Raw genomic sequence first — 115343 nt, forward strand, 5'->3', positions numbered from 1 at the left:
AGGGTTTCGGATGCCGGCCCCACGACGGTGGTGCCGCGGGCACGGGGCCGGCGTCCGCAAACCTCCAAGGGAGGACACCGCGGGAGGGGCACGAGGGTGGCGCGGCATGGGCTATGGGGATTTGAGTGCCGCGGATGATGTGGGTGATTGGAGTTGAACCGGTTCAGCGAGTTGGCCGAGGGCGGAGCGGCTGACGAATGAGCGGCGGGTCGCGTTGAACGCTGTGAGTTGGCGGGCGATTTGCGACACCGGCTGGACATCTGAGCGCGCTCTGCCGTGGCCGATCGAGAGGCAGCGAGCGCGACGAGCCGTTTTGCGGGATTGTGATGCGATCATGAGGTGTCGATCCTGATGACGGTTGTTCGAGCGCCTCAGAGGAGATCAAGCGCGCGTGGCTGATCCGAGGAGTGGCTATTGCCCGCCTCGAACGAGCGCATGAGACTACGTACCGAGCGATTCTAGGATCACAGATCACACTATTGCTCCAGGCCAACGCACCCGCGCCCGTCGATCTCGATGCGGCCAGAGCTATCTACGACGCTGCGAAAACCGGGTACCCAGAGATCTACAAGACGTTCGATTTTTAGAATTGGCTTCAATGGCCGGCCAATACGGGGCTTACGGGACTAGCGAAAAACTCATCCGGAAAAAAGCTGATTAGCGTCACTGAGATAGGAAAGGACTTTCTGCACTATCTGGTAAACACAGGACTCACGCTTCCGAAGCCTGGGTGATGACCTTTTTCCACACCCACGACGCGCAGTAGCTCGCGCGCGTCCCGGGCTACCAGGAATCGATAATTTGCAAGGCGCTTACGATGCCGCTTTGACCGCGGCATGCGCGCTCGCCGTCGATTCACAAAATGGGCCGGCCACTATCCGCCCCGCAGCCCCGCGGAATGGCTGGCTGAGGGGCACGTCACCTGCAGCATCCAGTGCCTGAACGGCCGTTGCGATCGAAGGGTCGACGTGCGGCTCGACGCACTCCCGCAGGATCAGCCGTGGTCGCGCGTCGGCTTGCGCCTGGTCTGCTCGGCATGCGGCGCCGCAGGATCTGTGCATATCGTCCCCAACTGGCATGGCAGCCGCGGGCAAGTCAGGCCAAGCATGGGGTCGAGGTTTTGATTCCAGCAATGAAACTCGTCACCGAACGCCCCTTCGCCGATCCGGAAGCTGCCGCCCGCCAGCTCGTTCAGCTGGCATCGAGCATCGAGCCGGTACAGGACGGCCGAATCCACATCGAGAAGATCAACTATCCCTTCCTCTACACGCTCAAGGGAAGCGGCACGGAGTTCGGCGCCGGCATCGGGTGCGCTGTCGAGAAGGGCTGGCTCGACCTGCACGAGAGCGGTACCTGCGTCGGCTGCTGACGCCCGGGCAGGACCTGCTGACGCTCCGTTAGGAACCTAGCCCTGATCATCCGGTTTGCTGTCTTGCTAGCTTGCCCAAGCTGGCGGAGCGGCCCCGGCCTACCCCTGCACTCTAGTCCCCAAGCCGGGGCCGTCTCTCATCAGGTGACCGCTAGCAGTCCGCGTCGCCGGACCAGTGACTCCCGCTTCGAGATCAAAATCCGCTTACGGTTGATTCCGAAAGCGTCGATACTTTTGCGGGACAGGTTCAACGGTCGACAAGTCGCCCTCACCGAGAATTGCAGGAACGAGTTCGTCGTTCACAACCTTCTCCATAAGAAATCGTGCAAGCTTGGAGCGGGAAATTCCGCGTTCCCTTGCTGCCTTCTGTAGATACTCATCTTCCAAAGGAATGACGATGTTCTTGATAGCCACAATGTGTCCCCCGTGACGCTACTTGTTTCATATTTGCACTCGTTTGCTGACCGGAAAATTTGGTGAGAATTGGAAACTACTGTGACGATAAACCAACGTATACATGCCGAGTCCTGCAGATGGATGCTTCGTCCATCGACGGGGCTGCCCTTTAATATGAAATGATCGGCCCGCCAGCGTGAACCGGCGGCCCTTTGATTTTGTTGCAATCAAATACGACGCGCTAACGCACTGAGCGCATATAACGGTCTGGCCGGTTGGCGTGGTTCATCTCAGCGAAGGCCTTCGCCAACTCTTCCGCCGTATGCTTCGCCTTGAAGTTCTGCCATGCGACCATGAATCGCCCCTTCGCTTCATCGAGCGAGCCAGCTTACCCGAACGGCGGACCGGGAAGCGTCACGATGCACGTCCACAACCAGAACGCTGGGGAGCGTTCGCTAGCGTAGCGGATGTGCCCGACCAGCTGTCGATCCTCATGGACCGTGTACTCATCGAGCCCAATCTTTCGCAGGGTCAGAGGCATTGTGGCTTGCTGCTGTCTAGGACCATATAACCCCCGGCTGCTCGAATGGTCCCAATCACTGCAGCGCAGCTGGCTCGAGCTGCAAGCGAGCGGCACCTGCGTCCGGCTGCTGACGATCTGCTGGCGCTCCGTTAGGAACCGAGCCCTCATCATCCCGTTTGCTGTGTCGCTGGCTCCGTGTGAGCTGACGGAGCGGCCCCGGTGTCCCCCTGCATTCAGCCCCAAACCGGGGCCGTCTCTCCGCGATCGGTGCCAAATGAAAGAGGCCGCCAAATGAGGCGGCCTCCATCTTACAATGGTGCCTGTAGTCCCGGCGAGGTCAGCCACTTATTCACCTCTACGGTCGCATCGATCTGCCGGGCCTTCTGCAAAAGCTCTGCACGGCGGATGCCGAGGGGCATCCCTTTAGCCTGTTGGCGCAACTTGATCGCATCTTGCGCGAGACGGTATTCAAATTCAAATGCCGATGATTGTTCCGGGGATCGTCGAACCAGCATGATGGTGCTCCCTGTGGAGTTGGGCGGGAGCATTACCGGACTCTCAGTCACCGATATGAACCAGAGGGCAGCGCGGTGATGTCGGGACTAGGCACCTTCGGTATGGCGAAGTCCATCTAATTCGCATTTCGCTGGGAAAGCCAGCAGCGCCGACGAGGGCCCGCCAGCGTGAACCGGCGGGCTTTAACCGACTTTTCTACACCGGTCCGCCTCGCAGTTTCGTGATTGAACTTATAGATATTTAAATTATTTAATTTTTGATTTAATATAGGGTACGCGGCATTAAACCAATCGAGGGGACACCCATGCCTTCAGAAGACGACGACCGTCGTGAGTTCCTAAAGACCTGCGGGAGGTTTGCCGTCGTCACGCCTCCAGCAATGACGCTGCTATTGTCGACTTCGCTCACGTCGGATGCGATTGCCAAGTCCGGCGCGCGTGCGGTCGATCACGGCAACAATGGCTACGGTAATGGCGGCGGTGACGGCAGCCCCAACGGCAAACCTGATACGAATCGCTGACGGCCCGAAACGGCAGGCGGGGAACGCTCTGTTGATTACCGTCGGCAAAAAGAACACCGGCAAAAGGCGCCCCTCAGTTGGGGCCTTCCTTCTCTCGCTCAATGTCTAGCTGCGAGGAGTCTTGCCTTCTCGGTTGAGCAGGCCAAGCCGTCGCTCCAGCTCTTCCTTCTTGGCCACGAGCCTCGCGGCAAGAATGTCATTGACGACCGCGTGGAGTCGCCACAGCTCTTCAACCGACATGCTCTCAAACGGCTTCCGTTCCATGAATCCCCCGACTCACGCGTTCCCATTGCTTGAGCGGGAGCCGGCAACTCTTTGTCGGTTGAGCGCGTGAGGTTAATTACGATGACGGCGTGTGCGCGATTTTTCGGAAGCTCGCCGACTCGACCTTGACCGGTAGCCGCTGTCGGCCTGGTGGCCCGGGGAGCGCTGAAATTGACCGGAGAACGCCTCTGCCGTTCTTCTTCATTTGCCGCTCAGATCACGCCCACAATGATCAAAACTCCGATCTCAACCAGTAGGAGCGTACCCGTTGCTGCGGAGATGAGAAACAAATCACCTAGCGAAAGAAACTGCATGACTCGCCTCACGATTTGCCAAAGAAGCGGCCCTTACATCCTTTGGGGGCGTAAGCAGGAGGCAGGATGATGGGGCCGCTTCTAGGAGGTCCTTGACGCGTTCGTCCGGCGCCAAGCCTTGTCATCATAATCCAAATTTAAATCTCGTCCACCATTTAATATAGTTTAATCGCCATTTATTATTTTAAGTTTCGCGTTTAATCGAGCGATACTTGCACGATGCAAGCTGCGGATTCCGTGGAGCGAACCAGGGATTGGCAATTTGGCGGCGAGCTATCTATCTGCTCGAGCATGATTAAGACGTACGACCTGTGCCTAGCCACAGCCGGCAAGCAGGTCCCGTCTGGGCCTGACTGGATCCACGAAGTGAAGCACGACGGCTACCGGATGCTGGTGATCCGGGAGCACGAGCAGGTGCGGCTGCTCTCTCGCAACGGTACGGATTGGACCAAAACGCTATCCCTGGATTGCGGAGACGGCGCTGAAGAACCGGGAGAAGCGTTTCGTGATTGACGGCGAGGCTGTGATCCTCGGCGTCGACGGCATCTCCGATTTCAACACGCAGCACTCTCGCAAGCACGATCACGAGGTGCAGCGTGTTAGCCATGGACGGGGACGACATTCGCGACCTGCCACTGCATCTGCGAAAGACAAACTTGCAGCGCCTGCTGGCGCGGCGGCCGGACGGGATAACCGTGGCGCCGTTCGAACGCGGCGAAATCAGCCCTGATCTGTACCGTGCTGCCTGCCGCATGGGCCTGGAGGGGCTTGTCTCGAAGCACCGCGATAGGCCTTACCGCGGCGGCAAGCAGAAGCACTGGATCAAGGTGAAGAACCGAACGCATCCGGCAGGCGATGTCCCGGGAGCTTTGACCCGACATGGTGATGACGGTCTTTTGCGCGAACAACTGCGACACCCCGGTCGAGCCCGAGGTGGTCGACCTTGGCGCTGGGGCTGGGCAGATCCGCTGTCTGGAATGCGGCGGCGACGGCAACTGGGGCAAGTTCGCGCCGGAGATCGTCGGCCCCAACTGCAAATGCATCGACTGCAAGGGCACGGGCGCGCAATTGGTGAGCATCTGACGTGAAAAACCCGCCGACCTGGGAGCCGGCGGGTTCTCAATGCCCATGCGTACCGCGGTACTCATCACCAATCCGCGATGGCAGATGCTAGTTCGAAGCAAGTTGACGTCCGGTTACTACCGTCTCAGCGGCATGTGCCATCAGCCGCTGACGCTCGCGATTTCGGTGGGCTCTGCGCTTACGCTTCATGATGCGATCTCTTCGCCCTGATAGCGCTTGTGATAATTCTTCCTGAACTCCTTCAGCATCTTCGACATTTGCCAAACGGCAAACGTGGCCAACTCCAAATTATGAGAGCTGTCTTCCGTCGCCGAACAGTGCATGATCAGGTCGGTCGCAATCTCGCCCATTCGGTCGAGATCGCCGACCTCACTCTCAATGTCACGAAATGCCTCTGCATGGGGCCGGTCGCTATCGTCATTGAGGGCGCGATCGGATGGTGTCCCGGGAAATTGGACGAGGTTGCTCACGACTGCACCTCCTGTCGAGCAATAGCCTCGAGCGCCGCGGCCATGGTCGCGCGGTGCTGATAGTGCCAGCCTTCAGCGCCGGTCGTATCGGTGTCGGGCCAGTCTCCACCCGCATCCTCGACCTCGTTTGCAAACCGGAGAACCGCGGCGATGCCGGCAAGCGTGGTTGTTGGCGTGTTAGCCAGCTTCCAAGCGATCGCATTGAGCTCCCCACAAATAGCGCCGGAACGATCTCTCGCTTCCCACGCTTCATCAGATCGGATGCCGTATTTGACCTCGGCCTCACCCTGCGTGTCGACGACTTCGCAAAGGGCAACCTCGGCGGCCCGGTGTGCGGCGATCAGGGCAAAGGCCAGATCCACGTCAATGCTCCCTGGTACGTCGACTGCCTGCGCCGCTGCGGCAGCCGGCAGCCCCACGGGGAGCACGGCCAAGGCGCCGAGCATGTTGCGGCGGGATAGGCCACCCGGGTGCGGACGAGTTTAGGGGTCGCGTGCTATGCACGCGGTCAGCTTCGATCATGTTGATAAGTGCCTTCGTGATTGAGGTTAGAGCCGACCCCGGAAACGTCACTTCCGCTCGGCTCGATTTTAGGGTAAAGCGAAGAGGACGCCCTGCGACGGAAAGGATCCTCACATTGCTGCGCGGATGCCTCCAGGCCTGATCGCCGAGGTTGAGGCTTGGGCGACTGCGAACGACACCAGCAGATCAGATGCGTTTCGCCGGCTGGTCGAGCTCGGGCTGAAGGCGAAGGCAAAATAGGCGGTCAACCGGTACACTCTGAGACCACCTCGAGAGGAATGACAATGGCTATTTCAGTTCTGATCGGCGTGTTGATTATCGTGGTCGTCGGGGCAATCTGCTTTTGGGCCATCGACCGGTTTGCGCCGGACGGTAGATTGGCAAACCTGCTAAAGCTGCTGGTGATCCTCGTCTGCCTTGGCGCAATCGTTCAGCGGCTGCTGGCCTTGACCTACTAGCGTTCTGACGGCGAAGAGGACCCCTGGAATGTTCGCCGCGATGCAGCTTCCTCACTGGCTCATGGCCTCTGGCGCTGTGCTGGTGATCATCGGGACGCTCGGTATGCTGTTTCGGAGGCGAAAGGCCGCATCTTCGGAGCAGTCGGCCAAAGATCACTAGGTGGACCCTCACCGGCACTTCTGCGCTCGCCTCGCCGGGTTTGGGAAAACTGGCGTCACGTCAGCGCACCTGCATTTTCCGAATCGATGTTCCGTGGTCGCTCTGCGCAGGCGTTCTGTTGAGGGGGGTAGGCGTGAGCCAGTTTCTATCGATGCTGCTGCTAGCCGCCGCGATCGTTCTGACGGTCTGTTTCGGGGTGGCCGCCTGGCGGATATCTGATGAGAAGGACCTCAACATCACCGGCCAAATCTCAAGCCAGTCCTACGGATGGAAGGCGCCGCCGGCCCGGTAGCCCTTGCGTTCGCCCTGGGGTTGCGGAAATTTCCCGAGATCGGCTTTGAGGCGAGCAATTGAAGATGCCAAGCACACGAATGGGGAATCCCGACCGAACGGCCATTGGCCGGTTGATCATTCAGTACCGCATGGAACGCGTGGTGCGGTGGGTCGGTTGGGGGGCGGCAGGGCTCGGGATTGTGATCCTTGCGCTGCTGTTCTTCAACTTTTCAGGCTCAATCCCTGAGAGAACAGTCGGCCCTCTTGCACTCGCCCTCCGGTTGCCTGAACATCTGCAGACGGTCGAGTTTGGGCTGAAGGCGGCAGGGAAATGAACGAGTTAGAGCCGGATTCCTGGCGTTCGCAGTGGCTTTGGTTTGGGGCGACGCTGTTGGCGATGTTGATAGTCGCGGCGATCTCAACCAGGTTTCCAGTTTAGAGCGGATTTCGACCAACTTTGGTTAAAAAAGCAATTCCCCGCGCAGCGGAAAATTTGCGTGCTTGCGCCTCAATGTCCCTCGCCGTCAGCCTGCCATGGAGGCGTGGAGCGATGGGACAAAAGGCCAGAATTTTGAAGCCGACGCGCGGTCTGCCCGATCTCCTCAAAATGCTTCAGGAGCTCGAGGTCCTGAGAGAGAAGGTCCGAGTGGCAGAGGCCGCAAGAGTGTTGCACTAGGGCTCAGGTGTTGGGCCCTTCGGCACGCGGACCCAGGAACGTTAGGGCTTCAACGATCCGCTTCCCCAGCAACTTGGCTTCTTCAGTTCTAACTTGTGCGTCGATGTCCTTTGAAGAACTGGCAAACCGCGCTGGCGGTATTCACCCGGTGCGGATCATCCATTGCTGCATACGTTGGAAACCGTGTTAGTAGATCGTGCGGCTCGTTCCTACACCAACGGCTATCGGTGGTCATCGCAAGCCGAAGAACGAAAGTATGGCCGCGATCACAACTACTAGGCCTATGAGGTAAATCAGACCGTTTATCGCAAGTCCTCCCTTCCCGTCGGGATGATTGAAATCTACTTGAACGTCGTGGCCCCGTTCTTCGTATTACACTGCTGAACCGCCGCTAGATTTTCGAGCTCAACTTCCTTCTCAATGGCCGTTAGAGAGTTTCCGATCTTATCGACGATCCTGAGCAGATCCGCATCGCTGATGCGAAGCCGCTTTCGAACTGACTTTACCTGCTCTGCGTTCGCAAGATCGTGCGTTGTGCGAATAGGCCGTGGCGGTCTTGAGCGCAGCATGACCAGGTCTCCCGTGTACGGTAAGAACGGCGATGTCTATTTTGTTCCAATCGTCTGGACCGAAAGGCCCTGAAGTGAGGGGTGATCCCGGGCACTTCCTGCATCGACCTGCGCATACGTTACAAAGGCTGTAATCGTACCCGAAAGGATGTAGCCGATGTTACAGCTTCCGCACGAAGCGCTATATCCGAACTGACGACTGGGCTTTCGACCTTGCCAGGATGACATTCTGTCGAGAGTGCAGAACCCGTCCGATTGCACGGAGCGATTGTGATGAGGAAGGCTACCATGGATTTTACGCCGATGTCGGATGGAATCCGGCTGCATCACGCCTCCCATCGCCACGATGGCTACGATGGTGAGGAAGACTCCGGTTCGGCACCGAGTGTCCCGCCCCTGACCGACGGTGGTGGCGCCCCGGTCCATGGTCCGGGCCCGTTTGCAGGCCAAGGAGCGCAACCCGCGAGCACGCATTCCCCGCAGCATGACACCGGTCCAATCCAATCCGAACATCCCCCGGGCAGTCACGTCGGCAACCACATTGCGGCGGGCCAGCATTCTTCGGCCACCGAGCCCGCTTCCGACGCATCCCATCCCGGGATGCACACTGCCACGGTCGAGAGCGGGGCGAACACGGCCGGGAGCGGCGGAGATGGCTACTTCTACGGAGGCATCATTCACGCGTCCCTGCTGATCTACGAACCAATCAACATCTCAGTGAGCTCGGGATACGGATCGGTCGCGCTGGCCAACCAGTCCAACAATTTGAATGTCGATCAATCCGCCTTCCAGATGGCAGGCGTCGGCGGACATGGCGGCAGTGAAAACATTGCATCGGGAGGAAGCGCCAGTACTTTCTCCGGCACGAACGCGATCGCCAGCGGCGACAACAGTGCCGGTAACGGCGGCAGCGGCTATTTCTTTGGTGCGTTGGTGGACGCTACCGTGGTGATCTATCATCCTATCAATATTGCGTTGGCGAGCGCGGGCGGCTCCGCTCATGCAAGTCAATCGAACACGGTCAACCTCGACCAATCGGCCACGCAGATCGCGGGCGTCGGCGGAAGTGGCGGACATGGCAATGTCGCCGCCGGCGGCAGCATCGTCACACTCGACCCCATTTGGGGATCAAGCAACGGAGGGAGCGCCTGGGACGTTCAAACCGGCGGGAGCCAGGCCGGCAATGGCGGTGACGGCGCGTTTTACGGGGAACTCGCCCATACCTCGTTCGTACTATACGACCCGATCAACATCGCAGTCGCGGGCTATGGCTCAAGCGCTTACGTGGTCCAGACAAATGATGTCTCCGTAGATCAATCGGCGGTTCAGATCGCCGGCATTGGCGGGCACGGCGGCAACGACAATGCCGCAGCGGGCGCCCATGCGAGCCTCCTCTCCCATAATTTGTGGGGCGGCTCCGACACGATCGCGACCGGTTCGAACAGCGCAGGCAATGGCGGCAACGGCGATTTTGCGGGCAATCTGATAGATGTCAGCGTCGCCATCTATGCACCCATCAACATAGCAATCGCAGGTCCACATTCGACGGCCGTGGCCGATCAGGTCAACAACGTGCACATCGACCAGAGTGCGGTCCAGATCGCCGGAGTTGGCGGGGACGGCGGCCACGGCAATCTCGCGCTAGGTGGCGACGGCGCACAACTGTTGTCCGATCTTCACCAGCTGGTATAGCGAAACCTCGCACCGCTCTCGGATCGATCGCATGGCGGCACGCGCCGTCGCCACTCTTCGCATGCAAGCACGCGCAGAGACTCCCACCACTGACGAGGGGCGTACTTTCGTATGTAGGCCAACCAAACCGGATGGTGTCCCATTTGACATCTATCATCTTCGCGCATGGGCGGATCAGACTTGCCGTGCGCGTCCGCCTGATCGGGATGGATGTTGCAAGACAGCCAACAGAACGACGGAGGCCTCAAATGATGCCCAAGGCAATCAACATCACGGATACGATCGACGTCAAATCGATCAACACCGGCGGTCAAAGTGCCGGAAATGGCGGCGACGGTACTTTCAAGGGAGCCATCATCAGCAAGCCAACAGTCAACTTCGATCCAACCAACAAAGCCCACGGTGCCGATGTGCATGTGAACACCGGCGATCACGTCAAGCAGACGGCGGATTGGGACGCCGGCGGCGCAAACGCCAAGGCCTCGGTGTTTTCCAAGGCCCATGGCGGAGACGCCGAGTCGAACGGCAGCCAGAAATCCTACAGCGGCTACGATACCTCCAAGGTGTACGCCAATACGGATGCCACTCAGATCAACAAGGTCATGGTGGACCAGCACCAGGAAGTCGCGGCCGGCATCGGCGGCGATGGCGGAGACGGCAACTTCGCATGGGGTGGCGCAGTGACCTTCCATCTCGATACGCTCTGACCAGCGTCTCGTCCGACTGGCGGGACCGGCAGCCGCTGCCGCCGGTCCTAGATTTCACGCCAATGAGCCGCCGATGCTGTTGCCGGATTGCCATCGGCCGCGCAAGTTCGCCGGATCTCGATTTCAGGCGGTGACGATCATGCTGATGCCGCCCACTCGATTGCCCATCCTGCCGCAAATCCGGACACCGCTGCACGCGGCCCTCTGGTCCTGTGCGGGACCGCTTGGTCTCGTATTCGCGTATAGTTGCAGCTACAACCTGCTTCTGTTTGCACCTTCCATCTACCTTCTTCAGATCTACGACAGGGTTTTGTCGAGCCGAAGCGGCGACACGCTGCTCCTGCTCACGCTCATTGTCGCGATCACGGTCGTGGTCGGCGGCGTGTTCGATGCATTGCGGCGCGCCGTCCTGGGCCGCCTTGGCTCCTGGCTCGACGATCGGCTTCGTCCTTGCGTGCTTTCGGCCAGCCTCGAATCCGCGCTTCGCAACAATTGGACGCGGGCGTCGGACGCATATCGGGATGTCACGGTCCTGCGCCAGTTCGTGGAGTCCGGCGCATGTCCGATGCTGTTCGACGCGCTCTGGGCGCCCCTGTTCCTGCTTGTCCTCTTTCTGATAGATCCCGTGCTTGGCGTGGTGGGCGCCTGCTGCGTGGCCTTGCTGTTCGCTCTCACGGTTGCCGGAGATTTGGTTACCGAGGACGTTCTGCACAAATCCGGCGCCGCGCTATCCAGAAGCTACGGCCGCCTCCAGGAGGCGGCCGGCAACATCCACATGATCCGCGCAATGGGAATGTTCGATCGCGCTGCGCGCATGATCCACCGCGACGCGCAGGACGCGCGCAGAGAGCACAATGAGGCACTCCGGCGAGGCGAGATCGTCATGCTGGCCACCAAGCCGGTCCGCGCGGTTTCGCAGGTGCTGATCATGGGGGCAGCCGCCTGGCTTGTCCTCGATCACGGAAAGAGCCCGGCGATCATCTTTGCTTCTACCCTGATGTTTAGCCGGGCGCTCGCGCCAGTCGAGAGTGCAGTCGCTGGCTGGAAATCACTGGTGACGGCCGTGAGTGCCTGTCAGCGGCTTGGCGCACTTCTCGCCGCCTTCCCCGCCACCGAGCAGCAAGATACCGGGATCTCGCCGCAACAAGCGCGGAGCGGTCTCGTCGTTGACAACGTTGGCGTGAAACTACCGGGGGCCAACCATTTTCTGCTGAAGGATGTCTCCTTCAGGCTCGCGCCCGGAGAGTGCCTTGGCATTATTGGCCCTTCCGGCTCTGGCAAGTCCCTGCTGGGCCAAGTGATTGCGGGGCTGTCGATCCCAACGCATGGCGGTGTCCTCCTCGACAATACCGACGTGTCGCTGCTTCGCGAGCAACGAAGCGGGCTCCGTCTCGGCTATCTCCCTCAGGACATCAATCTGCTTGGCGACACCATAAAGGACATCATCGCACGGCTTGATGATGCCGATCGGCGAAAGGTCGTCGATGCGGCCAAGCTCGTCGGAATCCATGAAGCGATTATGCGCCTGCCGCTCGGGTACGACACGGTGGTTCACAGTGAAAAAACATTCTCGCGTGGATATCGGCAGCGCCTCGGTCTGGCACGGGCCTTTTTCGGCAGTCCACGTCTTGTTGTTCTCGACGAGCCGAACGCCAGCCTCGACTATGGGGGCGAACGAATGCTGCTGGATGCCATCGAGCGCATGAAGCTCGCAAATGTCGTCCTGGTCGTCGTCACTCACCGGATGGGTCTCCTCGCAGCCACGGACAAGATTGCCATCATGGAAGACGGCGCGGTCGTCGCGTTCGGCGAAAGCGAGGAAATCTTTGAACGCCACCTAAGCCGGCCCCAGGTTACATCGCAAGTTGCGCCATGATCTGGAATTTTCCCACAACCTGGAAGCTTCCCGCGGTCTCGCGACTTTACCTGATCTGGGACCAAGTCACGCGAACGCCCGTACGCCCCCTGCCCGCCGGGCGACTTGGACGGGTTGTTACCGCAATCGACGATTTCGAGCCTCTCGAATTTCCATGGTGCTCGGCTCCCACGCCGGTCTCTCCGCGCGCCCGGCTTCGCGGTATCACCCTCGCGGGCAATCTGCTGGTGCTCGGCTTCATGCTGGGGCTTGGCACATGGGCGAGCCTCGCACCTCTGGAGAGCGCAGCAATCGCGTCCGGCGTCGTGGAATCGGAATCTAACCGCAAGACGATTCAGCATCTGGAAGGCGGTATCATCAGGAAAATCCTGGTTTCGGACGGCGAGGTCGTACGAAGCGGACAAACGCTGATCACGCTAGACGACACCCGCACCGGTTCGGAGGTGCAAAGTCTTCAAGGCCAGTTGTGGGATGCAATTGCTCGTGCCGCACGGGTTCAGGCCGAGCAGCAGAGATTTGAGAGGATCGCAATCCCGAGCACGCTGGAGCAGGACAGTCAGCAGAGTGAGTTGGCGGCCGCTGCGGTCTCGGCGCAGCAGTTCATTTTCCAGGCACGCCGGCAGGTTCACGAGTCGCAGCTTGCGGTCATTCGCGAACGGAGGCATCAGGTCGAGAAGGAGATCGAAGGTCTCAAGGCTCAGGAGAGCGCCACCGGGCAGCGAAGCGACATCGTCCGGGAAGAACTCGATATGGTCACGACCCTCGTCAACAAGGGACTTGAACGGAGGCCGCGCCTGCTGAATTTGCAGCGTGAACTGGCGGACGTTGAGGGTCGCCGCGGCGAGATCGCGGCGCAGATTTCCCGCGCCGGGCAAGTCATCAACGAGTCGCAGGCCACGTTGTTCAAGCTCGAGAGCGACAGGCAGAATGAGATTGCACAGTCGCTTCGCGAAGCACAGAGTCAGATATTCCAACTCCGCGAACGGTTGCTTGCGGCCAGGGATCAGCTATCCCGAACAGAGGTCAAGGCGCCCGAGGATGGCGTGATAACTGACCTGCGCATTCATACGGCCGGCGGCGTCATCGGGGCTGGCGCTCCGCTGATGGATCTGGTGCCCCGGCAGGACCGCCTCATCGTGACCGCCCGCCTGAGGCCCGAGGACATCGACGTGGTTCATCCCGGCCTCAACGCCGAGGTGCATCTCATACCGTACAATCAGCGTCGCGTGCCGCGCCTGAAGGGGACCGTCGTGCACGTGTCCGCAGACCGGCTTCTCGACAAGCGTACTGACCAGCCATACTACGCGACCAAGATCCGGATCGACGACGCACAGATCGCCGCGAACGACATCCAGATCGTTCCCGGCATGCCGGTTCAAGTGTTTATTACGACAGGGCGTGGCACCGTCGCACTTTACGCGCTGAGGCCCCTGCTCGACAGCTTCCGCGGTGCGTTCAGAGAGGATTGATTCTGGACGAGCTAACTACGTCTCCGTCACAGCAGTTGCGCCTGGGTCGTGATCCCGACTCTGCGGGGGCAACCGGCCGCGCCAGCGGAGGACCGCCTCCGTGCGGTTATGAGCTGCACATTTCCTCATGATATGCTGAATGTGCATTTTGACGGTGCTTTGCGAGAGGTTCAATTTGGCTGCGATCAGCTTGTTGGGCAGGCCGAGCTCCAGTTCCGCCAGAACGTGCTGCTCTCGAGGCGTGAGATCGGTCACGCTCCTGTCGAAGGCCGCCCTGGCTCCCTCGTTCGTCAGATATGCAGACGCAAGCCCACGCGCATCCGGCGGCTCGAAACCCGGCATCCTGTTCATGCCGGTGACGGGTAACGGCCTGTAGACGCCGCCGACGAGAACAAGGCGAAGGCCGGCTACGACGACCTCGATCGGCAGCGAAGTGGGAAGAAAGCCGCGCACGCCCCGCTGCATCGCGGCCTGCGCGGTCGACTCGTCGTCATGGTTTGACAGGATTGCAACGGCGGCGTTGGGACAGCACTCCGCGACGAAGGCGAGATCATTCTCAACCGAGGGATCGCCGATGGGCTTGTCCGCGATACTCAGCGCCACCACACGAACATCGAGAGCTGACGTGCTATCCAGGCTTTGGACCGTTGCCATATCGAGGATCTCGAATTCGGCCAATTCCCGCCTGAGGACGTTCAGAATACACGAGCGAGGTAACAGGAGGGGCTCAATGATCACCAGAACCGGCAAGTGGAGCGATTCGTTGAGCCGTCTTGAGGAGTTGGTTATGTCGTCCATGATTTCCTCGAGATGAAAAGAATCTTGCGGTATTCCCATTCCGTATTGCGTCTCCCCTTCTGATGCATTCATCCTGAATGCATCATCACGACAGCGGCGCAGTGCCGCCGTTAGCGCCGTACCCACTGTGGGATCACTTGGCGCCTGGGTGGAAATTCTTTCCCTCAAATCACTTGGGCGCCTGCCGCGCCGTGGCGCGGTCGACGCATCCCCTTAATTGCAGATATTTCGATACGCGCTTGACGCCGCCGACCCCGACTTGCCGTCGACAACGTATGCTTCATCCTCCCTCACGAGATACAGAAATGGTCTCTCTCCAACCTCGCCTGACGCGGTTATCTTTTTCAGACGCCCGCAAATCGTATCCACAGGGCGTCCAAGCGTGTTCTTTCGCAGCGCGCGCTTCATATCGCTGAATTCGACCGATCCTGGGTCCTCCAACTTCGATGCGATCGCAGCCTTTGCCTTGTCGAGGACAGGATCCGATTTTTCCGCGGGCCGTTCGGTTGTCGGGACGCTGATCCGCGTGCGCGGAGACGCGGCTTTGGCGCGATCGGCCGATCGATGCTTCTTGGGGGATGGCCTCTTGCCGGACCTTGCCGGGGTTGCAGAATTCGATTTGACGATTGCAGAATCCGGCGCCAATGCCGCGGGCATCTGCTCCGCGGGTCGCGCGACCGCAACCCTGTCGAAACAGGGTCGTGACGCACACGCAGGGAAATACCCTCGGGAAGGCGCAAACCAGCCAAAGCCGATCAGGATTCCTGCCAGCGCTCCAACAAAAAGCAGTCCCATCCGATTCCCCTCCTCGGGAGCTCGGCTCGCAATTGTTAACTAGGACTAATTCCGCGCTGGTGATCTATCTGTTGCGCAAAAGCGTTAAACGCTCATTAAGCGCGACGGCGGGGCGGCACCTGCCTGGACGGATCGGTCAGATCCATTGCCACGATTGCTGCACACCGCAATCGAGAAAGCGACCGTGGCCGAACCGGTCCGCTTCAGGTATTTCGGCAGCTTGCTCGTCCCAGTGTACGCCGTCCAAGGAGCGCCGCATCACGCGCTAGGATCATGAGCATGTGGTCGAGGAGGTTCAGAGACGGCTTGATTCCAATCCCGATGCGCCTACCAGATGATGGGCGATGGGCCGATCGATTTAATCTTCGTCCGCGGAATGATCACACATGTGGAATTCCTGCATGAGCTTCCGAGTTACGCCGATTTTCTGCGGCGCCCCTCAGGCAGTCAGTCACGTCGTCCGGCGACCTCCGCTCTTCTGCGGGCCATCCGCTCGACGGCCCTATCCTGCCCTGCGGTCTTCCAATTGGATCACATTGGTCCCCGTGAGGAATGCGGCCCAATCCTTCATGAGCGCCCGTCGCTTTTCCAGCTTTTGGCCTCGCTGATAGGCCGCGGTCGTCTCGCTCTTGTACTTGTGGGCTAGCGCGGCCTCGCGTACGCCGTCCGGATAGTCGGTGCATTCCTCAGCCCAAGTTGCGAAGGTTGACCGGAAGCCATGCACCGTCACGTGTCCATAGACTAGACGATCAAGTACTGCGAGCATCGCGTTTTCTGAGAATGCTCCGCCATCGGGATTGGTGAAAATCAGTTCGCCTTGGCGACCATCGCGCATGTCGTCAAGCACCGCTAACGCGGGATTTGTCAACGGAACATAGTGGTCCTGGTCCATCTTCATTCGCGCGCCAGGGATTTGGAGTTCGGCCGATCGATTTCAGACCACAGCCCCTCTACTGCCTCGTTGGTGCGGCAAGCCGTGAAGATTAGGAAGCGTAACATGGCGGCCGCTGTGCCCGGCGCGCCGGCTGGGAGCTTCATAAATGCCGGCGCCTCGGCATAGGGCAAAGCGGGATGATGCCGAACAACTCGCTTTGAGCGGTTTGGCAGCTTTTCGCGCATCTGCCGCGTAAGTTCGGCCGGGTTGCGGAAATCCGCATCATCGATATCGACGCTCTTCGCAATGATGGTTTCGATCCGGCCGCGGACGCGGTTCGCGGTCTCCCGCTTCTCCACCCAGATGGGCACCAGCAGATCGTAGATGTGGCTCGGCTTGATCTCCGGGATTGTTAGCTTGCCAATGGTTGCATAGGCGTAGCGCTTAAGGGAAGACGGCCACTGATTGCGATGCTTCTCGCTCCAAGTCGACCAGTTCGCCTTGATGTAAGCTTCCGCACATTCCTCAAAGGTCGGTAGTACCACGTTGGCCTCGACGACTTTAGCCTCTTCGCGTGCTTTTCGCCGTTCCTAGACGATGTCGACACCGGCCGTGCTGCGATCGCCTTTCACGCGCAGCCGGGCCGTCCCCGGGCAAGCCGCGCGTCCTTTAGCGATACATCCCGGAACGAGCCGAGACCGTGCCACCGCTCTTTACCGTCTTTCCAATATCGATATGACCAGCTCTTCGATGTCGGGCCGGTGACGATCAAGTAAAGGCCGTCGCCATCGGCGTACTTGCCGGGCTTGACGAGGCGCTCGATGTCGAGGGGTTTAAACCGTCCAGCCATTGTTCCTCCCAGAAAATCATCCTCCGAACCCACGGTCTTAAGCTACGGTCAGTGACCCGATCAGGAAGAACACCGACGAACTGCGAAGTACAGTCTTTCGGTATAAGTCACTGAATTTGCTGTGGAGTTCGAACGACCACGAACAGTGGCGAACAATATACTGGCGGAAGGGGTGGAAGCCTTGCGGTAGGACATGGATGAGGAATCTGCGGATGAACTCGCCGGTAGCAAGTGTCGTGACCTTCTGACGATCACGACCATCGGCACGATAGTCCTTCCATCGGAAGGTGACGCGGGTGCGGTCGCAGGCGATCAACCGGCTGTTGGCGATGGCGACGCGGTGGGTATAGCGCGACAGGTAGGCCAGCACGGCCTGTGGCCCGCCGAACGGGCGCTTGGCATAGACCACCCATTCGGCGCGGCGTAGCGGTGCCACATATATCGCGAATGCCTGCGGGTCGGCGAGACCGGTATGATCGCCGAAGAACATCAGGAGGCCGGCTCTGTGGGCCGCGATCAGCCTCTCCAGGAACAACCGGCGGGACAGGCGCGAGAGCACGCGCACCGGCAGAAAGAAGCCGGGCCGGGACGCCACCCAGCGCTCGCCGTCGAGCGAGATGCCACCGCCCGGCACGATCATGTGGACGTGCGGGTGATGGGTCATGGCCGAGCCCCAGGTATGGAGAACCGAGGTGATGCCAACGCCGAGATGCTTGGGGTCGGCGGCGATCGTGGTCAGGGTCTCGGCCGAGGCCTTGAACAAGAGATCGTAGACGATCGCCTTGTTCTGGTAGGCGATATCGCCGATGGCCGCTGGCAGTGTGAACACGACATGATAGTACGGCACCGGCAGCAGATCAGCCTCGCGCGCCGCCAGCTATTGCTTTGCCGCAGCCTCCTGGCACTTCGCGCAATGCCGGTTGCGACAGGAGTTGTACGCGATGGTGGTATAGGCGCAGTCCTCGCAGCGCGCGACATGACCACCGAGCGCCGCCGTGCGGCAGTTCTCGATCGCCGACATCACCTTGAGTTGGCCGAGGCTCACATGACCGGCATTGGCCCGGCGCCAAGCCGGTCCGTGGCCGCGAAAAATGTCTGCGACCTCCAGCGATGGACGCGGCACGCGAGCCGCGCTTAAGCGGGCGGCTCGACCTTTTCGATCTTGCGGGCGATATGCTCCAGCGGGCTCATAACCTGTTGGATCGTCTTGGTGGTTGTCGAAACCCCTCGATCTCAAGACAGGACGCCCTGTTGCGCTATCCTCTTGGCTCCGCCGTCAGCCGCAGCGTGCTACCGCGCGAGCGGTTTAGTCCATTGGCCCGTTTCGGAAGTGCCGTGACCTGTGACTTGAGTCTGAAATGAGCGCCAAAGCGGACATCTGGCGATCAATCTGAATTTGCGGGCTCACACCATATTTTTTCACGCTGTCGGCCATCTAAGGCTTAGACATAACCACCCGCGTCAGCATCGGAAAATGTTTGTTGCCGCCCGAGAACGGCGGGAACTGGACGAAGTCCGCGCGCATGCGCTTGATGACGTCGGAGCTCAGCGCGCGCGAAAGCGCTGCCGGGCTGTCGAACACCAGCTTGTTGCGCTGCATGTACTCGACCCTTTGCGACGGCAGCCGGTCGACCCAATCAATGCGTGTATAGATCTCGATCTGACGGATGTCCGGGAAGGTCCGCATGATCGACGGGTGATGCTCCAGATAGTGCAGGTGCCAGGCGTTCAGGTCTTCCGCCGGCCCGGGGTAGTGAACGAGGTAGCTGCACGGGATGGCCGCAGCATCCGGATGCGCGGCGACGTCGACGGGAAACGGGCGCGTCAGCATCACCTGATGCGTGACGTCCAATCCGGTGAGACTCGACAATCCGGCACCCGTCGCCAGGCTGGCAAGTACGCCGCCGCGATCCATTGCCGCCTCGCATGCGAACAGGTTCGAAAATCGCAATTGAAGCGCAAACACGGGACCGGATCCATCGGCCTTGTAGGGATGATCGACCGACTGTTCCAGCGGATTGAACAGCAAGCCCTCCGTCATGTCCGGGATCGATCCGACCAACTCGGCTGCGGCGGCAACTTCGTCGGGATGAATCCGCCGTTCGCTTGCCAGATCGGAGAACGACATGAACAGTGAGATCACGACGGTGCCACCTGCGTTGCCTCATCCGCGTGCAGATGCGCCACGAGCGCGGCGCGAATATCATCGGGCCAGGGAATCGCGTGATGATCCACCAGCGATGTCGCAGCAAGGATCTGGCGTGCACGCCAGCGTACGCCATCTGCGCCCGAGACCACATGCGCCAAGTGGAGCGATGCCCGGCCGACCCTCCCTACGCGCAGCTTGAACGTGAGGAGATTGCCAAACATCGACGGCCGGGAAAAATCGCAGGTCAGATGCACGGTGGGCGTGCCGATCTTCCGCACCGTGATCAAATCCGGCCAGGGAAATCCGATTCCCGCCCAGAAGTCCTCGACGACTCCGTTGAGCATGTTCAGATAGGACGGGAAGTAGGCGATTCCGGAGGGATCGCAGTCCGCGAACCGCAGCTTGCGGTCGAACGAGAGCGCCGTCATCAGATCGCGACGACGGGATGCCGGATGACACCGACGCCGTCGACCCCGGCCTCCACCACGTCGCCCGGCCACAGCCATTCCTGCGGGGTCATGCCTGCGCCGACCCCTTCCGGCGTTCCCGTCGCGATGATGTCGCCGGGCTCGAGCGTCATTCCCGACGAAATGTCGGCAATCAGGGCCGGAACATCGAAGATCATGTACTTGGTGTTGGAATCCTGTTTCGTAACTCCGTTCTTCGTCAGCCATAGCCGCAGGTCATGTGGATCTGGAATCTCGTCCGAGGTCACGATGCAGGGGCCGAACGGCGCATAGGTATCCATGCCCTTGGAGAAGATCCATTGGCCGGCACGGCGATTGTCGCGCGCGGAGACGTCGATCATCACCGAATAGCCGAAGACGTGGTCCATCGCTTTCTCGACCGGGATGCGGGTCGCGGTCTTGCCGATGATGACGGCGAGCTCGACTTCCCAGTCGAGCTGCTGCGTCATCTTCGCATTGTGCTGGATCGCCGCGCCCGGACCGATGACGGAGGTCGGCGGCTTGGAGAAGACGACCGGCTGCTTCGGCAGATCCTTGTCCGTATCCAGGCTCTTGGCGGATTCCGCGACATGCGCGCGGTAGTTCAGCCCGATGCCGAAGATGTTCTTTCGTGGCCGCGGGATCGGCGCCTGCAGCTTCACATCCTCGACCGGAACGGCGGAGCCGACCGGCAAGCGACGATTGGCATCGTCAAGGCAGTTCCTGAGTGCGGGCAGCAGCGTCACGCTGTTGTCGATGAATGACAGCATGTCGCTCGGCGATGCAAGGCCATGCGACGCACCGAAGCGCTCGACATCCACAACCAATCCATCAACGAGGACCCCGAGGCGGGCGCCGCTGGAGCCCAAAGTGTAGGTAACAAGGCGCATGAAGCTTTATCCGGCTCGTTCGGTTGAATTCTGCAAGTGACGTCAGGCGGCAACTGGTTGGTGGCCCGCATTGTCGCCATAGGCCTCTTCCCGGTAGAAGCCGAGACTTTCGATGACGGGCAGGTCGTTGAAGCAGAACAGACAAGCGTCCTCGCTGTTCGAGGCGTTGCCGTGCTCGTGCCAGGCCCAGGACGGAACGCAGAAGATGTCGCGCTCCTGCCATTCGAAGCGCTTGCCACCGATCACGGAATAGCCGCGGCCCTTGGCCACCTGGTAGATGAAGCTGCCGGTGTGCCGATGCGACTTCGTTCGTTCGCCCGGCCGCAGCAACTGCATGCTGGCGCCGATCGTCTGCATCACGTGTCCGCCGGTGACCGGATTGACGTAGTTCATGAGGATGCCGTCGTAAGGCGAGCCATCGGTCGCGGCGGCATATTTCCGCAAGGAGTCGTAGGTCGGCTCCCACTCGTACTTGAACATGGGGGAATAGCCCTTCGACCATTTCGAGCCGGCCGGGCGAAGACCGGGATTGCCCCAGGTCTTGGTCGTGCCGTCCACGGGATAGCCGGATTCTTCCTGCTGAACCTTGGGATGGACCGCGAAGAAGTTCGCTTCCAGCGCATTGACCAGCGGAATGTCGAGGCCATCCTGCCAGATGCAGACCGAGCCGTTGCCATCGACCCCATGCTCGTGCCAGGTGCCGTTCGGCGTGAGCACAAAATCCCGCGCCCCTAGCGTCATCTTGTGACCGTCGACGACGGTGTAGGCGCCCGAACCTTCCATGATGAAGCGCAAGGCCGAGGCCGAGTGCGCGTGGGCCGAGGCGACCTCGCCGGGATGCATGACCTGCAAGCCCGAGTAGAGCCAGCCGACGGCTGCCGATACGTCGCGACGACCGGGATTGTTGAGATAGATCACCCGGCGCCCCGCCTTTTCCGGAGACACCAGCTCTACCGATCGCAGCACGTGTTCGCGCAGGTCGTCATAGCGCCAGAGCACGGGAATGGACGCCGATTGCGGCTGCCATGGCTCGATCTTGTTGGCGACCGTCCACAATGCACCGGCTTCGTATCTCTCGAGATCCTTGTAGTAGGCCTTGAGTTCCGGGGTGTCCTCGACATTGGCCCGGCCGATCACGTTTTCGCGCATCTCATCCTCCAAGTCCTGTTTCCAAGTCCTGTCTTATGACGTCGCTGGATCGAAGCGTGCCCGTCCGTCGATGGCTTTGCCAAGCCAGGATCGATGATCCAGTTCCAAACAGGCGATGGCCGGGACCAGCATCTCGGACGGTCGGCGGGACGTGCGCCATTGGCCTCGCCTCGTAGGCTGCGGAAGCCGGCTTGTCGGCGGTCGCGCTCGCGTTAAAATGCTCAGATGAAGCCTGCACGGCGGCAGCCTTGAAGCGAGGCAGCTTGAGCATCGGCCCTACCCTGTCGCTGGCTCGCGACCGCTCCCGAAACGAGGTTGGCAGCATGCCCGGCGTTGACTTACTTCACATGTAAAAGTATGTTAATGCATATTTCTGGAGGATGCAATGGCTGAACGGTCTTTCGCTCGCGAAGTCGAAGATCTCCGGCTCGGCACGGGCGATACTTTCCGCGGCGAAGGCATCCTCGCCATCACCAAGGCCTTGCTGCAGTCCGGCGTCGCCTATGTCGGCGGCTACCAGGGCTCGCCGATCTCGCATCTGATGGACGTGCTCGCCGACGCCAAGGACGTGCTCGACGATCTCGGCGTCGTGTTCCAGAGCTCGGCCAACGAAGCGGCCGCAGCCGCGATGCTCTCGGCATCCGTGATGTATCCGCTGCGCGGCGCGGTTGCCTGGAAGTCGACGGTCGGCACCAATGTCGCTTCCGACGCGCTCGCCAATCTTGCCTCCGGCGGCGTCACCGGCGGCACTATGATCATCGTCGGCGAGGATTACGGCGAAGGCTCCTCGATCATGCAGGAGCGCACCCACGCCTTCGCCATGAAATCGCAGATGTGGCTGCTCGATCCGCGGCCCGACCATGAATGCATCGTCAATCTGATCGAGAAGGGCTTTGAGCTCTCGGAGGCCTCGAACACCCCGGTGATGCTCGAGGTTCGCGTGCGCGCATGTCATATGCATGGCAGCTTCGCCTGCAAGGACAACGTCAAGCCAGGCTATTCCATCAAGGACGCGCTGAACAACCCCAAGCGGGATCTCGGGCGCATCGTGCTGCCGCCGGCGGCCTATGAGCATGAGCAGGAGAAGATCAAGACGCGGATGCCCGCGGCGATCGGCTTCATCCGCGACAACAAGCTGAACGAACGGATGGGGCCGGAACAGGGCAAGGTCGGCATCGTCATGCAGGGCGGCATGTACAACAACGTGATTCGCGCACTGCAATATCTCGGCCTGTCGGACGCCTACGGCAACACCCAGGTTCCGCTCTACGTCATGAACGTCACCTACCCAGTGATCGACACTGAAGTCGCAGAGTTCTGCCTCGACAAGGAGGCCGTCCTCATCGTCGAGGAAGGCCAGCCGGAATATCTGGAGCAGGCGATCAACACGGTGCTGCGGCGCAAGGACATCAATGCGCGCGTCCACGGCAAGGACGTGCTGCCGATGGGCGGCGACTACACCGCGCAGGTCCTGCTCGGCGGCGTCAGAGAATTCCTGGAAAAGACCGAGCCGCGGCTGCTCGGCAACCGGCCGCCGGCGCCGGACGCTGCTCCCGTGCTCAACCACCCCGCCGTCGAGAAGCTCAAGCAGGCCGTCCCGCAGCGCCCGCCGGGGCTCTGCACCGGCTGTCCGGAGCGACCGATTTTCGCCGCGATGAAGCTCGTCGAAGAGGAACTCGGCCAGCACCATGTCTCGGCCGACATCGGTTGCCATCTGTTCTCGATCCTGCCGCCCTTCAACATCGGCGCGACGACCATGGGCTTCGGCCTCGGCCCGGCCTCGACCTCGGCCTTCAACGTCAAGGCCGACAAGCGCTCGATCGCAGTGATGGGCGACGGCGGCTTCTGGCATAACGGACTGACCAGCGGCATCGGCAATGCCGTCTTCAACAAGCATGACGGCGTCTTCCTCATCGTCGACAACTACTACACCTCGGCGACCGGCGGTCAGGACATCCTGTCGTCGCGCGCCACCAACAAGCGGCGCAACACCAACAATTCGATCGTCCAGGCCGTGAAGGGCATCGGCGGCCAATGGGTCCGCCAGATCGACCGCACCTACGACGTCGGCAAGATGCGCGACGTGCTGAAGGAGGCCCTGACCACCAGGGACGAAGGCCCCAAGGTCATCGTCGCCTCCTCTGAATGCATGCTGAACAAGCAGCGCCGCGTGAAGCCGCAGATCAACAAGGCAATCAAGGACGGGTTGCGCACCGTCAAGGAACGCTTCGGCGTCGACGAGGATGTTTGCACGGGCGATCACGCCTGCATCCGGCTCTCCGGCTGTCCCTCGCTTTCCGTGAAGCAGCTGGACGATCCCTTGCGGGACGATCCCGTTGCGGCGATCGACAATTCCTGCGTCGGATGCGGCAATTGCGGCGAGGTCGCCGAAGCCGCGGTGCTGTGCCCATCCTTCTATCGCGCCGACGTCATTCATAACCCGACCCGCTGGGACACGTTCAAATCGAAAATCGCCATGGCCGTGATCGGCTGGCTGCAACGGCGGCGCGATCGCGGGCGTCCGGCGCTCGAGGCGCTGGCATGAGAGACGAAACGGTCCGGCTCGCCCTCCCCGCCGCCGGTGACGCGACCGAGCGGCCGATCTCGATTGCGATCGTCGCGATGGGCGGCCAGGGCGGCGGCGTCTTGACCGGCTGGATCGTTCAACTCGCCGAGAACCACGGCTGGGTTGCGCAATCGACCTCAGTGCCCGGCGTCGCCCAGCGGACCGGCGCCACGATCTATTACATCGAGGCGATGCCGCCACTGGATGGCCGCAAGCCGATCCTGTCGCTGATGCCCACCCCTGGCGATGTCGACGTCGTGATGGCCGCCGAATTCATGGAAGCGGGGCGCTCGATCCTGCGCGGCCTGGTGACGCCGGACCGCACGACGCTGATCGCCTCCAACCACCGGTCGTTTGCCATTGGCGAGAAGATCGCGCCGGGTAACGGCATTGCCGACGGAGACGCCGTCACCGGCGCCATCGGCGTTGCCGCCAAGACCGAGATCATCTTCGACCTGAATGCGCTGGCGATCGAGCACGGCAGCGTCATCTCGGCTGCGATGTTTGGCGCGCTCGCTGCGGCCAACGTGCTGCCCTTCGGCCGCGCAAGCTATCTCGATGTCATCCGCGCCGGCGAGAAGGGAGCCAAGGCCAGCATCCGAACTTTTGAAGCGGCCTTTGACCGGGTCGAGACCGGGCCTCCCGAAGTCGCGGCGCCGGTGCAATCGAAGCCGGCCGGCGGCATCCCCTCTCCTGCGACGCCCGATCCGCAACTCGCCGGGCTTGTCGCCAGACTGAACCGGGAGCTGCCCGAGCCCACGCTGGCCATGAGCCGCGCTGGCTTGAAGAAGGTGGTCGACTTCCAGGACGTCACCTATGGCGCAGGATATCTCGACATCCTCAAATCGCTGCACGCGGCCGACCGGAATTCGGGCGGCGCCGACAGGGGCTATGCCTTCACCCAGGCCGCGGCAAAGTATCTCGCCAACGCCATGAGCTACGACGACGTCATCCGCGTGGCCGACCTCAAGACGCGAGCCGGTCGCCGCGCGCGCATCGAGAGCGAGCTCGAGATGTCGCAGGGACAGGTGCTCCAGACCACAGAATTCATGCACCCCCGCATGGAGGAAGTCATGGGCATGCTGCCCGTGGGTTTCGGCCGCTGGCTCGCCGCGAGGCCGCGCCTCCTCGGCTGGCTCGATCGCCGCGTCAACAGGGGACGCCGGGTGCGGACCTACTCTCTGCCCTGGTTCCTGGCGCTCTATGTCGTGGGCGGGATGCGTGGGATGCGCCGCCGCTCGCTGCGCCACGCAATCGAGACTGCTCACCGAGACGAATGGCTCAAGGCCGCGACCGACGCGGTCGGCACCAACTACCAGCTCGGTGTCGAAATTCTGCAGTGCCGCCGCCTTGTGAAGGGCTATTCCGATACCCACAGCCGGGGGCTGTCGAAATTCGACAAGACCCTGGCCGCGATCAAGCTGGTCGAGCGGCGCGAGGACGCCGCCGACTGGGCGCGGCGATTGCGGGAAGCGGCGCTGAAGGACAGCGCCGGCAAGGAGCTCGACGGCGTGATCCAGACCATCAAGACCTTCGCATGATGCAGATCGCGCCCGGCACAGGAATAGATTGCCGTTCGGACCGAAGGACGTCAGGATCAGACAGCTTGACTACGATTCTCAGGTTGTTAATCGGAGCGACAGACCCGCGATAAATTCCCTCCACTCGACGAGACACTCTGTGCTCGATGGTCATGCGATGCCGGCAGCACTCAAAGCGCACATTGTTCCCGTACCCGGGCAGGTCGAAACCCGGCTGTGGCTTCAATTGCTGTCTTTGCATGGCGAGTTCTTCGGGTCGCTGAATTCCGTGCTGAGTTCTGAGTTTGGACTGTCGCTCGCAAAGTTCGACGTGCTGGCTCAGCTCGATCGTTGCAGGGACGGACTTGCGCTCGGGCAATTGTCGCAGAACCTAAAGGTGTCCGGCGGCAACGTCTCCGGACTCGTGCAGCGCCTGTTGGCCGACGACCTCATCAGCAGGGAAATGTCGAGCGAGGACCGGCGATCGTTCATCGTGCGGCTCACGCCCAAGGGCGAGGCGCTGTTCCGGAAGGCCGCCGATGTCCACAAGAAGCATCTCGGCGAGCGGTTCGAGAACGTCCCGCGCCGGGAGCTCGACGCCGCGCTTTCGGTGTTGCGGTCCATCTCCTCAAAGATCCGCACCGAGAGCAAGAAGCAGAGACACAAGAAATAATGGGCAAAGAATCCAGAAGCAGATGGAAATCCGGTCCGCCAAGGACGAGGGACCAGCTGCAAGCCTACATTCCCTATCTGCTCAATCGGCTGGCCAACCGCTGGAACCTCGACCAGAACCGGGATCTGAGCGAGCACGGCATCAGCAACGTCGTCTTTCGCACGCTGTCGGTGCTGTTCATCTACAAGACTCTCACCGTCAACGAGATCGCCGTTCTCGCGGTGACCGAGCAGTCGACCGCCAGCCGCATGGTCGAATCCATGGTTTCATCGGGCCTCGTCGAGCGAGAGATCGCCGAGGAGGATCAGCGCCGCCGCGTCGTGGCCTTGACGGCGGACGGCGAGGCGCTGCTGCGCAAGATCTGGCCGATCATGGAAAAGAACTACGAGCGTCTGACCGCCGGCATCGACCCCGGCGAGGTTGAAGTCTGCGCCCGCGTGCTGGCCAGGATGGTGGAGAATATTCGCCAGAATCAGATCTGATCGATCAACGATCAGGGACCGAGGCCAACCAAGCTGGTGCCGCCGCAGACATAAAGCACTTGTCCGGTCACGAAGTCCGAGCGCTCGTCGAGGAAGAATTCGACCGCGTGCGCCACGTCCTCGCGCGAGCCGAGCCGGCCGACCGGAACGTTGCGGGCCATTCTCTCCTGCCGCTCGGAATCCTTCGGGACGATGCCCCAGAAATTGTCCGTCAGAATGGGGCCCGGCGCGACGACGTTTACGGTGATGCCGCTGGAGGCCATTTCCAGCGCCCATGTCCGCGCCATGCCGTGCATGCCCGCCTTGGTGGCGGAATAGGCCGAGCGGGTCACGGCCCCCATAGCCGCACGCGAGCTGACGAACACGACGCGGCCGAAACGGCGCGACATCATGCCCTCCAGGGCTGCCTGGGTCAGCAGCATCGGTGCCCCCAGATGCAGCTGCGCAAGCATCAGGATGTCTTCGGGCCTCGCATCGGGCAGAAGGTTCGGCAGGATGGTGCCTGCATTGTGCACGAGACAATCGATCGCGTGGTCGGAGCTGATCTCTTGCACGATGGCCCGGGTCTCCTCGAGGCTCGTCAGGTCCGCGCAATAGGCCGCGAGCAGATCATGCGTCCAGCCTGGCTTCTCCAGCCCCACCGAGACCACGCGCTGTCCTTTATCGACGAGCCTGCGGGCCAGCGCTTCGCCGATCCCGGAATTTCCCCCTGTAATGAGTGTGGTGCGGGCCTGGCTCATGATCGGTTTCCTGCGAATGAGACGCCTCAGACCTGCCGCCGCTTCAACTCGCGAAGGTCGAAGAACGCGCCGTCATGCATCAGCTTGGCGACAAAGTCCTTCAAGCCGCCGCGCTGGATCTTTTCGGTTGCGGTCAGCGGCAGCCGGTCGACGAAGCAGATCCACCCGGGCGCTTTGTAATAAGCCATCTGCTCCAGGCTCCAGCGAACGATGGCCTCGGCGAGTGCGCGGTCGGCCCCGCCCTGCTCGGCAATGATGACGGCGGCGACCTCGTCGCCCCGCACCTGGTCGGGCGTTGCCGCGACCGCGGCCTGCCGGATTGCGGGATGACGATTGAGAACGGATTCGACCTCGACTGCGGCAATGTTCTCGCCGGAACGACGAATGACGTTCTTCTTGCGGTCGACGAAATGCAGATCGCCATCCGCATCACGCGAGACGATATCGCCGGTGTGCAGCCAGCCGCCATCCCATGCTTCCTCGGTGGCCTCGGGGTTCTTGAGGTATCCCCGGAAGAAGCCGTAGCGCGGGTCCGCGCCCGCCCGCCGCACCAACAGCTCGCCGGGCATTCCTACCGGCGCATCGGCACCCTGGTCATCGACGATGCGAATGTCGACCTCGGGTGCCGGGCGGCCGAAGCAACTGCTGCCGATCTTGCGCGGCTCGACATTGGCGGCAATCACGCCGCCGCTGCCGGTCTCGGTCATCGCCCAGGCTTCGATCAGCGGGAAACCGAAGCGCGCCTCGAACGGCGCATGAAGCAGCTTGTCGACGCCGGCGCCGAACCCGAAGCGTACGGTGTGGGCCTTGTCGTCGTTCGATGCCGCAGCGCTCATCAGCATCGAGGGCATGACGCCGAGATAATGCAGGCAGGTGGCGCGGCTGTCCCGCACCGACTGCCACCAGCTGCGCGGATGAAAGCGATCGAGCATGGTCAGGCTGCCGCCGACCGAGACCATCGCCATCAGCGACACCGCCATCGCGTTCATGTGAAACAGCGGCAGCGGCGTGATCATGCGCTCGCGATCGGGCTTGAGACCGATCAGCCCGCCGGCGTCGCGATACCAGTTTCCGCTGTGCAGGAAATAAGTATTGGTGAGCACGCAGCCCTTGGGCTGGCCCGTCGTACCCGACGTGTAGAGCAGCGCGCATTCGGTCGAGCCGTCGCCGGCGATCGCACCGCGCGCGCCGCCGAAGGCAGTGGGAACGTCGTCGCTGTCGGTCACGACCGGAATCGCGCGCCCGGCCTGGCGGGCCGCAGTTTCAACCTCGTCCCGCCGCTCGCCGAGCACGAACGCCGCGTTCATCTCGGAATGCGCGATGATGTATTCGAGCTCGCTCATCCGCAGATCAGGATTGATCGGCACGACGGACACGCCGAGCGCGTTTAGCGCGAACCACAATTCGACGAACACCGGCCTGTTCTGGAGCAGAAGCCCGACCCTGTGTCCTTCGCCGTAGCCGCGGTCCGCAAATGCAGCCCGCCAGCGCTCGATCCGCTCGAGCATCGCACGGTAGGAAATCTCACCGGCCGCGATGCCGTACACGTCGGCCGTCTCCGGCAGCACGTTGAGAAAGCCAGCCGCACCCCGGCGCAAGGCGGTCTCGCGAAAGCGGGCATAGACTGAAGTGGCTGCGGTCAAGATGCACTCACATGAAGAGCTGGATGTTGCCGAATGGCGCATCGAAATTGATGAGATCGACGCGCTTGAGCTTGATCTTCAGGGCGTCGCCGATCAGGACGAAGTCGTGCGAGGCCCATCCCGAATAGCGCTCCAGCATATCGCCGCGCGTCTCGGTGTAGATATAGGACGTCCGCGCCTTGAACACGCCGGCAGCCGTGTCGCAGGCGACGATCTGCGGCGCCTGGAGCAGATGATGGCAGCGGCTCTTCGGCTTCTGGCTGAAGGTGCGTTCGCCGGCAAGCCGCTCGACCCGCACTTTGAGCAGCAACAGGTCCTCGTACATCAAGGACGGCTGGAGCACCGGATCCTGCTGCTGCCATTCGAGCGGCATCCAATAGCGCCCCTCGGGATGAAACAGATCCAGCCAACCCTGCCACTGCATGGTGTCGAGAAGCTCGGCCTCCCGATAAATGAAATCCGTGACGGCTTTCTCGTCGATCATTCCGCAGCCTCAACCTGCTTGTCCATGTCCATGGTCATGAATTTCGCCCAGGCGTGAAACTGGTTGCGCATCTGCCGCTCAGACGTCCCATTGATGACAGCGATGACGTCAGGCTGTTCGTCCCGCTCGAAGAGTCGGCGCAGATTGACCCACTGGTTGCCGTTGGACTTGAGGCCTTCCTGCGCCCGCTCGTACATCTCGAGATCGTCGTGTCCGACGATCGAGGTCGGCGCGTTGATGAAGCGGTTGTACATCAGGGCACGCTCGTAAAGCTTGTCGGGCGCGCCGACCAGGCGATAGACCCAGCTCTCGACCAGCGTCTTGTCGACCGCGATCGGGATGAAGTTGCGCAGGATCTGGACGGCACCCTTGACCATGATGTTCGGAAAATAGACCGTGTTGTGCCTGACCTCGCCGAGGATCTCGTTGGCCCGCGTCTCGCCATAGGCTGCGATCATCTGACCGAGATAGCCGCCGACGTCCGCGTAGTTGGAATGGATGGAGTTGGCGACGCCGGTATGGCCATGGCCGTTGGGCCAGATCCTGATGCCGCTCTGCTCGTAGAACTCGTACGGACTCATGAAGGGGCCATAGAGCTGCACCGCCATCGGCGTCTCCGTGGAATCGCCCTGCTCGCGTTTCCAGACCTTGACCGCGGTGCCGGCCGAGCTCTCATGCGCCACCATGGGATGGCAGGTGTCGGTCTGGTTCTCGACCAGCATCTTCCAGTTACAAGTGTGCATGTAGCGGATCGGCGCGGCCACGATCTCGAGCCTGCCCTCCGGCGAGCGGTCGACCATGTTGTCGATGGTTGAAAGGCTCTGGCCGAAATAGTCCTCAAAGGAGACGCCGGTCTCGTTCAGCCGCGCGAAGATGAAATCACGATAGACCACGACATTCTTGATCCGCGACAAGCCTTCATTGGCCTCGGTGTCGCCGAAACCGGTGCCCTCATAGCCCTTCTTCAAGGGGATCGCGAGCAGCGAGCCGTCGGTCTTGAACGACCACGCGTGATAGGGGCAGCGAAAGAACTTGCCGGTGTTGCCGCACGGCTCCGTGGCGATCTTGACGCCCTTGTGCGGACAGCGGTTGTAGAAGACGTGGATCGAACCATCGCTATGGCGGCTCGCCAACACCGGCTGCCGGCCGATGGTGGCGGTGACGAAGTCGCCGGGCTTTGCAAGCTGGCTGGCATGACCGACATAGACCCAGCTATTGGGGAACAGATGTTCCATCTCGATATCGAAGATCTCGGGATCGATATAGACGTCGCGATGCACCTCGGCCTCGCGCACCAGTGCCGCGATCGACCGCGCATTTCCTGAATATCTGCTCATGCCGTCCCTTTCCTCGTCCTAGAGATCCAGCACCAATCGCTCCGACTTCGCGCGCGACACGCAGATCTGCATGACCTTGTTGGACGCCCTCTCGTCGTCGCTCAGGATGACATCGCGATGATCGGGGACCCCCTCGATCACGCCGCACTGGCAGATGCCGCAATCGCCGCGCCGGCAGTCATAGAGAACCTCGTGCCCCGCCGCTTCCAGCGCCTCGATGATGCTTTGATCGGCCGCGACCGCGATGACTTGTCCCGTGGACCTGAGTTCGACCTCGAACGGCTGGTTCGACGCGCTCGGCGGCTCGGCCTTGAAGAGTTCGTAGTGGATCCGGTCGGCAGCGATGCCGTGGGCCAGGGCGGCGCTCTTCACCGCTTCGATCATGCCGCCAGGACCGCAGACATAGACGTGGGAGCTCGCCGGCGCGCGGTGCAGCGCCGCTGCGATGTCGAGGCAGGAGGCGTCGCTGTCATAATGGACCGACAGGCTGTTCGCGCACACCGCCTGCAACTGCGGCAGGAAAGCCAACTGGCCCGGCGCCCGTCCGGCATAATGGAGATGGTAGGCAGCGCCGCGGGCCTGAAGCTCGGCGGCCATGGACAGGATCGGCGTGACGCCGATGCCACCCGCGAACAGAAGCGCCGGTGAAGCATCCTCATGCAGACGGAAGTCGTTGACAGGCGCCGACGCCATGACGACATCGCCGATGTTCAGCGCATGCATGAACGCCGAGCCGCCGGTCGACATCTGCTCGCGCAGAATTCCAAGGGCAAGAACGCCCTCAGGCAGACCCGGCAAGGCCATCAGAGAGTAAGGCCGGTCTCCTCCGCTCGGGAGCGACACGCGGACGTGTGCACCCGCCTGCCACCGCGGGACCGCACCGCGCTCCACGCCGAACACAAGGCTTCGAATCGTCGGCGTCTCCGCCGTGACCGACTGCACCTTGAGCTCGAGCGGATGCGTGTCCATTTTTGCATCTTTGAAATATATGAATCTGCATATATTTAGGCATATAATAATTGGTTGTCAATCGGCGTCCGGATTGACATGCGCGGGGCACCTTGCAGCCACGCTGCGCTATTCAATTGGCGGGGGCCGCACCAACTGGAAGAGGTCGCGAGGCCTCGCATACCAGCCCGACCCGTGCATGCGGGCAATGAGGTCCAGGCCGATCGTATCGATATGGCCTCTCCGAGCATCGATCACGAACTGCTCCGCTACATGCGCACAAACGATCTCGCCGATCACGGCGATTTGCCGCGGCCCGGTCTCCTGAACCGAGAGGGAGCGACATTCGAGCGCAACCGGGCACGCCTTGAGGCGTGGAGGCGCAACCATCTGCGAGGGAAGCGTCTCCAGCCCGGCAAGCTCGATCTCGTCGATCTCGGGCGGTGCATCCACGCCCGTCGCATTCATGGCTTCGGCCATCTGGTGCGGCACCAGATGGGCGACGAACTCGCCGGTTGCGACGATGTTCTGCGCCGTGTCTTTCAAGCCCTTGTTCGGATGACGCAGCAAGCCGAGCACAACCGTCGGCGGCTCATGCCCCAGCACGTTGAAGAAGCTGAACGGCGCCGCATTGGCGATTCCGTCCCTGGACCGGGTCGTCACCCACGCGATCGGACGCGGCGTGACGGTCGCAGTGAGTATCTTGTAGCGGATATCCGCCGGAAGCTGACCCATGTCGAAGAGCATACGATCCTCACTTCCGCCCGCGGGCAACGCTGACGGTGGATGCGACCGCCTGCGGTCGATGGTCGACCACGAGCTGGAAACTGTCCGGCCGCGAATAGGTCACGCTCATCGGTCGGCCTCGATCCTCGGCCTGTTCGGCAGCACGATCGATCCGATCACCGCGACCACGGTGCAAATGACGACCGGATACCAGAGCCCCGCAAATACGTCGCCAACCGCAAGCGAAAGATAGGTTGCAAAGAAGGGCAGGAAGCCGCCGAAGATTCCGGCGCCGATGTGGTAGGGAAACGAAAGTGCCGTGTATCGGATGTTCGCCGGGAACACCTCGACCAGGAACGATGCCACCGGCCCATAGACCATCGCGACGATGACGGTCATGACGACCAGCAGAAAGACGATGTAGGCCGACGACACCTTTGCAGGATCGGCCTTGACGGGGTAACCCGCGTCCGACAGGGCCTTGCGATAGGCTGCCGCATCGTATCCGGCAATCGTTCTGCCATCGACCGTCATGGATACAGCATGGCCACCAATCGGAGAGGCATAGCTGAAGTTGACGCCGCTTCCGATCAGCAGCTTCTTGGCCTGCACGCAAGGCTTGCTGTGGTCGCCGTGCGAGCTCAGCAGCGCAGCTGCAAGGCCGAACTGGCACGCTTTGCTGGTGGTGTCGGCATGCACGGTCACCGGGGCGCTGCGGGTCGCTGCGACCAGCTGCGGGTTCGCAGCTTCCAGGAGGGACGAGAACATCGGCCGGTAGCACAGAGCCGAAAGCACGAGGCCCGTCATCATCAGCCACTTGCGTCCGATCCGGTCGGACAGCCAGCCGAAGAAAATGAAAGCCGGAGCTCCGATGACGAGGCCGATCGCCATCAGACCATACGAGGTCTGCAGGTCGACCTTTGCCACCTGCTGCATGAAAATCATCACGTAGAACTGGCCGGTGAAATAGGTCGAGCCCATGCCCGCTGTCACACCGAACAACGCGATCAACACAAGACGAAGGCTGGACCAGCGCGCAAACGTGTCCTTGACGGGACTCCTGGACAGGCGCCGCTCCGCCTTGAGGCGCGCAAATACCGGCGATTCGTGCAGCTTGGCTCGAACGTAGATCGATAACGCCAGCATCGCGATCGACATGATGAAGGGGACGCGCCATCCCCAGGCCCTGAAATCGGCTTCGCTCATGATGCTCTGCGTGCCGATGATGACCACGATCGAAAGCGCCAATCCGACCGACGACGTGATCTGGATCCAGCCGGTCAGGAGTCCGCGCCGGTTGGGGCGCGAATGTTCCGCAACGTAAACGACGGCACCGCCATATTCTCCGCCGACAGCGAGGCCCTGGATCAATCGCAGCACGACCAGCGAAACCCATGCCGCATGGCCGACGCTCGCGTAGGTGGGCAGGAAGCCGATCAACGCGGTGCCGCCGCCCATCATGATGATGGTGATGAGGAAGGTGTATTTTCGACCGACCCGATCGCCAATGCGACCGAAAACCACGGCGCCGATCGGACGGATCACGAAGCCGGCAGCAAGGGCGCCGAGGGAAGCGAGCACCGCTGCCGTCGGATTGTCCGGCGGAAACAACACCGAACTCATGAACACGGCCAGCGAGCCGTAGATGAAGAAATCGTACCACTCGAACATCGTTCCGAGGGTCGACGCGAAAACGACCTGCCGCTCCTCGCTGCGCGTTAGATTCTGGTCGGCGGGTGCCGCCGTCACTCGTGCATCCATTGCCATTCCCTGTTCGCGCCCCGCGGCCAAACCGTAACCCGCAGCGTATTTTATTTAGTCATACTCATATGATGTCGTCAAATAGGACAAGCTTGAATGTTTGCCGACTCGCGCCCAATAATGCGGCAAGCATCGTCCACGATAACTGCCTGATATATAAGGATTTTCAGTGAAGAGGCCGCGCCGAACCCGCCCGCCGGATCCGGCGCCTGCATCAGCACGTGGATCCAAGCCCGTCAAAATCAGCAAGGCAGAACGCAGCGGTCGGCGCGGCATTCAGTCAATCGAGATCGGTTTCAAGATCCTCGATTACCTGCGGACTGAGCTGCGACCCGTGCCGCTGAAGATGATCGCCGCCAGCACCGGAATGTCGGCAGCCAATGTCCACTATTATCTTGTGAGCTTTCAGGCCGTGGGCATCGTTCGACAGGAGACGGACACCGGCTGCTATGCGCTCGGCCCCTACGCATTGAAACTCGGCATGGCGGCCATCGAGCAATTCGACGTCTTTAGCGTCGCGCGGCCTGCCATGACCGAACTCGCAACGACGATCGGCCACACGGTATTTCTCGGCGTGTGGGGCAATCGTGGACCAACCATCATCTATCGCGTCGAGGGCGGAGCCAGCCGCCCCATCATTGAGCTGCGTGTCGGAAGCGTCCTGAGCTTGCTGCGGTCCGCACTGGGGCGAAACTTTCTTGCACATCTGCCGCGCTCCCTGACGAGCCAGATGCTGGATCAAGAGCTCAAGGAGGAACTCTCGCGCGAGACGCGGGTGGACGATGCGCCCACCACCAAGGCCGAGGTGGAGCAGATGATGGACACGATCCGGCGCGACGGCATCAGTCGCTGCCGCGATGCCCTTCTGCCGAACTTCACCTCTCTTTCCGCGCCGATTTTCGACCAAGGCGGGTTCATGATCGCGGCCATCACGATGATGGGACCTATCGGCATTCTCGACGATGACCTGAAAGGTCCGACCGCGACAGCGCTGATCGCCCACGCGCGCGCCCTCTCCGTGACCGCCGGCTGGCAACCCGAAGGCTGAAATCGCCAGCAAGCGGCCCGATCAGGCGGGAACGGGCGAGGCAGCGCGACGAATTCGGATGCCGCAGGCAGGAACGGGACGGTCGTTAGAGAACGACGTCGCGATTGACGTTCTTGTACAAGAGATAAACCGAGTGAGCCAGGCCGGTGGGATGGAATTGCTGCGGACAGAACGATCCCATCCAGATGAAATCATCAACCCAGATTTCGTGCCAGGTATTGCCAAGATAATACAGGCCTTGACCTTCAAGCATGAATAATCCGTGCTCCATGATGTGCGTCTCGACGGCTGGAAAGCAAACGCCGGGCTGGAAGAACATCAGGTTCATCTCGAAATCGAAGCGCAGATCGCCCATGGGAAGCAGGTGTTTGAAGCCGCGACCGACCAAGCCCGTGTGGTTCGTCATCGGCATGGCTTGCTGTTGACCGATGATCGCCGTTGGCGCGGCAATACCCTCGGCCGTCTCATAGCGCTTCTTGACGGCGATGACGCGGGCAGACGCCGTGGGATGACAGGACAGCGCGAAGGACACGCCGGGTGGAACATAGACAAACGCGCCGGCTGTGAGCGACACCGGCGGGTTGGCGTCGATGCTAACGTCCACGCCTCCCGTCACGACATAGAAGAAGTGCTGCAGGTCCACACAGATCGGCTTGACTGTGCCGCCTGCGGGTTCGATTTCCAGCAAGTATTGGGCGAAACCGGCACCTAGCGTCGGCGCCGCGAGAAAACGCACGGTCGTGGACGCCCACGCCGGAAGCCGGCTTTTCAACACGCCTTCCGGCGGTATGAACGCGAAGTTGCGACCGATCACTCCGCGATTGTGACCGATCGATCCAGGAGGAACGGTGCCTGGCTGAGAAGGAAAATCAGTGGGATGCATCTGAGACCCTCGGTCTGTTAGCACGGGTTGTGGTTGCGCAGGTGGTGACCGGTTCGCCCGGCGTCAGCGGAAGAAATTCGAGTTCTTTTTTCATGTGGGCGAAACTGATCCTGGTCATGCCAGCGCCATTGGCTCGATCGGTGGGAGCGACGCACGTCGCGACGGGTGTCAATCCAAAACGCGTCAAAACAACCGTGCTTCCATCCTGATTCCATGCCCGGAATTCAGCCAGAACACGGAAAGAGCTTTAGCGATGGGCCGCGCCGCCCGGCTTGGGAAAAATATGGCGAACACTTGAACCCGCTTCGCGCTGGAGCCAGTTCCGGACAGCCATCATAACAGGATCCTTGCGCCGAACAGGCGAATGCAGAAGATACCAACCGGTACCGCGCATCAATGGTGGAAAGGACAGGGGAGCGATGAGCCGGCCGAGGTCAAGCTCGGACGTCACCAGGCTGGGATCGATGAGAGCAAAGCCGAGGCCGTTCATTGCGGCGTGGGCGGGAAGCACGTTGTTGGCGAAATGAAGCATTCGTTGCGGCTGCTCGCCATGCAAACCGATCATCGCGAACCACGCGGCCCAATCTCCTGCAGTGTCATCGGTGGAGATCAAGGCTTCAGTCAGCAAATGGGCCGGTTCGAGGAGCCTGCGCTGAACCGCGAGATAGGCAGGACTGCACATGGGTATCAGCCGATCGGCGAACAAAAAATGAGCATTCAGCCGCGGCCATTCGCCTCTGCCGTGGGCAATGGCTGCGTCGGGCGCGCCCTCGCGCAAGAGGTCCGGCAAATCCGCATGCGTAAGCAGCCTGATCGTCAGCTCCGGCTGTTCACGGTGGAAGCGGGCGAAACGCGGCAGCAACCAACCGGTGGCAAATGACGTTTGCACGCTTAATGCGAACGTCGAGCGGGGACGCTCCGACAGCAGGCGGGCGGTACCGCTTTCGAGCAGGTCAAAGGCCTCAGACACCACCGGAAGCCAGGTCCGGCCAAACTCCGTCAGCTGGAGCGACTGGGGGTGGCGGTCGAACAGCTTGCGACCGATCTGCGCCTCCAGCGCCTTCACATGTCGGCTGATCGCACCGGGCGTCACCGCCAGCTCATCCGCGGCCAGCGCAAAGTTGACGTGACGAGCGGCCGCTTCGAAAGCCCGCACCGCGTTGAGCGGGGGCAAACGGCGACGGGCCGTCGATCCGCGTTTCGAGAGCCGTGACACTCGCCAATCCTGCTTTGCTCGGTTCAGTCGCTGCAGCCGCCCGACCGAAGCCCAGAGGGAGGCTTAGTTTTTATCATGCTTAGCCGCAAAACAAGTGGTTTGATGTAAAATGAATTGCGACGGTAGGTTTCACGGGTTCGCGCCGCGACAGATTGGCTTGGTGCGAACCAACGACACAAGATCGACCAGGGAGCGACTGGACACTGATCGTGATTGATGTGCTTCGCCCCAAAGGCGCGGTGAAGCATTTGGCAAACAAAAGGAGTTCCCGTGGGATTGCGTCAATTTATGCTGTCCGCCGCTCTTTCATTTGTTGGTGCCGCGGGTCTTTCCGTGACCGCGCATGCCGAAGACCGGGTGCTGAAGGTTTCGCTCCAGACCGAACTTCAGATTCTCGATCCGATCATCACTACCATCAATGCGACGCGCGTTTTCGCCTACCTCGTGTTTGACGAACTCGTCGCGATCGACAGCGAAGGCCATTACAAGCCACAAATGTTGTCCGGCTGGGACGTCAGTGCCGACCGGCTTACGTATACTTTCCATCTCCGCGACGGGTTGAAGTTCAGCGACGGTGCGCCCGTCACATCGGAGGATTGTATCGCCTCGATCGAGCGCTGGGCAAAGCGGGACGGCTTCGGTGCTCAACTCATGGACGCAGCGGATCGCTTCAAGATCATCGACACCAAGACCTTCGAGTTGAGTCTCAAGCGGCCATTCGCATTCGTCATCGATGCGCTTGGAAAGCCCGGCCATCAAATTCCGGTTGTGATGCCGGCGCGCCTGGCTCGCCTGGACGCCAATACAGCGGTGCCTGAAGTCATCGGTTCCGGGCCGTTCATTTTCCTGAAGGATCAATGGCGTGCCGGGGCCAAGGCGGTTTTTGCCCGCAACCCGAACTATGTTCCTCGTTCTGAGCCGGCGGATGGCCTCGCTGGTGGAAAGGTCGTGAGCTTCGACCGAATCGAGCTGTTGAGCATTCCCGACCAGTCGACGCGAGTTGCCGCTCTACAAAAGGGAGAACTCGATCTTCTGGAGGTCGTCCCATACGACTACATCGATATGTTGCGCAAAGATCCGAACGTTACACTTGGCAAGCAGCCGACGATCGCTCAGAACATGATTGCGATCAACGTCAATCACGCGCAGGCGCCCTTCGACAATCCGTTGATTCGGCGGGCCTTACAGGTTGCGGTCGAGCAGAGCGACGTCATGGCAGGTCTCGGCGTTCCGGTTGACATGTACCGCGTCTGCTATTCGATCTACATGTGCGGCAACAGCGGGAGCTCGGACGCCGGCACGGAATATTCCCGCGAGGTCGGGCCGAAGGCCGCGCAGAAGCTATTGAAGGAAGCTGGCTACAAAGGAGAGCCAGTGGTCTTCCTCCATGCAGGAACATCCGCCCTTCTCAATCCGGTCGGCTCGGTGATCGCGGACCAGATGAAGCAAGCTGGATTCAACATCGATTTTCGGACGTCGGACTACGCAACGGTTGCTGCTCGACGCTTGAAAAAATCGCCGGGCGCAGATGGTGGTTGGGGCGTAACGCCCATGGTGATGACCGGGATCGATCTGCTCAATCCGCTCGCGCAGCAGATGGTGTCGTTAAACTGCATGGAGAACAACCCAGGCTGGTACTGCGACCCCGCGCTGAATGATCTGTTGAAGGTGTATTCGCAGGCGTCAACTGCGGCAGACAGCAACAAGTCCCGCGACGAAATACAGGCCGTCTTCCATAAGAACGTCAACTATGTTCTGGCGGGGCAATTTGCTGCGCCTCCGGCCTACCGTTCCGATCTCAAGGGCATGATCCTCTTCAGCTTTCCGGTCTTCTGGAACGTTCGTCGCGAGTGAGGCTGGGACTCAGCAAACTTCCTCGGCCCGCAGTCCAGCATTCCGCTCTCGGACAATCGCGAAAATGCAACCCAAGATCCTCTACCAATTGACGAGCCCGATGCACCGGACCCTCGGTGCCGAGGAGATCGCGCGTCGGCGGACATACTTGTCCAGGGCCGCCTCATCTGATGTCACCATCGATGTGAGGCCGATCGAAAACGGCCCCTCGGCTGTCGAGTCCAACGCCGACGCGGCACTGGTGGTGCCCGAACTTCTGCGCAGCGTTCCAGGGTGGGTTGAGGCGAACTACGATGCCGTCATCATTGGCTGCTTCAGCGACCCCGGCATTGCGGCGCTACGAGACGTCACCGATATTCCGGTTGTTGGGCCGGGCAACAGCGCGATGCATCTCGCAGCTCAATTCGGCGAACGCTTTTCGGTGCTGTCATCCGATCCAACGCCCAAGGGGCTGATTGCTCGCCTTCGCTCCCTTGGGCTTGCCCAGCTCTTTGTCTCCGAACGCACGGTCGGCTGCTCTGTCCTCGATCTGGTCCGAAAGCCGGACGAGGCTTTCAATGGGATTTTGGAAGCGGCCCGCAGCTGTGTTGATGACGGCGCTGACATTCTAGTCGTGGGCTGTTTAGGCATGGGTTTCATGCCCCAGTTGACAGAGCGGCTGCAGGATCGCGTCGGCGTTCCAGTGGTCAATTCCGTTCTCGCCGGTCTCAAGGTCGCCGAAGCCGCCGTTAGCTTGCGTCTTCGGCGCGGGGCCAAGTCCGGCAACGGCAGCGATCGAGGCGCCGCCTGAGCCCCTTCTGTCGCTGGGCGGAGCCAGCCTTGTCCGGGAAAATTGATGACAAATGTCGCGCTCGCCAATGAAGTCGAACAGCTGAAGGCCGCTGCCCTTGGATATGCGGCGCGGCATGTCCCCGTCGCGAATTTCAGCTATCCGCCCGGGGTACGGATGGCGGTGAATTTCACCCTTGATTTCGACGCCATGCTGGCCCGGAGGCTTGCGAATGAGCCGCCGATGCAACGCGCGAAAGGGGAGTTCGGCGGCAGGATCGGCATCTGGCGCCTGCTGGAGATGTACGAAGCCCATGGGATCAAGGTCACGGTGTTCACCCCAGGGCGGATCTGCGAGCTTTATCCGGAGGCGCTCAAGCGAGCGGCCGGAGCCGGGCACGAAATCGCCGATCACATGTGGGAGCATCAGGTCCCCAAGGACAAGGCACTCGAGGAAAATCACCTGCTCAAGACGATTGCGGCGCTCGAACGCGTCACGGGCCGCCGTCCTGTCGGAACCCGTAGCGAGCACAGCCCCGCATTGCTGTGCCGGGAAGGCTTCATCTACAACTCATCGACCTCGTGTGCCTACACACCACTCTATCAGGACGATGAGAACGGCACGAACAGGCTGGTACAGTTGCCCGTGCATTTTGCGATCGATGACGCCATGTATTTCAGCGCCAACTGGGCCGGCAGCAAGACAAGTTCGCAAAGACTTCTCGATCCCGATGAGGTCTTTGAGATGTGGTGGAGCGCGTTCTGGCATCAGTACAAGATCAATGGTTACCTGAACTTCATGCTGCACCCCTTCGTCTCCGGACGTGCTTCCAGGGTCGACATGTTGGAACGCCTGATCGTCGCAATGAAAAAGCTTCCGGGCGTATGGTTTCCAACCTGCGAGGAACTGGCGCGGCACTCTCTGTCCCAGCGCCCACTGTAAATCATCGCCATCGAGACATCAGGACCAGCCGAATGCCCTGGAAGCAGGACTACACCATCTCCGACGAAATCGGGATAAAGGATGCAGACGTGCGCTGGCCGGACGGCAAGCGCTGCGCCTTCGGTATTGTCGTCGATCTCAGTCCAGCCTCGACGCCCGCCGGCATCACGGAGAGTGATCTCAAGCATCCGACCACGCTGTTCGGCATGACCGTGGGGCTGCAGAACGTCATGCGGCTGCTGAGGCGCTTCGGATTGCGCGCAACGTTCGTCGTCCCGGCGGTGATGGCGGAGATCTATCCGGACCGGATCGAGGCGATTCGAAAAGACGGGCATGAGATCGCCGCCGGCGGATGGAAACACGAGGACGTCAGCACATTGCTCGTGGAGAACGAAAGGGAGCGAATTGAGCTCACAACGTCCACGTTGAAACGAATCGTTGGAACCCGGCCGAACGGCTGGTTTTCCCTGCCGCGCCAGCAAGACGCATTTGCAGTGGGCAGTATCAGCAAAGCGACCATGGGATTGCTGATCGATGCCGGCTACACCTATATGGGCAACGGTCTCGCGGACGATGCGCCTCATTACTGGGTCGCTGACTTCCAGCAGGGCAAGGCAATCCTGACGCTCCCATATCATTACAGCTGCGATGACCAGTTTTTTCTAATGTTTCCATCGGAGGGGACTGGCCTTGATCGGGTCAATGCACTGAAGCGAAACTGGCTTTGCGAGTTCGAGGCCCAATACCGACGTGGCAGGTATTTCAGTCTGACCGTTCATCCGAAGGGGATCGGCTGGGGACATCACGCCGAGGCGTTTGAAGAGATCCTCACCCACCTGACAAGCTTCCCGGATTTATGGAATGCGACTGGGTCCGAATGCGCGGGTCATTGGTCGACAACCTACCCTGCGGACACATTTCTTCGGCTTTCTCCGTCCATCTGGAAAGACCACGAGGGCAGCCTGAGCTGACGTATCGCCGTCATCTGCGAGACGGCGCCAAGGATGTTGTCAGCAATTTGAGGAAGCAATATGCCAGAAAGATTTCAAGAACTCGAAGCGGAAGCGATCCTCGCTGGCCTGCGTCGTTGGGTGGAAATTGAAACACCGACCGGCGACGTTGAGAATATGACGCGACTGCTCGATGTCGTCGCTGCCGATTTTGCACCGCTCGGTGCCAGCCTTGAGCGGATTCCCGGAAACAACGGAATGGGCGACCATCTATTGGTTCGGCTACCGTGGGGAGGCGGACCCGGCATTCTCTCGGTTTGTCATCTGGACACTGTGTGCGCTCCCGGATCGGTCGCGATGCGCCGCAACGGCGACCATTTTCACGGCCCGGGCATCGCCGATATGAAGGCAGGCGGCTATCTGGCATTTAAGGCCGCAGAGCATATTGCTGGTCTGGCTCACCAGCCGAACATGCCGCTCACAATTCTCTACACCTCGGATGAGGAGATCGGCTCGCCGACCTCGCGCGACATCATCGAGCGGTTGGCCAGGGAGTCCCGCTACGCCCTCATCGCCGAGCCGGCACGCACGGACGAGGTGATCACGTTCCGCAAAGGACGCGCAAAATATCGCCTGAATGTCGAGGGACGGCAAGCGCACGCCGGCTCGGCCCACGCAAGTGGCCGCAGTGCCATCTCGGAGATCGCGCGCCAGATCGTAGAACTCGACAAATTGACCGATTACTCAACGGGAACGACGATCAACGTCGGTGAGATCGGTGGCGGGACCACACCGAACGTCGTTGCTGGCCACGCGTTCTGTACCATCGATGTTCGCTTTTCCAGCGCCGAAGCCGGTCGAGCAGTCGACGAGACGATCCTGTCCGCAGGGCCGATCAGTTGCGACGTGACAATCGCGGCAAGCGGAGAAATTGAAAAGCCCTGCCTTGAGCGGACCGCGGGTGGACTCATGCTGTTCGGGTTAGCGAAGTCAATTTCCCATGAACTCGGCGTCAGTCTGATCGAAACATCGAGCGGCGGCGGCAGCGACGGAAATTTTACGTCTGCAGTCGGCATCCCCACCTTGGATGGTCTGGGAGCGATAGGCAACGAGTGGCATTCGCCGAATGAATACGTTGTGGTTTCTGCACTTCCGCGGCGCGCCGAGTTGTTGCGGCGAATGATCACCGATCTGGATTAGGGCGGCGAAAACAGCGTATCAAGTACGCGTCAATCCATTGATGATGCGACTGGATCGATACGGCGTTGGCCTTCAGAGCGCGATTGATCGCCTTCACGGCATGACAGATCCAGCCTGTCAGGCCCCACGGTTCCTCGAACTCAATCAGTCCCCCAGTGGCCCTTTGGCATCCCCGTCGCTCCCCCTCAGCAACTCGTATTTGATCCGCCGCATGCGTGCCTGTGCTTCGAGTGGCTTGCAATAGGCAGTGGAGGCAGCGAGCAGATCGATGGTGGCGAGAAGCAGATAGCGCGACGCCGTCGGCTTGAGCGCGTCGGGTGCCTCGGGCACATGCACGCCAAGCGCAATATCGGCGATCGAAGCCAGCCTGCTTTGCGGCTTGGTAATTGCGACGACCAAGGCGCCATAGTGCTTGGCGATACCGGCGGCCTCGATCACTTCGTTCGCTGCACCGGTGGTCGAGATGGCAACGACGACATCGTCCCGGCCAAGGGTCGCGGCGATCATACGCATCAACCTCGGATCGGAGGCGTGGGAGACGGCGATCCCAAGACGAAAGAACCGGTTCTGAACCTCCGCCGCCGCAAGGCTCGAACCGCCACCGACACCGAACGCGGCAAGCTTCGAACAACGGGAGATAGCTTCGGCAGCCCTCTCGATGTCCTCCTTCCGAAGTCCCTCCTCGGCAGCGGCAATCGCACGGCGAATCTCTTGAAACACCGACCGCCAGAGCGCGGGGCGCGCCAGATCCGTCCCGACATGCGGGGGCAATTCAACGTAGATCCGCCCAACCGCCATTGCTTGAGCCAGCCTCACCTTGAGGTCACGGACGCCGCGGCAGCCGACGGAGCGGCTGAACCGGGTTACCGTCGGCTCGCTGACGCGCGCCCGGCGCGCCAGCTCGGAATTGCTGGCGTGAACAGCAAACTCGATATCGGCCAGCAGCACCGTGGCAACGCGTTGCTCCGACGGGCTGAGACTCGGAGCGCTCTGTCTGATCAGGGAGATGATGTCGCCGGCCACGACATTGTCGTCGCCGGGCAGCTTCGAGACCGCTGCACCAACGGCTCTTGCCGAGTCATTTCGCTTTGCACGCGGCATTGCCCGCCCTTCCCTAGGTCAGATCAACCTGCGCCCTTGGCAGCGAAGCTACCGTAAGAAACCTTCAGCATCGATCAAACCTATATCGGTATGCCTCATCAGGGATAGCATTTTTCGCTTGATAATTGCCGAATTCTGTATGTAACTTTCAAACAATCAATAGCGTGCCGTCAGACCCAGCAGCTGAAGGCACATCCCCTGCACCGGGAAGCAGGCGGCTCGACAGGGCGGGAGGAGCGATCATGAGATACGGTCCAAGTGTCTTGATGCGTGGCGTCGTAGGGCTCGCCACCGCGTCGTTCTTGATTGCGCAGGCCAATGCCGCCACCCTGCTGCGCGAAGCCACCATCGGAGAACCGCCGCCGCTCGATGTCATGCTGACGACGGCCGACGTCGCATCAGTCATCGGCCGCCATATCTTCGAGACCCTGTATGCGCTGGACTCGACCTATACGCCGCGTCCGATGCTGGCCGAGAACGATCGCGCGGAAGACGGCGGTCGGACCATCGTCATCAAGCTCCGCGAAGGCGTCCTCTTCCACAACGGCAAGGAGATGACCGCCAAGGATGTGGCCGCCTCGATGACGCGATGGGGCAATTTCGGTGCGCGCGGCAAGCTCCTGATGGCCGCGGCCACATCGGTCGAGGCGACCGGAAAGTATGAGGTCACGCTGAAATTGTCGGCGCCGAACGGCGCCTGGAAGGCTCTGATTGCGGACGTCAATGGCGGCCTTGCGATCTATCCGGAAGACATAGCCGCCAATGCGGGGAACCGGCCGATCGAGCAGAAGGACTATATCGGCACCGGACCTTACAAGTTCGTGGAGTGGCGGCCGAACCGCTATGTCGAGGTGGAGAGGTTCGATGGCTACAAGCCGGTGAAGGAGAAGGGCGACGGCTTCGCCGGCGCCCGCCTCGCCAGCTTCGACAAGATTCGGTTCATTCCGGTGCCTGACGTCGGCACGCGTGTGAGTGGCGTGCAGGCGGGCGACTACGATTATGCGGAAATGATCTCTGGCGATCTGTATGAGTCCCTGAGCAAAGACCCATCGGTTCAGGTGCAGCGTACGAACGCGCCGATCTTCGGCCTTTTCTTCATGAACTCGAAGCAGGGGATCCTGAAGGACAATTACAAGCTCCGCCGCGCCATCCAGACCGCGCTGGAAAAGTCGCAGGCGCTGCGCGTCGCCTTCGGCCCCAAGGACCTGTGGAATGCCGAGGGATCGATCTTTCCCAAGGGCACGCCCTGGTATTCGACGGAAGGCGCCTCCAATTACAGTGCGCACGATCCGAAGAAGGCCAAGGAGCTCGCAAAGGAGGCGGACTACACGGGGACGCCGATCCGCTTGCTGGTATCGACGAACTACCAGGCACACTATGACGAAGCCTCTGTCTTCACCCGCCAGCTGGCCGACGCCGGAATCAATGTTCAGATGATGGTCGTCGATTGGGCGACTCTTCTGAAGATGCGAGGCCAGCCGGAACAGTGGGACATCTTTGTCACCCACCATTCCTTCGCGCCCGACCCGCTGCTGCTCACGTTCCTGAATGCGAGCTATCCCGGCTGGTGGGATAGCCCGGAGATCGGCTCGCTTCGGGCTGAATTGATCAACACGACCGATCCAGCCGCTCGGAAGTCGACATGGGACAAGATCCAGTCGCTGATCTATGAACAGGTACCGGTCATGAAAGTGGGCGATGCCTATACCTATGACATTGCTTCTCCCAAGCTCAGGGGACTCAACCCGAACGGTCCCGTCTTCTGGAATGTGTCCACGAAATAAGGACGGGAAATGAGGCCGCGAGGACTGTCGGGCGCCGGCGTCGGCGCGCATCGTTGCCGCTGATCAGGCGCACAATCACATGTGGTCTTACGCACTCAAGCGCGCAGGAACGACAGCGGTGACGCTTCTTGCAGCGTCCGTCATCATCTTCGCGTTCATCCATATCGTGCCGGGTGATCCCATCTATGTTCTGCTCGGTGACACCGCGACTCCCGACCAGATCGACGCCTTGCGACACCAACTCGGTCTCGACCAACCGATCATCCTGCAATATCTGAATTGGACCGGCCATGTGCTCGAGGGCGACCTTGGGCGGTCGATCTTCTTTCAGGCGCCCGTGCTGTCAGTGATTGCCGATGGTGCCGAGACCAGCACCTTGCTCGCCACCATGACGATGATCTGGGTTGCGGTCATCGGCGTGCCGATCGGCATGATTGCGGCGGTCCGGCACGGTACGTGGCTCGACCAGGGACTGTCCGGCGCGGCGATGCTGATGGCCTCGATACCCACGTTCTGGGTCGGGCTCTACCTGATCCTGATCTTTGCCGCCTGGCTCGGCTGGTTTCCGAGTTCCGGATATCCGTCGATATTCGAAGGCGGTGTCGTCAATCTCCGCTATCTCGTCCTCCCCAGCCTGGCGCTTGCGGCGCCGAATGCCGCTTTGATCCTGCGGCTGACGCGCGCCAGCATGCTGGACGTCTCCCGTGAGGACTACGTGCGCACCGCGCGTGCGAAGGGAATCCGGCCCTGGCAGGTCGTGCGCCGCCACATCTGGCGCAATGCGCTGCTGGCGGTCGTCTCGGCATTCGGCTTCACTTTCGCTGCGCTGCTCTCCGAAGCGGTGGTAACCGAAACCGTGTTTGCCCTGCCCGGCATCGGCCGCCTCGTCGTCCAGTCGATCCTCCGCCGGGACTACCCGGTGATCCAGGGCGTCATCCTGGTCATCGTCGTGGTCTATCTCCTGGTCAATCTGATCGTCGATCTGAGCTACCGTCTGCTCGATCCGCGGGTCGAACTTCAATGAGCAGCAACAGCGCGACCTTGTGGCTCAAGCCGTTCATCGCCCGCCCGATCGCGCTGGCCGGGCTCGGGGTCATTCTGGCGACTGTGCTCGCCGCGGCCTTCGCACCCTGGCTGTCGCCTTACGATCCGTACGCCATCGATCCGCTGATCCGCCTGACGCCCCCGAACGTGACCCATTGGTTCGGCACCGACCAATTCGGCCGGGACACCCTGTCGCGCACCATTCATTCGGCACGCATGGCACTTCTGATCGGCTCGGGCGTGGTCGTCTTCGCCCTCGCGACAGGCGTTCCGGCCGGCGTACTTTCCGCTCTATTCCCGCGGCTGGGTCACCTGCTGATGCGCATGGTCGACGTGCTGATGGCTTTCCCGACTCTGCTTCTCGCACTTGGCCTGATCGTCGTCTTGAGCCCGAGTGTAGCCACTGTCATTCTAGCCATCGGGCTCGGCTACATGACGACGACGACGCGCATCGTTTACGGTCTGACGCTGCGCTTGCGCGCGGAAACCTATGTCGAAGCATCGCGTAGCATGGGCGCTGGAACCGTATGGCTCATCAGTAGGCACATCTTGCCGAACCTGGTCTCACCGCTTCTCGTACAGGCCAGCTTCGTCTTCGCGTTCGCGCAGCTTGGCGCGGCTTCACTCGATTTCCTAGGCCTCGGCGCCCCGCCGGAGATTCCGAGTTGGGGCAACATGCTGGCGGAATCGCGCACCTTCATCACGCGCGCACCGTGGCTGCTCTTCTTCCCGGGCATGATGATCGTGGCGACGGCATTTTCTCTGAACCTGGTCGGCGACGCATTGCGCGATCGACTCGATCCGCGGTTCCGTCAAGTCTTTGGTGAGAAAGGTTAGGCCGTGCTGAGCGTTCGCGACCTTACGGTGTCAGTGGGGCCGGAAACCGCGCCGGTCGACATCGTCGCGGGCGTGTCCTTCGACTTGGCCAAGGGCGAGATCCTCGGTCTCGTCGGCGAGTCCGGCTGCGGAAAGAGCATGACCTCGCTTGCGGTCATGGGATTGCTGCCGCAGCCCGGTCCCCGGGTCCGGGCCGGGCGGGTCCTGTTGGAGGGCAGCGACGTAACGCAGTTGCAGCCCTGGCAACGTGTCGAAGCGGGCCACGGCCGCATGGCCATGATCTTTCAGGAGCCGATGACCTCACTCAACCCGGTTCGTCGGATCGGCGATCAGATCGCCGAAGCCGTGCGCGTGCATGAGGGAATTTCGGGCGCGGCGGCGCTCTCCCGCGCGCGCGAACTGCTCGAGCTGGTGCGTATGCCCGACCCCGGAATGCAGCTGTCGGCGTATCCGCATCAGTTGTCCGGAGGTCAACGCCAACGGGTCATGATCGCGATTGCGCTGGCCTGCAGGCCGCAGGTGCTGGTCGCGGATGAACCGACCACAGCGCTGGATGTCACCATACAAGTTCAGATTCTCGGGCTTTTGCGCGAGCTCTGCAATCGCCTCGACATGGCAGTATTGTTCATCACCCACGACATGGGAGTCATTGCGCAGCTCGCCGATCGCGTGTCTGTCATGTACGCCGGCCGAATCGTGGAAACCGCGGCAGTCGATGCGCTGTTCGGCGAACCGCGTCACCATTACACCCGCGGCCTGATGGATTGCATGCCGTCGCGAAATTCCGGCGTGCGCCGGTTGCCAACCATTTCAGGTCAGCCGCCGGTGCCAGGTACGGTCGCTGCTGGCTGCGTCTTTGCCTTACGCTGCGCGGCGGTGCACGATGAGTGCCGCGTGGCGGCCCCGCCTCGCCTGGAGGCCTCCCAAGGGCACGAGGTGCTCTGCGCATTTCCGCTGGCCGGCGGGGAGCTGCCATGAGCGGCGATGTCATCCTCGACGTCCGGGAAATGATGGTTTCCTTCAGTGCCAGGCGAGCCGGTCGGAAATACCGGGTGCAGGCGGTGGATGGTGTGTCGCTGTCGCTGGCCCAGGGGGAGGTCCTCGGGATCGTCGGCGAATCGGGCTGCGGCAAGACCACGGTGGGCCGAACCATCGTCGGGCTGGTCCAGCCCGGCAGCGGCACCATCAAATTCAAAGGAACCGAAATGATCGGAGCCGGCAGCTCCAGCCTCCGCGCGATGCGTCTGAACGTCCGGATGGTTTTCCAGGATCCCAATGCATCGCTCAACCCGCGGCGCACAATTGGAGACTCGGTGGCAGAGGCGGGCGACATCAGCGGTTTCTTCAAGAGCCGCGCCGAGCGCAGCGCGGCCATCGCGGCCACGTTGACGGGCGTCGGCTTGAATCCGTCTTTCGCCACTCGCTATCCGTACGAACTGAGCGGCGGGCAACGACAACGGGTCGGAATCGCACGCGCCATTCTTCCCACGCCGTCCATCGTCATCGCCGACGAGCCGGTCTCGGCCCTCGACGTTTCCGTGCAGGCGCAGGTGCTCAATCTGATGATGGACCTGCGTGACCAGCTGAGACTGTCGATGCTCTTCATCTCGCACGACCTTGGCGTGATCGGACAGATCAGCAGCCGTGTTGCCGTCATGTATATGGGCCGGGTCGTGGAGCAGGCCGGGACGCGGACGGTCTTGGAACACCCGCTCCATCCTTATACGCGCGCGCTGGTGGCAGCAATTCCAAAGCCGGATCCATCGAAGCGGATCCTGGGCGCGATCGAAACGGGTGAACCGCCAAGCCTATTCACACGGCCACACGGCTGCGCTTACGCGCCCCGCTGTCCAATAGCCAGCGATCGCTGCCTCGTCGACGTTCCAACACTTCGGTCTGTCGGCACGGACGGCAGGACAATCGCCTGCCACAACGTATAACCAGCAAGTGCCGCCCACAGAGAAATGACGCCGCGCATTTTGCTGCCTAGCTGGACCGCCTCCTCTTCCATTTGTTCGATCTGCGATCTACTCCGTCCTGGCGGATGCCGCTCCGGATGGAGATGTCAAATGAAGCGCCTTCTGCTTTCGCTCGTCTCGGCCCTGCTCGTCATCAGCGTGGCGAGCAGCATGCTCAGATCGCATGCACTTTTTCGCTCTGCACAGAGTGGGATGCCAAGCATTCAAGAGTTGCAAACAGGCCGAGCGGGCACGCTGCTGGAGCAACAGATCGAGGACCGGTCCGTCCTGTTCGCCAGAGAGCTGACGCGATAGAGCATACCGGACCAGGACCAGCCTCTTTTCGTCCGCTCGTTTTCATTCAGCCGCGGCGGTCGCGGGTTGCGGCGTTTGATCGTTCGGCCCAGTTCGCGCCATCTCCTCGTCGAGCCAGAGGCTGTGATGTTCGCGTGCCCAGTTGAGGTCGACCTCGCCCGAGCCCATGGCCTCGAAAGCTCCCTCCATCCCGATCGTGCCGATGTAGATATGCGCAATCATTGCGGCCACGAAGAGTACGGCCACCACGGAGTGGATGATCTGGGCCATCTGCATGCCTTCGATGCCACTCATGTAGAACGGGAACATCAGCGCGTATCCCGTTGCGGCAACGAGGCCGCCGCCGATCACGACGATCCAATAGATCATCTTCTGGCCGGCATTGAAGCGATAGGCCGGCGGATGATCATGGCCGACAATGCCCCCTCCCCGCTTGATCCAGGCAACATCCACCTTGTTCGGGAGATTTCCCGCGATCCACATCAGGAAGATCAAGATGACGCCGATGGTGAACGGGAAACTCAGATAGTTGTGGGCATACTTCGCCCATTGCGACCACTCGGAGAAGGCTTCAAAACCGATCAGCGGCAATAACAACGGCCGCCCGAAGGTGATGTTCAGACCCGAGATAGCGAGGATGATGAAGCAGGTGGCTGTCATCCAATGCACGAAGCGCTCAAACAGGGTGAAGCGCACGATAGTGCGTCCCGATCGCCCGCTTTCAAGCCGCACCATGCCACGGGTGAGATAGAAGATCACGAGCACAGCCAGCATGCCGATAATCGCGACGCCGCCGATCCAGCGCAGCGTGACATTGCGAAACTCCCGCCATTCGCGCCCCTGTGGCTGCTCGAGCACGCCCGACCTCTGATCCGGGATGCTGACACGGCCCTGGATTCGGTTCAGCTCCTGCAGCAATTGCTGCTCCTTGACGGAGCTTGCGGTCGGGTTGACCTGCTGAGCGCTCGCTGGAGCCGCCATGATCACCAGAAGCAGCGCGCATGCGCCGAATGCCAGGCGAATGAGTCTTCCAAATGACGCCATCTGCGCCTCCCGGTATCGCGTCCTTGACTGCCCGTCCGCGTCAGGACTCGATCGTCTCGCGATACGCGGTCTTCCAACCCCACGCGCCGGAGCCGTAGCCGCGCTTCATCACGCGTTCCTTGTAGATCTGGGCAATGATCTCGCCGTCACCTGCAAGCAACGACTTGGTCGAGCACATTTCGGCACACAGCGGCAGCTTGCCCTCCGCCAGCCGGTTCGCGCCATACTTCTCGTATTCCTCCCTGCTGCCGTCGGCCTCGGGGCCGCCGGCGCAGTAGGTACACTTGTCCATCTTGCCGCGCGAGCCGAAGTTCCCGACCTTGGGATATTGCGGCGCGCCGAACGGACAGGCGTAGAAGCAGTACCCACAGCCGATGCAGAGATCTTTGGAGTGAAGCACCACGCCATCGGCGGTGGTGTAGAAACAGTTCACCGGACACACGGCCGCACAAGGTGCATCCGTGCAATGCATGCAGGCCATCGTGACCGAGCGCTCGCCGGGCTTGCCGTCATTGATGGTGACGACCCGGCGCCGGTTGATGCCCCAGGGGACCTCATGCTCGTTCTTGCAGGCGGTGACGCAGGCATTGCATTCGATGCAACGGTCGGCGTCGCAGAGGAATTTCATACGTGCCATCGTCGTTGCTCCTTACGCCGCCGCGATCTGGCAAAGAGTGACCTTCGGCTCCTGCATGCCCGTCGCAGGATCGTATCCGTAGGTGGTGATGGTGTTCGCGCTTTCGCCAAGGACGATCGGATCGGTACCTTTCGGGTAGGCGCCGCGAAGATCCTTGCCTGCCAGCCAGCCGCCGAAGTGGAAGGGCATCCAGGCGACGCCCTTGCCGACACGCTCGGTGACGAGCGCCTTCATCCTCGCCCTGGAATTGTTCTCGGCGCCCGTGACCCAGACCCAGCCGCCGTCCTTGACGCCGCGATCGGAGGCATCGGCAGGATTGATCTCGATGAACATGTCCTGCTGCAGTTCGGCGAGCCACGGATTGGTCCGCGTCTCCTCGCCGCCGCCCTCATACTCGACAAGACGGCCTGAGGAGAGGATGAGCGGGAACTGCTTTGCAATCCCCTTCTCCACGGCGGCCTTCTGCACCGAGAAGCCGATATTGGGCATGCGAAACTGCTTGGCATCGGGCAACGTCGGATATTTCTCGACGAGGTCGACTCGTGGCGTATAGATCGGCTCGCGATGGACCGGAATCGGATCAGGCAGGCCGAAGGCGTTCATGCGTGCCTTGCCATTGCCGTACGGTACGCAGCCGTGTTTGAGCGCGACCCGCTGGATGCCCCCTGAGAGATCGAGCGACCACGACACCGAATCCGGATTGGTCGGATTGACCTTCATGATCGTAGCCATCTCCGCTTCGGTGAGATCTGTGTCCCAGCCAAGCTTCTTCAGGCTCGCCAGCGTGAATTCGGGATAGCCGTCCTGGATCTCGGAATCCTTTGAGTAGGATTTGTCGGCCAGCAGGCTGACCTTGCGCGTCGACCCGTCCGGCAGCTTCTCCTCGCGCTCGATGCCGAAGCGCGGCCGGAACGTGCCGCCGCCATCCATCACGGCGAGATTGGTGTTGTAGAGCAGCGGCGTGCCGGGATGCTTGACCTCCGGCGAGCCCCAGCACGGCCACGGCAAGCCGTAATAGTCGCCGCCGACCTCGGGATCGTCCTTGGGCGCACGCATCGTCAGCATGTCGAACTTCGCCTGGTTCTTCATGTGCGCCTTGAGCCGCTCGGGCGATTGCCCGCAATAGCCAGTCGACCAGCTGCCGCGGTTCATCTCGCGCAACACGTCCTCTGCTTCAGGCAGATTGTTCTCGACCTTGATTTTCCTGAACATCTGATCGGCAAAGCCGAGCTTCTTCGCCATCAGATAAATGACCTCGAGATCGTCCTTGGATTCGAAGATCGGTTTGACGATCTGCTCGCCCCATTGCAGCGAGCGGTTCGAGGCGACCCGCGACCCCTTGCACTCGAACTGCGTGGCCACCGGAAGGATGTAGACGCCATCTTTGCGGCCGGCCTCGACCGCCAGCGATGCCCAGGTCGTGGGATGCGGGTCGGCAATGACAAGTAGGTCCAGCGCCTTCAGGCCTTTGAGAGACTCTGGAATGCGCGTGATGCTGTTGCTGGCGTGTCCCTGAACGAACACTGCCCGCACGTTGTCCTTCTGAGCGACCTGATCCTTCGGCAGCGTCACCGCCTCGAACCATCGGGTCAGCGGAATGCCGGGAGTTTCCATGATCTGTTTGGAGTCGAAGCGCGACTTCAAAAACTCGTAGTCCACCTCCCAAACTCGCGACCAGTGCTTCCACGCGCCCTCGGCGAGACCGTAGTAGAACGGCAACGTCACGATATCGAGCCCAACGTCGGTCGCCCCCTGCACATTGTCGTGGCCACGGAAGATATTGGCACCCGCGCCGGCCTTGCCGACGTTGCCTGTCATCAACAGCGCAATGCAACTCGCGCGGACGTTGGCGGTGCCGACCGTCTTCTGGGTCTGGCCCATGGCCCAGATCAGGGTTGCCGGCTTCTCCGTGGCGAACATCTTGGCGACGCGCTTGAGCTGCTCGCCAGGCACGCCGCTGACGCGCTCGACTTCTTCCGGAGTCCACTTCTCCACCTCCTTGCGGAGATCCTCGAAGCCATAGACCCGCTGCTGGATGAATTCCTTGTCCTCCCAGCCGTTCTTCAGGATGTGCCACATCATTCCATAGAGCACCGGAATATCGGTGCCCGGCCGCATGCGCACATATTCCGTCGCATGCGCCGCGGTCCGCGTCATGCGGGGGTCGATGACGATAAAATTGGCGTGTTGGAGCTCCTTGCCCTCGAGCAGATGCTGCAACGAAACCGGATGCGCCTCGGCCGGATTGCCGCCCATGATCATCTGGGTCTTGGCATTGCGAATATCGTTGTAGCTGTTGGTCATCGCGCCATAGCCCCAGGTATTGGCGACGCCGGTGACGGTGGTCGAATGGCAGATGCGAGCCTGATGGTCGGTGTTGTTGGTGCCCCAGAACGCCCCGAGCTTGCGGAACAGATAAGCGCCTTCGTTGGTCATCTTGGCCGAGCCGAGCCAATAAACCGAATCTGGCCCCGATTTTTCGCGAACCTCGAGCATCTTGTCGCCGATCTCGTTGATCGCAGTTTCCCAGGCGACTCGCGCCCATTGCCCGTTCACGAGCTTCATCGGATAGCGCAAACGCCGTTCGCTGTGCACCAGCTCGCGTACGGAAGCCCCCTTCGCGCAATGAGATCCGCGATTGATGGGGGAATCCCAGCTCGGCTCCTGGCCGATCCAGACCCCGTTCGACACCTCCGCAGTCACGGTGCATCCGACAGCACAATGCGTACAGATGTTTTTCTTGACGGTGGCCCCGGCGGTCAGCGGACCCGCCGCGGCGGCTTCCGCTTTGCGCACGCCGGAAATGGGCATGGCACCGAGCGCTGCGAGCGCGCCGCCCGCCAGACCGGAGCGGCGCAGGAAAGCGCGGCGATCAAGGCCGCTGGTTTGGCTTGCGAGAGAGTCCGCGATTGAGCCGCGGCGGTCGGATCCGGACTGTCGTTCTGTTCGCCTGATAAGCACGGCAGCCTCCCTCAGGTCGGATACCGATTGACGCGATAGTAGGCCTTTACGTGATCGGTTTCCTTGTAGCGCGCCTTGCGCTTTTCATCGTTGTTCTCGCTGTCGGCGTGCACGGAGCCGACGAGTGGCGTTGCCAATGTGGCGCCTGCACCCACGGTGCCGACGCCGACCCTACGGAGGAAGTCGCGGCGTCTGACGGTCGCTTTCGTTTCATCGCTCATCGCATCTCTCCCGGACCAACGTGCGGGTGGTCAATTGGTGAAGGTGAATCCTTGCTTTTCGATTTCGACAAACAGGCGGCCGAGCGTGCCGACCGCGCGATAGAACCTCGCGCTCGCCGCCTGCTCCATGTCGGCAAACAGACGTCCCACCCAGGACGAAACGTGTTTTTCGAACAACGCACGCTGCGCAACGAATGGCACTTCCAAGCGGCCATCAGCCATTCCGGCCATGATCTCGCAGAGGATGGCGGCATGATCCTCAGGTTCGGAGTTACCCTCAGCGCGCGCGATGCCGAGTGCCGCGAGATCGGCCCGCAACCGTGACAGCGGCCGTTCGTTGAGGAAGCCGGTTAAATAGTAGGAGGCGTAGGGCAACAACTCACCGCGGCCGAGACCAACGAACAGGTCAAAATATTCGCGTTCAACCTGAGCTGCGGTCGTGCGCGAAGCGGCTTCCACCAGGCCGGCATGAGCCTGACCGAGTGGCGTTCCGTCTCCACTCAAACCTGCAAGCCGATCGAGCAAGCTCTTGGACGGCGCAGCCGCGAGCAAGGCGGCGAGAAGGGCATATTCCTGCGCGCGCGCGACGTCGATCGGATCGATGATGTGTTGCGATGCCGTGCCCTCGTGATGGTGATCAGGATAGAGATCGGGACGCAGTTCGGTGTGGGGAACACCCGTTGCCGCTTCCACCGCAATCACCCGCTGAGCGGGTATATCGCTCCAGTTCGAAATTGAGGGCTGGCTGACGTGGATTTTGCGCGCAAGCTGGATCCCGCCGCCTGCGGCGTCGATGGTGCGATCAAGCCCGCCGTCACGCACATGGACCTCCGTTGCCTGAGACCCTCGAGTGACCAATTTTTACTTGCGCAACAAAGCGCTAGCAGAGCCTAGACCTGGCTCCGCAGACGGTCAATCGCCGCTCTATAGATTGAGGCTATAGCCTTTGGTAGCAACACTATTGAGGCAGGGCACCGCCATGAATGCGGCGCCGCACTGTATCGGCTTCCGAGATCGGTTGCGATGCAACGGGAGCCGCGATCTCCTTGGGGACGGCTTCATCAGGCGTCTCTGTATGCACAGCGGAGTGCGCAATATCCCCATTCGGAACGTCCGAGGACTCCTGCAATTGCGTCGGCGCGTCAGGTTGTGCCTCTGCGGCGTCACGCAGACCCCCGACGATCCGGTCGACCCAGGCTGCCAGCTCCGCCTGCGAGCAATCGAGCGGCCCGAAGCCCGGCATGGCATTCGGATCGTTGAAGTCCCAGGCGTTCTCGGCGAGCCCCACGAAATCGCGGATCGCCGGATCGGCCGTCCAGGCGCGGCGAAGAGCCGCTTGCACCAATTCCGGCGGAATACCTTTGCGCAGGAACGCGGTGATGTCGGTCGCGGCGGTGATCGCATCGATCGACGGCAAGCTCCCGAGATCCGCATAAGGTTCGGCCTCGGCCGCCGGGGACGACACCGGGGCTTCACCGGCCGGCCGCGCTGTTTCCGGCGCCAGCCGAGCATCCGATTTTGACTCGCGCTTGCGGCGCGACCAACGTGCGAGAAACTCTTCCTCGGTCATTCTTGCCCGCCTTCATGCCGCCGACGCGCCAGGGCCTCGGGATCGGCGCGCCGTCGCTCGCGTTTGACGAACTCTCTCTCGACGTGGTGTTCGGCGATAAAGCTTTCAATCACCTCGCGCACCACCTCGGGCATCGGTACGGCTTCAACCAGATTGTCAGCGGCCTCGGTAAACCCCTCCCCTTCCGCGGGATCAGCAGTCGCGGCGGCGATCGCATAAGGCCAGGCCCCCTCGGATGGGCTCAAGACCACCCAGATGCTCGGCGTGCCGGAGGCAACATTGTCGCGGTAACGCGCGGTTTCCGACACGTACAGATCAACCGTTGCACTGCCGGCATAGAACCAGGTCGTGCCGCACTGTTCGCGCAAGATTGTCCAGGGCTCCACGTCCGGATTGTCAGGCAATACTGCGGCGCTCCGCCAGATGAAATCCACCCAGGGCGAATCCGGCTTGCGCCGTTCGACGACGATGCCGACGGGGATACGCTGGAGTGGCAGGGCAACGCTCATGACATGGTTTCCAGGCGCCTGATCGGGAGTCCCGTCAACACGTTCTGCGGCTTCATCCGGAGCTTCTGATCGGCTGTCATCGCCAGGATCAGATAGACCGGCTCGCCCCGCAAGGTCTCCATAACGAGCCGAGGATCCGCAAAGGTCAGGCGAAACAGCGAAAGAATTCGCTCTGCGCTGGGCCCGTCAAGCTCCTCGCCGTGCCAAAGCCGATCGCCCGTCTTGGTGGCGTCAGCGTCCAACCCGACGTACCAGGCCAGCTTTACCTCGCGCAGTTCCGTCAGCGGTTCAATGGCAACATCGATCCCGAGCAGATGGCAGACCCAGCGTGTCATCGCCTGTGCCAGCGCGCGAGACCCTCGCCCGCCCGCGGTGAGATCGAAGGCCATATCGAACTGGTCGCTGCGTTTCCAATAGCTCTCGGCGTTTTCCTCGCTCAAGACATCGAGCTGAGCGTCAGTCTTGGTGCCCAGCATCGAGATCAGCGACAAGATAGGCGTCGGGCTGCGACCGCCGACAACCTCTTCATCGCCAAGCAGCAAGGCCTGTTCATGCGGAAGGATCCGTTGCGGCCGGAAGAACAGCTCGGCGGCGCGCAGCACAAACGCATCGTCGTTGCCGTCAAGCGCATTGCGCAAGATCACGTGCACGAGCTGATTGATGAACAGCGGCGGCAGGTCGTTCGACGACGAACGCAGGACCGCAAGATACGCAGCTTCGAGCGTGGGGTGCCGCAACATGAGATCGCGAAACGCCACCACGAGGCGCCAGTTCTCCCGCGCGTCCTCATCGGCGATCGCAGCGACCTCGTCGGCTCCGACCGGCCGGCGCGGATCAGCAAGCATCTCACGATGCAGTCTTCGTTCGACCGGGCACGCGTCCTTCGGCGGCATCAGCTCGGGACGGACAAAATAAGCCTTCAAGAATTCGTCGGTGACACGAAGTCCGCCGCTCTCGTCGCGATCGAGCAGATGATGGCCGCATGCGATCCAGAAATCACTCATCGGAAGGGCGGCTCCTGACCCCCCTCAGAATAGTTAAGATCGCTGTCGGCTTTGACATCATCCTCGATTTCCATGAACGAGAACGCCTTGCCATGCCGCTGCCCTTCCCGCAGTTGCAGCTTGCGGAAGCCCTCGTGGACTTCGCCATCGCCCGCCGAACGGTGGACCGCAATGAGCGAGCTGATCGGGTGCGTGCAGAGCGACTGCGCAAAGGTGACTTCCTCTTCCGCAGCGGCCCTCGCAATTGCCATGTCTGGTGCGCCGAACCGATCAACGAGTTGCCTGGCGAGGAGTTCGATCAGCACCTGGCAATCATCCTCGGTCGCCGGAACGATCTGCGCCAGGGTCGACCATCCCCAGGATTGCACGCCGAGAAAGCCGCTGCGGAAGGCGGCGCGCGCCTTTCCGCTTAGCTTCGCCGGATCCTGATCGCAGAAGCGGAAGGCGCCGGAGACGGCCCACTCGCCTGGCATTGCCGGCACGTCGAACGTGAAGGTATCGGAGACATCGAGCGCGATGGTGCGCAGGAGTTTCGCAGCCTTTTTCACGACCCTGGCCCTCCGAGCTTCGAATCGAGCCACGATGGCGTGGCGAGCGCCTTAACAAGGTCTGCCCGCTCGGTCGTGTCACTGCCGATGCGGCGCGTGAGCAAATCGCCGCGATCATCGATGCGTCGAACCATCTGCCGCTCGCGAGGGATGCGGCTGAGATAGTCGCGCGCGACGCTGTCAAATCCATCGACCTGCCAGCTGTCGATCGCCCGCATCAGGTGCCGCGCAAAGCTCTCTGTGATCTGTGCTGCGCCGGCCTCGCCGAACCCTTCCTCATCCAGGGCGGAGGCAAGCGGGCGAACACCGGGATCACGATCGTTCATCATGACTGTCCGGATCATGGCCCCGAACACGAGCCAGCCCGGCGGCTCATCCTCGTCCGCGGATGCGGGCCAGCCAAGCCGTCCCCCTCCGACCAGCCCTCCGTCAATCCTCACCTTATCGGGCCAACCGACCGCAACCTCCTTCGCCGGCGGCGCATAGGCGCGCAGGGCGTCCGTCAGAGCAACCATGCCGGCGTAAAAGGCGCGGCGTGCGGTGGTCAGCGGCTCGGCCGGCTCCAGCACCACCGCGAACTCGGCGAGGTCGAACCGTCCTACATAGACCAGCGTGCCGGCACCGCTTTCGGGTGCAATGCGGCATGCATGGGCGAACGCATCTCCGCTCTCGCGCAACCGGACCAAGGTAAAGGGCGGCGGCAATTGGATCTGTTCCGCCATGGAAGCGTGGCTGGTTGGGATCGACCGCAGGCCTTCCTCCACTTTCTCCTTTTTCCCGATTGACAATATCTATACGAGGCAAAGGATCAGCGCGAGTCCGTCATTCGTCGCCTTCTTGGAGGGATGAACCTGGAGCAGCCAACGAAGACAATCCTGATTTGCTCGTGTGAAGACACGATGCGTCTTGACGTGGCCGCGATCAAGCGCGGATGCAGCAATGGCGACGTCAAGAGTTTTCGTCACCTGTGCGGCGCCGAGCTCGGCCACTTTCGCGCAGGCGCAAAGGCAGAAAGCCCTCTGACCGTTGCCTGCACGTATCAGCAATCCTTGTTTGCGGAGGAAGCCGGCGAGCGTTCCGCGCCGATCGCTTTCGTGAACATTCGCGAGACGGCCGGCTGGTCGACCGAAGGCGCGCAAGCGGGCCCCAAAATGGCAGCGCTGCTCGCAGCGAGCGCCGTGCAGGCGCCCGATTATCCGCTGGTCACGCTTGCGAGCGACGGGGTCATCCTGATCTATGGCAGGGACGAGGCGGCGATCGAAGCTGGGAGGCTGCTTTCGGATCACCTCGATGTGACGGTGATGCTGAGGGACCCGGGCGAGATCGTCTCGCCTCTAGCAACGCCCTTCCCGGTCGTTAAGGGAACGATCCGCAACGCCAGAGGACATTTTGGCGCTTTCGAGCTCACCATCGACGACTACGCTCGCCCGCATCCCTCTTCGCGCGATCACTACGTCTTTGAAACTCCACGCAACGGCGCCACCTCGCGTTGCGACATCATCCTTGACCTATCGGGAGAGAGACCGCTGTTTCAGGCGCATGATCTGCGCGACGGTTACTTGCGGGCCGATCCAAAGGAGCGGGGCGCGATGCTCCGCGCCGTTCTGAGCGCGCGCGATCTCGTCGGGCGTTTCGATAAGCCAAAATACGTCGAGTTCACGCCCGATCTTTGCGCCCATTCGCGCTCGAATCTGACCGGCTGCCATCGCTGTCTTGATCTATGCCCCACGAATGCGATCACGCCAGCCGGCAATCATGTTGCCATCGATGCCGAGATTTGCGCCGGCTGCGGCCAATGTGCCGCCGCCTGTCCGACTGGTGCCGCCTCCTACGCGTTGCCGCCCGCGGACACCGAGCTTCAGATCATCCGCGCCATGCTGCTCGCCTATCATCAGGCGGGTGGATCGAACCCCGTCCTGTTGCTGCACGATCGCCAACACGGCACGCCGTTGATCGACGCGCTGGCGCGGCACGGGGATGGCCTGCCTGCCCACGTCATCCCTCTGGCCGTCAACGAGGTGACGCAGATCGGGCTTGAGGCCGTCATCGGCGCATTTGCCTACGGAACGACCGCGTTCCGGTTTTTGCTCCGCGGCAAGCCGCGGCATGACGTGACTGGACTGACCCAAACGATCAGCATGGCAGAGACCATCCTTGGGGGCCTCGGATTTGGGCAGCGCCGGGTCACTGCTATCGAAACTGACGACCCGGATTCAATGCTGGAGCAACTGAGGGGCATCGAGCGGTTTGCAGCGGTGAAGACGCCTGCGACGTTCAAGACGGTCGGCAAGCGGCGCGACCTGCTTCGCTTCGCGTTGAGCGAACTGCATCGTCTCGCGCCAAATCCGGTCGACGTCATTGCCTTGCCTCAGGGCGCCCCCATTGGCGCAGTGAGCGTTGATACCGGTGGATGCACGCTGTGCCTGTCCTGCGTTTCCGTCTGCCCGACCGGCGCGCTCCGCGACGATCCTGACCGCCCGATGCTCAAGTTCGTCGAAGATGCCTGCGTGCAATGCGGCCTCTGCCAGAGCACCTGTCCCGAGAAGGTCATCACGCTGAAGCCCCAGGTCGATTTCCGCGCAGGCCGCGCGCCCGCGATTGTGATCAAGGAGGAGGAGCCTGCCCTTTGCATCCGCTGCGGCACGGCGTTCGGCGTGAAGAGCACGATTGATCGCATCGCGGGCAAGCTCGAGGGCCGGCATTGGATGTATCCGGCGGGCGACAAGCGCCTCGACGCCATCAGGATGTGCGCGGATTGCCGCGTGATCGTGATGAGCGAACAGCGGTTCGATCCGTTTGTGGGCGTGCCAGAACGCGCGCCGCCCCGAACCACCGAGGATTATTTGCGCCAGCCGGACAGCAAGACCTGAGCGCGAGCGTCCGTCATTGGCGTTGGGGTCTTCACCTATCGCGAGGTCGTCCGGGCCAGGAAGTCGGTCAAGGCGCGGCGGTCTTCGGCCGATCCGATGCGCTGTTCCGGCATCTTCGTTCCCGGCGTGTAGGCGTTGGGCCCGACTTCAAACAGCTTTGCGACGGTCTCGGGGGTCCAGACGATATCCATCGTCTTGAGCGCCTCGGAAAACCGATAGCCCGAGAGCGAGGCGATTTTCCGTCCGAACAGTCCGGCGAGCGTTGGCCCTGCGCGTTGCGGCTCCTTGGCCGACAACGTGTGACAGGCAACACAAGCGCGAAAGACATCGGCGCCATGATCGCCCGCATAGGCGGCCAGCGGATCCGCTGATGTCCCGAACAGGCTCGAACCGACCGGCTCGCCGGTATGCACGTTCCAGCGCCGGATCTTTCCGTCCGCACCTCCGGTCACGAGCGTTGCTGCATCATGCAGGAACACGACGGACCAGACCGGGAAACCCGGTCCCACGAGTGTCCGCAACACACTCCGCGACTTGCGCTCCACAATGGCAACGGTGCCGCCGATGCCCGCGGCCGCGATCAGGGTCCCATCATCGGAAAGCGCTAAAGCGACGATCGGTGCCGAGCCTGCGGCCACCTCGCCCGCCGGCTCTCCGTCCGCAGTCAGCATGCGCAGCTTGCCGTCAGCCCCTGCCGCGACGATCTCGCCACCGGGCGCGATGGCGACGGCGTTCAATGGCGCCGGCAGTTGCACCATTTCAGGCCGGCCCTCCGGCAAACGCCAGATGCACAACGCACGATCATAGCCGACGCTCACGAGCGACATGCCGTCCGGAGCGAAGGCGACACCATTCACATTCTGCGCGTGACCTTCGAACTCGCGGGAGGCGCCATCAGCCAAAGACCAGAGGCGCACGCTATGGTCCCAAGAGGCCGAGGCGAGCGTCGATCCGTCCGACGCCACGGCGAGTGCCACGACGGGACCGGTATGCCCCTCCAGCACTTGATCAGGCTGGGGCCGGCCGGCCGTCCATACCGCAAGCCGGGCGTCGGCCCCCGCGGTGATCATGCGGCCGTCCTGCAGGAAAGCAACGGCATTGACAGCGCCCGCATGATACCGCAGCACCTCGCCCGCTGCGTCGGTTTTCAGCGACCAGCGGATGGCGGACGTGTCGAAGCTGCCCGACAACAGACTGTCGCCGTCAGCCGAAACGGCGAGCGCACGGACGGCGCCGCCGTGACCCGCAAGCTGCGCGTGCGCCGCTGACGCAGCAACAACCTCCAGGAGGGTCGCGGCGACCCGGGCGCACGAAGCCCATCCCATCAATCTGTGCCGACCATGGTCACGTCCGTGCCTTCAATAATGTACGAAATAGACGTCCGCGGCATCACCTCTACTTCTCCGGAGCCACCACCTTCTTGGACGAGCCCTCGGGCGCCGCCTGCATCCCGGCCGGGCTCTGGCCTTGCGGACTCTCGGCGGGCGCGCCGCCCGAACCCGTAGTGATCGGGCCCGTCAGCCCTGTGGCTGCGGCTGCTGTGGGCGACCCTGTCTTTCCAGACTAGGCGAGCGCACCATCGAAGGCCACGACCGCTGCCAAGCGCTGCCTAGCATAGCATGGATGTCGGTCCCTTCACGGCGTGTTCCTCCGTTGGAGCCAACCTTCAACGAGGAAGGATCGAGATCAGTTCCTGGATGCGCACTTGGTCAGTTCGCCCATTGTCCGCATTCTCCACTTGAATGGCGGCAGCGCGAGTCATAGCTTTGGTGCGTCACGTCTTTGCTCGTCATGTCAAGGAAGACGGCATGCAGGGGCAATCGAGGCCATGGCTGCGAATGATCTCATGGCTACGCGCCGTGCGCGTGCTCTCGATTGCTCCAGATCCTGCCGCCCGAGAAGCTTCGCCTCTCCTCGTCCTCACGGTCGTCGTGCTCATGCTGCTCCTCGCCATATTGGAAATCGATTTGCACAGCGCCGACCTTCAATCGCTGGGGCTAATAGGCGATGCATTTTCAATCGACCCTGTTTTTAAGAGCCCTTAAAGTCGGCAGCAACGGCGGCGAACTCTAGATCGTTCGTCACAGCTACTCATAGGAAGCGGCATCGTAAGATGAGTACGGCTTGTAAATGATGGAGTTTGCGCATGAAGGCTTTTCTGCTCGGTTGCGCTGCAGCCATTGTGATCGCAATTGTAGCAATGGCGCTCTTGGATCAGGTTCAGGAGCCCGTCGCCCAGGCGTTTGCTACAACCGGTGTGCGCCTGTAAGACCGCCCGCCGCAACAGGCGCCGCGGCGGCTGCTTGATGCTGGGCTACTATCTCCACCAGATGGAGTGCGGGCTTGGATGACATCGCGATAAGGCGATCGATTGTTGGAGCATTGATCACGCGCCGAGGGCGGGTTGCGATCAGGCACATTAAGGGTGGCCGTTCCCTCATGGTCGTCTGAGCCAGGGCAAGTACCAGAGCCATGATCGCCGGTCCGAGCGGGCGTCGCTCTGCTGCCGGAACCATCACTGGTCGATCACCTGTAGGCCTCCTCGTCGAGTGGCAACGGGCGTGAATAGTATGATGTATGCAAGATCCTGCTTGCGCGGCGAGACGCCGGCAAGGTCTCCGCAAATGTCCGTGCTTGATCTCGACTAATAGCTCTGTTTGGATAATTGCCCTTCGGCAACTCGTATTTCGGATGATCATGGCGAATGAAATAAATGGATACCGTCGTTCATTGGATGCTCGCTCACAAGAAAGCATCGTGACCGTCCACCGCACCGGCATCGGCAATCGGCTACTGGCAGCGTTGCCGCCGGCGGATCTCGGATTGCTCACGCCCTACTTCCAGAAGGTCTCGTTTGAGCCAGATGCCGTCCTGGTGCGGTCGGGCGATGAACTCGACCCGGTTTATTTTCCCCATAGCGGCGCAATCGCCTTCATGCTCGATATGCCGAACGGGCAAACGGTCGCGACCACCTTGATGGGGCGGGAAGGCGCTTTGGCCTCTTTCTCCGTTCTCGGCCCGTCGCTTTCATCCGTGACCGCGGTTGCTCGCGTGGCCGGCACGGCATCGCTGATTTCCGCCGCAAAATTTCGGGCTGCCTATGCGCAGAGCGCAGCCATCAGGAATGTCGTGCAGCTCCACGCCCGCGCGCTGTTATTGCAGCTCCAGCACGTAGCCGCTTGCAACGCGCTGCACAGGGTGGATGGCCGCATGGCGCGGTGGCTGCTGCAGCTTCACGACCGCGTCCCCGATGACCTCCTTCCGGTGACGCAGGAGGCGCTTGCGCAATTGCTTGGGGTGCGGCGGACGACAGTGACGCTGACGATGAGCAAGCTACGCAAGGCCGGAGCCGTCCCGTCCGACCGGCGAGGATTTGTAGAGATCGATCGGGCGCGGCTCGAGAGGGTCGCATGCGATTGTTATGCGCTCATGCAGCGCAAGATCGATCGGATGTATTGCCAGGAATTGTCGGCGCCGCAGCCTACCCTTGCGCCGTTCCGGGAAAGCGCCAGCGTCGCCTCCGGCGGAGCGGGGTGAAGTCGGGGCCGTTTCGCGGGCGGGAAATAGAAGGAAAATCCAAGAACCGCGGTGAGAGTGCAGACCAGGGGCGGCGATGCTCCTGCTCTTCACCTTCATGGTTCCATCGCCGGGTTGCTCTTGCGCTCGGCGAACATCAGCCCGACATCACGGCGGCGGCAGTGATCCTGACGATGGTTTCAGTAGTCCTGCTCGCCACGATGGAAGGCCTGCGGCGACGCAACGAACGGCTGAAGGGTAACAAGCCTCGATCGGCGTCGTTAAGCCCGCTCGGCCAAATCCGAATGCGCTGCACACTCGTCAATTACGCCCGCCCCATACTCACGAAGCTCCCACCGAGCATCATTGCGGCGGCTTCAGTTCGCCGGCGAGCCAGCCGACCGCATCCGTGTTCATCGGATCCACGGCAAAAGCGACCGTTTCCGTGCGCTCGCAGGTCGAACATTCGAAAGTGCGCTCTTCGATTCCTTTTTGGGCGGGAGAGATGCGAGCCAGCCCCATCCGGTGCTTGCATACCGGACACATCGGTCGCTCGTTGGTCAAGGCAGTCATCCATGGAACCCCTGGAGGAATGCATCATGATACTTTCCGAACCGAGAGTCTCTAGCTTTTGTAGTTTTTGTGCTCCCGCCCGCCCGCCAGGAGGGAACGAGTCCAGTCGACCCAGGTTGACTCTACAGGTCCGCGCGCAAATGCGTGGGCCTGCGTGGCTCCGCCCCCAAGCCCCCAAAAGCCCCCCAAAGGCGGGGCTACGCTCAGGTGAGCGTATCGGCCTTGAATATTGTCCCTTTCGTGCAACATGGACCCGTGCGCCGTCAGAGGATTGAGTTGCCGCGCTTACGCGGGACGAGGCCAGTCGTGAGCGCCGATTGTGGCTCAGGCACGCCGATCCACACGTCAGGCCTTTGTGCAGGATCTCGATGCAAGCGTGACGCCGCTTACTCGGAGTCCAGAACCTCGACAACTTCATAGAGATGGGGATCGATTTGATCGGTCAGGTTATCAAACTTGCCCCACTCCTTACGAAAGCCCGGCGATTGGTGGGCAGAATGCAGCTGTTCGCGAGTTTGCCATTGGATGTAGTTGACGATGCGCCGACCGTCGAGGCTTCGATGCAAGCTGATCGATACAAAGCCCGGCTGGCGCGCCATGAATCGGGCTCGATCAGCCATCAGCGAGAGCGCCTCCGTCTGCTTGGCCGGTTCGGCTTCGACGATAGTGATCTGCGTGACTATCTGACTATCTTTCTGAATACGGGCCATGGAGCCACTCCTTCTGGGCTCAGGTTCCTCTTGAGCTCCCTCCGCCTCCAAGGATGCTCATTCCGAAGGTTTGAACGCCCGAGCGGTAGTAAGAGTTCAAATCGGGCACCATCTCAACCCGTGGTCAGGTCTTCGCATCCAGTCATTGGCACTATTTGAGGAGGAACAACATGAAACAACACATCATCGAGGTCTTTTCTCCTGGGTTGATTGACTGGAGTCCGCTCGTGAGCATCGGCAACGCGATGCCGCCCCGCGATCCTGATGAAGACGAAGATGACGATGAGGAAGAAGAAGAAGAGGACCTCGCCGACGAACCGCCGGTCGTGCGGGAGCCAGACGAAGACTAGACTAGCCGTCCGTTGGCAGCCGGCGTTATAGTGTCTCCCATGAGCTGGGATGAGAGAGACGTAGCGCTGCTCAAGGAACTCTGGGCGTTGGGACACAGCGCCGCACAGATCGCGCGCACACTCGGGTGTAGCCGTAACGCAGTTTGCGGGATGCTGACTCGATTGTGCCTGAAGCGTGGTCACAAGCCGCCCGCAGCAAAGCCCAGAATAAGGCCAGTCCCGAAGCGAAGGCCGGCGTTATCGGCCGCCTGTGCCAGCCCGATGGAAAAGAAGGTATCGAAACCGCTTAAGAGGCAGCAGCCTAATGAATTCAGCAAGCGCCAGCTTTACGCCATGCTAGCTGAGGCGGTCAAGAATACGGGCTAAGCGCTCATCGCGACATACAGCAAGACCGGGACGCGGCGAGGCCGTCCTCTACGGCCGACTCGCGATCGCGCATTGAGCGCGATCGACGAGGACGGTCTTGCCTGCCGAGGCGCGGAGATCGATGCCGAGAAACATGATCCTTGCAAATCATCCTTGCAAATCGTGGACGTCGATATGGACGACGGCACCGCAACGTCGGATAGTCAATCAATCCAAAAAGCCTGATCTCGTCAAGGGAGACGCCGCATGCTGAAATCGATCGATCCGCTTTTGAATGCGGATGTTCTCTATGCGCTGCGGTCCATGGGGCATGGCGACGATCTGGTGCTCTGCGACACGAACTTTCCGGCCGACGCGGTCGCGCGCCAGACTGTGCTCGGGCGGCTATTGCGCATCGACAACGTCACCGCAAGCCGCGCCGCGCGCGCGATCCTGTCGGTGCTGCCGCTCGACAGCTTCGTGGACAAGCCGGCATCCCGCATGGAGATCGTCGGCCAGCCCAACGAAATTCCACCTGTGCAGAGCGAGGTCCAGGCTGAAATCGATGCGGCGCAGGGCCGATCGTTTCCGATGGCCTCAGTCGAGCGCTTTGCGTTCTACGAGCTTGCGAAGAGATCCTATTGCGTGATTCAGACTGGAGAGCGGCGCTTCTATGGTTGCTTCATCTTCAAGAAGGGCGTCATCCCGCCGGATGTGGCTTGAGGTGCCCCCTCAAACCGTCTGGACGACGGCACGGCTGCACGAGGCGACTGACATAAATACGACGTCGTGATCATGTCGCTCGCGGAACCTGCTCATTCACGATCACCGCGACGGTGATCGGCGCTGCACGGCATCAATCATCTTGCAGCGCGGCATTGCGAAGACTCTGCTCATCGTTCACGCATCGACGGCACGCGCGACCTCAACCTCAAGCGCATTCGTTGACTTTGATATGTGCCGCTGCATACTCGACACGGCCTCTGCCGCCATCGCCACGACGCGGAAGTCCGCCGAGCGTCACGTCATCGAGGTGCTCGGGCGAATTAGACTTCACAAAGAAAGTCACGCAAAGACAGTCAAACACGGGAGGGTATCGCGATGAACCAGCACGATCAGCATTCCGCGTCCCAGCCGAACCGGCGAACGGTGCTGAGGGGCGCGGCGAGCGCCGCAGCACTCGGGACCAGCGGCGCACTCGGCACGTTCTCGGAGCTCGCATTGGCGCAAGCCAACCTACGCGCGCAGATCACGCAAATTCCGGGTGTCGGCAAGGGCGCACCGACGGACGCCGACTGGCAGAAGGTCGGCGAGCTCTGCCTCGGCCCGACCAAAGCGAGCATCAAGGAAGGCGACTTCAGGGGCGTCGAGCTCTCGTTCATGGGACTCAACAATCAGAACCTGCACAACCTCCTGTTCCGCGGCTTCCTCAAGCCGTGGGAAGCTTATACGGGCGCGAAAATCTCCTGGATCGATCTCGCCCAGGCCGACTACAACCCGCGGCTCCAGCAGGCGATCGCGACGGGCACAGTCGATTTCGACATCCTCGAGATGGGCGCGCCGTTCGAAGGCGATGTCTGCGGCAAGGGCCTGGCATCGGAGATGCCGGACTGGGTCAAAAAGCAGATCGATATCGATGACTATGTTGATTATCTGAAGCCGCCGGTCGGAACCTGGAACGGCAAGACCTATCGCGTCACCATCGACGGCGACTGCCACAACTTCAACTACCGCACCGACGTGTTCTCCGACGCAGCCCTTGCCAAGGCCTGGAAGGACGCCGGCAACACGGGCGAATGGGGCGTGCCGAAAACCTGGCAGCAGGTCCAGGCGGTGACGAAATTCCTCAAAGGCAAGAAGATCAAGAACCAGAATGCGTTCGGCTATCTCGATGCGCCAAAGCCCTGGGGCGGCTTCGGCTTCTATTTCCTCGGCAGCCGCGCCTCTGCCTACGCCAAACATCCCGAGGACAAGGCTTGGCTATTCGACATCGATACGATGAAGCCGCGCATCAACAATCCGGCCTGGGTGCGCGCTATCCAGGACGTCGTTGACGCGCTGCCGTTCGAGCCGGCCGACCAGCTCAACGCCGATCCGAACACCACCGGCTTCCAGCAATTTCTCGCCGGCATCGGCTCGATGATCCCCTGGTGGGGCGACATCGGCCAGGTCGCCAAGGCGAGCGATACCTCGGTCATCGGCGATATCGTCGGCTTCGACATTCTGCCGGGATCGGACGATGTCTATAATTCCAAGACCGGACAGTGGGACAAGCTCGCGAGCGGTCCGAACCACGCGCCGAACTGCGCCTATCTCGGCTGGGGCGTCTATGTGATGGCCAGAGTCAATGGCGACGAGAAGAAGCACAAGGCCGCCTGGAGCGCGGCTGCGCATCTCGGCGGCAAGGATCTGTCGCTGTGGATGGTGATGTATCCATCGGGCTTCCAGGCCCACCGCGCCAGCCACTTCCAGTTCGACGAATGGGTGGCCGCGGGCTATGACCGCAAATACATCACCTCCTACCTCAACTCGCAGCTCGGCTCCTACAATCATCCGAACCGGGCGGTCGAGCCGCGCATTCCCGGCATCTTCCAGTACTACAGCATCGCGGAGGATGAGCTGACGAAGATTTTTGCCGGCAAGATCGACGCGCAGACCGGCGCGAACAATATCGCCGCCGCCTGGGAGAAGCTGACCGACCAGATCGGCCGCGAGCGTCAGATCGGACTCTACAAGGCCTCGCTCGGCGTGTAGCCGCATGAGCCTCACGAAGACCCTCGGCTGGCGCCGCTCTTGCGGTGCCAGCCGAAAACTTACCCGGCGGCCGGCCGGTCATTCAGGATCGGCAGAGTGCCATGCAGAATTCAGCTTCCGTGACCGACGACCTGTACCACCAGCCCGCGGTAGCACGCACGCCGGCCAGGCGGAAGGCCGCGGGCCGCGCGATTGTCGCGCTGGCGTCGTTCGGCTTCCTGCTCGTGCTCCTCGTCCAGATCCTGCACACGACCGGTGCGACCGCGGCCGGGTTCTCCGATTGGCGACCGATCCTCATCGCCTATCTCATCTGGGCCGTTGCGTTCGCCATCGCCCAAGTGCTGATCCGCGGCGAGCGAGGCCAGCGCGCGCTGTTCCTGCTGCCGGCGGTGTTCTTCACCATTGCGGTGGTGATCTTCCCGACCGTCTTCGGAATCTATATCGCCTCGCTCGACTGGAATCTCAGCTCGGTCGAAGGCCCGCGTTTCAGCGGCTTCGGCAATCTCGTCGGGATGTTCAACGACACCTATTACTGGAACGCGCTGGGCAACATGATCTTCTACACGGTCGCGGTCCTCGGCGAGTACGCGATCGCGTTCGGCCTCGCGCTCCTGCTCAGCGCCGAGATCCGCGCGCGAAAATTCTTCCGCATCGTGTTCCTGCTGCCGATGATGCTGAGCCCGGTCGCGGTGAGCTGGATGATCGGCAAGTCGCTCCTCGAATTCCGTTTCGGGCCCGCTGCGACGTTGGCGCGCTATCTCGGATGGGAGAACCCGGCGTTCTTCGCCTCGCCGTGGATGGCGCGCTTGAGCATCCAAGCGATGGACGCCTGGGTGTCGATCCCCTTTATCATGATCATCCTGCTCGCCGGCCTCCAGGCCATGCCCCGGGAGGTGCAGGAGGCCGCCAAGGTCGATGGCGCCAACGGCTGGCAGTCGTTCTGGCACGTTACCTTTCCGATCATGCTGCCGGTCAGCATCACCGTCCTCATCATCCGCATCATCTTCAAGCTCAAGCTTGCCGACATCGTGATCAACGTGACGGCCGGCGGCCCCGGGGGTGCCACCGATACTGTATCGAGTTTCATCTATCGCGTGTACCGCGACCGCTCCAATGTCGGATACGGCACGGCACTCGCCATGGTTTATCTGGTTCTCATTATCGCCCTCCTGACGGTGCTCCTTCGCCTGTCCAAGCGTTGGACGCAGAGAGTCGCCTAGAACCAAGGAGTTCACGCGCGTGTCGATATCGACATCGGCATTGAAGCCCGTCCGGCGGCATCCTGCGGCCCCGCGCGCCAAGCGGATGCTTGGCCGCGTGCTGATCTATGCCGCGCTCCTGTTCTGGACTTTCATTTGCCTGTTCCCGATTTACTGGACGGTGACAACGTCGTTCAAATCGGCAGTCGACGTCACGCAGGCCCACCTGATCCCATGGGTCGATTTCCAGCCGGACTGGAAGGGATGGCGCTCGCTCGGGCTGTCGCCAGACACGCTGTTCGGCACCTCGACCGCCCGCGCGGAATTCATGAGCCGGTTCGCCAACAGCATCATCACCTCGATCGGCGCATCCCTGCTCGCGTTGATCCTCGGTTCGCTTGCCGCCTATGGCCTCAGCCGCTTCCGCTACAAATTCGCCTGGATGCGCAACGACGACATCCTGTTCTTCTTCATGTCGCAACTGATCTTGCCGCCGGTCGTGCTCGCCCTGCCCTTCCTCGTGCTCTACAAGGCGCTCGCGCTGCTCGACACCCGGTTCGGCCTGATCCTGCTCTATACGCTCTCGGTTCTGCCGATCGTCATCTGGATCATGCGCGACCAGTTCAACGCGATCCCGATCGAGCTCGATGAAGCCGCCTTCGTCGATGGACTGTCGACCTGGGGCGCGTTCCTGCGCATCATCCTGCCGCTTGCGGTGCCCGGGATGGTGGCCGCTTTCATCCTGTCGCTGGTGCTGTGCTGGAATGAGTATTTCTTCGCGGCCCTCCTTACCAGCACGGATGCGAAGACGCTGCCGGTGATGGTGGCGAGCCAGACTGGCTCGCAAGGCATCAACTGGTGGTCGATGGCGGCGCTGTCGACGGCGGCAATCGCCCCGCTCGTCCTGGTCGGCATCTTTCTCGAGCGCTACATTGTGAGTGGCCTGACGACGGGCGCGGGAAAGTAGCAGGCATGTTGAAACACTGAGAGTGATATCGATCGGATCTACGGCCTCGCCTGCCCGCCTCGCCTCGTCACGACCAAAAGGATCCGATCGGGACGATGAAGACCTGCGTGGTCGGCACCATGAACGTCCTCGGACTGCACTTCGGACCTTCGCGCCTAATCGCTCCGCGCCGGCGGCGGGCGAGCGCTAAAGGAGCGCTCGCCCGTCGTCTATTCGTCAGGAACCTCTTCGTCGGCCGACGAACTTGCGCCGATGGTTCCGATGCTTCACTTTGTCCGTCACGGCGCCGTCTGGCCGGTCATGCTCTGAGCCCTAGGCCGCAGCGACGCTCTGGTTGTGCTGCTGAGTCCGCCGAACAATTCCGTGTAGGGCTTTCGCGGTCCCAGCCGACCGGCGCGCCAAATCGCTGAGCGATACGATCCCGACCAGGCGCTTGCTCCGGTTCAGGACCGGTAACCGCCGCACCTGGATATCACTCATGTTCGCGCAGACGTGGGATGTGTCCTCGTCCTCGAAGCAGTATTTTACCTCCTGGGTCATCGCGTCGCGGACCTTGCAGTCCGGCCCTTTGCCCTCTGCGATGCAGCGCACCGCGATATCGCGATCGGTGATCATGCCCACGAGCCGGTCACCTTCACCGACCGGCAACACACCACAATCGCAAGCTTTCATCAGCTTCGCCGCCTGCTGGAGCGTGTCGGTCGGACTTACGATTTTTGCATCGCGTGTCATCACCTCGCTGATCTTCATTGTCACCTCCTATGTCGATCACCAGTGTCGAGTCCCGCCAATGCCGGCTTCTTCAACACCACCTCAACAGATGCAATTGCTGCGCGTTCCAAGACGGATTGCCAGATTGAGCGGCCTGCGACTGGAGGAACCCGGAGGCAAAGACTCTTCTCCGTATCGACACCAATGATGGCAGGTGGTTTTCGCCGCCAAGCGGAAGATCATCTGCAGTCGATTGCAGACCCTGCGCGATGCGCTCCCAGCCCTCACTCATCGGGTTCGATGGGTGTTTTATCGAACGTCCCCGTTGGGTTGCCAGAGCCACAGAGCTTGTGTGGTTCCGTAGGATTTCAAGGGCGGGACGTTGAACGGAGCTCCGGCATCTTGCGTGCAGCAGGCCCCCCGACGGAATGGAACATCAGCTGCTTCAACTCGTTCAACGCCCGGCAACGAGGCAAAAGCCAGGGCAGAGAATCATGACAGGTCGACTGGAAGGCAAGATGGCAATCGTGACTGGCGCGGTCATGGGCATCGGTGAGGCCATCGCGCATAAATTCGCAAGGGAAGGCGCGAAGGTCGTTGTTGCCGGGTTGTCCACTGATCCCGTGGAGGATGTCGTCCGGGTGATTCGAGCACATGGCGGCACCGCCGAAGCGTTTCTCGGCGACCTCGCCGACGAAGTTGACGCACAAGCCTGCGTCGCTCTGGCGCTTGACGCATTCGGCGGATTGGACGTCCTCATCAACAATGCCGGTGTATTTCCTTCGAAAGCCCGCGCGAACCTCGTCGATGATCAGCGCGGCGGCCTTGTCGTCACAGATGCGCACTCACGCGGTAGCGATGGAATTGTCCTGCCCGCCGTCCTGCGTGACGCAGCTGCCTGATCATTTGGGCGAAGATCTCCGCGGTGTGAGCGACGATAACTTCGGACGCGCTCGGCTTGACGAGAAGCTCCCCATAGCGCCTCCGGGCTAGGCAAGCCGAGCCTCCTTCAGGCTCTGCTTCAGATGGGCAATACCCTTCTTGGCATAGGTCAGCGGGTGTGCCTTCTGCGGGTCCTGCTCCGCCTCGACCACAATCCAGCCGGAATAGCCCGGAAGCCCGCGGAAGACATCCGGATAATCGACCATGCCGTCGCCGGGCACGGTGTAGACACCGAGCTCGCTGCCCTGCCCCAACACCGCGTCGAGGAAGCTCCAATCCTCGCGGCGCGCCTGCTCCATCACCGCCTGACGCACGTCCTTGGCGTGGAAATGGCTGATGCGGGCGCGATAGCGTCGGGCCAGCGCAGCCGGGTCGGCGCCGCCCCACGTGGCGTGGCCGGTGTCGAGCAGGAGATGAGCAGCCTCGCCGGTCGCCGCCATGAAGGCGTCGATATCGGCCGCGCTTTCCACGATGGTGCCGATGTGATGATGGTAGACCAGACGGACGCCCTCAGCGAGCGTACGCTCCGCGACCTCTGTGATACGGCGGCCGAACTCCGCCCAGTCGCCCGCCTTCATGAACGGCCGCTGCGATAGCGGCTTGCTGCGATCGCCATGGATCGCATTCGAGGTCTCGGCGAAGACCAGCACGGTCGATCCCATCGCCTTCAGCAGATCGAGATGCGGGCGCAGATGCCACATCTCCTCACGGGCATCGCGCTTCAGAAGCTCCGCAGAATACCAGCCGGAGATGCAGGCCATACCGAAGGGCGCGAGCGCAGCCTTCAGGGCCTGCGGCTCGCGCGGAAATTTGTGGCCCAGCTCCATGCCCTCGAAGCCCGCCTCGCGCGCCTCGGTCAAGCAGGTCTCGAGCGGCGTCTCGCCGCCAATCTCCTGCAAATCGTCGTTCGACCAGCCGATGGGGTTCGCTCCGATACGGATAGGCATGTCGTCCTCGCTCGATCAGTAATTTCGGCGCCCGAGCGCCTCGACATAACTGCGCCTTGCGGCCTCGACCTCGGCGCGCCCCGAGACCTCCGGCACCGCCACATCCCACCAATGGCCGCCGGCATCGGTCGAGCGCAGCGGGTCGGTGTCGATCACGACGACGCTCGTCCGATCGTGGCGTCGCGCCTCGTCGAACGCCGCTTCCAGGTCAGTGATGCTCGCAACCTTGTGCGCGATCGCCCCCATCGCGGCAGCGTGCGCTACGAAGTCGATCTCGGGCAGCATCTCGTGACGGGCGTCGCGCAGGAGGTTGTTGAAGGAGGCGCCGCCGGTTGCGTTCTGGAGCCGATTTATGCAGGCGAAGCCGCGATTGTCGAGCACAACGATGATCAGCTTGGCACCAAGCATCACCGACGTTGCGATCTCGGAATTCATCATCAAATAGGAACCGTCGCCGACCATCACGACGACTTCGCGCGCCGGATCGGCGAGCTTGACGCCCAGCCCGCCGGCGATCTCGTAGCCCATGCACGAATAGCCGTATTCCATGTGGTAGCCGCCGGGCGCGCCCGGCTGCCAGAGCTTGTGCAGCTCGCCGGGCAAGCCGCCGGCTGCGCAAAGCACGACATCGCTCGGCAGGCTGCGGCGTTGAACGGCCCCGATGACCTGAGCATCGCTCGGCAAGATTTCGCTGCCAGCCGCGGTGTAGCGCGCAGCCGTTTCCAGCCAGGCCGTGCGGCCGGTCCTTGCCTGCTGGGTCCAGATGGCAGGTGCCGCCCAGCCCTGAAGTGAGGCGCCGAGTTCTGCCAGAACGACCTTGGCATCGCCCACGAGCGGCTGCGCACGGTGCTTGCCGGCATCAAAGGTCTGCGTATTGAGGCCGACGATCCGACAAGCGGGATCGGCGAAGAGCGAGCGTGAGCCTGTGGTGAAATCTTGCAGCCGGGTGCCTATCGCGAGCAGCAGATCGGCGTGCCGCGCCGCGTCGTTGGCCGCGCCAGTTCCGGTGACGCCGATCGCGCCGAGATTCAGCGGATGGTCGTGAGGCAGCGCGCTCTTGCCGGCTTGCGTTTCTGCCACCGGCAGGCCGTGCGCCGTGCAAAAGACTGCGAGATCACCTTCCGCCTCGCTATAGAGGACGCCACCGCCGGCGACGACGAGCGGGCGTTTGGCCGCCTTGAGCAGCGCCACGGCCTGAGCCAACTGCGTTTCGTCGGCCCGCGCGCGGCGCGGCTGCCAGACGCGCTCGGCGAAGAACCAGTCGGGATATTCGAAGGCTTCCGTTTGCACATCCTGGCAGAGCGCGAGCGTCACGGGTCCGCATTCGGCCGCATCCGTCAGAACCTGCATCGCGCGCTCGAAGGCTGGCACGATCTGCTCGGGCCGGGTGATGCGGTCGAAATAGCGCGAGACAGGCCGGAAGCAGTCATTGGCGGAGACAGTACCGTCCCCGAAATCCTCGATCTGCTGCAGCACCGGATCCGGGCGGCGCCCGGCGAAAACATCGCCCGGCAACAGCAGTACCGGCAGGCGGTTGACGTGAGCGACTGCAGCGGCCGTCACCATATTGGTCGCACCGGGGCCGATCGAGCTCGTCACCGCCATCATGCGCCGGCGGCGCGAGGCCTTGGCGAAGGCGATCGCGGCATGTGCCATCGCCTGTTCGTTATGCGCGCGCAGGGTTGGCAGACGATCGCGCGCGGCATACAGCGCCTCGCCGAGACCCGCTACATTGCCGTGCCCGAAGATCGCCCACACACCGGCGAAGAGCGGCTGGACCTGCCCGTCGATCACCGTCCTCTGCGCGGCCATCGCGGCGACGAGCGCCTGCGCCATGGTGAGCCTGATCATCGCCATCACTCGCTCCCACTCAGCCGCGCGGCCCGGCTTGGATCAGTCGGCCGAAATATTCCATCATCGCGCTGACCGCGCCTTCGTCTTCGAGGCGGCCTACGTCGAGCTTCCACCAATTGGATTTCACGACATCGGCCAACTGCCATAGCCGCTTCGGCAACGAGCGCGCGCTCGCGCAACTCTGTCGCGAATGCGTCGTAGTCCGATCTGACACGGTCCTGTGACGCGGCGGGGGACATCGAGAAGAGCACGCTCCGACCTTGACTTGGCGGCGCAGAGAATGGAATGCTTATTCCAATAGTCAAGCAAGACAAAGAAAATATGCCATCTAGGGAGTGCCTCGAACTGGCTAAAGCGAGCGCCTACAGTCACGATCCCGATGGCGCGACCGCCGTCATCACCGGCGGCACGCAGCGCGTCGGCGAAGCCATTGGCCGTGAATTCGCCGAGATCGGCCTGCTGGCGCGAAGTCGCCAAGGCAGTCGCCTGCCTCGCCTGCGACGAATCCGGTTGATGACCGGCGCACACTTCGATTTCGACCAGAACATCTGCGGTGCCCATCACCGATATGCACCGGGACGTCTTAGACGGACATGATGATGACAATGCGGTTTGGACTTCTTGGCGCCGGCAGGATCGGGCGCATTCACGGTCTCAATGTCGCGGCGCGCGGCGATGCACGGCTCGTCGCGGTGGCCGACGCCTCGAGCGAGGCCGCGTCCTCGCTGGCGCAGGCTGCAGGCGCGAAAGTGGCCGATGCGGATGCGATCATGAGCGATTCCGGCATCGACGCCATCCTGATCTGCACGCCGACCGACACGCATGCCGACCTGATCGAAGCCGCCGTCTCGGCCGGCAAGGCGGTGTTCTGCGAGAAGCCAGTCGATCTCGATTCGAGCCGCATTCGCCGCTGCCTGGCTACGGTGGAGAAAACGGGCAAGCCTCTGATGATCGGCTTCAACCGCCGCTTCGATCCGAACTTCGCGGCGCTGGAGAAGCGGCTGCGCAGCGGCCAGGCCGGCGAGATCGAGATCGTCAGCGTCATCTCGCGCGATCCCGGACCACCGCCGGTCGACTATGTGAAACGCTCGGGCGGTCTCTTCCGCGACATGATGATCCATGATTTCGACATGGCGCGCTTCCTGCTGGCCGAGGAGCCGGTCGAGGTCTTTGCGCTCGGCTCGGCGCTGGTGGATAAGGCCATCGGCGACGCCGGCGATGTCGATACCGCCGCCGTGCTGATGAAGACGGCGAGCGGGCGCATCGCACAGATTTCGAATTCGCGCCGTGCCACTTACGGCTACGACCAGCGCATCGAGGTGCATGGCTCGAAGGGAATGCTGAGGGCCGGCAATATCCACGAGACGACCGTCGAGATCGCTACCAGCCAGGGCTTCCGTGCCGATCCGGTGCAGAACTTCTTCCTCGAACGCTATGCCGCCGCTTATCGCGCCGAACTCGCTGCCTTCATCGATGCGTGTGCTGGCAAGGCTGCGCCCTCTCCGACCGGTCTCGACGGCCTGCGCGCCCAGATGCTCGCCGACGCGGCCACCGAATCGGCCCGCACTGGCGGCCCTGTCGCCATCAAGGCCGCCTGACGATGACTCCGGCCGAACTCCTGCTGCGCCGCTACGCGGCAAAGGGCATCCGCGGGCTTCCGGTGGCAGAGAGCCTGAATGTGCTCCCGCCTGCAAAACAACGGAGCCAATGAACCGGCCGTTTAGCGTCGAACCTCGGGAATTGCTGGACCGCGCACGACAGGCGATCGAGCATTCCGTCGCGCTACGAGAACAAACGCGTGCTCAGTCTGCGGGCGCTCAGCGACGCGCGTTCCATGACGCGAATGAGTGCGCTCGTTGACACTTCAGTATGGTTTTCACAAGCGGCGCTCGGGTTTGCTGCTTTGGCACGGCGAGCTCCAGCTCCGGCTCCACCAATTGGACAAGAGGATAAATGGAGTTTCTGCCTGAGGGCGACCGGGTGCCGGGAAGTAGCGGCGAGCCATTTAGTGAGATCAACTAGCCCAACTTTCTCAACTCGAGGAAAAAGTCGAATAAAATCAATAGGCATCTATCGAAAGTCTCCACTACAGAGCTGGGCCTGGTGGGCGATCGGACCTCTGTGAGGAACTGATGCGCGGCGGTGGCTGCGGCGGCAGATCGAGCTTGAGTTGCTTGAGCAGCAGCTTCTGGTCGGCGTTGAGCTCAGTATAGCGGCTGAGGATCAGCGTGCGTCCGTCGGTTGTCGGGAAGTGCACGTCGAGCATCTGCACCGCGGCCATCTTGTCGAGCGCCGCCCTTGATGTGAGGCCCGGGGCCAGCGGCTTCAGTCGCGCCCGCAACGTGACGTGCAGGCAATAGGCGAGGAAGGCGACGAAGATATGCGCCTCGACCCGATGCTCGACCTGATGATAGATCGGCCGCAACTGGAGATCGTCTTTCAGGTTTTTGAATGCAGCCTCGACTTCGGTCAGTTGAATGTAGAATTGCCAGAGATCGGCGGGATCGCGATCTCCGAGATTGGTGCGCAGCAAATAGCGCCCTTCATGTCGGCGCACCTGGCGCAACTTCTCGCGGTTGAGCGTGAAGCTGAACGCAGTCCCGCTGGGGGCGATATCGATGTCGATCAGCCGCCACGCCGCGCGAGCCTTGGAACGCGCGGCGCCGAGCTTCATCAGGAACTCCTTGCGCGTGAGCTTCATGTTTGCGATTTGCTTCAATCGTGACCAAAGCCATTTGAGCTTGCGCCGGCGCATGGCGCGTTCCTTGTGGATGCGGGCGCGGCTTTGCGCCAAGACGTAGGTCTCCTGGTCCTGCGGCAGCAGCTTGACGTCGATACCTTCGCGCACTGCCTGCCAAGGCTTGTCGAGCAGCGCCGCCTCTAGTTTCGACAGCCGTCCCTTCGGCGTTCCGACCAGATAGGAGACCGGCGGATCGGCCTGCCGCATCTCCGCCAGCACCGCATCGGTGGGAATGCCGCGATCCATCACCCAGATCCGCTGGGCCTTGCCGTACTGAGTCTCGATTCTGTGCAAAAATTCCCGCAAGGTCGTGCTGTCCGCCGTGTTACCCGGCAGCACCTCATAGGCGAGCGGGAAGCCGTCCGGCGTGACGATCAGCGCGATCACCACCTGCACGCAGTCGCTGCGTTTGTCACGGCTGTAGCCGAACCGGCGCTTGTCGTTGTCGTCGTCCGGGGGCGCGGATTCGAAATAGGTGCTGGTCAGGTCGTAGAGCAACACCTCGAACTTGGCGCCGAACAAATCCGCCCAGCGTTGACGCAAGTGGGAAAACAACGCTTGTTTGTGCGGCAAGAGCTTGTCGAGGCAGCGGTAGAGGGCATTCTTTTCCGCCAGCATGAAATCCGCGCCCAGCAAGTCCGCCATCGCGCTCTGTTCAAACCATTGCCGGTGCAGACGCCACTCGCTACCGGGATCGATCAGCCGATAGCACACCAGCGTCTGCAGGATGTCGCACCAGCTCGTTCCCTCGCGCGAGGGCCGCAGCCGGGCCGCCCAGAACTGGTCAAGCCCAAGCTGTTCATAGAGTTCACACGAAAGCCAGCACGCGCCCCACTGCCGCGGCCGATGCAACTCCATCGCATCGAGCCGCACCTGTACGCCGTACCCCTCGGCCTGTCTGGGAAGCTCACTTCGGCAGAAAAAAGCGACAGCTGGGTGTGGCGTTGCACATCCTCGTCAAACGCTTCGATCGCGCGGCTCCAATCGTCATGTTGGCCGTCGCCGATCTCACCCAAATACAGCACCTGCCGCTGCACCACCTTGCCACTGGCACAGCGCCGGTTCTCGACGATGTTCCAGTAGCGGTGCTCCTTGCCGTCCTTGAAGCGCCGATTCGATCGCAAAAACATGGCCCGACAAAGCTACGCCGATCGCAACAGGCCAAAAAGATACTTGGTCTACACTACAAGCGATTCCTGAGACCCACAGATTGATCCGACTCGCCTTTTTGGCTCAAAATTCCTGAAAATTGTCATTCCAGCACGCGAGTTGAGAAAGTTGGGCTAGGGCCGGTCGTTGCGGCGCACCTCTCCCGCGCAGAGAGGTGATCCGAGTCCTCGGCTTGTACCGATTCAAGCATATTCATCCGGTCTACGCCGGAACAGGCGCTTCCAATTCCAACAGGCGCGCGGCCTTGAGATCGCTCCAGAGCGCGGCTGGCACTGTGGTGGTCAGCGCTGCCACGTTGCGCTCGACCTCCTGCGCATTGTGCGCCCCGAGCACCACGCTCGCGACCGCGGGATGACCGAGCGCGAAATGTAGAGCGGCCGTCGGCAGCGCTACGTCATGAGCTGCGCAGATACGCTGGATTTCGGCAACCTTCGAAAGGATCTGCGGCGGCGCGTCCTGATAATTGTACTTGGCGCCCTTGGTGGCGCCCGTCGCCAGAATCCCCGAATTGAACACGCCGCCGAGCAGCACCGCGATGCCCTGCTTCAGCGCCAGCGGCATGAACTCCTCGAGTGCCGGCTGCTCCAGCAGCGAATAGCGCCCGGCGAGCAGCATCACCTCGAAGGATCCGGCTTGCGCAAAGCGCACGCACATCTCAGCTTCATTGACGCCGATCCCGATGCCCGCGACCACGCCCTCCCCGCGAAGCTTGTCGAGCGCTACATAGGCCCCGGACATCGCTTCGCGAAACCGGTCCTCGATCGCGTCCTTGCCATGGGTCCACACATCGACGTCATGGATCAGCAACAGGTCGATACGGTCGGTGCCAAGCCGCAACAGCGACTGCTCGACCGAGCGCATGGTGCCGTCATAGGAATAGTCGACGACGGCCCGGTGCGGCTGTCCGCCGACAAATCCGGACCGAGTCTCCGGCTGGTGAAACGGATCCATCCAGCGACCGGTCTTGGTGCAAAGCACCACGTGCTTGCGCGGCACGCGCCGGAGCGCCGTTCCGCAGCGATGCTCCGACAGGCCATTGCCATAGTGCGGCGATGTATCGAGCAGATTGATGCCGAGTTCGAAGGCGCGGCTTGCGGCAGCAATAGCAGTCTGGTCGTCGAGCTCGAGAAAGAGATCGCCGAGCGGTGCGGTTCCGAACCCGAGGATCGAGACTTCAAGCCCGGTCCGGCCAAGTGTGCGGCGCGGCAAAGCTGATTGCGAAACCATCGTGGATTGCTCTCCCTTCTCCGCGCCTCAATCGCGCGCTGGTCTCATTTGGCAGCGACGCGCAGCGTATGTATTTGCCGCCGCGTGTCAACGCGAAGAATGAGCCCGCTGCGCAAAGCTGTTCCGCTGATACGATCGAGTTGCTAGGAATAGCGGAAACCGGCACGCGGGCGCGCCTCATGACCTGCGGCAACAAGGATGACGATGCTCCCCTATGTCACGCACGATGCGCGCTTTGCACGCCTGGTCTTCGGTCACGCCAATCTCGAGAAGCTCAGCAGCGGCTACCGCTGGGCCGAGGGCCCCGCCTACTTTCCGGCCGGCCGCTATTTGATCTGGGACGACGAGGGTGATCTCGCCGCCCGCTGGATCGATCTGGTACACGTTGGAGGCGCCAATCTCGGATTTGGTCTGCTGGCTCTCGTAGTCGCTGTCGATGCCGTAGGTCGGATCCGAAAACCAGACCGAGCCGTCCGACTTCACCACGACGTCGTTGGGCGAGTTCAGCCGACGCCCCTCGAATTGGTCGGCAAGCACCGTGATGGAGCCGTCGTGCAAAGGGTTTTCACTTTGTCGGAATGGCCCGGTCGCAGCCCTCTCGGAGAACTCCTAGAATATCGGAGATGCGAGTCGCCGGAGGACTACCGCCTTTCCCCACACCAGCCAAAGCTACGATCTCTCATCTATCGCGCGTCCTGAGCGAGAGCCGCTTTACGCCTTGACCGGAGGGATTGCCAAATGAGGCTGGTGATATCGTGGAGATGGAAAGCGCGCGGCTCTCGGGCTTGCCTCGTACTGCTGGCCCGAGATAAGGCCGGCGAGACAATCCGATTGGTATGTTCAAGTCAGGGATGCTCGACGAGCGATACCGACATTCGATTCAAGCCGCGACCTGACTGACGAGCGTTTCCATTACGTTTTCGTTCAGGGTCGTTTCGCCAATTCGTTGTGATTTCGTTGCGGCGTTCTTCGGAGACCCACGCTCGCGAGCGCGGATTCGCGACGACCGGAGGAGCCTGCATCAGTACATCGTGAAGACCGGGAGCCGCTTGACTCAAGCCCTAAGTTGGCTGCTAATCGCTAGCAGTCTCGAGGCGAGTTTGATTTCGGCGGCATGAATCTGACGCAGCAGCCACCGGGGGACCCGTGATAGCTCCGTGAAGTCTAACCTCGCAGTTCTGGCTCTACTCATTGCGCGGCCGCTGGGACGTGCGAGCCTTGAGGACATTGAACGAGATATTGATGCGGACGTCATGCGCTTTCAAGGCGAGCCGCTGCCGGACGAAGAAGCTCTCGAGGATATCAACCTTCTCGCAGCAGGACTTGTGACTCCCGATGGCGATGGCTTGCGGATCACCGATGCCGGACGATCGGTATTGAATACGCTGAATGAGCTGAGACGGATCTCATCTCATACCGTTGACGACAAGAGCTCGGCGAATGATCAAAGTTCGGCTGTTGTTCGCGCGATATCTCTGGCGGCGCCCTTCCTGTTGCATGGCTTCGGATCTGCTGGCGAAGCGCGGTCAGACATCCGCCGCAGGAAAAGCAGTGTATTCGCGACCATCGCTGTCAAGTTCCGGCGCGTCGGTGCGCTCTGGCGCAAGCACCTGGAACACGATCCTCTGGATAAGAAAATGGAACAGCGAAGCCGAAACGCCATCGGCGCCGTCATTGCGATTCTAAGCTTCATGCTGCTCACCATCTGCGCCGGGGCCGCTGGCGTGGTGATGCAGTTCAGATCCATGAAATCAGAGATCGCTTACTTGCATCGTGAGGTGCTTTCGCTGAAGGAACGATTGACGCGCATCGATCAGGCCGAGAAGGCCAGGCAGCTCGAGGAGAGAGCGAACACCGAGCAGGCCAAGTCCCGAAACGATGTGATGCAAGAAGCCCCCCTAAATCTCTCGTCCGACGAGATTCGGCTCATACGAGACTACATCAAGCCAGCTCAGTCTGCGGGATTGGCAAGTGCGCCCATGAACGTGGGTGATCCCATCACTGGCCCAACCATCCCGCTTCCTTCTCCCGTCACAGACAAGGTGCCCAAATTGATCGGAGCCAGATTTTTGATCCGCAGCGGCGCGATCATCATCGTCAAAAGGGACAGCCGTCGGGCTGATGCTGTGCTTGGGCCGAACTAGATTTGGATCTCTCGAGTCATAGGCGCGCGGCACGCGGCGTGCCTTCCAGCCCGTATCGAGTATCATTATTGCGGATGGTTCTTTTTATGGCTGATTATTCGGCGGCCTTTCGATGAACCTGCGACTGCCGTTGAGAAGCTCGAGGTTATTGGCGATCACCGGGTTACCTGGATCGAGCGAATAGGCCTTCTCAAACTTCCGTCGCGCCGCACTGAGATTGCCGCGCAGCATGTACGAATATCCCTGATCATTCAGGATTTGAACGGTTTCGCCTCCCAGCCGGATCGCTTGGGCATAGGCCTGATCAGCCAGATCAAAACGACGCAGACGATCATAGCTCGCTGCGAGTCCAATCCAGGCCGTCAAATCCTTCGGTGATTTCTCGACGGCGTCCTTGAAATAGCGCTGGGAAATCCCGTAACTGCCGCGGTTGAAATGCTCCAGCCCCAGCCGAACGGGTTCGTCTGAAGGGTAATATTTGACGTCGGTCGGTTCCTGCACGGGGTCCCCGCCCGGCGGATCGACAGGGGCCACGATTGCAGCCTCCCTCAGCGTCTGGTCACACGCCGCAAGGCCTGTCCCCAGCAAGCAACAGCTCAGCACCAAGATGATGCGCCGCATAATCCTTGTCCCAGCCCGGCCCAGCGGATTCATTGAAATATCATCGTTGAATTATCCAAGGTCCCCTTCGCTCCTCTACCTGCCAGCTGCTCCGCCGACCGGCACCGATATCCCCGACGATGCTCCCGCTCCCAATCCAGTTACGTTGACATTCTGGGTGACGGGAGGCCGCTGACCCATTTGTTTCGTCGGATCACCATTATCGGGAAGCTGGTCGATCGGCTGTTGCGTGTTGCCGTAACGCGAGACGGCCGCGCCCACGCGGCGAGCATCGTATGCGATCCGGCGATCGCCGACGTATCGCGGCCATGGATGGATGGTATGGGTGACGGCGTTGACCTGCTTGGCATCGCCGGCACTCGTTGTGATGCTGTCGGAACGCTGAAAATAGCGGTCCACCTCGTCATGACCGGCGAGACCGTAACATCCCCCGAGCAGGAACGGCGCGAACAGAACCAGATACCTGATCGTCATCTCTCGCTCCGCTAGTTGAGGGTCTTTACGACCGGCTGGTCGGCAGCTGCGGCCGGTGCCGGAACGGGCACCCTGACCTCAGGAGCGATGATGTGACCGTACGGGCCCTTCACCTCGCCGCCGGAATTGACGTAGTCGTTGTAGCGCTTGCGGACTTCCATCTGGCCGTTAAGGAAGAAATCGACATCGTTGGCCGGCAGGCGTGAGTCGAGCGGTGAGGCCAATTGCTGACCGGGTGCCGCCGGCGCGACCAGGCGCGGCGTCACGATGATCACCAGATCCGTTTCCTCCTGCTGGTACGACTTGCTGCTGAACAAGGTTCCGAGCACGGGCACCGAGCCGATCCAGGGCAATTGCGAAACGTCCTGGCGATTGCGGGTCTGCAGCAGTCCGGCGATTGCAAAGCTCTGGCCGTCGCGCAATTCGACGGTGGTCCGCGCGTCGCGGCGGGTCAACGCGGGAACGGTCGTCCCCTGAATCGTCACCGCATTGGAGAAATCAAGCTCGCTGACCGACGGCTCAACCCGAAGGTTGATCACGCCTCGCGAGAGAACGGTGGGGACGAAGGCCAGTTCGACACCGAACTTCTTGTAGTCGATCGTGATGGTGGGAAAGCCGTTCGTCGTCTGGGTCGGTATCGGCACTGGAAACTCACCGCCGGCGAGGAAGCGGGCGGCATCGCCGGAAAGCGTAGTCAAGTTTGGCTCCGCCAGCCGGCGTGCCAGCCCTTTCGTTTCCAATGCAGAGATCAGCAAGTCCACCGAGCCGCCGTTGCTGGTCCGAATCAGACTGGTCAACAAGCTTCCGAACGGGGCAGGAGCGATGCCTCCTGCAGTGCCGGCGAGCGTTCCCAGAGTTCCGAGTAGCGGAAGACTTCCCGTCGGGGCGTCGCCGACCTGTCCTCCCCCAGCACCGAGCGGACCGTTAGTGGTATTAATACCACCAATCGGTGATCGACCGGCGGCGGTCACACGACCCAGCCCGGTATTACCGACGTTAGTACCATTGGCATTCGCCCCATAGAGGTTGACACCTAGGTTGCGGCCAGCCTCCCGACTCACCTCGAGAAAGCGCACCTCCAGCATCACCTGCTGCGGCGCCGCGACACTCATGGCGTTGACGACGACTCCCCCTTTCGCGACCGTGCTGGTGGCGATCGCCATGGCCCGCTCGGCAGTCACCGCGTCGGCCGCGGTTCCGCTGAGCACCACCTGCCCCTCGGAAGCCGACACGCGGATTCCTTGTCCGCCGGTGCTGGTCCGGATGTTCTGCTGCAGATTGCCGGTATCGATCACGACCTCGATGTCGAGGATCCCAATCTGCTTCATCGCACTGTCGAACAGGATGACGTTGGTGGTGCCGGTCTGCTTGCCCTGCACGTAAATGAGGTGATCGCTCAGCGACTTCACGTCGACGATGTCGGACGAACCCGCCACGATGGTCGCAAAAGCCGTGTCGACCTTGAAGGTGCGCGACTTGTTGACGACGATCTTGACCCGCTGGACGTCGCTCATCTCGCTGACGATGACGCCGCCGGAGGAGCTCCGCCGGTCCGCAGCCGCCGCGCGGTCAGTGAACCCAGACGAGGCGAGCGCAGCGCCCAGACCCATCACGCCGAACGCGAAAACCTTCCCTACCTTGTTACCCCAAACGCGACCGCCACCCATCCGAGTTCCCCCACTGCGATCCACGGAGATGCCCGCAAATCTACGTGCTCGACGTCCTCAACGTCTCCCTCCGCGCACCACGTCGCAGAGCTTACAACCTGTCCCACTACAATTCGTTACTTCGTGTTTCCAAGATCATCATCCCTCATGTGGACTACTTGCAAGAAGAGACGCTTGCCGCACTGCGGTAACGGCAGAGAAAGCTTCGCAATGTTGCCAGTGAGCACCACTTTCTACCTGTTTTGCTCGGAACTATTAGGGCCGCGGCCGAGTTCCTGCTGTTGCTCCGACGCCCGGCAACGTCTCTACGGATTTTCGGAAGATCGGTTCGGGCAGCTGGGATTTACTCTCTCCCGGTTACCGAAATCCAGATGCACTCCCGGAATGATTGCCGACGATCACTAAAAGGGAATCTTGGTGGACGCGTTCGGCGCATTGAGGGATGTGCCCCATATCGGCATCAGCATTCTAAAGGCTGTTTGAGAAGCTGTGATGGTCAAATCGTTGGGGCTGGACCCAACGGTCAGCGTCGGCGTGAGACCGCCGAAGAACAGGAAGGGGGCAGCATCCTTCCTGTTTGCGACAGGCAGGTAGGTATCGATATCGATACAGCCGGAGGGAGATGTATTGTTGACTACATCCGGTGTGTAGCACCTGATCATCGTTGCCCGAGCGCCAGCGCTCGCGAGCGTCCGCAAGGACTGCATCGTGATGGCATAGCGTCCGAGGTCGAAGATGGCGAAGATCAATGTGAAAAGCGGCACGAAGACGAGGATAAACTCGAAGGCCGAGGCGCCGCGGTTGTCGAGCTTTCTCATCATTGCACCAGAGCGACAATCTGGGTGTAAGCGACGGGACCACACCCTTGCGTGCTTAGGTAGCCGCCACCGCTCATGTCAATTGTTCTGGCGATCACCGCTGAACAGGTCGTGTTGGTGCTAGCAGTGGTTCCGGCCCAGCTAACGTCGACATAGGGGAAGTACATGGCACCGCCCAGGCTCACAGTACCACCACCGTTTATTTTGACCTGATTGCTGGTCTTGTTCGGGGCCTGATCATCAATCAGGACGCCGTTCAGATCAGAAGAGAAACTGTTAGTAGCAGGTGCGGAGAGATCAACCGTACCCCCGTTGATGGTAAGCTGCGAATCTCCGAGCAAAACGAGAGTTACGCCTGTGCCTTTCAGTTGTCCGCCGGTAATCTTTATCGTTGCTTTGTAGAAGAAATAGGTTCCCGGATCCAATATGTACTGGTCTCCGTTCGACACCGTGAAGCTACCGTAAGCTCCACTGCCCGCGCTGTTCGGCGTGCAATGCTTCCACCCATCCGTTTGGACGGGGCATGATGGACTAGTGTTGCCAGTTCTACTGTTGAACAATTCGCTATCTAATTTACTAAGCGGATTGTTTGCGTACGGCATGAAATAATTGTGCGGCACGCCCACGCCAGGACTGTTACAGGTGTTTGAAGGGGTGCAGCCACTTACACCATAAATGGCCCATCCCGAACCCGTGAAAGATGGAGTGCTGGCAAACTGAACAGTGGTGTCCGACATCATCCCGCAGCCAGTTCCGTTGTTGCTGAGGTTACCACCAAGCTTCAGTGCGCCTGAGTCAGGCCCAAGTGCCAACGCACACAGTTTTGTCGGGTTCTGGACCAGCGCAATGGCTTGGGCGGGGATGTTGACGGTGGTCAAACCCAGCACGGCCGCCAAGTAGGCCGGCTGTTGCTGGCTTACCCGGGCGCGAACGGCGTTACCGGTGCCTGCAGGTGGCGTTGTGAACGTGCCCGCATTGTAGTCGCCGACATAATCGCCGATATCGATCTGCACCGCCCGCGCGATTCTGCTCGGAAGGCTCGTCGGACACTGGCTGTCGGGATAGGGCGTGTTGTCCGTTGGACTTGAGTTGCAAAACGCATTCTGTGCCGCGAACTCCTTGCCGCGATAATCCACTGATTGTGGATCGCAGTTCGTCGCCCCGGCAATCGTGCATGCAAGCCGCAAGGCACCCGAGTAGGCTGCCGCATCAGCGGCGTTCTGCGCGTTCTTCTTGGTGACGTACCACGATCCGGCCTCGGCCCCGAGTGAGACCACTCCGATGAGCGGCACGAGGGCAATGACCGTCGCGAATGCGGCCGCGCCTTGTTGGGAACGGAGCAGATGACGCATGGAAACACCCTACTGGAAGCGTTCTGAGTAACGCAGCGTGTACGTACAAGTGGCGCGACACAGCGCCCATCGCGACACGATCGGGGCTAAAGTGACAGTTGTCGTAAATGTAAAGTACTTTGGAATTTGCGTAACGTTGCCTGAGTTGCAGACAGCATTCGCATCGCCGCACATCACTTGAAGATTGCTGATGGGAAAACCGGGACCAGCCTTTGCAAGTGCGCTTGATGCCCAACTTGACGCGTTTGTGACGTCAGACGGCGGCGAATACTGAATGTATTGCCCGAAGCCGCGCAACGCCGCCCACGCGGAGGTAAACTGGAAGCCCGCGGCGGCCACATCGGCGAGCGGCATGAGGAGGAGCGCCACCAAGACAGGGTAGACGATCAGTGTCTCAAGCGCGACGGCGCCGCGTTCATCCACGATGAAAGACTTCTTGCGGCTCATGAGCCTACCTCGACCGATACTCACTATTCCGGTCGTCGACCGGATCAATAGCACTCACCAAACATGAGGAATCAATCTCCAGCGTGACGCCTCGTAACCGGCATATTCCGGGCAGTTGCGCCGAAGCAGGTCCTCTTCGTAGTAAATTCGGCAAACCTGGACGCCGATATGCAAGACGAGCAAGACCGCTGTCAGCGGCGTCGGGTTTCTCAGCATCACGCCCAACACCGCGATTTCTTCCGCGAGGTAAAGTGGGTGCTTGATCCACCGATACGGTCCCGTTTGCACCACGTTACGCGCCTGCGGCACCAAACTGAATGATCTGCCAAGATGCCGGATGGTGGCCAGCATCATGATCATGCCGATCAATACGCAAGCAGTGGACGCCAGGTTTGGTAACGCTTGGTCGGTCTTGCCGAAGAAGGCGATCGTCCATGGCATATAGGTGCCGACGAACGCCGCTATTCCTGGGAGGACACCATCCGCTTGCGCCTTTGCCGGGGACCGCGTCACGGTCAACAGCGCCAGGAGCACGTAGAAGGTCGCAAGGCAAACACTCGACAAGAACGACGGCCAGGGTTTGTCGGCCGATGATCCAATATTGATGGCGACGCCAAGTGCCAGCAACATGAACCACATGCCGCCGAGCAATTGCATCGTCCGATCGTAAGAGGAGATTTTCGACAGGACAATCGTGTTCATGGCTACTTACCGAAGCTGGCAAACGAACGCACGAGGTGCAGAATGGGACTTCCTCCCAAAATGACGAACATGGCTGGAAGCAGGAACAACACCATCGGAATGGTCAGCTTGGCGCCTAGCTTGTGTGCTCTTTCTTCAAGCTTGGTAATACGTTCTCGACGCAGGTCGACAGCGATACTCCGCAGAGCTTGGCCCACCGGCGTTCCGTATTGCAGGCTTTGAGCGACCATGGTGCCGAATCGGCGAAGCCCATCTGACGTAGATCCTAATTTCTCGAATGCGTCGCTGCGGCTTGGCAGTATCCGGAGATCATCAAGAAGACCGCTCAAGACCCTGGCTATAGGGGGATTGGTCTTGTGCATTTCTTGCGCTACACGTGCCAGCCCGCTCTCCAGGCCCATTCCCGCTTCGCTGCACACAACCAGCAAATCGATCATATCCGGCGTGCCTAGTCGAATCGCAGCATCAAACCGCCGCTTCATAACCGCCAGTATCAATCGCGGCCCCAAAATTCCGATCATCACGCCAATGAGGGTGAAGACCAGCACGTCCGTCATTGCCTTCCCGAAAAGCTGAGCGACACACCCGGCGATGATGGGGCACAGGAACATGCTGACGGCTTTGACACCGATCCAGGTCGGCAATGCTCGACGATGATTGAAACCTGATGATTGAAGGATCGTTCGTAGTTGATCCAGATTTTCCTCCGCGTAGAAGCGGCGATACCGCATGCCGAGCCATGAAAACAAACTGGTCACGTCTTGGAAGGGTGCTGACCCGCCAGCAACGCCCATCACGGCGTTTGCCACCCGTGCGTCCAATGTACGAATGTGTATTTCGCGAATAATCAACAGGCTGGTCGCAGTCCCGACTGCTACCGTGAGGGCCACCAGACTGAGGCCAAAAGTCATAGTTGTGTTTCCCTTCTGACCATCCAACTTATCACCAAGGCTCCGACAAGCACTGAGGCTACTGCGTAAGCCAGCAGCTTGTTTCCAACCGGATCAGTGAACAATAGATCAACAGTTTGCGGATTGGCCGCGTAGAGTACTCCACCTCCAACTAAGGGCGAGATTGTTAGTGCGCGTGAGGAAAAGATCACCTCTCCTGCCAGCGCCTTGGCGCGACCAGCTAGCGCAACACGCTGCCTCACAGTGTCTCCCAGGTTCTGCAAGGTTTCGGCCAAGCTGCCGCCTGACTTCAACTGGACTGCAAGTGTCACCGCAAACATCGCATACTCTGCCACTTGCGTTCGCCGATAGACGCCGTCGACAGCTTCCGCTGGAGGTCTCCCCAGATTCACTTCGCTGCATACGATGGCAAACTGCCCAGCTGTTGGTTGCGGCATGTCGCGCGCGAGGGCGCGAAATGCTTCGTGCACGGGCAAACCTGATCGAACCGTACTTGTGATCAGCTGGATCGCATCAGGCAGCTGTCGAAAAAGTTGAAGGGCGACGCGACGTTGCTGCCATCCAAACAGCCCCCGCACCACGATGACGGCTGCGATTGCAGCGGCAATGCACCCGTAGAGAATGGAATATCCTAGCAGGCTATTCGCATAGAGGATTGCTGCCGCTGCGAAGGCACCGGCGAGCAGCACATAGGCCAGATGCCAAGTGTAAGGTATCTCGGGATTGTAATTGGCCAGACGATGGAGGAACAGAGTCCGGGATCCGGTCTCCGTGCGGCGAATGGACAGCAGGCTGGCTGGATGCGAGGCTGGCAGAGCAACCGCCAGCTGGCGATCGATGCGTCTGTCCCGAGCGTCGAGCCACAACGAAACGGCTGCTGCGCACATCGCGAGCGCCAGAACAGTGACGATCACGGACTCCGGCATCATACTTGCCTCATGGCCTCGGCCCAAGCTCCATCTAGCCCGAAATAGACAAGACGGCTTTTGAATTTCGGAGTTGCAAGGTTGCACCTGTAGGTGCCCGATATCCGCCCATGCACATCCTCCTCCTGGTACTCGAAGGCCGCGATGTCATTGGTGGTGATCACCTCCCCTTCCAGGCCGATTACCTCGCTGATCTGAACGATACGGCGCTGTCCGTCCCGCATGCGTTCGACCTGCACAATGAGATCCAGCGCAGCGACGATCTGGGATCGGATCGCCCGCGACGGCAGATTGACCTGCCCCATCTGCACCATGTTTTCGATGCGGGTCAGGGCATCACGGGTGCTGTTGGCATGCACCGTGGAGATCGAACCATCATGGCCGGTGTTCATCGCCTGCAGCATGTCAAATGCTTCAGCGCCGCGAACCTCGCCTACGACGATCCGGTCGGGACGCATGCGCAGGGCATTCCACAACAGATCGCGTTGTGTCACCTGCCCCGTGCCTTCGAGACTGGGAGGCCGGGTCTCCAGGCTGACCACGTGCGGCTGCTGAAGCTGCAATTCTGCCGCATCCTCGATCGTGACAATGCGTTCGCTGTGATCGATGAACTGACTCATCGCATTCAAGAGCGTCGTCTTGCCGGATCCGGTACCGCCGGAAACCAGAACGTTGAGCCGAGACCGGGCGGAGACCTCCAACAATTGTCCGATGGCCGCGGTCATTGAGCCGTTTTCGATCAATCCGGCCATATCCAAACGAAGGCTTGGAAATTTTCGGATGGAGATGCACGGACTATGAATCGCCAGCGGCGGGAGGATGATGTTGACGCGGCTGCCATCCAGCAGGCGACAATCCACCATCGGGCTGGACTCGTCGACGCGCCGACCAACCTGCGCGGCAATCTTCTGAGCTACGGAGGCGATGTGATCATTGTCGCGGAATCGGACCGCAATTCGTTCCAGCCTGCCGTTTCGCTCCACGTAGACATTACTCGGACCGTTCACCATGATATCGTTGATCGATTGATCCAGCAGAAGCGGACGCAGCGGCCCGTAGCCGGTCATGTCGTCCGCAATCTCGTCCGCAAGCTGAAGCTGCTCGCGACCTGACAGTTCAAGTCGTTCCTCGTTGGCGATTCCATGGATGATTTCCTCGATCTGCCGCCGAAGGACATCGCGCGAAACAGTCGCTGCAACCGACGGCTCAATCTGCTCGATGACCCGCTCGCGCAGCGAGGCTGGCAGCAGGGGCCGCTGAGGCGAAGGTTCGTGCCTGGGCGCAGATGCAGGCAAGCTCGGTGTCGACGCAGGCAATGGCGTCAATGCCGGCAAATGAGCTGGCGTATCGTCGTCGCGCCTACCGAAGGTCTTCATAATCCGAGCAGCCTCCTCAGCCGTCCCTTCCGCTCGACGCCGAGCCCCGTGATCTCCCGTACGATCGGGGCGAGGTGACGTCGCAGTCCTGATACGTGCTTGAGTGCTGGAATTCCGAGGTTGACCGCCTGGGTCATCCCCTTGCCGAGATCGGGTACCACCATGTCTGGTTCTGCGCCCAAAGCCTTGACAATCGCAGCCCGGGGAAGGCCACCGGCACGATCGGCACGGTTGAGCAAAGTAAAGACCCGATCCTTGCCGGCGATGTTAGTGACAGCAGTGCGCAGCGCATGGGCATTGCGAAGTCCGGTCACCTCGGCTTCGAGCAGCACCAGGACGTGACGAGAATGAGTGATCACCGGATGGATGGATGGCGGAAACGGGACCGGTACATCGACAACGATGTAGTTGAACCGTTGGCGGAGTAGACCCAGCACGTGCCTCACGCCCGCTTCGGTGATGTCGAGCTGGGCATCCAGTTCTTCATCGGCAGAAATCAGGCAAACTCGTTCGTTGACCTCAATTGCCGCGCGCTCAAGGAATAATGTGTCCGCACGCATCGGGTTTTCCAGCGCAATGCGCAGGCCTGGCCCGGGCTGAACACCCAACATGACAGCTGTTTCGCCGCCTTGCAGGTGAAGGTCGAGCAGCGCAACCTTGGCCTTGGTGGTCTCGGCCAGCTGCAGCGCGAGATTGATGGCGATACTCGTTGCGCCGGCGCCACCCTGCGCACCACAGATCGAGATCACATGTCCGCCACGATCAAGCGAACTGTGCGTCACGTTGCCAATCAGTTTCGGGCGCAGCTGGTCCAGCACCATGTCCCGCGTGAGCGGCCTCGGCAGGTACTCGGTCAAGCCGAGCTCCAAGAGCGCGCGGTAGAAGGTGATCTCCCTGCTCTCACCGATCAGAGCGACCCGGACATCGGGCGGGCAGACGCCGGCCAGCCTTTCCAGTTCGGTGAAGGGATCATCGATTCCGCTGATGTCCGCCACCAACGCGAATAATTCGGTGTCGGTTTCGAGCATCCGTATGGCATGACGGATCGTGCCGCGCTTGATCGATAGGTTGCTACCTTCGAGCCCCTTGCGCAAAGCCGCAGCGCTGAGCTCATCATTTACGAAACAGACGATCCGGTTACGCGTGACGATCGATGTCGCTTCTTCAGGCGGAGTGGCTATGGCAATGTTCATCAACGTTTCTCCGACAACTTGTTAGCGTAACCCATGGCCGTTGCAGTCTGGCGGACAACTTCCGACGACCCATCGCAGCTGACGAGAGCGTCTTCGTCTTGTCTCCTGACTGTGTATTGCTTCACCTGACCGCCCGAATGAACGACCACTGCCGTTCTCTGACCGGCAATTGCATTCTGGCGAGCAAGCTCCGGCGACACATCACAGCTGGACATCGCGCCAGTATCCGCCTTGTCCCACTGATCGACTGCTGCCCGTACGGCGAGGGAGAGCGTTCCGATCTGCTTTGCGACGGTGACCTTTTTCACCTGCTCCTGCGTAAGCTCCAGTGACACCGTTTGCGCTTGCTTACCTGCCATCCCGCTAATGGGTCGCCCGCCGCCCTGCACGAGCTCCTGGTCAATCGCGATCACTCGAACATTGCGCAGAACGGTTTCGCTAAGAGCGCGACGCGCGGAATCGGCCTTCTCGAAGACCTGGGTCAACACGACATCCACATGATCACCCGGCCTGATGAGGCCCGAGACGCCCGACTCCTCGTCAACCTTGATGCTGATGGCACGGCTATCCGGCGCCAGGACGCTCGCGAGGAAACCCCGATCTCGGGGACGAAGGATGTCTTGCAATGTGACGGGGCTGCCAGCGTCGACGAACTTGCGGATGAGAGAACCGGGAAGTCCGGCCCTGGACTCGGGCGTTTCAAGGATAGCCCCCTGAGGAACGCGCTCCGGCGGCACCGACCGCACGGTGAAATCTTCTTCGCGGGCCAATGTCCCCTTCGGCAAGGGACGTGCCGCAACAAAGTATCCGGCGGTTGGCGGCGCCGCCGGCGCCGGAGTCGTCTCTGTGACTTGTAGTGGGGCCGGAGGCTGCGCCTTCGGCAGGTTCATGTTATAGGCAATCAGCCCGAACGCAGTGGTTGCGAGCAAAAGTACCATGATGATCGACAGACGTAACGCGGATGACATCTCATAATCCTTTGCTCACAATGGTCCAAATACCGCCGCAAGCGATCGCAACTCCGTAAGGCAGCGGGGCGTGTCGCAAATGGCGCCAACGCTCGATCGCGTAGACCCGGCGTGCGAGCGACGCTCCGGCGGGCGCCAACCTCGGATATGGCAGGTGACGCATCATCAGATGCACCAGGGCAAGAACGCCGCCGGCCAGGGCGGTGATGGTCAGCAGTTGCATCACGCCGGTCGGCGGGAGACCAACCGCCAGGGCAACCAGCAGCTTGACATCGCCGCCGCCCATCCATCCCCGCGTGTAAATGACCAACAGCAGCAGAAACAGGATCGCAGCTGATATCAGTGATTGGGCAAGTTCCATCGGGATGGTCAATTGAGCAGCGATCCCGAGGAGCGCCAGCGCCAGACAGAATTCGTTTCGGATCAACCGCGTCGCGACATCGATCGTTGCGACGTATAGCAACAGCAGGATTTCCAGAATCGAGGCTGCGGGAGCAATCCAATTCATAAAATGCACGCCTCAAAAGGTGGAACGCGCAAGAAGCAGGAAAAAGTGGGGCACACTAACAAGAGGGGGGCGCCTTGGATTGCCCCCCTCTGGGGTTAGATGGCCGTATCAAGCAGCGATCGCAGTAGCGAAAGCGGTGGTAATAGCGGTGATCCCGGTCGTCAGCGCAGCGCCGATCTGACCACCAGCTCCACCGCCGAACACAGCACCCACCGCGCCAACGATACAAACCGCGACGATGATGTACTCAAACGACACCACGCCGTCCTGGTCTGCGCGCAGGCGCTTCAAGGCATCGGTGGTCTTGATGTAATAGCGCAACATAGGGAAAGCCTTTCCTTCGAGATGAATTTGAACACCCTTGGTAATTTCCAGCGGCTGCGGACGATGACCAGCCACTCCGTAAACACTTCATTAAATATCAATGCTAGTCAATATTAAATATTGAATACTCCTCCAATTAACTATTCTGGCGTTAATTTATAAACCTACCGACCATGCAATGTCGCGCAAGCCCACGAAAAACCTCGCAAAAACAAGGAAGACGGCTGGCTAAAACGTCGAAACCAAAACAGGCCACGGCAGAGAACCGGGATGCGCACCGGAATAATAAGGTGGTTATCATAACGGTATAATCAGAATGCGCAAAACGTCCCGGCGGCCTATGCTCATTGATTATCGCCGATGTTAAATTCGCGCGCTGGGCCAATCTTGTACATGCGCCCGGAAGCAGCACCGATGCCGGCAGGCTTGAAGGAAATCGCGCAACGGCGATCGCCATGCGGGCAACGAAGCGACACAACGAGCGAGGAGTTTCAGGCTCTGAAGACCTACGTTGCGGCACATGATTCCACCGATGGCGATCTCACGTACCAATCAGAGCGACAACTGCCGACTTGGGCAAATGCACATGCAGGCAACTGATCTCAGGCACTAAGAAGCATAGCGGGAACCAACAAGAGCATCCGGTTTCCCGAGATAGCCGCTAACCACTTGTCGGAATGGTCGTCGCGAAGGGGATCCAAGCCATTGAAAAGCTTGGTGGGCGCACCAGGGCTCGAACCTGGGACCCGCTGATTAAGAGACAGCCACGGGTTAAGAAATGACTTGGCGTTCGCATCCCTGGACTTATCCGGCCGAAAATGGGCATTCGTCGCACGATCGGAGTGCTCGTTGCACTGCCTTGGTAGCGGCGCCTTGATAGTGCGCCAGATGCCGCGGATTTTTTTGCGCTATCCAGCTGCTCCAGTCACAAAAAATGTCCAATCCTGGCTCACCTGACCAGAGTGTGTTCGACGCGGAGCCCGGCAAGAAGCAAAAATTCATCCACCGAACGCTACAACACGAAAACGGGCGCGAACCCTCCGCCCGGCGTACGGAAATTTGTCGTCTGCCCTTGATTGTTAATCGGCCCCGAACAAAGCCCCTTCAGCTAACGCCGGCAATTGCTTGACGTGAATAGAGGAATCTACGTCGCGGCGGGGTCCCGATCGGCGCCGATGGTGCCCCCATCTTGACTGGTGTACTTGATTTCTTTCAGAGCGTTACTGACGACATCTGCAACGGCATGACCCTACGCCGATTTACACTGATGCGCGATGTCGAGATTATCCTCCGACATGAAAGGCTACCAAACCACATCTGCTACAGTCTGAAGCGCCGTAGTTGCTATGCTGCGACGTCCTTGCTTAAAATGAACCGAGCTGCTCGCTCGCCAATCATCATCGTCGGCGCGTTGGTGTTGCCGGATACGAGACGCGGCATGATTGACGCATCCGCGACACGAAGCCCTTCCACACCTCGCACCTGCAAGTCCTCCGAGACGACCGCCATCGCATCCGAAGACGCCCCCATTTTCGCGGTGCCTGAGGGATGGAATACGGTCTTTGAGATTGATCGCACGTAGTCGCGGAGTGCCTCGACGTCTTGTTCCAGACCCGGCTTCGGCAGAACGCGCCGCTTCACCAGGCGAGCCAGCGAAGGGGCCTCCGAGATACGGATAGCAAGCTGCACGCCTCGCACGAGCGTCTCCACGTCGGCCTGCTCAGCGAGCGAGTTCGCAACGAACAACGCGCTATCGGCGGGATTTGGTGAGCGCAAGCGGACCGACCCGCGCGACTGGGGACGCAGCACGCAAGGACCGATTGAAATACCGTGTCCTGGCTCCGCCATGCGGTCGGCAAACCCGACGAAGGTCGGTAGCACGTGAAACTGAACATCAGGCTCTCCTGTACCGGCGGTATCGGCAAAGCCCCCTGTCTCGACAACGGTCGACGTCAACAGCCCGGTTTTGGTCAGGAGATACTGCAGCATATGCGAGGCGGCGCGGAGGCCCTTGTCTTCCCCGAAGATCGAGATCGGGTCTTTCGTTTCACACTGGACGGTCGCTTCCAGATGATCCTGATAGTTTTCGCCGACACCCGGAAGATCGACAACCACATCGATTCCGTGCTCGCGTAGGTGGGAGGCGGGCCCGATGCCGGACAATTGCAAGATCTTGGGCGTAGCGAGCGCACCAGCGGTCAAGATCACTTCACGCCGGGCTTTGATCCGCGATCCGTCTTCGAGCAGGACGCCCGCGGCCCGCTTGCTTTCGAACTCAACCTTGTGGACTCGGGTTGCCGTTCTGATCGCCAGGTTGGAACGACCCTCTGCCTTGCGCAGAAAGGCCTCGGCAGAACTGCGACGGCGGCCGCTGCTGGTGGTGGTCTGATAGAAGCCGACACCTTCCTGCCGGGGACCGTTGAAGTCCTCGTTGTAGGGGATGCCGGCCTCTTGAGCGGCCCGTATGAAGGCCCAGGACAGCGGGTGGCCATAGGCCCTGTCCGAAACGGTCAGTTCGCCATCGACGCCGTGGTATTCTCCACAAAGCCGCTTGTTGCCTTCCTGATCGCGAAAGACGGGGAGCACCTTGTCATAGCTCCAGTTGCGACAGCCCAGTTGCGCCCACGTGTCGTAGTCTTGACGCGACCCGCGAATGTAGACCATCGCGTTCACCGAACTGCCGCCACCGAGCACATGGCCCTGGGGTACGATGGAGGGACGGCCGTTCAGTCCCTTCTCAGGCTGGGACGCATAGAAGAGCGCGTCTCGTCCTTTCTCGAGAACCTTGAAGAAGGTCGCCGGGATGTGGATGTATTTGTCGGTGTCACGTTGCCCGCTTTCAATGAGCAAGACGCGGGCATGCGGATCTTCCGACAGGCGCGATGCCAAAACGCATCCCGCTGAGCCGCCGCCCACGATGATATAGTCGAATTCCTGCATATCCCCTCCCCCGAAGGACGATCGTCTTCCGGCCTGCGTCAGCAGAACACGGTCTGGACGACAGTGAACTCCTTCAGTCCTTCGAGGCCGAATTCGACACCGAAGCCCGACTGCTTGACCCCGCCGAACGGTGCGTTGGGTTGAATTGCGCCGTGCTTGTTGATCCACACCGAACCGGCTTCGATCCGTTGCGCGACCTGCTTCAGAGCTTCGTGGTCAGAACCCCAAACAGAGCCGCCAAGCCCCATGGAACTCGAGTTCGCTTTCTCGACCGCCTCGTCGAGGTCGCTGTAGCGAATGATCGGGAGTGCCGGTCCGAATTGCTCTTCATCGACGAGGCGACAGCCATGATCCACATCGGCAACGAGCGTCACCGGGTAGAACCATCCAGGTCCATCTGCGGGATCTCCGCCGATCAGCACACGACCGCCCTTTTCGCGCGCCTCCTTGACGAACGACGAAACGATCTCGAATTGGCGGCGATTCTGAACCGGACCGAGCGTAGAGCTGTCGGACAGTCCGTCGCCGACGACGACCTGCTTCGCATAGGCCGTGAGTTCGCGGCACACCTCGTCGTAGAGGCTGTCGTGAACGTATAGGCGCTTCAGCGCGGCGCAGGTCTGGCCGCAATTGATGAAGGCTCCCCAGAATAGGCCCTCGACGATCTTCTTCGGCTCGGCGTCCGGGAGCACGATTCCGGCGTCATTGCCGCCGAGCTCCAGTGTCAACCGCTTCAACGTGCCTGCGGCATTCTGCATGATCTTGCGTCCCGTCGCGGTCGACCCCGTGAAGGTCACCTTCGCGATCCCAGGATGCGACGACATCAGGCTGCCGATTTCGTTCTCGCCCGTGACGACGTTCACCACGCCCGGCGGCAGTTCTTCGTTGATGAGCTCGACGAGCCGGATTGTGCTAAGCGGAGTCAATGGCGAAGGCTTGATGACGACCGTATTGCCCGCGCGTATCGCCGGAATGATATGCCAGCATGCGATCATCACGGGCCAATTCCAGGGAGTGATCGAACCGACCACGCCAATTGGCTTTCGATGAAGCTCGACGCGCCCCTCGGCCCCGTCCTGCAAGACTTCGACCGGCAGGGACAAGTCGGCGGTGTATCGTGTCCAGGCGACCGCACCGCCGATTTCGAACCGCGACCCCAACCCATTCATCGGCTTACCCTGCTCGAGAGTGAGCAAGCGCGCCAGTTCCTCGGAATGGGCGTCGATTGTCTTCGCGATCGCGCGGCACGCTTCGGCGCGCTGGGAATCAGGAACTTCTTTCCAGACTGAGAAGGCCTTTGACGCGGCCGCCACGGCAGCGTCAAGATCCCTCGCACGGCCAACCGGCATAGCACTGACAACGCTGCCGGTAGACGGGTTGATCACCTCCTGAAAATCGTCAGTCTCGACCTTGCGACCGTCGATAAGCAAGCCCCAGCGCTGCATGCAATGCTCTCCCAACTTGTACGGTCGAGCAAAGACGATCTCGCGTCGGCTGTCTTGGAAAAGAGCGCAGCTTCAATTGGACGAAAGCGCAAGCTTATTTGCGCACGACGTCCTTTGGCGAACAGTCGAACGCCTTCCTGAAGCAACGGTTGAAGTAGGAAATATCGTTGAAGCCGGACGAGAAGGCGATCTCGGCGATGGTTGTGCTCTGATCGGCGCCGCGGCGCTGCTTCTCCACAAGCCGTTCCTTTGCCAAGCGCAACCGGCGATCGCGGATGAAGCTGGTGACGGTCGTCCCGACGGCATTGAAGTCTTCTTGAAGCGTGCGCATGGAAACGCCGAGCCGGTTGGCGAGCCACTGCGGCGTCAACCACTCGGCCGTGAGGTGACGGTCGACGAGAGCCCGCGCGAATTCGAGTCGGCCAGACGCGCGCTCCTTTGGGCATAGCGGCGCATTCGGTGCATCCGCTGCGAACGCTTGCCGCGTCGCCTGCAACAGCAGTTTCCGCAATTCCACCGATCGCTTGTGGCTGGCGGGCATCTGTAGCATCTTGGCGACAAGCGCCCGCAGCATCGTCGACATCGGATCCTCGGCGCCGAGCCGCCGGGATACGTCGAAATCGTTGGGTTCTTCCGCGAGCAGCAACTGCCGTGGCAGATGGACGGACAAGTGGTTGCTGAATTGTCCATTGAAGTAGAAATTCGACGGCAGCGAGGAATCGACCAGGATGCAATCCCCGGGCGCGATGATGCTCTGCTGTCCCTGCTGCTCGATCCCACACACGCCCTGCAGCTGGACCAGAAGGAAGAAATACTCACCGTAGTCGAGGCGAATGTCGTTCTGCTCGCGGCGAACCACTTCGACGTCGGTCGCGACCTGGACGATCTCCATGCCGGCAGCATCGCGAAGCACGACGCCGCCGTTGACGACGCTATGCTCCTGCCGCCCGAACGGATTGAATCGGCCGCAGACGGATTGCAGCTTGTCTCTCCATTCGTCGAAGGGAGCAGGACTCCAGATCTCGGGAGTCCAGCTGCTAAACTCCTGGAGCTGCATGCGCCCCTCCCCTGGAAGCGCCGTTCCAGCGGCACCTTTTCATAACATGTTAAGCGACTGCCCCGCCGTGTCAACGGCGTTCGGAGCAGCGGCGCGGCCGAGAACGGGACGTAGCTCTGGCACCGCGCCTCGAGCGGAACTAGATGCAGTGCAACGAACTCATGCAAGATAGGCGCTGTGCAGAATTTCCGGATTGCTGATCAACTCCTGTGGCTCGCCGGCGAAACAGATCCTTCCGCGCTCCATCACATAGGCTGAATGCGCGATTTTGAGCGCGAGGTGGGTAAATTGCTCGATCAGGAGAACGCCAATTCCCTGTGAAGCAAGGTTCTGCAGGACAGGAACCAGCCGGGCGACCACAACGGGCGCCAGGCCGAACGACAGCTCGTCCGCCAGGAGGTAACGCGGCCTCGCAATGACAGCCTGTGCGAGCGCGACCATCTGCTGTTGTCCACCCGAGAGATTCCCCGATCGCGCCTGCAAACGCTCGCGCAACTCCGGAAAGGTGCCCAGCGCCACATCGAGGGCCGATCTGAGCTGGGCACGCGAGAGGTGGCTTCCCGCCACTTTGAGATTGTCCTCGACGCTCAGGTCATTGAGCACTTGATGCCCTTCGGGCACGGCCGCAACGCCACTGGCACGAATAGCCTCTGGCCTCAGTCCAACAATCGACTGGCCGTCCAGCGCAATCGTGCCGCTGGTCGCCGGCAACACACCTGCCATGGCGAGAACAAGACTGCTCTTGCCAGCGCCGTTGGCGCCAAGCAGAGCGGTGATCCTTCCGGGCAAGATCGTGAGGTCGACGTCGTGCAAAACGGCCTTGGCGTTCCGGGCTACATTGAGCCCATGCACTGACAACCCGGCGCTCACGTCGTTTCCTCCAGAACACCCAGGTACGCCGCTCGGACCTTGGGATCCGCAAGTACCTTTTGCGTTGGGCCGTAGGCGATGGCAGAGCCAAAATCGAGCACAAGGGTTGCGGTGCAGGTTGCCGAGATCAGATCGACATCGTGATCCACCAGCAGCACCTGCGCGCCGCAATATCCGTCTATCTGCTTGATGACACTGCGCAGATGCTCGCCCTCATGCTGTGCAAGACCAGCCCCCGGCTCATCCATCATGACGAGCCGAGGTCGACCGACCGTTGCACGGGCGATCTCCAGCATGCGTCGCTGATAGGCGTTTAGGCTGTGCCCGGGCACATCGCGCGCGGTGCCGAGACCAGCAAATTCGAGCGCCGTCTCGATCAGCTGTCGCCGCGGCTGGCCGTCGGTCGGAACATTGTCGAGCACGGCGGCAACATTCTCGCCAGCTGTCAGGTTCTCAACCACCTGCTCGTTCTGGAACGTTCGACGAATACCGAATGCCGCACGCTTGTAGATGGGAACGTCCTTCAAATCCCGACCATCGACCCGGACACTCCCCGTCGTGGGCCGTACGAACCCGGAAAGGACATTGATCAAGGTGGTCTTGCCTGCCCCGTTCGGTCCGACGAGACCGGTGACGGGCTCCGGCAGGCTTGCAGTCAAAGCGCTCAAGCCGCGCACACCCCCGAACTGTACGGTCAAATCGTCGATCTCGATCATGGACCGGCCTTTCGTTTGCCGCCCAGCAGCCGGCGAACTGTCCCGACCAAATCCCTCAATTGCCCGGCCACCCCATGGGGAGCGGTGATCAGCGCGTGCAAAAGCCCGATTCCGAACACCATGGTCGCGATGTTGCCGTCGACGCGAAAATCGTTCAGCAGCGCTGGAAAGGCCCGTAACAGCAGCCCCGCGACGATCGGGCCGATCCATGAATAGGCCCCGCCCACGATGGTCAGCGCGAACAGCATGATCGACTGACTTGCAGGGAAAGCACTGGCATCGAGCTGCCCCACGCCACCAGCGAGTAGGCCGCCGGCAATGCCGGCGAGAAAGCCGGCGAGCGCAAAGGCCCACACTTTATAGGCGACGATATTAACGCCTCCGGCGAAGGCACAGACTTCGCTGCGACGGATCATCGCCCAGGCGCGGCCGGGCCGCCCACGAACATGCAACAGCACCAGACCATAGCAGAGGCCGGCGATAACGAGGGCATAGCGCAGATAGGCTTCGTCGTTCTGCGCGAGGAATGGACGTGCCATCATTACTCGCGTGCCGGTACTCTTGCCTAGAATACCCGATCCGCCGTCCGGAAAGCCGAACGCACTGATCAACACCTGGATTGCGCCTGCCATCATCAAGGTGATGATCGCAAGATATAGCCCGCGCATGCGTAGCGCCGGCAGACCGATGACAAGTCCAACCAATGCAGCGGCCACTCCACCTGTCAGAAGCGCAAGCTCGAACGGCACGCCCAAGCCGTGCGATATGCGTAGAGCAAACCATCCACCGACGCCTAGCAGGCCGAACTGCGCGAGCGACACCATTCCGAGCTGCGCAAAGAGCAAGCTGACGCTCAGGCTTGCGACCGTTAGCGCAGACACCGAGATGAGCGTGCGCAACCAATAATCGCTCAGCGCGGCCGGCAACAAATACAGGCCAACGAGCGCCGCGGCATACAAAGCAGCTACGCCAAGCGGCAATCTGGCGGTGGGAATGGGCGAGGCTACCTCCAAGCTTTGATCCGCCACGTCGGCTCACCTGTAAACAAACGCGATTCTGCGCTGCATCCAAAACATTGCACCGACCGCAAAAAGAAATGGCACCGCGGTGCGGAAGGGACCGACGATGGGCACCGGCGTCAGAAGAGCTTCACAGACCCCGATCGCAAGTCCCCCGGCAACCGTCGCAGGAAGCGAGGCGAAGCGTCCGACCACAGAGGCGGCGATTGCTGGGATCACCGCAAAAGTGAGGGCTTGGCCACTCAGGCGTTGCAAATCGGCGAGCAGTATCCCGCTGACGCCAGCCAGCACGCCGGAGATCACCCACGCCCACCCGTCGACGCGGAACACGCGGACTCCCAGCATCGCGCTAAGCTCGCGGCTGCTTGCGAGCGCACGCATCTGAAGTCCCAGGCGACTGCACGCGAGAAACACCATGACGGCGGCCGTGGCCAGCAGGCCGAGACCGAATGCGATTGCCCGGGTCATGGTGATGCGGACGCCCAACAGCTCGAAGCTCATCGTGTCCGTGGGCAGGCGAAGCCGTCGCGGTGCCTCACCCCAGACATAGCCCATGAAGCCCAGCAGGATCAGCGCGAAGCTGAGCGTCGCCACGGCGCGCATGACCGGATCGCTGTAAGCCAGTCGTGGCGCGATTGCTCGGCCATAAAAGAACGAAATCGCGGCCGCAGCCGCTATTCCCGCTATCCACGACAGCTCCGCAGGGCCGCCGCGCTCGACGATCGACCAGGATGTGAAGGCCGCCAGGGCGCCGACGGCGCCCTGGGCGAAATTGACCACGCCCGAAGCTCGATAGAGCACCACAATGCCGACGCCGGACAGCACGTAAGTCGCCGCCGTCGCAAGGCCCGCGACGAGAAAGGGCGTGAAATCGGGCATGACTTCTTACTTCGCGATGCCGATCGTCTTCTCGTAAGCGTGCACATCATCGAGTTCGGGGTCTTCGGACTCGATGCAAACCTGCTTGGGCACGAGCTTGCCGTCCTTGACGAGAGACACCGGTCCCGCGTGATTGGCGTTGTGACGTGAACCATCACCGACGTACCAGGGCGAGCACCACATGTCGCTTTCAAACCGCTTGATGTTCCGCAAGGCCGCGGTGACTGACCGCCGGTCGATCTTGGCCGCGTCCATCTTCATCAGCGTTTCAGCCGTAACGCGAGCCGCCAAATAACCGGCTTGAGAGAAGGTGTCGCGCGGATCAGAAGCCTGTCCGTACTTCTCCATCACCGCGAGCCAGTTCTGCATATCCGGCGTTGCAGCGTCGGCGGCCTTCAACTCCATGTCCACGGTGACCTTGCCGTCCCAATATTTTCCAATTGCGCGCGGAAAGTCCAAATTGTACAGCGACGCCGGACCGGTGAAGTGCACCTTGTCGGCAAGTCCCTGCTCTTCTGCGGCGGCAAAGATCGGGACCGCTAGGCCTTTGGGCGTCCCAACGCTGATGACATCCGGCTTGAACGCCATGGCTTCAAGGACGACGGAGGTCGCGTCGAGCGAGCCTGGGTCAAACGTGATGATCTTGCCGTCGCCGCCCTGTTTCTTGATCCAGGCGACCGCACCTGTACAGGACCATTCACCAAGATTGGGAATGTTCGGCGCGATGCAAACGACACGCTTGATCTTGCCGGGATAGGATTGCGCCACATCCATTACGGCCTTGGTGTTGCTGACCCGCGGGCCGGCATTGGTCGGTGCATAGTTTTTCTGGAAGAAGCAATCACGGGGCACGCCGACACCGGCGATGACCATGATGTCTTCCTTCTCGTAGATGCCTTGATTTGCACCGCAATCGACGAAGCTCATGTTTCCAACCAGCGCGACCGCCTTCTGGTCGCGGATGAGCTTGACCGCGACCTGGGACGACTGCTCGGGGTTCCAGGCATCATCCTCAAGCTGGTATTTGACCGGGCGTCCGTTCACGCCACCGTTGGCATTCAGGCACTTGAAATAGGCTGCAGCAGCCAGGCCGGAGGAACTGAAATTGTCCGGGCCCGTGACGCTGACGATGCCCCCGATGACGATCGGCTCGCCAGCCGCCGCCGTGCCTGTGCTGGCGCCGCATTTGGGATCAGCCGCGTAAGCTGCGTTGCCGACACAGGCCGCAAGCAATCCCGTCACCATGGCCATGCTAATCTTGAATTTCATCCGTTCCCCTCCCGTGCCCAACGTTGCTGTGGGCGCATTGAAATTTCGGCATGAAGGTTCGTTGACGCAGCCCCTGTCCCTCAGCGCGCTCGCTTCGGGGCGGATGGTGCGATCCTTCTTTGTTTCTTGATCCGAACCGTCAGATACTAGGCCGGCCACGCGGAACGCGTCTTGGACTCGGACGCGGCCGGGCTAGGACGTAAACGAGCGGCGGCCCCCCTTCCACGCCCTGGCGTCACTTGGTCGCGTCCGCAACAAGCCTGGTATCGGTGAATTGCTCAAAATTGACGACCCGACCGTCCTCCATGTCCCAGACGTGGACCACGCGTGCCGTCATCGCTTTTTCGGTCTTCTTGTATCGCCCCGAGTAAGTCCCGATACCGATGATGGTCTTGTCGCCGTCGATCAGCCTCTTGAGGGAGAAAGCATAGTCGCCCCATTCTTCGCCAATGCGCTTGAACACGCCCGCAATGATGGCGTCTGAGCCGATATAGGTGCCGGCGTAGGGGAAGCCCGCCATCTCCGTCCACTTCGTTCGCGCGGTGATTGGAGCCATCATGGCCTCCACATCCTTGCGGTCCGAAGCGGCATAGTGCGCCTTGATTGCCTCGTAATTGCTATTCACGCCAGCCACTCCTCCGGTCAAACCGGCTCCTTGCCTTCGTCGTAGGCCGTCCTGGATCTTATCTTGATGAACGCGCCAGCGGGCTTGTTCTCGACCCGGCCGTCGCTGGTCACACCGAGGAATTTTCCGGTCGAGCGCATCGTCTCCCAATCGTAGAAGAAGATCGATGCGACCGGGATGATGAACTCGCGAAAGCCGAATACGTATTGATTGTGATCGAACTTGTAGGCCGTCGTCAGATCGACATCGCCGTGCCCCCGCTGCACGCCAACGAGGTTTTGCCACGCGTAGCGTTGCGAGCTCAGATAGACATGCTCGTAAACATGCTGTGGGCTGTATTCGTAATGCGCGGTCATTCCGATCAGATCGCGGGTCGGCGCCGGCTCGATACCAGCAGGCGGAACAGCGGGATCGTCGATGATCCCTGGCGTATAGACCTGCGCCACACGCGGCTCTCCCGCCGCTTCGTTCGCCGCGCGTACGCGCTCGCGTAACCGACGAGCCCGTCGGTGATGCTCCCGCCCCTGACTGCGATCTGGGGAGCAGGAAGCGAGCACCTCGTGGATCGGATCCGCAGCAAGTCGCTCGCGTCCGACGCGATAGGCCTCCTCGGAGCCGCGTCGCAGATGCAAGGCCGTAGGTGTTAGCGACGACGCGCTGATCGTTAGGCGCGTCGTGGAGGCCTGGATCGGTCAGCGGACCGCTTCCGCACCCTCGTTCCGGGCGAGGTGCGGCGGAAATCTAGTCGTAGATCGTAACGGTCAGTGCTCGACGCTACCGAAGGTATCCGGGGCGACTAGGCAAACGCTGGCCGCGGCCCTAAGCCTCGGGAAGTGCCAAGCCCGTCAGCGCGCCCAAACTGGCGATGAGCTGATCCTGGAATTCGGGATCGGCGGCCTCGCTGGCCGGCTGCTCCTGCCGCATGTGATGCCAGTAGCGACCGCTGACCTTTGCAGCCGGCTCGTCGCTGACGGCCAGCCAAGTCTGGGTCCGCTGTCCGGTATCGAGGTCCACCGGGGCCCCGGGGCCGCCCATTCTCGTGCGCACCCAGCCGGGATCGACCGCATTGCTGAACACCTGCGGCCAGCGTCGCGCCACCGCAAACGCCAGCGCGACCACCTGCAGCTTGCTTTCGGCATAGGCCTTTGCCGGATCCCAGCTCCGCTTCGTCCAGTCGAGATCACGCAGCGAGCCCTCCCCGCCTCGATGCAGTCCGCTGCTGAGGTAAATCAGCCGACTGGGACGATCGATCAGCGCCGTCAGGATGTAGGGCGCAAGCGTGTTGACCGCGAGCACGCCGGCGTGAACCTCGGGTGTCGAGCCGCGACTTCCCTCGGGGTAGACCCCCGCGTTTTGAATGATGGCATCCATGCGACCGATCGCGTTGACCTGGTCCGCTATGCTCCGGGTCTGCTCGGCACTGCGGAGATCGCCGATCACGATCCCCGCGGCCCGCGGCGCGAGCTCGCCGAGGCTCGCCGCGCGATCAGCCGAGCGGGCGTGCAGCACCACGCGATGACCGGCATCAAGAAGCGACCGGGCCGCGGCGCGACCGAGCCCGTCCGTGCTGCCGGTGATGAATACAATGGCCATGCGCTGCTCCTGCCGACGTTCTCTGAATACAATCTGAAGAACAACCTGTCCTGGCGAGCGTGACGTCCTGCGCGGACTTCCGCCGCGCCCCGGCCGCCGGCTTCTTCGCCGCCGTTTCCTTCGGCTTCTTGCCCTCGATCGGCATCATTCCCTTCTGGCAGGACGCCGCCTTGCGCGGGTTCTTGGCGGCTTGCCCGCCTTCGCCGGCGCGGATCTTTCCGGCGCTCCGATGCTGCGCATCCATCAGGTCGACCACGTTGGTTGTTGCGGGCTGATCGGCTTGCCGGAGCGCTTCTTCTCATGGGATCGATCAGCTCGGTCTCGTGGTGGCATGACCCTGACCGACGGCCTGTCGACAGCGCATCGGCATCTACGTCATTCGAACCCAGGCGCCTTCGGATGCCGAGGACTTCACAGCAGCATCGATGAACTTCACGCCTGCCAGTCCATCCTCAACGGTCGGGAAGATCACCTCAGGATGCGGCTTTTCACCGACTCTTGCCGCGCGAATGGCGCGCGCTGCCTCGGCATAAATTGTTGCGAAGCCTTCAAGGTAGCCCTCCGGGTGACCCGCGGGGATGCGGGTGACCCGACCCGCCTCGCCCAAGGCGGCGGCCCCGCCGCGGGTCAGGAGCTGCTTGGGCCGGCCATAGGGCGTGAACCAAAGATGGTTCGGATTTTCCTGCGCCCATTCGAGGCCGCCTTTGCTGCCGCAGACGCGCAGTGTCAGGCCGTTCTCGTTGCCGACCGCGACTTGGCTCGCCCACAGCATGCCTTTGGCGCCGCCTTTCCACTTGAGGAGGATCTGGACATCGTCATCGAGGCGCCGTCCCTCGACGAAGGTCGACAGTTGTGCGAGTAGTTCGTCGAGCTTAAGCCCTGTGACGAAGCAGGCGAGACTATAGGCGTGGGTGCCAATGTCCCCGATGCACCCGCCGGCGCCGGACCGGGCCGGGTCCGTGCGCCACGCCGCCTGTTTGTGGCTGCTTGCCTCCAATCGCTCGGTCAGCCAATCCTGGAGATATTCGGCCTGGACGAGCCGGATCTCGCCGAGGTCGCCATTCGCGATCATGGCGCGGGCTTGCCGGACCATGGGATAGCCCGTGTAGTTGTGCGTCACCACGAAGACCCGGCCGGTCTTCCTGGCCAGCGCCACCAGCTCCTCGGCCTCAGCAACGGTCGTCGTCAATGGCTTGTCGCAGATCACATGGATGCCGGCTTCCAGGAAGGCCTTCGCGACCGGACTGTGCATGTGGTTGGGCGTTACGATCGAGACGACCTCGATGCCGTCCGCTCGCGCGGCTTCGGCCTTCGCCATCTCTTCGAAGGAGCCATAGGCACGGTCGTCGGTAATGCCGAGCTCCTTCGCCGACGCCTTGGCTCGCACCGGATCGGACGCGAGCGCGCCGGCCACCAGCTCGAACTGGTCGTCGATGCGCGCGGCAATGCGGTGGACGGCGCCGATGAAGGCTCCCTGCCCGCCGCCGACCATTCCTAACCTGATACGCGCATGACTGCTGGACTCGTTGCTTGCGTTGATCGCCATTTGCTTCTCCCGCTCAGGATAGACCGAGCATCTTGCGGTTCGCTGCATGGTCGGTGCCGGAGCTCGCGAAATCATCAAAGGCTCTCTCTGAGACCCGGATGATATGGCTTCTGATGAACTCGGCCCCCTCTCGCGCGCCTTGTTCGGGATGCTTCAGCGCACACTCCCATTCGAGCACCGCCCAGCTGTCGTAATCGTACTGCGTGAGCTTCGAGAAGATCGCGCCGAAATCGACCCGGCCGTCGCCGAGCGAACGGAAGCGACCGGCACGGTCGACCCAGTTCTGGAACCCGCCATAGACGCCTTGGCGGCCGGTCGGGTTGAACTCGGCATCCTTGACGTGGAAGGCTTTGATGCGATCGTGGTAGATGTCGATGTAGTCGAGATAGTCGAGCTGCTGTAGCACGAAGTGTGAGGGATCGTAGAGCAGATTGGCGCGCTTGTGGTTGTTCACCCGACCGAGGAACATCTCGTACGAAACGCCGTCGTGCAGATCCTCGCCCGGGTGGATCTCGTAAGCGAGATCGACGCCGTGCTCGTCAGCATAATCGAGGATCGGCCGCCAACGCTTCGCGAGTTCGTCGAACGCGGCCTCGACCAGGCCCGCCGGACGTTGCGGCCATGGATAGATGTAAGGCCAGGCAAGCGCGCCGGAGAAGGTTGCGTGCGCCGTAAGCCCAAGGCGCTTGGAGGCGAGGATCGCGCGTTTGACCTGGTCGACGGCCCATTCGGTGCGCGCCTTCGGATTGCCACGGACCTCCGGTGCGGCGAAGCCGTCGAACGCCGCGTCATAAGCCGGATGAACGGCAACGAGTTGGCCCTGGAGATGGGTCGAGAGCTCGGTAATCGCAAGGCCGTGGCTGGCCGCGATCCCCTTCACCTCGTCGACGTAGTCCTGCGACTGCGACGCCTTGTTGAGGTCGAAGAGCCGTCCGTCCCAGCTCGGAATCTGAACCCCTTCGTAACCGAGCGAGGCGGCCCATCCGCAGATCGAGTCGAAAGAGTTGAACGGCGCAGCGTCGCCGGCGAACTGAGCGAGGAATATCGCTGGTCCCTTGATCATCTTCATCGAATGCTCCTTCTTCCTTGGACCTCAGCAGCATGTGCCCGCTGAGCTCGATACCCACAAAAACCTGAGCTCGATACCCACAAAAACTCACCTCCTTGCTCGTTCCAAGAGGTGGAGCGGGCATTTCAGCCAATACCCGGGCTGGGCAATCACGGCTGGAGGACTACCCCACTTCAGAACGTTTCCCCGGCCCACAGCACCATCGCATCGAGCTCGGACAGCGGTGCCGGTCGCTCGACGCGCGAGCGCACTGCGATCTCTCCGCCTTCCACGCTGGCCTTGAGGATCGCGTGCTTCACCTCCAGTGCGTGGCTCGCCAGCGCCCCGGAGGAGCGGTGTGGCGTACAGCGCAGCACCGCACTTGCGAGTTCGGCGACGCCCAGACAACGATAGTTGGCCTGGTTCGGCATGTGATCGGCCCAATTCGGCGAGCGCCAGTTCGGCTTGCCGAACGGCCGGTCGTCGGCTGCGACCGAAATCCAGTCGCCACCCTTCTCGGTGTATTGCACGGCGCCGCCGAAGAAATTGGGGTCCGGCACGCGCAGCGAGCCTTCGGTGCCGTAAAGCTCGATCGGTGGATGTGCGTGTTTCCAGACGTCCCAGCTCATCGCAAAGATGATGTCGGCGCCTGACTCGAAATGCAGCAACGACATCACCGTCGTCGGCGTTTCCACCGCGATGATCTTGCCGTTCATCGGCCCCTTCGAGGTGACGAGCCGCGTCGCAAAGCCGGCGCTCGCACGCCCCTGCACCAGCGCAACGGGACCCAACAGGTTGATGAGCGCGGCAAGGTAATACGGACCCATATCAAGGATCGGCCCACCGCCCCGTTTAAAGAAGAAGGTTGGATCGGGGTGCCAGTGCTCCATGCCATGCGACATCAGAAAACAGGTACCATAGAGCACTTTACCGATCCGGCCTGCATCCACGAGTTCGCGCGCCGTCCGTCCACCGCCGCCGAGGAAAGTGTCCGGCGCGCAGCCGATCTTCAGGCCGCGATCCGCCGCCTCGGCAACCAGGGTCGCGGCGTCGTTGGCCTCGATCGTGATCGGCTTCTCCCCGAACACGTGCTTGTTTGCGGCCAAGGCCGCGTGGCTTATGGCGAAATGTGACTCGGGCGTAGTGAGATTGACGACGATCTGGATGTCAGAACGCGCCAGTAGCGCATCGATCGTCAACGCCTCGATCCCGAACTTCTCCGCTTGGGCTTGCGCGGCCTCCGGCCGCAGATCGGCGCACGCGACTAGGTTGAGATCCCGAAACTTCGGCATGTTCTGCATGTAGATCGTCGAGATGTTGCCGCATCCGACGATGCCGACTCCGAGCTTGCTCATGACCTGCTCCCCGTCACGCCCACGACGATACGGTCTCGCGCGCCCGGCGCGCGAAGCGGGCGACGTCGTTCGGCTTATCGTGTTCAGCGACGAACAGGGACACCCCGGCCCCCGTCATCGCCGCGCGCAGCGCCGGCCAGTCCATGATGCCGTGGCCGGGATCGGCCCAGCCGTCCTCGTCGGCGCACTGTCCGGATGGTGCGAGATCCTTGATGTGACAGGCGACCAGACGCTGAGCATGTTTCTTGATCTCGGCGACGGGATCGCCGCCACCGCGCACGATCCATGCGAGATCGGCCTCCCAGACGAGGTCGGGGGCCTCCTCGAACAGACATTCGAGATAGGTCTTGCCGCTCCCAGTGCGGCCATATTCCCAATGATGGTTGTGCCAGCCGAAACGAAGCCCCTCGCCGGTGACGGCCTTGCCGATCTCGTTCAGTTCACGTCCGATGCCGCGCCATTCTTTTTCGCCGCCCTCACGTTCGCCGGGCGGCGGGGCCGGCGCGAGAATGATCTTCATGCCGAGGCCTTTGCAGAGTCTTGTGGTGCTGACGGCATCCGCGCGCAGCCGGTCGAGCCCGACATGCGCGCTCGGCGCTGTCATGCCGTGGACATCGAGAAGCCGCTGCAGCGCGTCGGGATCGTTGAACAGGCCGCCCCACGGCTCGACCATCTTGTAGCCGAGCCCTGCGATGAGCGCGAACTGCGCCTCGAGCGGAGTGATGGAGCGGGCGGAATAGAGCTGGATGGACAGGCGGTCGATCGGCTTGGTCATAGCGGGGCTTTCGATGGGTGGATGAGGTCAGAGACGCTGTCCGCTCTTGTCATCAAACAGCGAGAGAGTTTCGGGAGGAAACCGCAGGGCGAGCGTGTCGCCTGCGCGGAGTGGCGCGTCGGCATCATGGCGGAGGGAAAAGGCGGTGCCGTCGGCAAGGCGGCACCAGATCAAGCTATCGGCGCCCATCGGCTCCACCATCTCGACGCGAGCAGGCACGGCGAATGGGTCGTCGGACGCCGTGACCTCGACATGCTCCGGGCGGATGCCAAGCACGGCCGGCGCGTCAGTCGGGGGGCCGCGGAAGACGTAGCCATTCAGGCTGAACCGGCTCGTGCCGGCGACAAAGGCTGCGCCACCATCGCGCGCGATAGAGCCGGGGATAAAATTCATCGCGGGCGAACCGACGAAGGAGGCGACGAACCGGTTCACCGGCGCGCGATAGATCATCTTTGGCGTATCGAGCTGCTGGATCACGCCGCCTTGCATGACCGCGATGCGGTCCGCCAGGGTCAACGCCTCGATCTGATCGTGCGTCACATAGATCATGGTGGCGCCGAGCCGCGCATGCAGGCGCTTGATCTCGACCCGGAGCTCGGCGCGCAGCTGGGCATCGAGATTGGAGAGCGGTTCGTCGAACAAATAGACACCGGCATGCCGCACCAGCGCCCGGCCGATTGCGACGCGCTGGCGTTGCCCGCCGGACAATTCGAAAGGACGGCGGTCGAGCAGCTCGGTGAGACGCAGCATCTGCGCGGCCTCTCCGAGACGGCGGCCGATCTCGTCCTGCGGCGTGCCGGCGACCTGCAGCCCGAACGACATGTTCTTGCGCACGGTCATGCGCGGATACAGCGCATAGCTCTGGAACACCATCGCGATGCCGCGATCCTTTGGTTCGGCCCAGGTGACATCGCGGCCGCCGATATGGATCTCGCCGCTCTTGACGTCAATCAGGCCGGCGATGGCGTTCAGAAGAGTCGATTTGCCGCAGCCGGACGGGCCGAGCAGCACCAGGAATTCGCTGGCCTCGACATGAAGGTTGAGATTGTCGAGCACCTTCAGTCCGCCAAAGCCGATTCTTAGGCTCCTGATATCGACGTTCGCGCGCTGCATGATGCGTCAGCCTTTCACCGCGCCGGCGGCGATGCCGCGCACGAACCAGCGGCCGGAGCCGAAATAGACCAGGAGCGGCAGCAACGCGGTCAGCAGCGTCGCCGCCATGTCGACATTATAGGCGCGCTCGCCCTGCGTCGAATTGACGATGTTATTGAGCTGCACGGTCATCGGCAGATTGTCGCGGCCGGCGAAGACGAGCCCCAGGATGAAATCGTTCCAGATGCCGGTGGTCTGTAGGATCACCGCGACCACGATCATCGGGGTGGCCATCGGCATCATGATGCGCGCATAGATCTGGTAGAAGCCGGCGCCGTCGACGCGGGCCGCTTTGAACAGCTCGGGCGGTAGTGAGGTGAAATAGTTGCGGAACAACAGCGTCATCGTCGGAAGACCGAAGATCGTATGGATGATCACGATGGTCAGAAGCGACTGCCCGAGCCCGGTGAAGGCGAACACGCGCACCAGGGGATAGATGAACAGCTGATAGGGAATGAAGGCGACCACCATCATCGCGCCGAACAGGATGCTGGCGCCACGCACGCGCCACAGCGATAGCGCGTAGCCGGTCAGCGATCCGACCAGGATGGAAATGAAGACCGACGGCAACAGGATGCGCACCGAGTTGAAGAAGCCGACCTTGATGCCCTGGCAGGTAAGCCCGGTGCAGGCCGAGGCCCAGGCCGTGACCCACGCATCGATGC

Annotated in this window: 115 protein-coding genes and 6 pseudogenes (1 of these 121 running past the window's edge); 45 read left to right on the forward strand and 76 right to left on the reverse strand. The window is 61.4% G+C overall.

Annotated elements, in window-relative coordinates; genetic code table 11:
- Positions 1-1132 precede the first annotated feature (1132 nt).
- Complete coding sequence (locus tag FXV83_RS15235; protein WP_187435922.1) at positions 1133-1369, forward strand: hypothetical protein; 237 nt, start codon at positions 1133-1135, stop codon at positions 1367-1369.
- 204 nt (positions 1370-1573) lie between these two features.
- Here FXV83_RS15235 and FXV83_RS15240 read toward each other — a convergent pair whose 3' ends face one another.
- Positions 1574-1783 (reverse strand): hypothetical protein, encoded by a 210-nt coding sequence (locus FXV83_RS15240; protein WP_148740231.1) that lies wholly within the window; start codon positions 1781-1783, stop codon positions 1574-1576.
- Positions 1784-2596: 813 nt separating this feature from the next.
- Positions 2597-2803, reverse strand: a complete 207-nt coding sequence (locus FXV83_RS15250) for a hypothetical protein (protein WP_148740232.1) — start codon at positions 2801-2803, stop codon at positions 2597-2599.
- Between the two features lie 305 nt (positions 2804-3108).
- On the opposite strand from FXV83_RS15250, the gene FXV83_RS15255 reads away from it, so the two are divergent.
- Complete coding sequence (locus tag FXV83_RS15255; protein ID WP_148740233.1) at positions 3109-3324, forward strand: hypothetical protein; 216 nt, start codon at positions 3109-3111, stop codon at positions 3322-3324.
- A gap of 105 nt (positions 3325-3429) precedes the next feature.
- Here the strand turns inward: FXV83_RS15255 and FXV83_RS42695 are convergent, their stop codons facing one another.
- On the reverse strand, positions 3430-3588 hold the full coding sequence (locus FXV83_RS42695; RefSeq protein ID WP_187435923.1) for a hypothetical protein: 159 nt from the start codon (positions 3586-3588) through the stop codon (positions 3430-3432).
- A gap of 680 nt (positions 3589-4268) precedes the next feature.
- Between FXV83_RS42695 and FXV83_RS45135 the strand changes: the two genes are divergently transcribed.
- From FXV83_RS45135 to FXV83_RS42700, 3 genes and pseudogenes are all read left to right on the forward strand, one after another.
- Entirely contained in the window at positions 4269-4415 is a 147-nt protein-coding gene (locus FXV83_RS45135) for a hypothetical protein (RefSeq protein ID WP_347341061.1), read from the forward strand.
- A 92-nt stretch (positions 4416-4507) separates the two neighbouring features.
- Positions 4508-4675 (forward strand): annotated as a pseudogene (locus tag FXV83_RS45140) (ATP-dependent DNA ligase); the annotation flags it as partial.
- A gap of 106 nt (positions 4676-4781) precedes the next feature.
- A complete protein-coding gene (locus FXV83_RS42700; protein ID WP_187435935.1) occupies positions 4782-4985 on the forward strand; it encodes a hypothetical protein in 204 nt (67 codons plus the stop codon).
- 185 nt (positions 4986-5170) lie between these two features.
- Here FXV83_RS42700 and FXV83_RS15270 read toward each other — a convergent pair whose 3' ends face one another.
- Together FXV83_RS15270 and FXV83_RS15275 are read right to left on the reverse strand one after the other, a co-directional pair.
- The gene (locus FXV83_RS15270) at positions 5171-5455 is read right to left on the reverse strand and encodes a hypothetical protein (RefSeq protein WP_148740235.1); all 285 of its coding nucleotides are present in this window, start codon (positions 5453-5455) and stop codon (positions 5171-5173) included.
- Positions 5452-5817: a hypothetical protein gene (locus FXV83_RS15275; RefSeq protein ID WP_148740236.1), complete on the reverse strand. Its 366-nt coding sequence runs from the start codon at positions 5815-5817 to the stop codon at positions 5452-5454. The genes FXV83_RS15270 and FXV83_RS15275 overlap by 4 nt, the downstream gene beginning before the upstream one ends.
- A gap of 444 nt (positions 5818-6261) precedes the next feature.
- Here FXV83_RS15275 and FXV83_RS42705 point away from each other — a divergent pair, with 444 nt between their 5' ends.
- From FXV83_RS42705 to FXV83_RS15305, 7 genes are all read left to right on the forward strand, one after another.
- A complete protein-coding gene (locus FXV83_RS42705) occupies positions 6262-6435 on the forward strand; it encodes a hypothetical protein (protein WP_187435924.1) in 174 nt (57 codons plus the stop codon).
- 293 nt (positions 6436-6728) lie between these two features.
- Entirely contained in the window at positions 6729-6887 is a 159-nt protein-coding gene (locus FXV83_RS42710) for a hypothetical protein (protein ID WP_187435936.1), read from the forward strand.
- A 58-nt stretch (positions 6888-6945) separates the two neighbouring features.
- On the forward strand, positions 6946-7203 hold the full coding sequence (locus tag FXV83_RS15285) for a hypothetical protein (RefSeq protein WP_148740238.1): 258 nt from the start codon (positions 6946-6948) through the stop codon (positions 7201-7203).
- A gap of 1198 nt (positions 7204-8401) precedes the next feature.
- On the forward strand, positions 8402-9805 hold the full coding sequence (locus FXV83_RS15290) for a hypothetical protein (RefSeq protein ID WP_235939601.1): 1404 nt from the start codon (positions 8402-8404) through the stop codon (positions 9803-9805).
- 185 nt (positions 9806-9990) lie between these two features.
- Positions 9991-10512 carry a hypothetical protein gene (locus FXV83_RS15295; protein ID WP_235939604.1) on the forward strand — a complete coding sequence of 174 codons (522 nt, stop codon included), beginning with the start codon at positions 9991-9993 and terminating at the stop codon, positions 10510-10512.
- A gap of 139 nt (positions 10513-10651) precedes the next feature.
- On the forward strand, positions 10652-12388 hold the full coding sequence (locus FXV83_RS15300) for a type I secretion system permease/ATPase (protein ID WP_187435933.1): 1737 nt from the start codon (positions 10652-10654) through the stop codon (positions 12386-12388).
- Positions 12385-13857, forward strand: a complete 1473-nt coding sequence (locus FXV83_RS15305) for an HlyD family type I secretion periplasmic adaptor subunit (RefSeq protein WP_148740241.1) — start codon at positions 12385-12387, stop codon at positions 13855-13857. Before FXV83_RS15300 ends, FXV83_RS15305 begins: the two co-directional genes overlap by 4 nt.
- A 15-nt stretch (positions 13858-13872) precedes the next feature.
- On the opposite strand, the gene FXV83_RS15310 is transcribed toward FXV83_RS15305, so the two are convergent.
- The 10 genes and pseudogenes from FXV83_RS15310 to FXV83_RS15350 form a co-directional block, all read right to left on the reverse strand.
- Positions 13873-14655 (reverse strand): response regulator transcription factor, encoded by a 783-nt coding sequence (locus FXV83_RS15310; protein ID WP_148740242.1) that lies wholly within the window; start codon positions 14653-14655, stop codon positions 13873-13875.
- A 213-nt stretch (positions 14656-14868) separates the two neighbouring features.
- On the reverse strand, positions 14869-15450 hold the full coding sequence (locus FXV83_RS44030) for a hypothetical protein (protein WP_235939621.1): 582 nt from the start codon (positions 15448-15450) through the stop codon (positions 14869-14871).
- A gap of 502 nt (positions 15451-15952) precedes the next feature.
- Positions 15953-16348 carry a tyrosine-type recombinase/integrase gene (locus FXV83_RS15320; protein ID WP_187435925.1) on the reverse strand — a complete coding sequence of 132 codons (396 nt, stop codon included), beginning with the start codon at positions 16346-16348 and terminating at the stop codon, positions 15953-15955.
- Positions 16345-16869, reverse strand: coding sequence for a tyrosine-type recombinase/integrase (locus tag FXV83_RS44035; RefSeq protein WP_235939623.1), 525 nt, complete (start codon positions 16867-16869; stop codon positions 16345-16347). The genes FXV83_RS15320 and FXV83_RS44035 overlap by 4 nt, the downstream gene beginning before the upstream one ends.
- Before the next feature lie 83 nt (positions 16870-16952).
- Complete coding sequence (locus FXV83_RS44040) at positions 16953-17174, reverse strand: Arm DNA-binding domain-containing protein (RefSeq protein ID WP_235939625.1); 222 nt, start codon at positions 17172-17174, stop codon at positions 16953-16955.
- Between the two features lie 37 nt (positions 17175-17211).
- Positions 17212-18297: pseudogene (locus FXV83_RS15330) on the reverse strand (IS91 family transposase).
- Positions 18298-18609: 312 nt separating this feature from the next.
- Positions 18610-19317 carry a hypothetical protein gene (locus FXV83_RS15335; protein WP_148740243.1) on the reverse strand — a complete coding sequence of 236 codons (708 nt, stop codon included), beginning with the start codon at positions 19315-19317 and terminating at the stop codon, positions 18610-18612.
- The gene (locus FXV83_RS15340; protein WP_148740244.1) at positions 19314-19751 is read right to left on the reverse strand and encodes an acyl-CoA thioesterase; all 438 of its coding nucleotides are present in this window, start codon (positions 19749-19751) and stop codon (positions 19314-19316) included. Before FXV83_RS15340 ends, FXV83_RS15335 begins: the two co-directional genes overlap by 4 nt.
- Entirely contained in the window at positions 19751-20659 is a 909-nt protein-coding gene (locus FXV83_RS15345) for a fumarylacetoacetate hydrolase family protein (protein WP_148740245.1), read from the reverse strand. Before FXV83_RS15345 ends, FXV83_RS15340 begins: the two co-directional genes overlap by 1 nt.
- Before the next feature lie 42 nt (positions 20660-20701).
- Positions 20702-21808, reverse strand: coding sequence for a cupin domain-containing protein (locus tag FXV83_RS15350; protein WP_148740246.1), 1107 nt, complete (start codon positions 21806-21808; stop codon positions 20702-20704).
- A 385-nt stretch (positions 21809-22193) separates the two neighbouring features.
- Between FXV83_RS15350 and FXV83_RS15355 the strand changes: the two genes are divergently transcribed.
- The 4 genes from FXV83_RS15355 to FXV83_RS15370 all read left to right on the forward strand — a co-directional run bounded on the left by FXV83_RS15355 (position 22194) and on the right by FXV83_RS15370 (position 27049).
- Entirely contained in the window at positions 22194-24353 is a 2160-nt protein-coding gene (locus FXV83_RS15355; protein ID WP_148740247.1) for a thiamine pyrophosphate-dependent enzyme, read from the forward strand.
- Entirely contained in the window at positions 24350-25915 is a 1566-nt protein-coding gene (locus tag FXV83_RS15360; protein WP_148740248.1) for an indolepyruvate oxidoreductase subunit beta family protein, read from the forward strand. The genes FXV83_RS15355 and FXV83_RS15360 overlap by 4 nt, the downstream gene beginning before the upstream one ends.
- Positions 25916-26054: 139 nt before the next feature.
- Positions 26055-26567 (forward strand): MarR family winged helix-turn-helix transcriptional regulator, encoded by a 513-nt coding sequence (locus FXV83_RS15365; protein WP_235939648.1) that lies wholly within the window; start codon positions 26055-26057, stop codon positions 26565-26567.
- Entirely contained in the window at positions 26567-27049 is a 483-nt protein-coding gene (locus FXV83_RS15370) for a MarR family winged helix-turn-helix transcriptional regulator (protein ID WP_148740249.1), read from the forward strand. Before FXV83_RS15365 ends, FXV83_RS15370 begins: the two co-directional genes overlap by 1 nt.
- 11 nt (positions 27050-27060) lie before the next feature.
- Here the strand turns inward: FXV83_RS15370 and FXV83_RS15375 are convergent, their stop codons facing one another.
- From FXV83_RS15375 to FXV83_RS15405, 7 genes are all read right to left on the reverse strand, one after another.
- Complete coding sequence (locus tag FXV83_RS15375) at positions 27061-27789, reverse strand: SDR family NAD(P)-dependent oxidoreductase (protein WP_148740250.1); 729 nt, start codon at positions 27787-27789, stop codon at positions 27061-27063.
- A 26-nt stretch (positions 27790-27815) separates the two neighbouring features.
- Positions 27816-29432: an ATP-dependent acyl-CoA ligase gene (locus FXV83_RS15380; RefSeq protein ID WP_187435926.1), complete on the reverse strand. Its 1617-nt coding sequence runs from the start codon at positions 29430-29432 to the stop codon at positions 27816-27818.
- Positions 29433-29439: 7 nt separating this feature from the next.
- Positions 29440-29916, reverse strand: coding sequence for an aromatic-ring-hydroxylating dioxygenase subunit beta (locus FXV83_RS15385; RefSeq protein WP_148740251.1), 477 nt, complete (start codon positions 29914-29916; stop codon positions 29440-29442).
- On the reverse strand, positions 29913-31253 hold the full coding sequence (locus tag FXV83_RS15390) for an aromatic ring-hydroxylating dioxygenase subunit alpha (RefSeq protein WP_148740252.1): 1341 nt from the start codon (positions 31251-31253) through the stop codon (positions 29913-29915). The genes FXV83_RS15385 and FXV83_RS15390 overlap by 4 nt, the downstream gene beginning before the upstream one ends.
- A gap of 18 nt (positions 31254-31271) precedes the next feature.
- Entirely contained in the window at positions 31272-32222 is a 951-nt protein-coding gene (locus tag FXV83_RS15395) for a PDR/VanB family oxidoreductase (protein ID WP_148740253.1), read from the reverse strand.
- Positions 32223-32330: 108 nt separating this feature from the next.
- Positions 32331-32948, reverse strand: a complete 618-nt coding sequence (locus FXV83_RS15400; RefSeq protein WP_148740254.1) for a flavin reductase family protein — start codon at positions 32946-32948, stop codon at positions 32331-32333.
- A gap of 105 nt (positions 32949-33053) precedes the next feature.
- On the reverse strand, positions 33054-34676 hold the full coding sequence (locus FXV83_RS15405; protein ID WP_235939654.1) for an MFS transporter: 1623 nt from the start codon (positions 34674-34676) through the stop codon (positions 33054-33056).
- 181 nt (positions 34677-34857) lie between these two features.
- On the opposite strand from FXV83_RS15405, the gene FXV83_RS15410 reads away from it, so the two are divergent.
- Entirely contained in the window at positions 34858-35736 is an 879-nt protein-coding gene (locus FXV83_RS15410; RefSeq protein WP_148740256.1) for an IclR family transcriptional regulator, read from the forward strand.
- Positions 35737-35821: 85 nt separating this feature from the next.
- Here FXV83_RS15410 and allE read toward each other — a convergent pair whose 3' ends face one another.
- Positions 35822-36619, reverse strand: coding sequence for a (S)-ureidoglycine aminohydrolase (gene allE, locus FXV83_RS15415; RefSeq protein WP_148740257.1), 798 nt, complete (start codon positions 36617-36619; stop codon positions 35822-35824).
- A gap of 247 nt (positions 36620-36866) precedes the next feature.
- Positions 36867-37835, reverse strand: coding sequence for a LysR substrate-binding domain-containing protein (locus FXV83_RS15420; protein WP_148740258.1), 969 nt, complete (start codon positions 37833-37835; stop codon positions 36867-36869).
- Between the two features lie 270 nt (positions 37836-38105).
- Between FXV83_RS15420 and FXV83_RS15425 the strand changes: the two genes are divergently transcribed.
- From FXV83_RS15425 to FXV83_RS15445, 5 genes are all read left to right on the forward strand, one after another.
- Positions 38106-39689, forward strand: a complete 1584-nt coding sequence (locus FXV83_RS15425; RefSeq protein ID WP_148740259.1) for an ABC transporter substrate-binding protein — start codon at positions 38106-38108, stop codon at positions 39687-39689.
- Between the two features lie 64 nt (positions 39690-39753).
- Entirely contained in the window at positions 39754-40479 is a 726-nt protein-coding gene (locus FXV83_RS15430) for an aspartate/glutamate racemase family protein (RefSeq protein WP_148740260.1), read from the forward strand.
- 45 nt (positions 40480-40524) lie between these two features.
- The gene (locus FXV83_RS15435) at positions 40525-41400 is read left to right on the forward strand and encodes a polysaccharide deacetylase family protein (protein WP_148740261.1); all 876 of its coding nucleotides are present in this window, start codon (positions 40525-40527) and stop codon (positions 41398-41400) included.
- Between the two features lie 32 nt (positions 41401-41432).
- Entirely contained in the window at positions 41433-42371 is a 939-nt protein-coding gene (locus FXV83_RS15440) for a polysaccharide deacetylase family protein (protein ID WP_148740262.1), read from the forward strand.
- Between the two features lie 60 nt (positions 42372-42431).
- The gene (locus FXV83_RS15445) at positions 42432-43550 is read left to right on the forward strand and encodes a M20 family metallopeptidase (RefSeq protein WP_148740263.1); all 1119 of its coding nucleotides are present in this window, start codon (positions 42432-42434) and stop codon (positions 43548-43550) included.
- A 144-nt stretch (positions 43551-43694) separates the two neighbouring features.
- Here FXV83_RS15445 and FXV83_RS15450 read toward each other — a convergent pair whose 3' ends face one another.
- Positions 43695-44573: a MurR/RpiR family transcriptional regulator gene (locus FXV83_RS15450; protein ID WP_235939660.1), complete on the reverse strand. Its 879-nt coding sequence runs from the start codon at positions 44571-44573 to the stop codon at positions 43695-43697.
- A gap of 320 nt (positions 44574-44893) precedes the next feature.
- Between FXV83_RS15450 and FXV83_RS15455 the strand changes: the two genes are divergently transcribed.
- From FXV83_RS15455 to FXV83_RS15480, 6 genes are all read left to right on the forward strand, one after another.
- The gene (locus FXV83_RS15455; RefSeq protein ID WP_148740265.1) at positions 44894-46435 is read left to right on the forward strand and encodes an ABC transporter substrate-binding protein; all 1542 of its coding nucleotides are present in this window, start codon (positions 44894-44896) and stop codon (positions 46433-46435) included.
- Between the two features lie 79 nt (positions 46436-46514).
- On the forward strand, positions 46515-47459 hold the full coding sequence (locus tag FXV83_RS15460; protein ID WP_148740266.1) for an ABC transporter permease: 945 nt from the start codon (positions 46515-46517) through the stop codon (positions 47457-47459).
- Between the two features lie 17 nt (positions 47460-47476).
- On the forward strand, positions 47477-48316 hold the full coding sequence (locus FXV83_RS15465; RefSeq protein WP_235939669.1) for an ABC transporter permease: 840 nt from the start codon (positions 47477-47479) through the stop codon (positions 48314-48316).
- A 3-nt stretch (positions 48317-48319) separates the two neighbouring features.
- Complete coding sequence (locus tag FXV83_RS15470) at positions 48320-49294, forward strand: ABC transporter ATP-binding protein (protein ID WP_148740268.1); 975 nt, start codon at positions 48320-48322, stop codon at positions 49292-49294.
- Positions 49291-50256, forward strand: a complete 966-nt coding sequence (locus FXV83_RS15475; RefSeq protein ID WP_148740269.1) for an ABC transporter ATP-binding protein — start codon at positions 49291-49293, stop codon at positions 50254-50256. The genes FXV83_RS15470 and FXV83_RS15475 overlap by 4 nt, the downstream gene beginning before the upstream one ends.
- Positions 50257-50385: 129 nt before the next feature.
- Entirely contained in the window at positions 50386-50589 is a 204-nt protein-coding gene (locus FXV83_RS15480; protein ID WP_148740270.1) for a hypothetical protein, read from the forward strand.
- A 42-nt stretch (positions 50590-50631) separates the two neighbouring features.
- On the opposite strand, the gene FXV83_RS15485 is transcribed toward FXV83_RS15480, so the two are convergent.
- The 10 genes from FXV83_RS15485 to FXV83_RS15530 all read right to left on the reverse strand — a co-directional run bounded on the left by FXV83_RS15485 (position 50632) and on the right by FXV83_RS15530 (position 59805).
- Positions 50632-51633: a formate dehydrogenase subunit gamma gene (locus tag FXV83_RS15485; protein WP_148740271.1), complete on the reverse strand. Its 1002-nt coding sequence runs from the start codon at positions 51631-51633 to the stop codon at positions 50632-50634.
- Positions 51634-51673: 40 nt separating this feature from the next.
- Positions 51674-52270, reverse strand: a complete 597-nt coding sequence (gene fdh3B / locus FXV83_RS15490; RefSeq protein WP_148740272.1) for a formate dehydrogenase FDH3 subunit beta — start codon at positions 52268-52270, stop codon at positions 51674-51676.
- 12 nt (positions 52271-52282) lie between these two features.
- Positions 52283-55231: a formate dehydrogenase subunit alpha gene (locus tag FXV83_RS15495; RefSeq protein WP_148740273.1), complete on the reverse strand. Its 2949-nt coding sequence runs from the start codon at positions 55229-55231 to the stop codon at positions 52283-52285.
- A gap of 11 nt (positions 55232-55242) precedes the next feature.
- Complete coding sequence (locus tag FXV83_RS15500) at positions 55243-55452, reverse strand: twin-arginine translocation signal domain-containing protein (protein ID WP_148740274.1); 210 nt, start codon at positions 55450-55452, stop codon at positions 55243-55245.
- Positions 55453-55482: 30 nt separating this feature from the next.
- A complete protein-coding gene (locus FXV83_RS15505) occupies positions 55483-56274 on the reverse strand; it encodes a molecular chaperone TorD family protein (protein ID WP_148740275.1) in 792 nt (263 codons plus the stop codon).
- Between the two features lie 136 nt (positions 56275-56410).
- A complete protein-coding gene (locus FXV83_RS15510) occupies positions 56411-57022 on the reverse strand; it encodes a DUF3306 domain-containing protein (RefSeq protein ID WP_148740276.1) in 612 nt (203 codons plus the stop codon).
- Positions 57019-57531, reverse strand: a complete 513-nt coding sequence (locus FXV83_RS15515; protein ID WP_148740277.1) for a DUF3305 domain-containing protein — start codon at positions 57529-57531, stop codon at positions 57019-57021. The genes FXV83_RS15510 and FXV83_RS15515 overlap by 4 nt, the downstream gene beginning before the upstream one ends.
- Positions 57528-58535 carry a DUF6352 family protein gene (locus FXV83_RS15520; RefSeq protein ID WP_148740278.1) on the reverse strand — a complete coding sequence of 336 codons (1008 nt, stop codon included), beginning with the start codon at positions 58533-58535 and terminating at the stop codon, positions 57528-57530. Before FXV83_RS15520 ends, FXV83_RS15515 begins: the two co-directional genes overlap by 4 nt.
- Entirely contained in the window at positions 58532-59083 is a 552-nt protein-coding gene (locus tag FXV83_RS15525) for a DUF6505 family protein (protein ID WP_148740279.1), read from the reverse strand. Before FXV83_RS15525 ends, FXV83_RS15520 begins: the two co-directional genes overlap by 4 nt.
- A complete protein-coding gene (locus FXV83_RS15530) occupies positions 59080-59805 on the reverse strand; it encodes a biotin/lipoate--protein ligase family protein (protein WP_187435927.1) in 726 nt (241 codons plus the stop codon). Before FXV83_RS15530 ends, FXV83_RS15525 begins: the two co-directional genes overlap by 4 nt.
- Before the next feature lie 177 nt (positions 59806-59982).
- Between FXV83_RS15530 and FXV83_RS15535 the strand changes: the two genes are divergently transcribed.
- Positions 59983-61953 (forward strand): 4Fe-4S binding protein, encoded by a 1971-nt coding sequence (locus FXV83_RS15535; RefSeq protein WP_148740280.1) that lies wholly within the window; start codon positions 59983-59985, stop codon positions 61951-61953.
- A 35-nt stretch (positions 61954-61988) separates the two neighbouring features.
- On the opposite strand, the gene FXV83_RS15540 is transcribed toward FXV83_RS15535, so the two are convergent.
- Positions 61989-63278: a c-type cytochrome gene (locus FXV83_RS15540; RefSeq protein ID WP_148740281.1), complete on the reverse strand. Its 1290-nt coding sequence runs from the start codon at positions 63276-63278 to the stop codon at positions 61989-61991.
- Positions 63279-63722: 444 nt separating this feature from the next.
- Here FXV83_RS15540 and FXV83_RS15545 point away from each other — a divergent pair, with 444 nt between their 5' ends.
- From FXV83_RS15545 to FXV83_RS45425, 4 genes and pseudogenes are all read left to right on the forward strand, one after another.
- Positions 63723-63998, forward strand: a complete 276-nt coding sequence (locus FXV83_RS15545) for a hypothetical protein (protein ID WP_235939694.1) — start codon at positions 63723-63725, stop codon at positions 63996-63998.
- A 101-nt stretch (positions 63999-64099) separates the two neighbouring features.
- Entirely contained in the window at positions 64100-64222 is a 123-nt protein-coding gene (locus FXV83_RS44925) for a hypothetical protein (RefSeq protein ID WP_283811711.1), read from the forward strand.
- A 488-nt stretch (positions 64223-64710) separates the two neighbouring features.
- Entirely contained in the window at positions 64711-65490 is a 780-nt protein-coding gene (locus tag FXV83_RS15550; protein ID WP_187435934.1) for a Crp/Fnr family transcriptional regulator, read from the forward strand.
- 140 nt (positions 65491-65630) lie between these two features.
- A pseudogene (locus FXV83_RS45425) lies at positions 65631-65732 on the forward strand (ABC transporter permease); the annotation flags it as partial.
- Between the two features lie 100 nt (positions 65733-65832).
- On the opposite strand, the gene FXV83_RS15560 reads toward FXV83_RS45425, so the two are convergent.
- Together FXV83_RS15560 and FXV83_RS15565 are read right to left on the reverse strand one after the other, a co-directional pair.
- Positions 65833-66042 carry a response regulator gene (locus tag FXV83_RS15560; RefSeq protein WP_148740282.1) on the reverse strand — a complete coding sequence of 70 codons (210 nt, stop codon included), beginning with the start codon at positions 66040-66042 and terminating at the stop codon, positions 65833-65835.
- 386 nt (positions 66043-66428) lie between these two features.
- Entirely contained in the window at positions 66429-66752 is a 324-nt protein-coding gene (locus FXV83_RS15565; protein WP_148740283.1) for an antibiotic biosynthesis monooxygenase family protein, read from the reverse strand.
- Between the two features lie 170 nt (positions 66753-66922).
- Between FXV83_RS15565 and FXV83_RS15570 the strand changes: the two genes are divergently transcribed.
- From FXV83_RS15570 to FXV83_RS44050, 8 genes and pseudogenes are all read left to right on the forward strand, one after another.
- Positions 66923-67102 (forward strand): hypothetical protein, encoded by a 180-nt coding sequence (locus FXV83_RS15570; protein ID WP_148740284.1) that lies wholly within the window; start codon positions 66923-66925, stop codon positions 67100-67102.
- 39 nt (positions 67103-67141) lie between these two features.
- Entirely contained in the window at positions 67142-67468 is a 327-nt protein-coding gene (locus FXV83_RS15575) for a GcrA family cell cycle regulator (protein ID WP_148740285.1), read from the forward strand.
- A 72-nt stretch (positions 67469-67540) separates the two neighbouring features.
- Positions 67541-67693, forward strand: a complete 153-nt coding sequence (locus FXV83_RS42715; RefSeq protein ID WP_187435928.1) for a hypothetical protein — start codon at positions 67541-67543, stop codon at positions 67691-67693.
- Positions 67694-67714: 21 nt separating this feature from the next.
- On the forward strand, positions 67715-68170 hold the full coding sequence (locus tag FXV83_RS15580; protein ID WP_148740286.1) for an RbsD/FucU family protein: 456 nt from the start codon (positions 67715-67717) through the stop codon (positions 68168-68170).
- 378 nt (positions 68171-68548) lie between these two features.
- A complete protein-coding gene (locus FXV83_RS15585; RefSeq protein WP_148740287.1) occupies positions 68549-70201 on the forward strand; it encodes a type 2 periplasmic-binding domain-containing protein in 1653 nt (550 codons plus the stop codon).
- 101 nt (positions 70202-70302) lie between these two features.
- Positions 70303-71421 carry a carbohydrate ABC transporter permease gene (locus tag FXV83_RS15590; RefSeq protein WP_148740288.1) on the forward strand — a complete coding sequence of 373 codons (1119 nt, stop codon included), beginning with the start codon at positions 70303-70305 and terminating at the stop codon, positions 71419-71421.
- Between the two features lie 85 nt (positions 71422-71506).
- A complete protein-coding gene (locus FXV83_RS15595) occupies positions 71507-72367 on the forward strand; it encodes a carbohydrate ABC transporter permease (RefSeq protein ID WP_148740334.1) in 861 nt (286 codons plus the stop codon).
- 18 nt (positions 72368-72385) lie between these two features.
- Positions 72386-72504 (forward strand): annotated as a pseudogene (locus tag FXV83_RS44050) (SDR family NAD-dependent epimerase/dehydratase); the annotation flags it as partial.
- A gap of 175 nt (positions 72505-72679) precedes the next feature.
- Here the strand turns inward: FXV83_RS44050 and FXV83_RS15605 are convergent.
- A complete protein-coding gene (locus FXV83_RS15605) occupies positions 72680-73117 on the reverse strand; it encodes a CBS domain-containing protein (RefSeq protein ID WP_148740289.1) in 438 nt (145 codons plus the stop codon).
- A 455-nt stretch (positions 73118-73572) separates the two neighbouring features.
- Between FXV83_RS15605 and FXV83_RS15610 the strand changes: the two genes are divergently transcribed.
- Positions 73573-73980 (forward strand): SDR family NAD(P)-dependent oxidoreductase, encoded by a 408-nt coding sequence (locus tag FXV83_RS15610; RefSeq protein ID WP_148740290.1) that lies wholly within the window; start codon positions 73573-73575, stop codon positions 73978-73980.
- An 87-nt stretch (positions 73981-74067) separates the two neighbouring features.
- Here FXV83_RS15610 and iolE read toward each other — a convergent pair whose 3' ends face one another.
- From iolE to FXV83_RS44930, 3 genes are read right to left on the reverse strand one after another with little or no spacing between them, the layout of a single operon-like run.
- Complete coding sequence (gene iolE / locus FXV83_RS15615; protein ID WP_148740291.1) at positions 74068-74967, reverse strand: myo-inosose-2 dehydratase; 900 nt, start codon at positions 74965-74967, stop codon at positions 74068-74070.
- A gap of 15 nt (positions 74968-74982) precedes the next feature.
- Entirely contained in the window at positions 74983-76824 is a 1842-nt protein-coding gene (gene iolD / locus FXV83_RS15620; RefSeq protein WP_148740292.1) for a 3D-(3,5/4)-trihydroxycyclohexane-1,2-dione acylhydrolase (decyclizing), read from the reverse strand.
- Between the two features lie 13 nt (positions 76825-76837).
- The gene (locus tag FXV83_RS44930; RefSeq protein WP_283811712.1) at positions 76838-76960 is read right to left on the reverse strand and encodes a hypothetical protein; all 123 of its coding nucleotides are present in this window, start codon (positions 76958-76960) and stop codon (positions 76838-76840) included.
- A 146-nt stretch (positions 76961-77106) separates the two neighbouring features.
- Here FXV83_RS44930 and FXV83_RS15625 point away from each other — a divergent pair, with 146 nt between their 5' ends.
- Together FXV83_RS15625 and iolG are read left to right on the forward strand one after the other, a co-directional pair.
- Positions 77107-77418, forward strand: a complete 312-nt coding sequence (locus tag FXV83_RS15625; protein ID WP_148740293.1) for a hypothetical protein — start codon at positions 77107-77109, stop codon at positions 77416-77418.
- Positions 77418-78419 carry an inositol 2-dehydrogenase gene (gene iolG, locus FXV83_RS15630; protein WP_235939696.1) on the forward strand — a complete coding sequence of 334 codons (1002 nt, stop codon included), beginning with the start codon at positions 77418-77420 and terminating at the stop codon, positions 78417-78419. The genes FXV83_RS15625 and iolG overlap by 1 nt, the downstream gene beginning before the upstream one ends.
- Before the next feature lie 488 nt (positions 78420-78907).
- Here iolG and FXV83_RS15635 read toward each other — a convergent pair.
- From FXV83_RS15635 to FXV83_RS15650, 3 genes and pseudogenes are all read right to left on the reverse strand, one after another.
- Positions 78908-80691, reverse strand: a pseudogene (locus FXV83_RS15635) (IS1634 family transposase).
- Positions 80692-80932: 241 nt separating this feature from the next.
- Positions 80933-81958, reverse strand: coding sequence for an aldo/keto reductase (locus tag FXV83_RS15640; protein WP_148740294.1), 1026 nt, complete (start codon positions 81956-81958; stop codon positions 80933-80935).
- Between the two features lie 332 nt (positions 81959-82290).
- Positions 82291-82513, reverse strand: a pseudogene (locus FXV83_RS15650) (SMP-30/gluconolactonase/LRE family protein); the annotation flags it as partial.
- A 602-nt stretch (positions 82514-83115) separates the two neighbouring features.
- On the opposite strand from FXV83_RS15650, the gene FXV83_RS15655 reads away from it, so the two are divergent.
- Positions 83116-84102 (forward strand): hypothetical protein, encoded by a 987-nt coding sequence (locus FXV83_RS15655; RefSeq protein ID WP_148740295.1) that lies wholly within the window; start codon positions 83116-83118, stop codon positions 84100-84102.
- 84 nt (positions 84103-84186) lie between these two features.
- Here the strand turns inward: FXV83_RS15655 and FXV83_RS15660 are convergent, their stop codons facing one another.
- The 31 genes from FXV83_RS15660 to FXV83_RS15810 all read right to left on the reverse strand — a co-directional run.
- Positions 84187-84723, reverse strand: a complete 537-nt coding sequence (locus FXV83_RS15660) for a tetratricopeptide repeat protein (RefSeq protein WP_187435929.1) — start codon at positions 84721-84723, stop codon at positions 84187-84189.
- A gap of 75 nt (positions 84724-84798) precedes the next feature.
- Entirely contained in the window at positions 84799-85197 is a 399-nt protein-coding gene (locus FXV83_RS15665) for a hypothetical protein (protein ID WP_148740297.1), read from the reverse strand.
- 11 nt (positions 85198-85208) lie between these two features.
- A complete protein-coding gene (locus tag FXV83_RS15670) occupies positions 85209-86864 on the reverse strand; it encodes a type II and III secretion system protein family protein (protein WP_148740298.1) in 1656 nt (551 codons plus the stop codon).
- 401 nt (positions 86865-87265) lie between these two features.
- A complete protein-coding gene (locus FXV83_RS15675; RefSeq protein WP_148740299.1) occupies positions 87266-87685 on the reverse strand; it encodes a TadE family protein in 420 nt (139 codons plus the stop codon).
- On the reverse strand, positions 87682-89034 hold the full coding sequence (locus tag FXV83_RS15680) for a pilus assembly protein TadG-related protein (protein WP_148740300.1): 1353 nt from the start codon (positions 89032-89034) through the stop codon (positions 87682-87684). The genes FXV83_RS15675 and FXV83_RS15680 overlap by 4 nt, the downstream gene beginning before the upstream one ends.
- A 9-nt stretch (positions 89035-89043) precedes the next feature.
- Positions 89044-89481 carry a hypothetical protein gene (locus FXV83_RS15685; RefSeq protein WP_148740301.1) on the reverse strand — a complete coding sequence of 146 codons (438 nt, stop codon included), beginning with the start codon at positions 89479-89481 and terminating at the stop codon, positions 89044-89046.
- Between the two features lie 54 nt (positions 89482-89535).
- Positions 89536-90183, reverse strand: coding sequence for a methyltransferase family protein (locus FXV83_RS15690; protein ID WP_148740302.1), 648 nt, complete (start codon positions 90181-90183; stop codon positions 89536-89538).
- Between the two features lie 2 nt (positions 90184-90185).
- Positions 90186-91094: a type II secretion system F family protein gene (locus tag FXV83_RS15695; protein ID WP_148740303.1), complete on the reverse strand. Its 909-nt coding sequence runs from the start codon at positions 91092-91094 to the stop codon at positions 90186-90188.
- Positions 91091-92023 (reverse strand): type II secretion system F family protein, encoded by a 933-nt coding sequence (locus FXV83_RS15700; protein WP_187435930.1) that lies wholly within the window; start codon positions 92021-92023, stop codon positions 91091-91093. Before FXV83_RS15700 ends, FXV83_RS15695 begins: the two co-directional genes overlap by 4 nt.
- Entirely contained in the window at positions 92020-93396 is a 1377-nt protein-coding gene (locus tag FXV83_RS15705; RefSeq protein WP_148740305.1) for a TadA family conjugal transfer-associated ATPase, read from the reverse strand. The genes FXV83_RS15700 and FXV83_RS15705 overlap by 4 nt, the downstream gene beginning before the upstream one ends.
- The gene (locus tag FXV83_RS15710; protein ID WP_148740306.1) at positions 93393-94589 is read right to left on the reverse strand and encodes a CpaE/TadZ family protein; all 1197 of its coding nucleotides are present in this window, start codon (positions 94587-94589) and stop codon (positions 93393-93395) included. The genes FXV83_RS15705 and FXV83_RS15710 overlap by 4 nt, the downstream gene beginning before the upstream one ends.
- Positions 94589-95557 carry a Flp pilus assembly protein CpaB gene (gene cpaB / locus FXV83_RS15715; RefSeq protein ID WP_148740307.1) on the reverse strand — a complete coding sequence of 323 codons (969 nt, stop codon included), beginning with the start codon at positions 95555-95557 and terminating at the stop codon, positions 94589-94591. Before cpaB ends, FXV83_RS15710 begins: the two co-directional genes overlap by 1 nt.
- 1 nt (position 95558) lies before the next feature.
- A complete protein-coding gene (locus FXV83_RS15720) occupies positions 95559-96065 on the reverse strand; it encodes an A24 family peptidase (RefSeq protein ID WP_187435931.1) in 507 nt (168 codons plus the stop codon).
- Between the two features lie 108 nt (positions 96066-96173).
- The gene (locus FXV83_RS15725) at positions 96174-96464 is read right to left on the reverse strand and encodes a hypothetical protein (RefSeq protein WP_347341062.1); all 291 of its coding nucleotides are present in this window, start codon (positions 96462-96464) and stop codon (positions 96174-96176) included.
- A gap of 1269 nt (positions 96465-97733) precedes the next feature.
- Entirely contained in the window at positions 97734-99329 is a 1596-nt protein-coding gene (locus FXV83_RS15730; protein ID WP_148740309.1) for a GMC family oxidoreductase, read from the reverse strand.
- A 38-nt stretch (positions 99330-99367) separates the two neighbouring features.
- Complete coding sequence (locus tag FXV83_RS15735; protein WP_148740310.1) at positions 99368-100774, reverse strand: aldehyde dehydrogenase family protein; 1407 nt, start codon at positions 100772-100774, stop codon at positions 99368-99370.
- Positions 100775-100868: 94 nt separating this feature from the next.
- Entirely contained in the window at positions 100869-101831 is a 963-nt protein-coding gene (locus FXV83_RS15740; protein ID WP_148740311.1) for a helix-turn-helix domain-containing protein, read from the reverse strand.
- 159 nt (positions 101832-101990) lie between these two features.
- Positions 101991-102701: an ABC transporter ATP-binding protein gene (locus tag FXV83_RS15745; protein WP_187435932.1), complete on the reverse strand. Its 711-nt coding sequence runs from the start codon at positions 102699-102701 to the stop codon at positions 101991-101993.
- Complete coding sequence (locus tag FXV83_RS15750; RefSeq protein WP_148740312.1) at positions 102698-103417, reverse strand: ABC transporter ATP-binding protein; 720 nt, start codon at positions 103415-103417, stop codon at positions 102698-102700. Before FXV83_RS15750 ends, FXV83_RS15745 begins: the two co-directional genes overlap by 4 nt.
- A complete protein-coding gene (locus tag FXV83_RS15755; protein ID WP_210250734.1) occupies positions 103414-104430 on the reverse strand; it encodes a branched-chain amino acid ABC transporter permease in 1017 nt (338 codons plus the stop codon). The genes FXV83_RS15750 and FXV83_RS15755 overlap by 4 nt, the downstream gene beginning before the upstream one ends.
- A gap of 21 nt (positions 104431-104451) precedes the next feature.
- Positions 104452-105315 carry a branched-chain amino acid ABC transporter permease gene (locus tag FXV83_RS15760; protein ID WP_148740314.1) on the reverse strand — a complete coding sequence of 288 codons (864 nt, stop codon included), beginning with the start codon at positions 105313-105315 and terminating at the stop codon, positions 104452-104454.
- Positions 105316-105321: 6 nt separating this feature from the next.
- Complete coding sequence (locus FXV83_RS15765) at positions 105322-106584, reverse strand: ABC transporter substrate-binding protein (protein ID WP_148740315.1); 1263 nt, start codon at positions 106582-106584, stop codon at positions 105322-105324.
- A 235-nt stretch (positions 106585-106819) separates the two neighbouring features.
- A complete protein-coding gene (locus FXV83_RS15770; RefSeq protein ID WP_148740316.1) occupies positions 106820-107209 on the reverse strand; it encodes a nuclear transport factor 2 family protein in 390 nt (129 codons plus the stop codon).
- A gap of 17 nt (positions 107210-107226) precedes the next feature.
- Entirely contained in the window at positions 107227-107655 is a 429-nt protein-coding gene (locus FXV83_RS44060) for a MoaF C-terminal domain-containing protein (protein WP_235939680.1), read from the reverse strand.
- 373 nt (positions 107656-108028) lie between these two features.
- Positions 108029-108802, reverse strand: coding sequence for an SDR family NAD(P)-dependent oxidoreductase (locus FXV83_RS15780; RefSeq protein ID WP_148740318.1), 774 nt, complete (start codon positions 108800-108802; stop codon positions 108029-108031).
- 370 nt (positions 108803-109172) lie between these two features.
- Positions 109173-110348, reverse strand: a complete 1176-nt coding sequence (locus tag FXV83_RS15785) for a Gfo/Idh/MocA family protein (RefSeq protein ID WP_148740319.1) — start codon at positions 110346-110348, stop codon at positions 109173-109175.
- A gap of 13 nt (positions 110349-110361) precedes the next feature.
- Positions 110362-111417, reverse strand: coding sequence for a sugar phosphate isomerase/epimerase family protein (locus tag FXV83_RS15790; RefSeq protein ID WP_148740320.1), 1056 nt, complete (start codon positions 111415-111417; stop codon positions 110362-110364).
- Between the two features lie 173 nt (positions 111418-111590).
- Positions 111591-112838 carry a Gfo/Idh/MocA family protein gene (locus tag FXV83_RS15795; protein WP_347341063.1) on the reverse strand — a complete coding sequence of 416 codons (1248 nt, stop codon included), beginning with the start codon at positions 112836-112838 and terminating at the stop codon, positions 111591-111593.
- Positions 112765-113526 carry a sugar phosphate isomerase/epimerase family protein gene (locus FXV83_RS15800; RefSeq protein ID WP_148740322.1) on the reverse strand — a complete coding sequence of 254 codons (762 nt, stop codon included), beginning with the start codon at positions 113524-113526 and terminating at the stop codon, positions 112765-112767. The genes FXV83_RS15795 and FXV83_RS15800 overlap by 74 nt, the downstream gene beginning before the upstream one ends.
- A gap of 27 nt (positions 113527-113553) precedes the next feature.
- On the reverse strand, positions 113554-114639 hold the full coding sequence (locus tag FXV83_RS15805) for an ABC transporter ATP-binding protein (RefSeq protein ID WP_148740323.1): 1086 nt from the start codon (positions 114637-114639) through the stop codon (positions 113554-113556).
- Positions 114640-114645: 6 nt separating this feature from the next.
- On the reverse strand, positions 114646-115343 hold the 3' portion of the coding sequence (locus tag FXV83_RS15810) for a carbohydrate ABC transporter permease (protein WP_148740324.1). The gene runs 199 nt beyond the window's last position; only the last 698 of its 897 coding nucleotides appear in the window; the start codon falls outside the window, past its right edge — the gene reads right to left on this strand; its stop codon occupies positions 114646-114648.

It is taken from the genome of Bradyrhizobium hipponense, from assembly GCF_008123965.1.
In the GTDB taxonomy this organism is placed as follows: Bacteria; Pseudomonadota; Alphaproteobacteria; order Rhizobiales; family Xanthobacteraceae; genus Bradyrhizobium; species Bradyrhizobium hipponense.

Bases quoted from the DNA above. Each gene is read 5' to 3' on its own strand.
- FXV83_RS15235 (WP_187435922.1), top strand. From the start codon at position 1,133: ATGAAACTCGTCACCGAACGCCCCTTCGCCGATCCGGAAGCTGCCGCC.
- FXV83_RS15250 (WP_148740232.1), bottom strand. From the start codon at position 2,803: ATGCTGGTTCGACGATCCCCGGAACAATCATCGGCATTTGAATTTGAA.
- FXV83_RS15255 (WP_148740233.1), top strand. From the start codon at position 3,109: ATGCCTTCAGAAGACGACGACCGTCGTGAGTTCCTAAAGACCTGCGGG.
- FXV83_RS42695 (WP_187435923.1), bottom strand. From the start codon at position 3,588: ATGGAACGGAAGCCGTTTGAGAGCATGTCGGTTGAAGAGCTGTGGCGA.
- FXV83_RS42700 (WP_187435935.1), top strand. From the start codon at position 4,782: ATGGTGATGACGGTCTTTTGCGCGAACAACTGCGACACCCCGGTCGAG.
- FXV83_RS42705 (WP_187435924.1), top strand. From the start codon at position 6,262: ATGGCTATTTCAGTTCTGATCGGCGTGTTGATTATCGTGGTCGTCGGG.
- FXV83_RS15290 (WP_235939601.1), top strand. From the start codon at position 8,402: ATGGATTTTACGCCGATGTCGGATGGAATCCGGCTGCATCACGCCTCC.
- FXV83_RS15300 (WP_187435933.1), top strand. From the start codon at position 10,652: ATGCTGATGCCGCCCACTCGATTGCCCATCCTGCCGCAAATCCGGACA.
- FXV83_RS15305 (WP_148740241.1), top strand. From the start codon at position 12,385: ATGATCTGGAATTTTCCCACAACCTGGAAGCTTCCCGCGGTCTCGCGA.
- FXV83_RS15310 (WP_148740242.1), bottom strand. From the start codon at position 14,655: ATGGACGACATAACCAACTCCTCAAGACGGCTCAACGAATCGCTCCAC.
- FXV83_RS44030 (WP_235939621.1), bottom strand. From the start codon at position 15,450: ATGGGACTGCTTTTTGTTGGAGCGCTGGCAGGAATCCTGATCGGCTTT.
- FXV83_RS15320 (WP_187435925.1), bottom strand. From the start codon at position 16,348: ATGAAGATGGACCAGGACCACTATGTTCCGTTGACAAATCCCGCGTTA.
- FXV83_RS44040 (WP_235939625.1), bottom strand. From the start codon at position 17,174: ATGGCTGGACGGTTTAAACCCCTCGACATCGAGCGCCTCGTCAAGCCC.
- FXV83_RS15340 (WP_148740244.1), bottom strand. From the start codon at position 19,751: ATGACGGCGCTCTCGTTCGACCGCAAGCTGCGGTTCGCGGACTGCGAT.
- FXV83_RS15345 (WP_148740245.1), bottom strand. From the start codon at position 20,659: ATGCGCCTTGTTACCTACACTTTGGGCTCCAGCGGCGCCCGCCTCGGG.
- FXV83_RS15350 (WP_148740246.1), bottom strand. From the start codon at position 21,808: ATGCGCGAAAACGTGATCGGCCGGGCCAATGTCGAGGACACCCCGGAA.
- FXV83_RS15355 (WP_148740247.1), top strand. From the start codon at position 22,194: ATGGCTGAACGGTCTTTCGCTCGCGAAGTCGAAGATCTCCGGCTCGGC.
- FXV83_RS15360 (WP_148740248.1), top strand. From the start codon at position 24,350: ATGAGAGACGAAACGGTCCGGCTCGCCCTCCCCGCCGCCGGTGACGCG.
- FXV83_RS15370 (WP_148740249.1), top strand. From the start codon at position 26,567: ATGGGCAAAGAATCCAGAAGCAGATGGAAATCCGGTCCGCCAAGGACG.
- FXV83_RS15375 (WP_148740250.1), bottom strand. From the start codon at position 27,789: ATGAGCCAGGCCCGCACCACACTCATTACAGGGGGAAATTCCGGGATC.
- FXV83_RS15385 (WP_148740251.1), bottom strand. From the start codon at position 29,916: ATGATCGACGAGAAAGCCGTCACGGATTTCATTTATCGGGAGGCCGAG.
- FXV83_RS15390 (WP_148740252.1), bottom strand. From the start codon at position 31,253: ATGAGCAGATATTCAGGAAATGCGCGGTCGATCGCGGCACTGGTGCGC.
- FXV83_RS15395 (WP_148740253.1), bottom strand. From the start codon at position 32,222: ATGGACACGCATCCGCTCGAGCTCAAGGTGCAGTCGGTCACGGCGGAG.
- FXV83_RS15400 (WP_148740254.1), bottom strand. From the start codon at position 32,948: ATGCTCTTCGACATGGGTCAGCTTCCGGCGGATATCCGCTACAAGATA.
- allE (WP_148740257.1), bottom strand. From the start codon at position 36,619: ATGCATCCCACTGATTTTCCTTCTCAGCCAGGCACCGTTCCTCCTGGA.
- FXV83_RS15430 (WP_148740260.1), top strand. From the start codon at position 39,754: ATGCAACCCAAGATCCTCTACCAATTGACGAGCCCGATGCACCGGACC.
- FXV83_RS15435 (WP_148740261.1), top strand. From the start codon at position 40,525: ATGACAAATGTCGCGCTCGCCAATGAAGTCGAACAGCTGAAGGCCGCT.
- FXV83_RS15440 (WP_148740262.1), top strand. From the start codon at position 41,433: ATGCCCTGGAAGCAGGACTACACCATCTCCGACGAAATCGGGATAAAG.
- FXV83_RS15445 (WP_148740263.1), top strand. From the start codon at position 42,432: ATGCCAGAAAGATTTCAAGAACTCGAAGCGGAAGCGATCCTCGCTGGC.
- FXV83_RS15455 (WP_148740265.1), top strand. From the start codon at position 44,894: ATGAGATACGGTCCAAGTGTCTTGATGCGTGGCGTCGTAGGGCTCGCC.
- FXV83_RS15460 (WP_148740266.1), top strand. From the start codon at position 46,515: ATGTGGTCTTACGCACTCAAGCGCGCAGGAACGACAGCGGTGACGCTT.
- FXV83_RS15475 (WP_148740269.1), top strand. From the start codon at position 49,291: ATGAGCGGCGATGTCATCCTCGACGTCCGGGAAATGATGGTTTCCTTC.
- FXV83_RS15480 (WP_148740270.1), top strand. From the start codon at position 50,386: ATGAAGCGCCTTCTGCTTTCGCTCGTCTCGGCCCTGCTCGTCATCAGC.
- FXV83_RS15485 (WP_148740271.1), bottom strand. From the start codon at position 51,633: ATGGCGTCATTTGGAAGACTCATTCGCCTGGCATTCGGCGCATGCGCG.
- fdh3B (WP_148740272.1), bottom strand. From the start codon at position 52,270: ATGGCACGTATGAAATTCCTCTGCGACGCCGACCGTTGCATCGAATGC.
- FXV83_RS15500 (WP_148740274.1), bottom strand. From the start codon at position 55,452: ATGAGCGATGAAACGAAAGCGACCGTCAGACGCCGCGACTTCCTCCGT.
- FXV83_RS15510 (WP_148740276.1), bottom strand. From the start codon at position 57,022: ATGACCGAGGAAGAGTTTCTCGCACGTTGGTCGCGCCGCAAGCGCGAG.
- FXV83_RS15515 (WP_148740277.1), bottom strand. From the start codon at position 57,531: ATGAGCGTTGCCCTGCCACTCCAGCGTATCCCCGTCGGCATCGTCGTC.
- FXV83_RS15520 (WP_148740278.1), bottom strand. From the start codon at position 58,535: ATGAGTGATTTCTGGATCGCATGCGGCCATCATCTGCTCGATCGCGAC.
- FXV83_RS15530 (WP_187435927.1), bottom strand. From the start codon at position 59,805: ATGGCGGAACAGATCCAATTGCCGCCGCCCTTTACCTTGGTCCGGTTG.
- FXV83_RS15535 (WP_148740280.1), top strand. From the start codon at position 59,983: ATGCGTCTTGACGTGGCCGCGATCAAGCGCGGATGCAGCAATGGCGAC.
- FXV83_RS15540 (WP_148740281.1), bottom strand. From the start codon at position 63,278: ATGGGATGGGCTTCGTGCGCCCGGGTCGCCGCGACCCTCCTGGAGGTT.
- FXV83_RS44925 (WP_283811711.1), top strand. From the start codon at position 64,100: ATGAAGGCTTTTCTGCTCGGTTGCGCTGCAGCCATTGTGATCGCAATT.
- FXV83_RS15560 (WP_148740282.1), bottom strand. From the start codon at position 66,042: ATGACTGCCTTGACCAACGAGCGACCGATGTGTCCGGTATGCAAGCAC.
- FXV83_RS15565 (WP_148740283.1), bottom strand. From the start codon at position 66,752: ATGGCCCGTATTCAGAAAGATAGTCAGATAGTCACGCAGATCACTATC.
- FXV83_RS15570 (WP_148740284.1), top strand. From the start codon at position 66,923: ATGAAACAACACATCATCGAGGTCTTTTCTCCTGGGTTGATTGACTGG.
- FXV83_RS15575 (WP_148740285.1), top strand. From the start codon at position 67,142: ATGAGCTGGGATGAGAGAGACGTAGCGCTGCTCAAGGAACTCTGGGCG.
- FXV83_RS15580 (WP_148740286.1), top strand. From the start codon at position 67,715: ATGCTGAAATCGATCGATCCGCTTTTGAATGCGGATGTTCTCTATGCG.
- FXV83_RS15585 (WP_148740287.1), top strand. From the start codon at position 68,549: ATGAACCAGCACGATCAGCATTCCGCGTCCCAGCCGAACCGGCGAACG.
- FXV83_RS15590 (WP_148740288.1), top strand. From the start codon at position 70,303: ATGCAGAATTCAGCTTCCGTGACCGACGACCTGTACCACCAGCCCGCG.
- FXV83_RS15595 (WP_148740334.1), top strand. From the start codon at position 71,507: ATGCTTGGCCGCGTGCTGATCTATGCCGCGCTCCTGTTCTGGACTTTC.
- FXV83_RS15605 (WP_148740289.1), bottom strand. From the start codon at position 73,117: ATGAAGATCAGCGAGGTGATGACACGCGATGCAAAAATCGTAAGTCCG.
- FXV83_RS15610 (WP_148740290.1), top strand. From the start codon at position 73,573: ATGACAGGTCGACTGGAAGGCAAGATGGCAATCGTGACTGGCGCGGTC.
- iolE (WP_148740291.1), bottom strand. From the start codon at position 74,967: ATGCCTATCCGTATCGGAGCGAACCCCATCGGCTGGTCGAACGACGAT.
- iolD (WP_148740292.1), bottom strand. From the start codon at position 76,824: ATGGCGATGATCAGGCTCACCATGGCGCAGGCGCTCGTCGCCGCGATG.
- FXV83_RS15625 (WP_148740293.1), top strand. From the start codon at position 77,107: ATGCTTATTCCAATAGTCAAGCAAGACAAAGAAAATATGCCATCTAGG.
- iolG (WP_235939696.1), top strand. From the start codon at position 77,418: ATGATGACAATGCGGTTTGGACTTCTTGGCGCCGGCAGGATCGGGCGC.
- FXV83_RS15640 (WP_148740294.1), bottom strand. From the start codon at position 81,958: ATGGTTTCGCAATCAGCTTTGCCGCGCCGCACACTTGGCCGGACCGGG.
- FXV83_RS15660 (WP_187435929.1), bottom strand. From the start codon at position 84,723: ATGCGGCGCATCATCTTGGTGCTGAGCTGTTGCTTGCTGGGGACAGGC.
- FXV83_RS15665 (WP_148740297.1), bottom strand. From the start codon at position 85,197: ATGACGATCAGGTATCTGGTTCTGTTCGCGCCGTTCCTGCTCGGGGGA.
- FXV83_RS15670 (WP_148740298.1), bottom strand. From the start codon at position 86,864: ATGGGTGGCGGTCGCGTTTGGGGTAACAAGGTAGGGAAGGTTTTCGCG.
- FXV83_RS15675 (WP_148740299.1), bottom strand. From the start codon at position 87,685: ATGATGAGAAAGCTCGACAACCGCGGCGCCTCGGCCTTCGAGTTTATC.
- FXV83_RS15680 (WP_148740300.1), bottom strand. From the start codon at position 89,034: ATGCGTCATCTGCTCCGTTCCCAACAAGGCGCGGCCGCATTCGCGACG.
- FXV83_RS15685 (WP_148740301.1), bottom strand. From the start codon at position 89,481: ATGAGCCGCAAGAAGTCTTTCATCGTGGATGAACGCGGCGCCGTCGCG.
- FXV83_RS15690 (WP_148740302.1), bottom strand. From the start codon at position 90,183: ATGAACACGATTGTCCTGTCGAAAATCTCCTCTTACGATCGGACGATG.
- FXV83_RS15695 (WP_148740303.1), bottom strand. From the start codon at position 91,094: ATGACTTTTGGCCTCAGTCTGGTGGCCCTCACGGTAGCAGTCGGGACT.
- FXV83_RS15700 (WP_187435930.1), bottom strand. From the start codon at position 92,023: ATGATGCCGGAGTCCGTGATCGTCACTGTTCTGGCGCTCGCGATGTGC.
- FXV83_RS15705 (WP_148740305.1), bottom strand. From the start codon at position 93,396: ATGAAGACCTTCGGTAGGCGCGACGACGATACGCCAGCTCATTTGCCG.
- FXV83_RS15710 (WP_148740306.1), bottom strand. From the start codon at position 94,589: ATGAACATTGCCATAGCCACTCCGCCTGAAGAAGCGACATCGATCGTC.
- cpaB (WP_148740307.1), bottom strand. From the start codon at position 95,557: ATGTCATCCGCGTTACGTCTGTCGATCATCATGGTACTTTTGCTCGCA.
- FXV83_RS15720 (WP_187435931.1), bottom strand. From the start codon at position 96,065: ATGAATTGGATTGCTCCCGCAGCCTCGATTCTGGAAATCCTGCTGTTG.
- FXV83_RS15730 (WP_148740309.1), bottom strand. From the start codon at position 99,329: ATGCAGGAATTCGACTATATCATCGTGGGCGGCGGCTCAGCGGGATGC.
- FXV83_RS15735 (WP_148740310.1), bottom strand. From the start codon at position 100,774: ATGCAGCGCTGGGGCTTGCTTATCGACGGTCGCAAGGTCGAGACTGAC.
- FXV83_RS15740 (WP_148740311.1), bottom strand. From the start codon at position 101,831: ATGCAGCTCCAGGAGTTTAGCAGCTGGACTCCCGAGATCTGGAGTCCT.
- FXV83_RS15750 (WP_148740312.1), bottom strand. From the start codon at position 103,417: ATGATCGAGATCGACGATTTGACCGTACAGTTCGGGGGTGTGCGCGGC.
- FXV83_RS15760 (WP_148740314.1), bottom strand. From the start codon at position 105,315: ATGCCCGATTTCACGCCCTTTCTCGTCGCGGGCCTTGCGACGGCGGCG.
- FXV83_RS15765 (WP_148740315.1), bottom strand. From the start codon at position 106,584: ATGAAATTCAAGATTAGCATGGCCATGGTGACGGGATTGCTTGCGGCC.
- FXV83_RS15780 (WP_148740318.1), bottom strand. From the start codon at position 108,802: ATGGCCATTGTATTCATCACCGGCAGCACGGACGGGCTCGGTCGCGCC.
- FXV83_RS15785 (WP_148740319.1), bottom strand. From the start codon at position 110,348: ATGGCGATCAACGCAAGCAACGAGTCCAGCAGTCATGCGCGTATCAGG.
- FXV83_RS15790 (WP_148740320.1), bottom strand. From the start codon at position 111,417: ATGAAGATGATCAAGGGACCAGCGATATTCCTCGCTCAGTTCGCCGGC.
- FXV83_RS15800 (WP_148740322.1), bottom strand. From the start codon at position 113,526: ATGACCAAGCCGATCGACCGCCTGTCCATCCAGCTCTATTCCGCCCGC.
- FXV83_RS15805 (WP_148740323.1), bottom strand. From the start codon at position 114,639: ATGCAGCGCGCGAACGTCGATATCAGGAGCCTAAGAATCGGCTTTGGC.